At 38.7% G+C, this 115,343-nt stretch carries 107 protein-coding genes, 3 pseudogenes and 2 riboswitches (2 of these 112 cut by a window edge); of the genes and pseudogenes, 74 read left to right on the forward strand and 36 right to left on the reverse strand.

Annotation, left to right across the window (positions count from 1 at the left end; all coding sequences use genetic code 11):
• The 4 genes from M3182_RS06975 to M3182_RS06990 all read left to right on the forward strand — a co-directional run.
• Positions 1 to 270, forward strand: partial view of a flavodoxin domain-containing protein gene (locus tag M3182_RS06975; protein WP_251557514.1) — the 3' portion only. 228 nt of this gene lie to the left of the window's left edge; 270 of the gene's 498 nt are visible here — the last part of the coding sequence; its start codon lies off the left edge, out of view; its stop codon occupies positions 268 to 270.
• 423 nt (positions 271 to 693) lie between these two features.
• Complete coding sequence (locus tag M3182_RS06980; protein WP_251557515.1) at positions 694 to 1,650, forward strand: calcium/sodium antiporter; 957 nt, start codon at positions 694 to 696, stop codon at positions 1,648 to 1,650.
• Positions 1,651 to 1,846: 196 nt separating this feature from the next.
• Entirely contained in the window at positions 1,847 to 3,376 is a 1,530-nt protein-coding gene (locus tag M3182_RS06985) for an AbgT family transporter (RefSeq protein WP_251557516.1), read from the forward strand.
• A gap of 393 nt (positions 3,377 to 3,769) precedes the next feature.
• Positions 3,770 to 4,387, forward strand: a complete 618-nt coding sequence (locus M3182_RS06990) for a GntR family transcriptional regulator (RefSeq protein ID WP_285867323.1) — start codon at positions 3,770 to 3,772, stop codon at positions 4,385 to 4,387.
• 42 nt (positions 4,388 to 4,429) lie between these two features.
• Here M3182_RS06990 and M3182_RS06995 read toward each other — a convergent pair whose 3' ends face one another.
• Positions 4,430 to 6,001, reverse strand: a complete 1,572-nt coding sequence (locus tag M3182_RS06995) for an ABC transporter permease/substrate-binding protein (RefSeq protein ID WP_251557517.1) — start codon at positions 5,999 to 6,001, stop codon at positions 4,430 to 4,432.
• Positions 6,001 to 7,125 carry an ABC transporter ATP-binding protein gene (locus M3182_RS07000; RefSeq protein WP_251557518.1) on the reverse strand — a complete coding sequence of 375 codons (1,125 nt, stop codon included), beginning with the start codon at positions 7,123 to 7,125 and terminating at the stop codon, positions 6,001 to 6,003. Before M3182_RS07000 ends, M3182_RS06995 begins: the two co-directional genes overlap by 1 nt.
• 310 nt (positions 7,126 to 7,435) lie before the next feature.
• Here M3182_RS07000 and M3182_RS07005 point away from each other — a divergent pair, with 310 nt between their 5' ends.
• From M3182_RS07005 to M3182_RS07140, 29 genes are all read left to right on the forward strand, one after another.
• The gene (locus tag M3182_RS07005) at positions 7,436 to 7,795 is read left to right on the forward strand and encodes a DUF454 family protein (protein ID WP_349775431.1); all 360 of its coding nucleotides are present in this window, start codon (positions 7,436 to 7,438) and stop codon (positions 7,793 to 7,795) included.
• A 997-nt stretch (positions 7,796 to 8,792) separates the two neighbouring features.
• A complete protein-coding gene (gene sipW / locus M3182_RS07010; RefSeq protein WP_251557520.1) occupies positions 8,793 to 9,365 on the forward strand; it encodes a signal peptidase I SipW in 573 nt (190 codons plus the stop codon).
• 89 nt (positions 9,366 to 9,454) lie between these two features.
• Positions 9,455 to 10,189: a TasA family protein gene (locus M3182_RS07015; protein ID WP_251557521.1), complete on the forward strand. Its 735-nt coding sequence runs from the start codon at positions 9,455 to 9,457 to the stop codon at positions 10,187 to 10,189.
• 398 nt (positions 10,190 to 10,587) lie between these two features.
• A complete protein-coding gene (gene tapA / locus M3182_RS07020) occupies positions 10,588 to 11,637 on the forward strand; it encodes an amyloid fiber anchoring/assembly protein TapA (protein ID WP_251557522.1) in 1,050 nt (349 codons plus the stop codon).
• A gap of 84 nt (positions 11,638 to 11,721) precedes the next feature.
• The gene (locus M3182_RS07025) at positions 11,722 to 12,345 is read left to right on the forward strand and encodes an LPXTG cell wall anchor domain-containing protein (protein ID WP_251557523.1); all 624 of its coding nucleotides are present in this window, start codon (positions 11,722 to 11,724) and stop codon (positions 12,343 to 12,345) included.
• Between the two features lie 199 nt (positions 12,346 to 12,544).
• Entirely contained in the window at positions 12,545 to 13,264 is a 720-nt protein-coding gene (locus tag M3182_RS07030; RefSeq protein ID WP_251557524.1) for a metallophosphoesterase family protein, read from the forward strand.
• A 269-nt stretch (positions 13,265 to 13,533) separates the two neighbouring features.
• Positions 13,534 to 15,234: a polysaccharide deacetylase family protein gene (locus M3182_RS07035; RefSeq protein WP_251430839.1), complete on the forward strand. Its 1,701-nt coding sequence runs from the start codon at positions 13,534 to 13,536 to the stop codon at positions 15,232 to 15,234.
• Positions 15,227 to 16,513: a glycosyltransferase family 2 protein gene (locus M3182_RS07040; protein ID WP_251557525.1), complete on the forward strand. Its 1,287-nt coding sequence runs from the start codon at positions 15,227 to 15,229 to the stop codon at positions 16,511 to 16,513. Before M3182_RS07035 ends, M3182_RS07040 begins: the two co-directional genes overlap by 8 nt.
• Before the next feature lie 11 nt (positions 16,514 to 16,524).
• Complete coding sequence (locus M3182_RS07045) at positions 16,525 to 17,628, forward strand: glycosyl hydrolase family 8 (protein ID WP_251430845.1); 1,104 nt, start codon at positions 16,525 to 16,527, stop codon at positions 17,626 to 17,628.
• Between the two features lie 108 nt (positions 17,629 to 17,736).
• Positions 17,737 to 18,090 carry a helix-turn-helix domain-containing protein gene (locus M3182_RS07050; protein ID WP_251430849.1) on the forward strand — a complete coding sequence of 118 codons (354 nt, stop codon included), beginning with the start codon at positions 17,737 to 17,739 and terminating at the stop codon, positions 18,088 to 18,090.
• A 96-nt stretch (positions 18,091 to 18,186) separates the two neighbouring features.
• Entirely contained in the window at positions 18,187 to 18,483 is a 297-nt protein-coding gene (locus M3182_RS26470) for a DUF5658 family protein (RefSeq protein ID WP_432806689.1), read from the forward strand.
• Positions 18,484 to 18,728: 245 nt separating this feature from the next.
• The gene (locus M3182_RS07055) at positions 18,729 to 19,955 is read left to right on the forward strand and encodes an ATP-binding protein (protein ID WP_251557526.1); all 1,227 of its coding nucleotides are present in this window, start codon (positions 18,729 to 18,731) and stop codon (positions 19,953 to 19,955) included.
• Between the two features lie 85 nt (positions 19,956 to 20,040).
• Positions 20,041 to 21,303 carry an HD-GYP domain-containing protein gene (locus M3182_RS07060; RefSeq protein WP_251557527.1) on the forward strand — a complete coding sequence of 421 codons (1,263 nt, stop codon included), beginning with the start codon at positions 20,041 to 20,043 and terminating at the stop codon, positions 21,301 to 21,303.
• A gap of 155 nt (positions 21,304 to 21,458) precedes the next feature.
• Positions 21,459 to 22,652 carry a zinc metalloprotease gene (locus tag M3182_RS07065; protein ID WP_251557528.1) on the forward strand — a complete coding sequence of 398 codons (1,194 nt, stop codon included), beginning with the start codon at positions 21,459 to 21,461 and terminating at the stop codon, positions 22,650 to 22,652.
• A 172-nt stretch (positions 22,653 to 22,824) separates the two neighbouring features.
• Positions 22,825 to 24,324 carry an amidase family protein gene (locus tag M3182_RS07070; RefSeq protein WP_251557529.1) on the forward strand — a complete coding sequence of 500 codons (1,500 nt, stop codon included), beginning with the start codon at positions 22,825 to 22,827 and terminating at the stop codon, positions 24,322 to 24,324.
• A gap of 612 nt (positions 24,325 to 24,936) precedes the next feature.
• Positions 24,937 to 26,079 (forward strand): DEAD/DEAH box helicase, encoded by a 1,143-nt coding sequence (locus M3182_RS07075; protein WP_251557530.1) that lies wholly within the window; start codon positions 24,937 to 24,939, stop codon positions 26,077 to 26,079.
• Between the two features lie 136 nt (positions 26,080 to 26,215).
• A complete protein-coding gene (locus tag M3182_RS07080; protein WP_251557531.1) occupies positions 26,216 to 27,700 on the forward strand; it encodes an amidase family protein in 1,485 nt (494 codons plus the stop codon).
• A gap of 56 nt (positions 27,701 to 27,756) precedes the next feature.
• The gene (locus M3182_RS07085; protein ID WP_251430872.1) at positions 27,757 to 27,894 is read left to right on the forward strand and encodes a hypothetical protein; all 138 of its coding nucleotides are present in this window, start codon (positions 27,757 to 27,759) and stop codon (positions 27,892 to 27,894) included.
• 155 nt (positions 27,895 to 28,049) lie between these two features.
• Entirely contained in the window at positions 28,050 to 28,775 is a 726-nt protein-coding gene (locus tag M3182_RS07090) for a CBS domain-containing protein (protein ID WP_251557532.1), read from the forward strand.
• Positions 28,776 to 28,931: 156 nt separating this feature from the next.
• Entirely contained in the window at positions 28,932 to 29,741 is an 810-nt protein-coding gene (gene mutM / locus M3182_RS07095) for a bifunctional DNA-formamidopyrimidine glycosylase/DNA-(apurinic or apyrimidinic site) lyase (RefSeq protein ID WP_251557533.1), read from the forward strand.
• A gap of 159 nt (positions 29,742 to 29,900) precedes the next feature.
• Positions 29,901 to 30,380: a ribonuclease E activity regulator RraA gene (gene rraA / locus M3182_RS07100; RefSeq protein ID WP_251557534.1), complete on the forward strand. Its 480-nt coding sequence runs from the start codon at positions 29,901 to 29,903 to the stop codon at positions 30,378 to 30,380.
• A 60-nt stretch (positions 30,381 to 30,440) separates the two neighbouring features.
• On the forward strand, positions 30,441 to 31,043 hold the full coding sequence (gene safA / locus M3182_RS07105) for a SafA/ExsA family spore coat assembly protein (protein WP_251430882.1): 603 nt from the start codon (positions 30,441 to 30,443) through the stop codon (positions 31,041 to 31,043).
• Between the two features lie 453 nt (positions 31,044 to 31,496).
• Complete coding sequence (locus M3182_RS07110; RefSeq protein WP_251557535.1) at positions 31,497 to 31,838, forward strand: lmo0954 family membrane protein; 342 nt, start codon at positions 31,497 to 31,499, stop codon at positions 31,836 to 31,838.
• A gap of 129 nt (positions 31,839 to 31,967) precedes the next feature.
• Complete coding sequence (locus M3182_RS07115) at positions 31,968 to 32,615, forward strand: PspA/IM30 family protein (RefSeq protein WP_251430886.1); 648 nt, start codon at positions 31,968 to 31,970, stop codon at positions 32,613 to 32,615.
• Positions 32,616 to 32,700: 85 nt separating this feature from the next.
• Positions 32,701 to 33,435: a cell wall-active antibiotics response protein LiaF gene (liaF, locus tag M3182_RS07120; RefSeq protein ID WP_251430888.1), complete on the forward strand. Its 735-nt coding sequence runs from the start codon at positions 32,701 to 32,703 to the stop codon at positions 33,433 to 33,435.
• On the forward strand, positions 33,432 to 34,511 hold the full coding sequence (locus tag M3182_RS07125; RefSeq protein WP_251430890.1) for a sensor histidine kinase: 1,080 nt from the start codon (positions 33,432 to 33,434) through the stop codon (positions 34,509 to 34,511). Before liaF ends, M3182_RS07125 begins: the two co-directional genes overlap by 4 nt.
• Positions 34,504 to 35,136 carry a response regulator transcription factor gene (locus tag M3182_RS07130; protein ID WP_251430893.1) on the forward strand — a complete coding sequence of 211 codons (633 nt, stop codon included), beginning with the start codon at positions 34,504 to 34,506 and terminating at the stop codon, positions 35,134 to 35,136. The genes M3182_RS07125 and M3182_RS07130 overlap by 8 nt, the downstream gene beginning before the upstream one ends.
• A 310-nt stretch (positions 35,137 to 35,446) precedes the next feature.
• Entirely contained in the window at positions 35,447 to 36,772 is a 1,326-nt protein-coding gene (locus M3182_RS07135; protein WP_251430895.1) for an oligosaccharide flippase family protein, read from the forward strand.
• 115 nt (positions 36,773 to 36,887) lie between these two features.
• Entirely contained in the window at positions 36,888 to 37,271 is a 384-nt protein-coding gene (locus M3182_RS07140) for a DUF1284 domain-containing protein (protein ID WP_285867436.1), read from the forward strand.
• Between the two features lie 131 nt (positions 37,272 to 37,402).
• Here M3182_RS07140 and M3182_RS07145 read toward each other — a convergent pair whose 3' ends face one another.
• The 7 genes from M3182_RS07145 to M3182_RS07175 form a co-directional block, all read right to left on the reverse strand.
• Positions 37,403 to 37,675 carry a YbyB family protein gene (locus M3182_RS07145; protein WP_251430899.1) on the reverse strand — a complete coding sequence of 91 codons (273 nt, stop codon included), beginning with the start codon at positions 37,673 to 37,675 and terminating at the stop codon, positions 37,403 to 37,405.
• 123 nt (positions 37,676 to 37,798) lie between these two features.
• A complete protein-coding gene (gene mscL / locus M3182_RS07150; RefSeq protein WP_251430900.1) occupies positions 37,799 to 38,191 on the reverse strand; it encodes a large conductance mechanosensitive channel protein MscL in 393 nt (130 codons plus the stop codon).
• A gap of 92 nt (positions 38,192 to 38,283) precedes the next feature.
• Entirely contained in the window at positions 38,284 to 38,556 is a 273-nt protein-coding gene (locus M3182_RS07155; protein ID WP_251430902.1) for an acylphosphatase, read from the reverse strand.
• A 145-nt stretch (positions 38,557 to 38,701) separates the two neighbouring features.
• Entirely contained in the window at positions 38,702 to 39,934 is a 1,233-nt protein-coding gene (locus tag M3182_RS07160) for an aminopeptidase (RefSeq protein WP_251430904.1), read from the reverse strand.
• 144 nt (positions 39,935 to 40,078) lie between these two features.
• Positions 40,079 to 41,353, reverse strand: a complete 1,275-nt coding sequence (locus M3182_RS07165) for an MDR family MFS transporter (protein WP_251557536.1) — start codon at positions 41,351 to 41,353, stop codon at positions 40,079 to 40,081.
• 435 nt (positions 41,354 to 41,788) lie between these two features.
• Positions 41,789 to 43,891: a DNA topoisomerase III gene (locus M3182_RS07170; protein WP_251557537.1), complete on the reverse strand. Its 2,103-nt coding sequence runs from the start codon at positions 43,889 to 43,891 to the stop codon at positions 41,789 to 41,791.
• Positions 43,892 to 44,271: 380 nt separating this feature from the next.
• The gene (locus tag M3182_RS07175; RefSeq protein ID WP_251557538.1) at positions 44,272 to 45,360 is read right to left on the reverse strand and encodes an ATP-binding protein; all 1,089 of its coding nucleotides are present in this window, start codon (positions 45,358 to 45,360) and stop codon (positions 44,272 to 44,274) included.
• 409 nt (positions 45,361 to 45,769) lie between these two features.
• Between M3182_RS07175 and M3182_RS07180 the strand changes: the two genes are divergently transcribed.
• Positions 45,770 to 46,441: a DUF421 domain-containing protein gene (locus M3182_RS07180; RefSeq protein ID WP_251430915.1), complete on the forward strand. Its 672-nt coding sequence runs from the start codon at positions 45,770 to 45,772 to the stop codon at positions 46,439 to 46,441.
• Positions 46,442 to 46,473: 32 nt separating this feature from the next.
• Positions 46,474 to 46,950 (forward strand): GNAT family N-acetyltransferase, encoded by a 477-nt coding sequence (locus M3182_RS07185; protein ID WP_251430918.1) that lies wholly within the window; start codon positions 46,474 to 46,476, stop codon positions 46,948 to 46,950.
• A gap of 74 nt (positions 46,951 to 47,024) precedes the next feature.
• Here M3182_RS07185 and M3182_RS07190 read toward each other — a convergent pair whose 3' ends face one another.
• Entirely contained in the window at positions 47,025 to 47,192 is a 168-nt protein-coding gene (locus M3182_RS07190) for a hypothetical protein (RefSeq protein ID WP_251557539.1), read from the reverse strand.
• A gap of 334 nt (positions 47,193 to 47,526) precedes the next feature.
• Here M3182_RS07190 and M3182_RS07195 point away from each other — a divergent pair, with 334 nt between their 5' ends.
• Both M3182_RS07195 and M3182_RS07200 read left to right on the forward strand, forming a co-directional pair.
• Positions 47,527 to 48,090: a peroxiredoxin gene (locus M3182_RS07195; protein ID WP_251557605.1), complete on the forward strand. Its 564-nt coding sequence runs from the start codon at positions 47,527 to 47,529 to the stop codon at positions 48,088 to 48,090.
• A gap of 218 nt (positions 48,091 to 48,308) precedes the next feature.
• Entirely contained in the window at positions 48,309 to 48,686 is a 378-nt protein-coding gene (locus M3182_RS07200; protein ID WP_251557540.1) for a DnaJ family domain-containing protein, read from the forward strand.
• A 377-nt stretch (positions 48,687 to 49,063) separates the two neighbouring features.
• Here M3182_RS07200 and M3182_RS07205 read toward each other — a convergent pair whose 3' ends face one another.
• Entirely contained in the window at positions 49,064 to 49,408 is a 345-nt protein-coding gene (locus M3182_RS07205) for a helix-turn-helix domain-containing protein (RefSeq protein WP_251430927.1), read from the reverse strand.
• Between the two features lie 387 nt (positions 49,409 to 49,795).
• Positions 49,796 to 49,891: riboswitch (cyclic di-GMP riboswitch) on the forward strand.
• Positions 49,892 to 49,926: 35 nt separating this feature from the next.
• Between M3182_RS07205 and M3182_RS07210 the strand changes: the two genes are divergently transcribed.
• On the forward strand, positions 49,927 to 50,067 hold the full coding sequence (locus M3182_RS07210) for an anti-repressor SinI family protein (protein WP_251557541.1): 141 nt from the start codon (positions 49,927 to 49,929) through the stop codon (positions 50,065 to 50,067).
• An 87-nt stretch (positions 50,068 to 50,154) separates the two neighbouring features.
• On the opposite strand, the gene M3182_RS07215 is transcribed toward M3182_RS07210, so the two are convergent.
• Positions 50,155 to 50,475 carry a helix-turn-helix domain-containing protein gene (locus M3182_RS07215; RefSeq protein WP_251431052.1) on the reverse strand — a complete coding sequence of 107 codons (321 nt, stop codon included), beginning with the start codon at positions 50,473 to 50,475 and terminating at the stop codon, positions 50,155 to 50,157.
• 279 nt (positions 50,476 to 50,754) lie between these two features.
• Between M3182_RS07215 and map the strand changes: the two genes are divergently transcribed.
• The gene (map, locus tag M3182_RS07220) at positions 50,755 to 51,504 is read left to right on the forward strand and encodes a type I methionyl aminopeptidase (RefSeq protein ID WP_251557542.1); all 750 of its coding nucleotides are present in this window, start codon (positions 50,755 to 50,757) and stop codon (positions 51,502 to 51,504) included.
• A gap of 106 nt (positions 51,505 to 51,610) precedes the next feature.
• Here the strand turns inward: map and M3182_RS07225 are convergent, their stop codons facing one another.
• Positions 51,611 to 51,835 carry a DUF1128 domain-containing protein gene (locus M3182_RS07225; RefSeq protein WP_251430935.1) on the reverse strand — a complete coding sequence of 75 codons (225 nt, stop codon included), beginning with the start codon at positions 51,833 to 51,835 and terminating at the stop codon, positions 51,611 to 51,613.
• A gap of 953 nt (positions 51,836 to 52,788) precedes the next feature.
• On the opposite strand from M3182_RS07225, the gene M3182_RS07230 reads away from it, so the two are divergent.
• The 3 genes from M3182_RS07230 to M3182_RS07240 all read left to right on the forward strand — a co-directional run bounded on the left by M3182_RS07230 (position 52,789) and on the right by M3182_RS07240 (position 54,631).
• On the forward strand, positions 52,789 to 53,265 hold the full coding sequence (locus M3182_RS07230; protein WP_251557543.1) for a low molecular weight protein-tyrosine-phosphatase: 477 nt from the start codon (positions 52,789 to 52,791) through the stop codon (positions 53,263 to 53,265).
• Between the two features lie 91 nt (positions 53,266 to 53,356).
• A complete protein-coding gene (locus M3182_RS07235; protein WP_251430941.1) occupies positions 53,357 to 53,707 on the forward strand; it encodes a YtxH domain-containing protein in 351 nt (116 codons plus the stop codon).
• Between the two features lie 111 nt (positions 53,708 to 53,818).
• Positions 53,819 to 54,631 (forward strand): YihY/virulence factor BrkB family protein, encoded by an 813-nt coding sequence (locus M3182_RS07240; protein WP_251557544.1) that lies wholly within the window; start codon positions 53,819 to 53,821, stop codon positions 54,629 to 54,631.
• Positions 54,632 to 55,526: 895 nt separating this feature from the next.
• Here M3182_RS07240 and M3182_RS07245 read toward each other — a convergent pair.
• Positions 55,527 to 56,708, reverse strand: a complete 1,182-nt coding sequence (locus M3182_RS07245) for an MFS transporter (protein WP_251430947.1) — start codon at positions 56,706 to 56,708, stop codon at positions 55,527 to 55,529.
• Positions 56,709 to 57,164: 456 nt separating this feature from the next.
• Here M3182_RS07245 and M3182_RS07250 point away from each other — a divergent pair, with 456 nt between their 5' ends.
• The 7 genes from M3182_RS07250 (at position 57,165) to rlmD (ending at position 64,663) form a co-directional block, all read left to right on the forward strand.
• Complete coding sequence (locus M3182_RS07250) at positions 57,165 to 57,782, forward strand: YczE/YyaS/YitT family protein (protein WP_251430950.1); 618 nt, start codon at positions 57,165 to 57,167, stop codon at positions 57,780 to 57,782.
• A gap of 87 nt (positions 57,783 to 57,869) precedes the next feature.
• Positions 57,870 to 58,709, forward strand: a complete 840-nt coding sequence (locus tag M3182_RS07255) for a YfkD famly protein (RefSeq protein WP_251430953.1) — start codon at positions 57,870 to 57,872, stop codon at positions 58,707 to 58,709.
• A gap of 229 nt (positions 58,710 to 58,938) precedes the next feature.
• On the forward strand, positions 58,939 to 59,124 hold the full coding sequence (locus M3182_RS07260; protein WP_251430956.1) for an SE1561 family protein: 186 nt from the start codon (positions 58,939 to 58,941) through the stop codon (positions 59,122 to 59,124).
• Between the two features lie 241 nt (positions 59,125 to 59,365).
• A complete protein-coding gene (locus M3182_RS07265; RefSeq protein ID WP_285867349.1) occupies positions 59,366 to 60,940 on the forward strand; it encodes a fumarate hydratase in 1,575 nt (524 codons plus the stop codon).
• Positions 60,941 to 61,306: 366 nt separating this feature from the next.
• On the forward strand, positions 61,307 to 62,113 hold the full coding sequence (gene pdaA, locus M3182_RS07270) for a delta-lactam-biosynthetic de-N-acetylase (RefSeq protein WP_251430959.1): 807 nt from the start codon (positions 61,307 to 61,309) through the stop codon (positions 62,111 to 62,113).
• A 196-nt stretch (positions 62,114 to 62,309) separates the two neighbouring features.
• Positions 62,310 to 63,170 (forward strand): DNA-3-methyladenine glycosylase family protein, encoded by an 861-nt coding sequence (locus tag M3182_RS07275; protein WP_251557545.1) that lies wholly within the window; start codon positions 62,310 to 62,312, stop codon positions 63,168 to 63,170.
• Positions 63,171 to 63,298: 128 nt separating this feature from the next.
• A complete protein-coding gene (gene rlmD, locus M3182_RS07280; RefSeq protein WP_251557607.1) occupies positions 63,299 to 64,663 on the forward strand; it encodes a 23S rRNA (uracil(1939)-C(5))-methyltransferase RlmD in 1,365 nt (454 codons plus the stop codon).
• Positions 64,664 to 64,685: 22 nt separating this feature from the next.
• Here rlmD and M3182_RS07285 read toward each other — a convergent pair whose 3' ends face one another.
• From M3182_RS07285 to M3182_RS07320, 8 genes are all read right to left on the reverse strand, one after another.
• Positions 64,686 to 66,170 (reverse strand): recombinase family protein, encoded by a 1,485-nt coding sequence (locus tag M3182_RS07285; RefSeq protein ID WP_251557546.1) that lies wholly within the window; start codon positions 66,168 to 66,170, stop codon positions 64,686 to 64,688.
• Positions 66,167 to 66,328 carry a hypothetical protein gene (locus M3182_RS07290; RefSeq protein WP_251428711.1) on the reverse strand — a complete coding sequence of 54 codons (162 nt, stop codon included), beginning with the start codon at positions 66,326 to 66,328 and terminating at the stop codon, positions 66,167 to 66,169. Before M3182_RS07290 ends, M3182_RS07285 begins: the two co-directional genes overlap by 4 nt.
• 246 nt (positions 66,329 to 66,574) lie before the next feature.
• A complete protein-coding gene (locus M3182_RS07295) occupies positions 66,575 to 68,038 on the reverse strand; it encodes a recombinase family protein (protein WP_251557547.1) in 1,464 nt (487 codons plus the stop codon).
• Entirely contained in the window at positions 68,035 to 69,429 is a 1,395-nt protein-coding gene (locus M3182_RS07300) for a recombinase family protein (RefSeq protein ID WP_251557548.1), read from the reverse strand. The genes M3182_RS07295 and M3182_RS07300 overlap by 4 nt, the downstream gene beginning before the upstream one ends.
• Entirely contained in the window at positions 69,426 to 69,599 is a 174-nt protein-coding gene (locus tag M3182_RS07305) for a hypothetical protein (protein WP_251428732.1), read from the reverse strand. The genes M3182_RS07300 and M3182_RS07305 overlap by 4 nt, the downstream gene beginning before the upstream one ends.
• Before the next feature lie 51 nt (positions 69,600 to 69,650).
• The gene (locus tag M3182_RS07310) at positions 69,651 to 69,791 is read right to left on the reverse strand and encodes a hypothetical protein (protein ID WP_251428735.1); all 141 of its coding nucleotides are present in this window, start codon (positions 69,789 to 69,791) and stop codon (positions 69,651 to 69,653) included.
• Entirely contained in the window at positions 69,772 to 69,909 is a 138-nt protein-coding gene (locus M3182_RS07315) for a hypothetical protein (RefSeq protein WP_251428737.1), read from the reverse strand. Before M3182_RS07315 ends, M3182_RS07310 begins: the two co-directional genes overlap by 20 nt.
• Positions 69,910 to 70,767: 858 nt before the next feature.
• Positions 70,768 to 70,869 carry an HNH endonuclease gene (locus M3182_RS07320; RefSeq protein WP_349774442.1) on the reverse strand — a complete coding sequence of 34 codons (102 nt, stop codon included), beginning with the start codon at positions 70,867 to 70,869 and terminating at the stop codon, positions 70,768 to 70,770.
• A gap of 96 nt (positions 70,870 to 70,965) precedes the next feature.
• Here M3182_RS07320 and M3182_RS07325 point away from each other — a divergent pair, with 96 nt between their 5' ends.
• Entirely contained in the window at positions 70,966 to 71,775 is an 810-nt protein-coding gene (locus tag M3182_RS07325; RefSeq protein WP_251557549.1) for an SMI1/KNR4 family protein, read from the forward strand.
• Between the two features lie 384 nt (positions 71,776 to 72,159).
• Here the strand turns inward: M3182_RS07325 and M3182_RS07330 are convergent, their stop codons facing one another.
• The 4 genes and pseudogenes from M3182_RS07330 to M3182_RS26475 form a co-directional block, all read right to left on the reverse strand.
• Positions 72,160 to 72,570, reverse strand: a complete 411-nt coding sequence (locus tag M3182_RS07330; RefSeq protein WP_251557550.1) for a hypothetical protein — start codon at positions 72,568 to 72,570, stop codon at positions 72,160 to 72,162.
• Between the two features lie 253 nt (positions 72,571 to 72,823).
• The gene (locus M3182_RS07335) at positions 72,824 to 73,255 is read right to left on the reverse strand and encodes a hypothetical protein (RefSeq protein WP_251428745.1); all 432 of its coding nucleotides are present in this window, start codon (positions 73,253 to 73,255) and stop codon (positions 72,824 to 72,826) included.
• 1,032 nt (positions 73,256 to 74,287) lie between these two features.
• Positions 74,288 to 75,367, reverse strand: a complete 1,080-nt coding sequence (locus tag M3182_RS07340; RefSeq protein WP_251557551.1) for a YheC/YheD family endospore coat-associated protein — start codon at positions 75,365 to 75,367, stop codon at positions 74,288 to 74,290.
• A gap of 35 nt (positions 75,368 to 75,402) precedes the next feature.
• Positions 75,403 to 75,707, reverse strand: a pseudogene (locus tag M3182_RS26475) (aspartate 1-decarboxylase).
• 185 nt (positions 75,708 to 75,892) lie between these two features.
• On the opposite strand from M3182_RS26475, the gene M3182_RS07345 reads away from it, so the two are divergent.
• The 3 genes and pseudogenes from M3182_RS07345 to M3182_RS07355 all read left to right on the forward strand — a co-directional run.
• Complete coding sequence (locus M3182_RS07345) at positions 75,893 to 76,984, forward strand: YheC/YheD family protein (RefSeq protein ID WP_251428748.1); 1,092 nt, start codon at positions 75,893 to 75,895, stop codon at positions 76,982 to 76,984.
• A 337-nt stretch (positions 76,985 to 77,321) separates the two neighbouring features.
• The gene (locus M3182_RS07350) at positions 77,322 to 78,185 is read left to right on the forward strand and encodes an AraC family transcriptional regulator (RefSeq protein ID WP_251557552.1); all 864 of its coding nucleotides are present in this window, start codon (positions 77,322 to 77,324) and stop codon (positions 78,183 to 78,185) included.
• A gap of 35 nt (positions 78,186 to 78,220) precedes the next feature.
• Positions 78,221 to 78,592: pseudogene (locus M3182_RS07355) on the forward strand (L-serine ammonia-lyase, iron-sulfur-dependent, subunit alpha); the annotation flags it as partial.
• A gap of 65 nt (positions 78,593 to 78,657) precedes the next feature.
• Here M3182_RS07355 and M3182_RS07360 read toward each other — a convergent pair.
• On the reverse strand, positions 78,658 to 79,575 hold the full coding sequence (locus M3182_RS07360; RefSeq protein ID WP_251428754.1) for an aldo/keto reductase: 918 nt from the start codon (positions 79,573 to 79,575) through the stop codon (positions 78,658 to 78,660).
• A 470-nt stretch (positions 79,576 to 80,045) separates the two neighbouring features.
• Positions 80,046 to 80,339, reverse strand: a complete 294-nt coding sequence (locus tag M3182_RS07365) for a hypothetical protein (protein WP_251557553.1) — start codon at positions 80,337 to 80,339, stop codon at positions 80,046 to 80,048.
• Between the two features lie 151 nt (positions 80,340 to 80,490).
• Here M3182_RS07365 and M3182_RS07370 point away from each other — a divergent pair, with 151 nt between their 5' ends.
• Both M3182_RS07370 and M3182_RS07375 read left to right on the forward strand, forming a co-directional pair.
• Positions 80,491 to 81,012, forward strand: a complete 522-nt coding sequence (locus tag M3182_RS07370; protein WP_251428760.1) for a phosphatase PAP2 family protein — start codon at positions 80,491 to 80,493, stop codon at positions 81,010 to 81,012.
• Between the two features lie 26 nt (positions 81,013 to 81,038).
• The gene (locus tag M3182_RS07375) at positions 81,039 to 82,181 is read left to right on the forward strand and encodes a glycosyltransferase family 4 protein (protein WP_251557554.1); all 1,143 of its coding nucleotides are present in this window, start codon (positions 81,039 to 81,041) and stop codon (positions 82,179 to 82,181) included.
• An 86-nt stretch (positions 82,182 to 82,267) separates the two neighbouring features.
• Here the strand turns inward: M3182_RS07375 and M3182_RS07380 are convergent, their stop codons facing one another.
• A complete protein-coding gene (locus M3182_RS07380) occupies positions 82,268 to 83,629 on the reverse strand; it encodes a PFL family protein (RefSeq protein ID WP_251428766.1) in 1,362 nt (453 codons plus the stop codon).
• Positions 83,630 to 83,645: 16 nt separating this feature from the next.
• Positions 83,646 to 83,921, reverse strand: coding sequence for an ACT domain-containing protein (locus tag M3182_RS07385; RefSeq protein ID WP_251428769.1), 276 nt, complete (start codon positions 83,919 to 83,921; stop codon positions 83,646 to 83,648).
• Positions 83,922 to 84,011: 90 nt separating this feature from the next.
• Positions 84,012 to 84,088: riboswitch (glycine riboswitch) on the reverse strand.
• 285 nt (positions 84,089 to 84,373) lie between these two features.
• Here M3182_RS07385 and M3182_RS07390 point away from each other — a divergent pair.
• The 3 genes from M3182_RS07390 (at position 84,374) to M3182_RS07400 (ending at position 87,038) form a co-directional block, all read left to right on the forward strand.
• Positions 84,374 to 85,132, forward strand: coding sequence for a MerR family transcriptional regulator (locus M3182_RS07390; protein ID WP_251557555.1), 759 nt, complete (start codon positions 84,374 to 84,376; stop codon positions 85,130 to 85,132).
• 234 nt (positions 85,133 to 85,366) lie between these two features.
• On the forward strand, positions 85,367 to 85,549 hold the full coding sequence (locus tag M3182_RS07395; RefSeq protein ID WP_251428775.1) for a hypothetical protein: 183 nt from the start codon (positions 85,367 to 85,369) through the stop codon (positions 85,547 to 85,549).
• A gap of 1 nt (position 85,550) precedes the next feature.
• The gene (locus M3182_RS07400; protein WP_251428778.1) at positions 85,551 to 87,038 is read left to right on the forward strand and encodes a sodium:solute symporter family protein; all 1,488 of its coding nucleotides are present in this window, start codon (positions 85,551 to 85,553) and stop codon (positions 87,036 to 87,038) included.
• Positions 87,039 to 87,083: 45 nt separating this feature from the next.
• On the opposite strand, the gene M3182_RS07405 is transcribed toward M3182_RS07400, so the two are convergent.
• Positions 87,084 to 88,253 (reverse strand): pyridoxal-phosphate-dependent aminotransferase family protein, encoded by a 1,170-nt coding sequence (locus tag M3182_RS07405; RefSeq protein WP_251557556.1) that lies wholly within the window; start codon positions 88,251 to 88,253, stop codon positions 87,084 to 87,086.
• Positions 88,254 to 88,953: 700 nt separating this feature from the next.
• On the opposite strand from M3182_RS07405, the gene glmS reads away from it, so the two are divergent.
• The 3 genes and pseudogenes from glmS to M3182_RS07420 form a co-directional block, all read left to right on the forward strand.
• The gene (gene glmS, locus M3182_RS07410; RefSeq protein WP_251428784.1) at positions 88,954 to 90,756 is read left to right on the forward strand and encodes a glutamine--fructose-6-phosphate transaminase (isomerizing); all 1,803 of its coding nucleotides are present in this window, start codon (positions 88,954 to 88,956) and stop codon (positions 90,754 to 90,756) included.
• 360 nt (positions 90,757 to 91,116) lie between these two features.
• Positions 91,117 to 91,686, forward strand: coding sequence for a DUF4256 domain-containing protein (locus tag M3182_RS07415; RefSeq protein WP_251428787.1), 570 nt, complete (start codon positions 91,117 to 91,119; stop codon positions 91,684 to 91,686).
• Positions 91,687 to 92,213: 527 nt separating this feature from the next.
• A pseudogene (locus M3182_RS07420) lies at positions 92,214 to 92,360 on the forward strand (hypothetical protein); the annotation flags it as partial.
• Between the two features lie 38 nt (positions 92,361 to 92,398).
• Here M3182_RS07420 and M3182_RS07425 read toward each other — a convergent pair.
• A complete protein-coding gene (locus M3182_RS07425) occupies positions 92,399 to 94,045 on the reverse strand; it encodes an ABC transporter substrate-binding protein (RefSeq protein WP_251428790.1) in 1,647 nt (548 codons plus the stop codon).
• 136 nt (positions 94,046 to 94,181) lie between these two features.
• Here M3182_RS07425 and M3182_RS07430 point away from each other — a divergent pair, with 136 nt between their 5' ends.
• Together M3182_RS07430 and brnQ are read left to right on the forward strand one after the other, a co-directional pair.
• Complete coding sequence (locus tag M3182_RS07430; protein ID WP_251557557.1) at positions 94,182 to 95,444, forward strand: MDR family MFS transporter; 1,263 nt, start codon at positions 94,182 to 94,184, stop codon at positions 95,442 to 95,444.
• Between the two features lie 371 nt (positions 95,445 to 95,815).
• On the forward strand, positions 95,816 to 97,174 hold the full coding sequence (brnQ, locus tag M3182_RS07435; protein WP_251428796.1) for a branched-chain amino acid transport system II carrier protein: 1,359 nt from the start codon (positions 95,816 to 95,818) through the stop codon (positions 97,172 to 97,174).
• Between the two features lie 209 nt (positions 97,175 to 97,383).
• Here brnQ and M3182_RS07440 read toward each other — a convergent pair whose 3' ends face one another.
• The gene (locus M3182_RS07440; RefSeq protein ID WP_251557558.1) at positions 97,384 to 98,499 is read right to left on the reverse strand and encodes a cysteine desulfurase family protein; all 1,116 of its coding nucleotides are present in this window, start codon (positions 98,497 to 98,499) and stop codon (positions 97,384 to 97,386) included.
• 202 nt (positions 98,500 to 98,701) lie between these two features.
• Between M3182_RS07440 and M3182_RS07445 the strand changes: the two genes are divergently transcribed.
• The 8 genes from M3182_RS07445 to M3182_RS07480 all read left to right on the forward strand — a co-directional run bounded on the left by M3182_RS07445 (position 98,702) and on the right by M3182_RS07480 (position 110,096).
• Positions 98,702 to 99,403: a response regulator transcription factor gene (locus tag M3182_RS07445; RefSeq protein WP_251428803.1), complete on the forward strand. Its 702-nt coding sequence runs from the start codon at positions 98,702 to 98,704 to the stop codon at positions 99,401 to 99,403.
• Positions 99,400 to 100,896, forward strand: a complete 1,497-nt coding sequence (locus tag M3182_RS07450) for a sensor histidine kinase (protein ID WP_251557559.1) — start codon at positions 99,400 to 99,402, stop codon at positions 100,894 to 100,896. Before M3182_RS07445 ends, M3182_RS07450 begins: the two co-directional genes overlap by 4 nt.
• Before the next feature lie 28 nt (positions 100,897 to 100,924).
• Positions 100,925 to 101,983 carry a LolA family protein gene (locus tag M3182_RS07455; protein ID WP_251428809.1) on the forward strand — a complete coding sequence of 353 codons (1,059 nt, stop codon included), beginning with the start codon at positions 100,925 to 100,927 and terminating at the stop codon, positions 101,981 to 101,983.
• A gap of 24 nt (positions 101,984 to 102,007) precedes the next feature.
• Positions 102,008 to 103,753, forward strand: coding sequence for a M56 family metallopeptidase (locus tag M3182_RS07460; RefSeq protein ID WP_251557560.1), 1,746 nt, complete (start codon positions 102,008 to 102,010; stop codon positions 103,751 to 103,753).
• 655 nt (positions 103,754 to 104,408) lie between these two features.
• A complete protein-coding gene (locus M3182_RS07465) occupies positions 104,409 to 104,687 on the forward strand; it encodes a nitrous oxide-stimulated promoter family protein (protein ID WP_251557561.1) in 279 nt (92 codons plus the stop codon).
• A 161-nt stretch (positions 104,688 to 104,848) separates the two neighbouring features.
• Entirely contained in the window at positions 104,849 to 106,441 is a 1,593-nt protein-coding gene (locus M3182_RS07470; RefSeq protein WP_251557562.1) for an aspartate:alanine exchanger family transporter, read from the forward strand.
• A 340-nt stretch (positions 106,442 to 106,781) separates the two neighbouring features.
• On the forward strand, positions 106,782 to 108,761 hold the full coding sequence (locus tag M3182_RS07475) for an NAD(P)/FAD-dependent oxidoreductase (RefSeq protein ID WP_251557563.1): 1,980 nt from the start codon (positions 106,782 to 106,784) through the stop codon (positions 108,759 to 108,761).
• 219 nt (positions 108,762 to 108,980) lie between these two features.
• Positions 108,981 to 110,096: a KamA family radical SAM protein gene (locus M3182_RS07480; protein ID WP_251557564.1), complete on the forward strand. Its 1,116-nt coding sequence runs from the start codon at positions 108,981 to 108,983 to the stop codon at positions 110,094 to 110,096.
• A 328-nt stretch (positions 110,097 to 110,424) separates the two neighbouring features.
• Here M3182_RS07480 and M3182_RS07485 read toward each other — a convergent pair whose 3' ends face one another.
• Together M3182_RS07485 and M3182_RS07490 are read right to left on the reverse strand one after the other, a co-directional pair.
• Complete coding sequence (locus M3182_RS07485; RefSeq protein ID WP_251428828.1) at positions 110,425 to 110,772, reverse strand: hypothetical protein; 348 nt, start codon at positions 110,770 to 110,772, stop codon at positions 110,425 to 110,427.
• Positions 110,773 to 110,884: 112 nt separating this feature from the next.
• The gene (locus M3182_RS07490) at positions 110,885 to 111,721 is read right to left on the reverse strand and encodes a C39 family peptidase (RefSeq protein WP_251557565.1); all 837 of its coding nucleotides are present in this window, start codon (positions 111,719 to 111,721) and stop codon (positions 110,885 to 110,887) included.
• A 297-nt stretch (positions 111,722 to 112,018) separates the two neighbouring features.
• Between M3182_RS07490 and sdaAB the strand changes: the two genes are divergently transcribed.
• Together sdaAB and sdaAA are read left to right on the forward strand one after the other, a co-directional pair.
• Entirely contained in the window at positions 112,019 to 112,678 is a 660-nt protein-coding gene (gene sdaAB, locus M3182_RS07495) for an L-serine ammonia-lyase, iron-sulfur-dependent subunit beta (protein WP_251428835.1), read from the forward strand.
• Positions 112,679 to 112,716: 38 nt separating this feature from the next.
• Positions 112,717 to 113,616, forward strand: a complete 900-nt coding sequence (gene sdaAA / locus M3182_RS07500) for an L-serine ammonia-lyase, iron-sulfur-dependent, subunit alpha (RefSeq protein WP_251428839.1) — start codon at positions 112,717 to 112,719, stop codon at positions 113,614 to 113,616.
• 535 nt (positions 113,617 to 114,151) lie between these two features.
• On the opposite strand, the gene M3182_RS07505 is transcribed toward sdaAA, so the two are convergent.
• A complete protein-coding gene (locus M3182_RS07505) occupies positions 114,152 to 114,301 on the reverse strand; it encodes a hypothetical protein (protein WP_251428842.1) in 150 nt (49 codons plus the stop codon).
• 143 nt (positions 114,302 to 114,444) lie between these two features.
• Here M3182_RS07505 and M3182_RS07510 point away from each other — a divergent pair, with 143 nt between their 5' ends.
• Positions 114,445 to 115,343, forward strand: the start of a protein-coding gene (locus M3182_RS07510; protein WP_251428846.1) for a calcium-translocating P-type ATPase, PMCA-type. 1,702 nt of this gene lie beyond the right edge of the window; only the first 899 of its 2,601 coding nucleotides appear in the window; it begins with the start codon at positions 114,445 to 114,447; the stop codon falls past the right edge of the window.

Genomic DNA, 115,343 nt, shown 5'->3' on the forward strand with positions numbered 1-115,343 from the left:
AGGAAGAAACTTGGTCTGTTCGTCTGTTGTATGCGGGAAGGCGAAGATGCTAAACAGCAGCTGGAACATGTCTTTCCAGTAGAGTTGAGGGAGCATGCGAGCAAAATTGGTGTTTTCGGTGGGGAATGTTCAATGTCAAACTTGAATTTTATTGAAAAACAATTGGTGAAAAGAGTCGGCAATGCAGCAAGTAAAATTAATCAGCAAGCCATTGAAGAGTTTGCTCGAGAGTTTAATCTGTACTTTGAAGCAAGTTCACTTGGGGTCTGATCGACTTTGGATCAGGTCCTTTTTTATGTTTGCCATAGTGTGAATAAAATTTGTTTAAAGGCGAATAAATTAGTGCTTACCGGCTTTACCGGCTAAGTAGTACGGGGATTAATATCTGAGCTGAACTTCTTTGAAACAAACTCAACAAGGCTCTTTTCTCACCTTTGTTGCTTTTGGATAGAAATACGACTGAATGAACGATGGTATATAGGAAAATAGCTTGCAAAATTTATTTGTAGCTTACGAAAGGACCATTACTGCGTTAAAATCGGCTTTAGGATTATAACAAGAATCTTTATGAAAACAGCTCTAAAAAAAAAGCGCTATTTTCTATTTGATTATTTTCACAATTTTCGGTACGCTGTTAGAATCTACCACGGTTATTTTCTGTTTCGCTTCATAAAGTAAATAAGAGGTGTATTTATGACGTATGTGTTATTGATAGTGGGTTTTGCGCTTTTAATAAAGGGTGCGGATTATTTCGTTGAAGGTTCATCTAATATTGCTGCACTATTAAAAATTCCATCGCTTCTTGTCGGGTTAACAATTGTTGCGTTTGGAACGAGTTCTCCAGAAGCAACGGTCAGTATTATTGCTGCTTTAGAGGGCAACAGTGAAGTTTCCTTAGGAAACGTCATTGGAAGTAATATTTTCAATATCACCTTGGTGGTCGGAATTACCGCAATGATCAATCCACTACAAGTGGAAAGAGATACAATTCGCAAAGAAATTCCGTTCACACTACTAGCAAGTGTGGCGCTTTGGGTCATGATTAGCGACATCGCTCTTCAGGGACTCAGTGCCAATCAAATTACGAGGAACGAAGGAATCATTCTCCTTCTGTTTTTTGCAATCTTTTTGTATTACATATTTGAATTAGCACGTAATAGTCGGGATAATGATGAGGTAAAGTGCGTTGATACAACTGGGATTACCTGGGGGAAAAACATAATTTTTACCCTTGCAGGGCTTGCGGCGATTATTTTTGGCGGAGACATGGTTGTGGATAATGCAACGACAATTGCCCTATCAATTGGCATGAGTGAAACGCTTGTAGGGTTAACCATTGTTGCAATCGGGACCTCGTTGCCAGAACTAATTACGTCGATTACTGCAGCGATAAAAAAAGAGAGCGAAATTGCGCTCGGGAATATTGTTGGTAGCAATATTTTTAATATCTTGTTCGTCCTTGGGGCTTCAGCTTCAATTGCTCCAATGGCCGTAAACAATAAAATCTTTTTTGACCTCATTTTTATGATTATTTTTACAGTGGTGCTAATGATTTTCTCAAGATCTAAATTCAAAATATCCAAAAGAGAAGGTGCCATTTTAGCGGCGATTTACGTTGGTTATTTAATTTACATTATTATCCGGAATTAACTAAAACTTACCTAAAGGAGTCTAAAGCCTATTCTCATGAGGCTCTAGGCTCCTTTTCGAATTTTAGAAATAGAGTCTGTATTGTGAATATCAGAAATGCCCTTCCATTCGACAAATTTCTACATTATAATCACAGATGTTGTATTTTTTATATTGTAAGAAAATTATAAAAAGGAAAGGGAGTAGAGATTTATCAATGTCTAATCCAAAAAAGCAAGGTATGATTATGCGTTCGTTAAACACAATCGAACGTGTTGGAAATAAATTGCCTGATCCGGTTACGTTGTTCGCGATCTTTGCGCTAGCTGTTATTGTTCTATCAGCAGTTTTCTCAAGCATGGGAATGAACGTGCCAGACCCTGCGAACGAAGGCGAAGTTATTGAGGTTAAAAACCTTTTAAGTTCAGAAGGAATTTTATATTTATTTGAAAGTATGGTTGCCAACTTCACTGGCTTTGCGCCATTAGGTACGGTACTTGTGACCATGCTTGGTATTGGGATTGCGGAACGTTCAGGATTGATTTCCGCAGCTTTACGTGGTCTGGTTACATCAGTGCCTAAACAATTGATTACTGCTGCCCTCGTATTTGGTGGGGTTATGTCGTCGATGGCATCAGATGCTGGTTATGTTGTCCTTACTCCACTTGGAGCGGTATTGTTTGCTGGCTTAGGACGCCATCCACTTGCTGGTTTAGCAGCTGCATTCGCCGGGGTTTCCGGAGGATTTAGTGCAAACCTATTGCTTACTTCACTGGATCCATTATTAGGTGGGATGACGCAAGATGCTGCATCCATGCTTGATCCAGAGTACGCTGGTCAAATGAACTATGCGATGAACTATTATTTCATGATTGTGTCTGTGTTCTTGATTACCATTGTAGGTACACTAGTAACAGAGAAAATAGTAGAACCTAGACTAGGGACTTATGAAGGAAATGTTAAGGAAGAAGTGGACTATCTTCGTCCTGAAGAAAAGAAAGGGCTATGGGGTGCACTAATCTCCATTCTTGTTACTGGAATTGCGATTGCACTTTTAGTAATTCCTGAGGGCGGTCCACTACGTGGTGGCGTAGAAAGCATCATTGATTCACCATTTATGCACGCGTTAGTTCCAGTTATCTTAATTATGTTCTTCATCCCTGGTTTTGTTTACGGGAAAATCACGAAGACGATTAAAAATGACCGCGATGTTGCCAACCAATTGTCAGATACAATGGCAACAATGGGTTCTTATATTGTTCTTGCCTTCGTTGCTGGTCAATTTGTTGCGTATTTCAATGAATCTAAGTTAGGAATTGTATTAGCAGTGAACGGTGCTGAATTCTTAGAATCAACTGGTTTCAAAGGCATTCCATTAATTTTAACATTCATCGTCATCTCTGGATTTATCAATTTATTTATCGGAAGTTCATCCGCGAAATGGGCGATTATGGCGCCAGTATTCGTGCCGATGATGATGGGAATTGGTTATTCTCCAGAGCTAACACAGTTGACATACCGAATTGCAGACTCAACAACAAACATCATTTCACCATTGATGCCATACTTTGCAATCGTGATTGCATTTGCGCAAAAGTATGATAAGAAAGTTGGAATCGGAACACTTATTTCAACGATGCTTCCATACTCCATTGCGTTTACAATCTTCTGGGTGTTGTTATTGATTGTTTGGATGCTAACAGGTCTGGATCTTGGACCAGGATCACCGATTTATTATCATAACTAATCTTTTTTAAAGGCTCTTTTCTCAAACACTGTTGCTTTTCGAAATGAAATAGAGAAAAATCACTTTATTTTCACCTGAAAGGACTTTTTAGATTAGGAGAAAAGGGCCAGCAAACTTAGGACGAATACACAAAATGGCTGAGTTTGCGTTTAAATTGGCTTTAAGATTTTAACAACAATTGTTACGAAAACAGCCTTTTAAAATGCTCTCCACACGCTGCGTGCTTGGGGGGCTTTTTTGGTTTTACTGTAACGGAGATGTCGATAAACCTTGATTTAGCCACCCGAATTTAATCAAACATTTGATTAATGACTGCTGCTCTTCTAAAATAAAGGCTAATTGCATGTAAAAGAATACATGAGTTGTTTTTATATACATAAGGATGTGAGTGATTTGCAACGGCAGAAAATGCCTGTATATGAACAGATAGCAATTGACCTTGCGAACCGTATCTATGATGGCAAGTTAATAGTTGGGGAAAAAATCCGCGGACGATCCACACTTGCAAGCGAATATAATGTCTCTCCTGAAACCGTTCGTAAAGCCATCAAGATTCTAGAGGATGTCGAGATTGTCCAATCAACAAAGGGGAGCGGAGTGGTTATTGCGTCTCGGGAGAACGCTTATCAATATATTAGACGCTTCTCTGGGCTGACGACGATGAAAGAGCTAGAGAGGCAAATGAGAGAGTTGATTAACGAACGCGAACGTCTTGATGAAGAACTCAGCCAAACGGTTGGGAAGGTGTTGGAATTCTCAAGAAAGCTTAGAAATACGAATCCCCTCACACCAGTTGAAGTGGAGGTACCAGAGGACTGCCAACATATTGGGAAAAGCATCTCTGAGTTGAAGTTTTGGCAAAATACTGGAGCGACGATCGTAGGAATTAAGCGGAAAGGAGAGCTTACACTATCACCAGGTCCTTATGCGAGCATTCAGGCTGAAGACATTTTGCTTATTATAGGTGATGAAAAAACGTATGAACGGGTGCTGCGTTTTATTGGGGAATAGCAATACATAAGAAAACAAGGCGGATTGCTCCGCCTTGTTTTTTTAATCAATTAATCCTTCTTCTTTCAAGAAATCATTCGCCACCTTCTCAGGTGATTCTTTTAAATTGTCTACTTTATAGTTTAATTGACGCATTTTTTCATCCGAAAGTTTCCCAGCAAGTAAGTTAATGACTTCTTCAAGCTCTGGGTATTCTTTCAACGTATCTTCACGCACTAATGGAATCGCATAGTAAGGAGGGAAGAAGTTTTTATCGTCTTCTAAAACAACTAATCCGAACGCTTCAAGCAAACCATCTGTTAAGAACGCGTCAATAACGTCGGTTTCTTTATTTTCTAAAGCTGTGTAGCGTAACCCACCATCAACAGCTTCTGTGCCTGCAAATTTCATATCGTATGCATCTAACAGACCTGACAGTCCATCTTCTCGGTTGTTAAATTCAATGGTTGCCCCAATTTTCAACTCATCACTTACCTTGGCAAGGTCAGAGAATGTTTTTAAATCATATTGTTCAGCTGTTTCTGGACGAACCGCTAGGGTATATGTGTTGTTGAATCCAAGTGGTTCTAATGTTTTGAGACCATATTGATCAGAGAATTCCTTTGCTACAATGTCGTACACTTTATCAGGATCTGTCATTGGCTCTTGCTTTAAGATATTGACAAGTCCAGTACCTGTGTACTCCACGTACAGATCAATATCACCGCCTGTCACAGCACTAAATGCTACCTGAGTTCCACCAAGATTTAGTCTTCGGTCAACCTCAATATCTGTCTTTTCTTCAATTAAATCCGCAAGCATATGACCTAACACCATTTGCTCACTAAAGTTTTTTGAACCAATAGTTATTTTATCTTTAGCGTTTACCATTGGATAAACAAAAGCCAATCCAACTGCTAAAACTAAGACAACCGCTGTTGCGGGAATCCACACTTTTTTGCTTACAAATCTTTTTTTCTTTACAGCTGCAGTTGTCGTTCCTTTTTTATTCGTATATGAAATGTTTGACTCGATACGACCAACAACAAAGTCAATTAGCAACGCTAAAATACAGGCTGGAATCGCACCTGCTAGAATCATATTATTATCAACAGTAGAAATTCCGGAGAATACAAGATAACCTAGTCCGCCTGCCCCAACGAATGCAGCAATGGTCATCAAACCAACGGCGGTAACGGCGGAAATTCGCACCCCAGCCATGATGATAGGGAAAGCGAGTGGCAATTGTATTTTCTTCATTGTTTGACTGCTGGTTAACCCAATTCCTTTCGCTGCCTCAAGAATATCGTGATCAATATTTGTTAAGCCAGTATACGTATTTTTTACGATTGGTAAAAGGGAATAAAGAATCACCATCACAATTGCAGGGGTACTACCAATTCCGATAAACGGAATTAAGAACCCAAGTAACGCCAAACTTGGCACAGCTTGAATGACATTTGTTAAACCGATAATCGGTTTTGATAGTTTTTCACTTTTTGAAATTAATATTCCGGCTGGTACACCGATGAGAATCGCCATAAATACGGAAAATACGGTTAAATAGAGATGTTGCCCTAGTAAAGAAAGAATTTGATCATAGTTGCCTGATACATAATCAAAAAAGTTACTCATTAAAATGCCACCTCCAAATCAATTAATTGACTGCTTAAGGCAGACAAGATGCTGCTTCTTGTAATCAAACCAGTCAATTGCTTCGTTTCATTTACAACTGGTAGATAGCCGATTTTATGTTCATTCATTATTTTAAGCACAAAAATTAAATCTTCTTGTTCGGAAACTGCATAGACTTCTTGTTCCATCACGTCATCGAGGAGGGAAGCACGTTCTTGAAGCTTGATTGATTTTAACGTCACCATGCCTAACAGTTTCCTGTCGCGGTCTGTGACCATTAAGCTATCAACCTTGTTTTCTTTCATAATTTCAATTGCCTGTAATACATTCCGCTTCGGTGTGACTTTCACAGGATTTTCAATCATAATGTCATAGGCTTTCAGAACTTCGGGGTTATTCCAAACACGACGTTTGCCAATAAAGTTCTCAACAAACTCGGATGCTGGGTTCTTTAAAATATTTTCTGGTGTGTCGTATTGCAGAATCTCTCCATCTTTTAATAAACAGATTTTATCAGCAATCTTATAGGCCTCGTCCATATCATGGGTAACGAAGATGATTGTTTTGTTCAGTTCTTTCTGCATATTGAAAAGTTCTTCTTGGAGGGAACTTCTTGTAACAGGATCTAATGCGCTGAAGGGTTCATCCATTAAGATGATATCGGAGTTTGTGGAGAAAGCACGTGCGACCCCAACTCTTTGCTGCTGTCCACCACTAAGTTCTTTCGGAAAACGATGCAGAAATTCTTTTGCGTTTAAACCAACTAATTCAAGCAATTCCTCTGTTTTCTTCTCAATTTCCGGAGGATCCTCACCCTTTAACGAAGGAATTAACTCGAGGTTTTCTTTGATTGTCATATGTGGGAATAGTCCAGTACTTTGAATCACATAACCAATATTCCTGCGTAAATCAATTGGATCCATTGTGGTAATGTCTTTTCCATCTACATAAATCTTTCCTGATGATGGCTGCACAAGTCGGTTCACCATTTTCAGCAGGGTCGTTTTCCCGCAACCACTTGGTCCAATAAACACAACCAACTGACCCGGTTCAATCTCTAAACTAAAATCGTCAATGACGGTTTTGCGGTTGTACTTCTTGACGATATTCTCGAATTTAATCATTGCAAACCTCCTATAGATATGTTTTTAACATGAATAAGCAGTAAGAGCCCGGCTTCCTCTATTAAAGAGGAATTTAGTCCGGCACTTACTGCCAGGGTGAATCTACTATTAATACTCCAAAGATAGGAGATAAGTATCAACGCTCTAAAAGCAACAACTTAATGTTAACATAAAAATTGTTACTTTACACTTTTTTAGTGTATTCCTACTATTTTGACTGTTTACTGGTGGAATTGATTTTGATGGTATAATTAATGGGTCAAAATAATCACTGGAGGGAACGGACATCAAACTCATCAACGTTTTATATATAGCTTTAGGCTTTTTATTTATGGGACTTGGGATGCTAGGAGTGGTTCTCCCGTTATTACCAACAACCCCGTTATTATTATTAGCACTGTTTTTCTTTGTCAAAGGATCCAAGCGGTTTGAAGTTTGGTTCAAGGGAACCAATGTTTATAAAAAACATCTCGAAGGATTTGTACGTGATAAGTCGATGACCTTGAAACAAAAGATCACGATTAACCTATTTGCTGATGTGATGATCTTGATTGCGTTTTTGATGGTGGACAAGATTTGGGTGCGGTTGATTTTGGTTGGGGTTGTGGGGTATAAGTATTATTATTTTGTTACTAAGATTAAGACTGTTTCTGGAGGGAAGGCCACCTAATGTTAGGTGGTTTTTTTATTGAAGAGGTATAGGGCATGTTTTATTGGCCAAGGGTAACGGTACCTATATTGAACCCGATTGAAGAGAGTGGGGATAGGCATTGTTGGGTAAAACAGTGTAAATTGCATAGGCACCCAATTACACACGGCTATAATCTTTAAAAAATACTTAATACCATTCAGCGATGCTTTTTTAAATCTTTTTTAATAGATTCTGCTAAACGGAATCTAATAGAGTATATGCCATAAAAAAAAGACATATTAAGCATAGTAAGTGGGAATTATATAATTTATTTAGGAAGCTTGGTTGTAATAAATTACCATATTTTGTAATAGGTTGGGCTTTTTTGATGTTGCCAATCTAGTCATTTCTAGAGTAGAAGAAACAAACCAATATAAAATACTAGCAAACTCAACAGTGCGTTAAACTGTCAATTTTACAAATGAGCATAGCATGTGCTAAAGAAGATTCAAAGCAGCCAGCTGTTGAAGGTAAAGGTTATTGATACTCCAAGTAATAAGAATCTAGTGATCAGGAGCAGGTGGTAAGACTCCAGTTGTTAAGAATAAAAAAGGAGAAAGCTACAATTTTTAACTATTTTCATTTATATATTTTTTTAGAGGACTGAAGAAAAAATTAGAAGGCCAGATTAATAGGGAAGGATCGCGGGTAAATATCCTATTAGATAAATTTACTTTGCTTCCTAGGAGCTGGTAAGGCACAGATTAAGGAGTTCGTTCTTAATAAAGTACAAAAAGGAGATAAACAAAGAAAGTTCATTAAAAAGAACGAAAAAAGGTGATTTTCTTCGGAAAACAAGTAAATTTGCCCTTTTACAAAAAATTGTACAACCGGCTATAATCGTTTCATAGATTGTTCGCTAAATAGAACAGGGAGGTTTGGTATTTATATATTAGGCTACAAACTCCCATTCAAGCAACTATACTACTAATTTTTTCTTCGATATCTATATTAACCTTTTTAAGGAGGATAACAAATGAAACGTATTTTGGGCTTTACTAGTAACGCTTTAACTGGAATCCTATTCTTGCTTCTAATTACTATGACTTTTATTGTAATTTCGACTAAAGCTTCAGGTGGAGAGCCTCAGGTATTTGGTTATCAGCTTAAATCTGTCCTATCTGGATCTATGGAGCCAACGTTTAAAACAGGTTCAATCATAGCAGTGGAGAAGGTCGAGGATGCGGCTACTACTGTCAAAAAAGATGATGTTATTACATTTATGCAAGAAGGTGGTAGCATCGTTACCCACAGGGTTGTGGAAGTGATAAAAAATGGTGAGTATACAACTTATAAAACAAAAGGTGATAACAACGAAGATATGGATACACAACCGGTATTAGCAGAGAACGTAGTAGGAGTTTATTCAGGTTTTACTATTCCTTATTTAGGATACTTCATAGATTTCGCTAAGTCCGGTAAGGGTGCAGCGGTATTATTAATCATCCCAGGCATTTTATTACTAGGTTACTCTGGATTAACAATCTATCAAGCCATTAGAGAAATTGAGCAAAACAGTAAGCCTCAGGAAAGTGGAAAAACGGTTTAACTTTGATTGAATTCCTTATGGGAACATAAGGGTCAATATAAAAATATTACATACCTCGTAAAACGAGGGGAAATGAGGAGGAAGAAAAGATGGGTATTAAGAAGAAATTAGGTTTAGGAGTAGCTTCAGCAGCACTAGGATTATCATTAGTTGGTGGAGGAACTTGGGCAGCGTTCAACGATGTGGAAACACTAGATAAGAATAATATTACAGCTGGTATTTTAGATTTAGGGATTAATCCAGATTCAGAACTTATTAGCCTTGATAAACTAGTACCTGGTGACCAAATTGCAAGGAGTTTTAAAATTGCAAATAATGGTAATGTGGATATTAAACAGGTTCTATTAGACTTAAATGTTTCAGGTTGGGAAGACGTGGATCATCATGGAACTGGTGTGAAAAATACAGAGAAAGACTTCCTTTCTCAATTCAAGGTAAATATGTTTGCAGCTGATGCTTTCAATTTCAGTGATTTTGGTGGAGGAACAAACTTACTTGGTGGAATTACTGGTACTGGTAAAGATGATCAAGGAAAATCTTACATTTCACTATATGATTTAGTACAACAAGCTGATGGAACTTATGATATTACAAACGGTACAGGTTTACCAAATGGAACTGCCGATGAAGATGGCAAAGACTTTGACAAAATTTGGTTAGCAATTGAATTTGTTAACAAAGACCTCAAAGATGCCAACGGAGAACAACATCAAAATAAATTCCAAGACGAAACAGCAAATATCGAGTTTGTATTTGAAGCTATTCAAAGAGATGGCGTGACAAGAGTTAACGGAGATACCGGAAACTCCGGAGCAACTGAGTAATATACCATATTCTAAGACCTATAAGATAAGGTGGGGTTATTTTTCCCACCTTTTTCTGTGCAAAACATAGGATAGTGTATCCTTACTTAACATTTACTATCAACATACCTCTATAAATTCATTATCCTTCCATAATACTCTCAGTTTCTATTAATAAAATTGTAAAAATAAAATAGTAACGAATAGAAAAAACATGAAAAAGGTGGTTTTTAAACAGTTCTTTATTAAGAATTTTAGGATTTACTACCTCTATTCAAAAAGGTTCAATTAGTTTATAATGAAATTAATCGTTCCTTAATAAGAACGAAAAATGAGGATGTTGTTGAATACGAAAAATAAGGTCACCAACTTTGATTCTAAATACTATTTATTATGAAACGAACGTGGGGTGGAAATTGATGCGAAGTACTCGTTCAAAAAAATTAAGGACTAGACGTAAAGGAATAATTATTGTAGCGAAGCTCGTATCGATTTGGTATATCCTTATCTTTACTAGTTCCTATATGACTTCTTATACGGGAGCTTACTTTAATGATGTTGAGACATTAACAGTCTCATTTCAAGCAGAAAACCCTAAACCAGAACAACCTGAAATTGATAGTTGGGATAGAAGTTCTTTAGATATAGATGCTAAAGGTACAAGTGCATGGGCGGATGGTTACAGAGTCTTCGCAACGGTGAGAAACTCTGGTGATAGAGATATCACTACTTCTACATGGGTGTTTTACCTTTATAAAATTATTGATGGAAAACCTACAGGAGAGCCTATTGCAGAGGGAGTTGTACCTAAAATTCCTAGTGGTGAATTAGGAGAAATGAAGGCAACTGTAACAGAACCAGGGGTTTATGCTTTTACAGTTAGAAGACCACTTGGTCATCCAGCAAAAAATAATCCCGATAAAGATGGTTATACGTATTTAGGTTGGAGTAATTATATCACTGTAGAAGGTGTTAAGAATAGCGAAAAACCAGAAAAAACTGAACCTACCCCTTCATCTAAAGAAGAGGACAAATCACAAAATCCAGTAGTAGAAAATAAAAATGAAGAGGTCAATCAATCAAAAGATATTAGTGAAGGTGAGGATATTTCATCAGGAAAAAGTGAAGAAAATGAACAAAACCCACCAATGGAGAATGTAGAAGAGGAGAAAACATCTGAAAACATTCCGGAAGAAATAAGGGATTTGGAAGCGACAAGGTTGGAAAAAGGAAACAGTGGTTGGATACAGCTTAAATGGAGGAATCCAACAAATCCAGATTTTAGTCATGTCAATATATATATTGATGGTCAAACAGCTCCGATATTTAAACACATTCAAAATCAAGCTGTTGAAATTCAAGGAAAAGATGATGAGGTCACCTATATTATTAAAACCGTAAATAAAGATGGGACTGAGTCTACAGGAACGAAAATAATTATTACTAAAGCTGGTATTGAACAGAATTAATAAGGCAAAGAACATTATAGATAGTATACGGAAATATGGGCATTTTAAGCCTATACTCCCAACCTTCATCCTGGGGGGAAGAATATGAAATATAAAAGACTCATTGGACTTAGTTTTATTGTTTACGTTATAACAACCATAATAATACTTTTTCCTATTAATATAATTGCTGCAACAAGTGACGTTAAAGAAATTGATATTACGACTACTCCGGAGAAGGTATTATTTGAGGTATCAAATATGGTGCCTGGTGATCAAGCTACTAGAGCTTTAACGATTTCAAACAGTGGAAAGCAAGACTTGAATTATCTTTTCTCATCTAGAAAAACTTCAGGCTCTGATGAACTTTATAGAGCTATGCAGCTTACTGTTTCAGATGAAGGTGGAGAAATATACAAAGGTAACATGGAGGACTTTAATCGACTTGATGCTAGAAACTTAGTTAGTAAGGAAAGTGAAGACCTCATCTTAACCATAGAATTTCCGGATCATCTAGGAAATGAATATCAAGGGCTTCAATGTGTATTTGAATTTAAGCTATATGTTGAAGGAACAATGGGAGGCGTACTCCCGGTGGATGGCCCGAGACTCCCTAATACAGGAACTAACACATTCAATTTAATAGTTGCTGGAATTGTAATAATAGCTGGAGGGTTTACCCTTTATGGCTTGTTAACTCGTAAAAAGCGGGATGTAAGGATTACTTAAGTACCTTGATTCTAATAATCAAGGGTTTTTCTTTGTCCAGAAAAAAATAATTTTTCTTTTGAACTTAATTGAAAATTAAAGAAAAACATTGGTATATATACATTAAAGCATTTACTTTTAGGAATTAAATAGTGTTTTATAAGGATAACTACAACTACATGATTCATGTAATTCTAAAAAAAGAAAGGAGAAACGTTTTATGAAAATTGCTTTCATCTCCGACATCCACGGCAATGCGAACGCTCTAGACGCAGTGCTAGGAGATATAAAGGAGAGAATTGTTGATAAAGTTTATGTATTAGGGGACATATGCTACCGTGGACCTGAACCACAGCGTGCGTTAGATCTAGTTCGTTCTTTAAATACCGAGGTTATAAAAGGGAATGCGGATGAATGGGTGGTACGAGGTATAAATCGAGGGGAAGTACCGGATCAGGCTTTAGAAATGATGAACAAAGAGCGGGACTGGATTTATTCCAAGTTAAATAAAGAGAGTATTGATTATCTGGATAAACTGCCAACGGAGTTAAACATCGAAATTGAAGGTGTAAAAGTCCATGCCTTCCATGCTACGCCAGATAGTCTATTTGAGGTCGTACTCCCGGACGCAGAGGCAGAGACTCTAACATCAAAGATGATGAAAAAAGAGGCTGATTTATACATATATGCACATATTCATAGGCCTTATATTCGATATATGGATGGAAAATGCATTATGAATATCGGAAGTGTAGGCCTGCCATTTGATGGACTTAAGAAGGCATCTTATGCGATTGTCGATATTCAAGAGGGCTTGCTTCAAACGTCAATCGTTCGCGTCGCTTATGACGTGGATCAAACGATTCAACAATTTAGTAACTCCGATTACCCAAACCGCAAACAACTGATGAAGATTCTAAACTCTGCTTCTTTACAATAGCGTCCATTTACCAGAAGATCACCGTAATAGGGTGGTCTTTTATAGTTGAATAAGTTGTTCTTTATTAAGAATAAAATGCAAAGGAAACGGGAGGGAATTAACGAAAAATTGAGATATACTGTAAAAACCCCCGCAAAATTCAAAACTATGGCCGTTGCGTTCTCTTTAGTGTAGGTTTATGTTCATTATAGTGAACTAACTTTTGAAATAGGGGGGTGCTTGCGATAAAGAATATCTCTTTTTATTCAAAGATTCTTTTAGGAGTGGCTTTGGTTATAAGTATAATATCTCAAAGTGTTGTTGCTGAAACGAAGCAAGAGGCAAATAAGAATCCTAGGGTGCTCGTAATCTATTCAACTGAGAGTGGAGAAAAAACGGAGAGTCAAAATCTACTAGATATGTTGATTGGCCATTTTTCAACAGAGATTATTTTTAGATCGAGCAAAGAGGTTCAGGAAAAAGACTTGGATGGTGTTGACACTTTATTTTATTACGGAGAAGACCATGAAGTATTGCCGGATTCGATTACATCTATGTTCAACCGTTTTGACGGAACAATTGTGGCGATTGGCCATAACGTGGAATTTTTAGGTGAACCTCTGGCCTTTATTGAGCACAAAGGAGAAGCTCTAGTCGATAAACTAACGGTAATGGAACAAGAAAAGCAACTGAATATTAACGGAAGATTGATTTTAAACGTAAAGTCTCAAACATCATCGGAAACGCTCATTTCTGGTGAAGGAAACGGGATTGATTACCCTTTGTTCATAAAAAAAGATAACGCCTACTATTTCGCTTCAGAGAACATTGATACCTCATTTTCTTTGGTCCTTGGTGAAGTGCTTCATGAAGTTTTTCAAGTCAACCACCCTGAGTCTCATCCTGCTTACCTTCGATTAGAGGATGTTCATCCATTAGCAGACCCTAAAATCCTAAAGGAAATTGCGGATCTTTTAAAAGAGAAGAATATCCCTTACATTGTCTCCGTGATTCCACTATACCGTAACCAAGATACTGGAGAGCTTTATAATTTTAGCGACTTTCCCAAGGTTTTAAGCGTTTTAAAGTATATGCAGGATAATGGCGGCACGATTATTGTTCATGGTTATACGCACCAATATAAAGATGATGAAACCGGAGAAGGTTTTGAATTTTGGGATGTAGAAGCAAATATGCCAATCACAGTACCACCTGATCAAACACCTGAAAAAAAGTACCGGAGTAACTTTAACAATGATGAAGAATACTTAGAGTTTTTAGCTAAGCAAAAGAATTTCGAGGTGGAGTATATAACAAATAAGGTTACCAAGGCGTTAGAAGAGTTAGTTGGTCATGGTTTGTATCCGGTTGCATTTGAGGCGCCGCATTATACGATGTCACAAAGTGGATACGAAATTCTTTCAAAGCATTTTTCAGGTTATGTTGGTCAGCTTCAACTTGGTGACAGAGACTGGAGAGTGATGGCTGCATCCCCGTATTTATCTGCACCTAGCTTTTTGCATGGTATGTACTTGTATCCTGAGACGATTGGATTTGTAGAGCCTGATGATCCTAATGCGATTGACAAGATGATGAAGGCTGCAGAGGATATGCAAATTGTCCGGGACGGCTATATTTCTGGATTCTATCATCCTTATTTAGGAGTTGAAAGGTTTGAAGAACTTATTAATAGGATGGAGAAGCTCCCTAATCTTTCCTGGATTGATTTAAAAAAGGAGAGTAACTATGTGGATGTTCAGCATATTTCAGTGACGGTAGACGACTCAGAGGAAATGAATGTCTCAATTGATTATTTCGGTCTACTGGAGGATTCTCCTGACTTTTACACACCTAAGGTAAAAGCAGCCACCAACACAATGATGTGGGTCATCGCAGGAGTCGCAGGTAGTATGGTGATTCTGTTCATTATTTTTATCATCAGGCAAAGAGTCCACCGCAGAAACGTAGAAGGAGGGACCTTTAATGGCTGACTTTTTATTTTACGCTTCGCTCTTTCTCATTTGGTTCATGTTGATTTACCACATGTTCTTAATGTTGGGAGGATATCTCCATAATCGAAAGTATAGAGAACTCAAAAAGTGTTGGGAAAAGAAGGACCTTCACTTTCCTACAGTAAGTGTCTTAATTCCTGCCCATAATGAAGAAGTGGTTATAAAAGAAACCTTACAGGCTATGGTCAAGCTGAATTACCCGAAAGATAAGCTTGAGGTGATTGTAATCAATGATAATTCGTCAGATAGAACAGGTGAGATTGCTAGTTCATTTGTGAAGGAATATCCTTTTGTGAAGGTTGTTCAAACGGTTCCACCTTTTGCTGGAAAAGGGAAATCAAGTGCTCTGAATCAAGGGTTAGCGGAGTCGAAAGGTGACGTCATTGTGGTTTACGATGCTGATAATACCCCTGAACCAGATGCAGTCCAATACCTTATCATGGGATTAGAAAATGATCAGCAAGCCGGAGCGGTGGTAGGAAAGTTCCGGGTGATGAACGCAACCAAAAACTTGCTGACAAGGTTCATCAATATCGAGACGATTACGTTTCAATGGTTAGCTCAAGGAGGGAGATGGCACTGGTTTCAACTTGCCACAATCCCAGGAACGAACTTTGCAATCCGCCGTTCCATTCTTGAGGAATTAGGTGGTTGGGATGTGAAAGCTCTGTCTGAAGACACGGAACTTAGTTTTCGAGTGTATAACCTCGGTTACCATATCCGGTTTTTTCCTGCAGCGATTACGTGGGAGCAGGAACCCGAAACGTGGAGGGTTTGGTGGAGACAGAGAACGAGATGGGCGAGAGGGAATCAATACGTTATCTTTAAGTACTTGTTTAATCTTTTTAATATGAAGAATAAAAGAGTAGTATTGGATCTGTTTTATTTCCTGTTCACTTATATGCTTTTTTTACTAGGAGTCCTTGTATCGGATGCGATCTTTGTTTTAAATCTGTTCACAGATGTGAATCTCAATGTTGGTCCAATTTCTACGATTCTTCTCATTTTGGCTATTCTCTTATATGTGACGGAGGTTATGCTGGCTTTGACAATAGAGGAGGATCAATTTCATATAAAAAATTTCTTAGCTGTAATCCTAATGTATTTTACTTATTCTCAACTGTGGCTGGCTTTAGTTGTTTATTCGATTTACCTAGAAATAAAGAGGGTATTGTTTAAGCAAGAAATAAAGTGGTATAAAACCCAACGTTATCAACAACTACCCCAAATTGAACAAAAAACAATCGATCATGGATGAGAGGAAAGTTTGTGAAGAAACATTATCGGTATGTAGGAATGTTCGTTGTCATTCTATTAATTTCCGTCTTAGGAGGTTATATGTACAGGGAAGCCTATTCAAAGTTTCCGACTGAAACGTTTATCAAGAGACATATGGTAAATCAGAACGGGACACTAGCAACCTATTTAAAAGAAAGCAATCAGGCGGATAGTGATTTTGTCCAGGGGAGAGAAGCATTATCTGAAACGGTAGGGATATGGATGCAATATGCGTTAGCGAAAGAGGACCGTCTACTGTTCGAGGAAAGCTATGAAATCCTGACGAATTACTTTTTGCAACCAGATGGATTGGTATATTGGAAATTAGATTCCTCAGGGGATGTGCATGTTTCTACGAATGCGGCGGTTGATGACCTAAGGGTCATTGTTGCCTTGTATAAGGCAAGTGATTTATGGGGGTCTGAATCCTATTTAAAAACAGCTAAGGTTATAGAGGACTATTTAGTCTCTCAAAATGATCTTGATGGGTATTTAACAGATTTTTATGATAGCAAATTGAAAGTGACGAGTGACCGAGTGACTATATCCTACATTGACTCGGTTGCCTTAACGACAATGGTTAAAAAAAATGCAATTAATGTGGAGCTTTATCGGTCCATGATTGGCCTATTGATAGAGGTTCCAGTTCAGAATGGATTCTATGCCAAGTCCTATCATGTCCCAACTAAACAATACCATTTTGATGAAGAAATCAACATGATAGACCAAGTACTTGTTGCGCTTCATTTAGCTAATATTGGAGTGGACACTGACGAGTTCTTGCACTTTCTCAAGGAAGAGTTTAAACAAGATGGCAGAATATATGGCAGATATCACTTAGAAACACGCACTCCAACAGTAAACTATGAATCACCTGCACTATATGGTTTTGCAATATTATATTGCTTGGAAGTTGGAGAAAATGAGTTTGCTCAGGCTCTCTATAAAAGAATGACCAAGTTTAGAGTAGGCAATTGGTTCAGTACCTATTACGGAGCCTATTCGATTAGTCAGAACCAGGATACTCATATCTTTGATAGTGTTGTTCCAATGTTAGCCGAGCAAATAATGTACCAGTCTGGCTACATCAAATAACTAGATAAATGGCATGCTTTATTATTAACCCCATAATATTGGATTGTAGTTGCATTTTAATGCTTTAAAAGTTGGGGAAGGTGTTAGGTATAGGAGGAAGATAATGGCATGGACGGTAAGAAGTTAAAAAGTCTTCGTAGGAGCAAAGGCTACACCCTGGATACACTAAGTGATCAAACCGGCATATCAAAATCCTACTTAAGTTTGATTGAACGGGATATTCAGAGTAATCCTAGTTTAGATATATTATACAAGTTAGCCAAAACTTTAGGGACAGAAGTAGAGGAACTTATAAAGTCTGAAAGGGAAGAACAGACGATTCAGTATGAGCAATCTTCTCCTTCAATAAACAGTACAATTAAGATAGAGATTGAACTTCCATTAGAGGCAATCACTTTCCAAAAGCTAGAACAGATTCAGCAATTGATCGAAATTATAAAAGAGTTAAAACTAGAAGAATAAGATTATAGTTCACTGTATAAAATATCTTACAAGAATGGATATTTATTTTTCTGTCATATTGTTCTTAATAAAGAAAATGCAGATAAAGGAGGTTCAATGGTCGCATTATTTCATTATCTTTCGCTTCTTAATCTTGTTGACGCCGTGGTTACTTATTACGGGCTTCAGAATGCATTCATTACCGAGCTAAACCCGATGATGGATAGGTTATACCAAATTCATCCCGTTTTATTCATGGCAATCAAAATTTCACTGTCTGTATTTTTGTATCTATTTATAGTTTTTAGAAGGGTCCCGACATCCCGAATGATAAAGGGGATGACAACCCTTGCATCGGGATTTTATACCATTGTATTTGCCCTTCACTGTTGGTGGCTGTTTCTAACTATATAATAGAAGAAACGGCTACTATTTTTTATGTAAACCTTCACCTTCTTCTACAAATCAGGACTTTTTCCTTATTTACATGGTATTAAGTAAATTATGGTGATTTCGGTATACATCTATCCAAACGGTTTTAGTTATAATAAACTATAAGGGTTAAGACCTACTATAAACTTTGAGAATTTACTATTATACTGATATATTTTAAGTCTTAAACGTTTATTATTACTACAGCCAAAGGAGATCCTGGAAGTATGAATGTAAGTACCAGGGAAGAAGTTTTAAAAATAGAGGAAGTTAAAGCACTAAAACTGTTTATATTTTTATTTTATTTTGTATTTATTGGCTTTGATAGTTTTTATTATTTTATCTACCCATATTTTAGTAGTGGTCAGGTAGGGTTGCCTGAAAAAGGCTTAGGAATATTAATGTACATCCTCCTAGTAATGCTTTTACCTATTGCTTTAGTAATGATAAAAAAAGGGAACCCATTTTTTATAAAATATCTCTTTTTCATTACTTTTATATTGATTGAATTCATAAATAATATACTTATCTATTGGGATAATGATGAGGTTTTTTCTAGTGGTAATTTGGTGGAAATTGTGTTTGTGTTATTTGCTCCCATATTTGTGAATAAGCGATTTTATTGGGTTGTTTGCATTACGATTTTTGTAAAATACGTTGCTTATGGTGTTCTGTTTAATAGCATGAGTGTAATAATACCGGTTGTATTAATCTCTTTCTTTGCTATTTTTGGCTACATCTTACTTTCTCGGTTTATTTCCTATATAAACGGGATGATTTGTGCGTACGAACATTCTAAGCAAAAAGAAAAACTTGCTGCTGTCGGACAAATTGCAACCTCGATTGCTCATGAAATTAAAAATCCTTTGTCATCTCTAAAAGGCTTTACTCAACTTCAGTTTGAAAAAGATAAGTCTGAGGAGAGTTTCTATCCAATCATGTTAAATGAGATTGACCGAATTAATCTTATTGTCTCGGATCTCCTCGTTCTAGGGAAACCGAATGGATCGGTAAAAACAAGTGTGAGTATTGCAGAAATGATCAATTACGTTGTTTCGATTATTGAACCACAAGCATCAAGGCAACTTATCAAGATACAGACTGAAATGAAGGAGCCCTTGCCAAATATTTATTGTGATGAGAACCAATTCAAACAGGTACTGCTAAATCTTCTGAAAAACTCGGTAGAATCGATGCCAGACGGTGGGACAATCTCTGTTAATGCTCAATTTGAAGATAATCATTTTGTCATCAGTGTTGAGGATGAAGGCGAAGGGATTCCTGAAGAACAGATTGTAAAACTTGGTGAACCTTTTTATACAACCAAGCCAAATGGAACAGGTCTTGGCTTAATGGTGACTAAGAAGATCATTGAGGAACATGATGGGAAATTAGAAATAGTTAGTAGCCCGAATAAGGGCACAAAGATTGATATTATCTTACCAAAGCAATAGAAATTCGATAAATCTTTAAAAATATATACCTATTGGTCTATTTTTGATATAGTACTTTTGGTTTATAATAGAGATATGTCGATTTATGGCGATTTTGATTCAGGATAATTTACTTATTTTCATAGTAAGTAATGATAAATTTATTGGTATTGGGGTATTAAAAATGCAAAAAGGTTTTCTAAACCCGAGCTTAATGCATGAAGAGCAACGCGCGTTAAAGTGGTTTCTTATAATGTTTTATCTCATCTCGGTTGTTTATGATTTGTTTTACTATGTTATTTTTAAAAAATACGTATATAATCTTGAACCCGGTTTACCAGGTTTTGGCTATGTATATTACGTTCTCCTTTTTGCATTACTGCCTTTATTGTATTTATTAAGTAAAAAGGGGAAAGTCACTTCCATAAAGTATATATTTATATTTTTATTTCTATTACTTTCAACGATTAACGATGCCGTTTACTATTTAGGAAAAAATCTTTCTGATACTCAAATTGGTACTGGTAATGTTGTTGAGGTATTTGTAATTCTATTTACTCCAATGTTTGTAAATAGAAGGTTCTTTCACTTCGTATTTTTAGGAATGGTACTAAAGTACTTAGTTATATGGGGATTATTGCAGTCAAATACTGTGTTACTTCCTCTTATCTTGTATTTATTTGTATCTGGGATTGCATATGTATTATTAAAAAGATTCCAGTCCTATTTACAAGCTTTTAAAACATCCTATGATGAGCAGTTAAGAGGTATTGTGAAAGGTGTTATTGCAACGATTGAACTGAAAGATCCATATACACGGGGACATAGCGAAAGAGTTGCTCAATATGCTCGTTCATTAGCGGTTGCCACAGGTAATTATAATGAAGATGAGCTAAACTCTTTCCATTACGCTTGTTTATTACATGACATTGGGAAAGTAAATATCCCTGACCAAATCTTAATGAAGCCAGGACGGCTTACGTCCGAAGAGTTTGAAGTTATAAAGACCCACCCTGTGGTAGGAGTGGAAGCAGTTAAGAAGGTACAAGGGCTCGACCAAAGCCTTGATGTTATTAAGTCCCATCATGAAAGGTGGGATGGAAAGGGCTATCCCGATCAGTTAAAAGAAGAAGAAATTTCGCAATTGGCTCGTATAGTCTCTATTGCGGATGCATTTGATGCAATGACTTCTTCACGTTCTTATCGATCCGCTCTTCCGGTGGATGAGGCATATAAAAGAATAATAGAAGGCAAGGGAACGCAGTTTGATCCTAGTTTGGTTGAACTTTTTCAAAAGGTTTATCCGCAGTGGGTGAAGTTTCACGAGGAGTATGATTGGTCTATGAATCTCTCGTATCAAAACGAATAAGGGGTATTTGAGAGGAGGTGAAGGCATGAAAATCCGCAAACTGAAAAAAATTAAAACAACTTGTTGGTGGTGTGCCCTTTTTCCTAAATATTAATATTGGGTAGGGATGTTGATTGGTTTTGATGTCCCAACACTAATTCAGTATGGGGGTTAATATGCTTGTAACCAAACAGTCAAAGCTTAGTCTCTATCCCTTGAAGGTAAGGAAAGATAAGAAAAACTTTATAGTTGAAGATATACTATCGGGTGAATTCTATGAGATGCCTGCAATTTGTATTGATGCGATTGATTTGATTAATGATGATAAACAATTAGATTTTATAGAGGAAGTCCTTCAGGATAAGTATCCAAATGAAAAGGTAGACATTTCCAGTTTTGTAGAGGATCTCCTTGAATTGGGACTTGTGAAGGAACTTGATGGAGAAACAATTCCTAGAAATAGAATTGAAAAAAATACAAATGGCCTCAATTGGGTTTCACCAAGTGTAGGCCGTTTCTTTTTTAATCGTTATTCCTTATCTTTTTATCGGCTCATAATGGTGGTCATTTTTATTCTTCTTATGCTCAATCCTGAACTTTTTCCTCTGTATCATGATGTATTCGTTTTTGATTTGATGATTTATAACATTCTTGCTTTCCTTGGCTTATCCTTTATTCTAGTGATTATTCATGAATTTGGCCACGTCCTTGCCGTAAGGGCGGAAGGGTTACCGACTAAGATTGAGATAGGCCACCGGTTGTTTTTTGTTGTTTTAGAAACCGATATGTCGCGTGTCTGGTCATTGCCGCCTCAAAGGAGATACCACCTTTATTTAGCTGGAATGTTTTTTGATATAGTCATATTATTTTTGTCTTTTGTTGTTCAACTTTTTTTGATTAATCAGCCTCTTATTATTGGATTAGCAAAAATGGTCGCTCTTAGCACATTTATAAGAATCGTTTACCAATTTTGTGTCTATATAAAAACAGATTTCTACTATGTTCTTGAAAATTGGTCTGGTAGCTATAATCTAATGGAAAATGCTCAATTTTATTTAAAGCGTTGGTTTCCTTTCTTACCGTTAGATGATAAGAACGAGACCTTCGACGGAGAAGAGAAATTGGTCCGTCCTTATGCCATCTTTTACTTAATCGGAGTGGCCCTAACGATCGGAATAACTGTCTTTTATAATGTCCCATTAATTATTCACGCTGCAATTCTAGTTTCTCCAGGTTTTCTAGAACCAGTGACTAGCATTCATTTTTGGGACGCTACTGTCTTTTTTCTTCAATTTCTCCTAATGATCGGATTACTAGCATATTCTTGGACAAAAAAATATCGCAAAAAGCACAAAAGACAGCCTGCATAAGCTGTCTTTTTTTATGGCTTCCGGTCCTCTTTATGTTGGGAATTTACTGGATGGTGCCAGGCACCATCCAGTAAATTCCCAAATATCCTCGAGTTAGAGGATATTACTGAGGTAGGAAGAATACATAAATAATAGATAGGTCTTATGTAAGATATAGAAATGGGGGAAGTGTATGGTTGGGGAGTTATTGAAGAGTTTGGATGGGCTGGCGTTGGCTGAGTTGGTGCGCAAGAAAGAAGTGCAACCGAAGGAGTTGGTTGAGGCGGCGATTGAGCTGGCGGAGGCAGTGAACCCAGAAATCAATGCTGTTATTCATAAAAGGTATGACAAAGCACTGAAGGATGCTGAAAACCCGGGTTTAAAAGGTACGTTTGCTGGGGTACCGATGCTGTTGAAAGACATTACTCAAGAAATTGAAGGGGAGCCGCTAACGTCTGGTTCTCGTGCTCTTCAAAACTACCGATCAGGTAAAGACTCAGAGTATGTAAGACGCTTAAGGAAGTTAGGGACCGTTTTTATCGGACAAACTAATGTCCCAGAGTTTGCTTTGATGGGCGTGACCGAACCTGAGCTTTATGGCCCGACCCGAAATCCGTGGAATACAGGACATACACCTGGAGGTTCAAGTGGTGGCTCTGCAGCGGCAGTAGCAGCGGGAATCGTACCGATCGCTGGGGCCAATGACGGGGGCGGCTCGATTCGTATTCCAGCTGCGTATTGCGGATTATTTGGTTTAAAGCCAACGCGAGGAAGAGTACCCGTTGGTCCGAACCTTGGTCGACATTGGCAAGGTGCGTCGGTTGACCATGTGCTGACACGAACGGTTCGTGATAGTGCCGCTGTATTGGACGAACTAGTTGGGGTTGAAAAAGGCGCCGCATTTTATACACCGGAGTTTAAGGGGTCTTATTTAGCTGAATCTAAGAACCCATTAAGTAAACCACAACGGATCGCTTATTCCGTTAAATCACCGCTTGGGACTGATGTTCATCCTGATTGTGTCGAAGCCGTCATGAACACCGTTTCTCTTTTAAAAGAAATGGGCTATCACGTTGAGGAAATGGATGCTCCGGTTGATGGCAAAAAAATTGCCAACAGCTATTTCACTTTATATTTTGGGGAAGTGGCTGCATCCATCGCCAGTCTTGAAGAAGTTCTAGGCAGAAAGGCTGGATTCAACGATGTTGAACCAACAACTTGGGTTTTAAATTTACTAGGGAAAGCAACTTCTGCTGGTGAATTTGTATTAGCAATGAGGGAGTGGGACAAAGCGGCATATGCCATGGAAATCTTCCATGAGAAGTATGATTTTTACCTGACGCCAACGACCGCATTTCCGCCAGCTAAAATAGGAGAGCTAGAACCAGGTTCCGCCGAAAAATGGTTAATGAAAATAGCTGGTAGAACAAATGCTGGCTCGTTGCTGAAAAAAGCCGGCATTGTCGATCAAATTGCAGAGAAAAGTCTAATGAGAACCCCATTCACACAACTCGCTAATTTAACCGGACAGCCTGCGATGTCTGCGCCATTACACCTCACAAAAGATGGATTACCAAGTGGAGTGCAATTTGTCGCAGCACGAGGGCGTGAGGATATGCTGTTCCGATTAGCAGGTCAACTAGAGCAAAGTAGTCTCTGGATTGATTTGAAACGAAGTCCGTATTTGGCCTAACTGAAAGGGTGGGCAGAATACTAACATAAAAATGGCAACTTGAATTTTGTAAATAAACTTTGAAAAGTGAAAATAGCCGACTCATTTTGGTTAATAGAACATGAAAAGTGAAAAAAGCCGACTCATTTTGGTTAATAGAACTTGAATAATGAAAATAGACCACTCATTTTGGTTAATAGAACATGAAAAGTGAAAAAAGCCGACTCATTTTGGTTAATAGAACTTGAATAATGAAAATAGACCACTCATTTTGGTTAATAGAACTTGAAAAGTGAAAAAAGCCGACTCATTTTGGTTAATAGAACTTAAAAAGTGAAAATAGCCGACCCACTACGGTTAATAGAACTTGAAAAATGAAAATAGCAAACCTACTTTCGTTCATAGAATTTTAAAAGTGAAAATAAACAGTACATTTCCGGTAATAGAAAACGGACTTCCGTTAATACAGCACCAAAAATGAAAATAGACCTGCACACCGAGCTGACAATATTCAGAGCAAACACCAGTTATTCTTTTTTTATGTCTCTAAAATTCAGGGAATACTGGACTTGAAAGCTATTTATACGCTAGTATTCAATACAGGATGTAGAAAGTGTTTTAAAGGAGACGCAAATGACCGAAAATCAAAATCTTATTTCAGAATTAAAACCATTTATACAAGAAGCTTGGAGCAAGGCGGAGTTTTCAACTTTAACTGATGTTCAAGCACAAACAATTCCACTCATTGTAGCTGGGCATGACGTGATCGCAGAATCCCCGACCGGGACAGGGAAGACGCTCGCGTATTTGCTGCCGGTTTTAAATAAAATCAATCCTGAGAAACGAAATACGCAAGCTGTGATTCTTGCTTCCTCTCAGGAACTTGTGATGCAGATTCTATCTGAAGTGCAAAAATGGGGAACAGGAAGTGGCATTACTTCTACCTCGATTATTGGTGGCGCGAATCCAAAGCGTCAGTTGGAAAAGTTAAAGAAAAGCCCGAACCTAATTGTCGGTACGCCGGGCCGAGTAATGGAGTTAATTAAACAAAAGAAAATTAAAATGCATGAAGTCAAAACGATTGTGCTCGATGAAGGAGATCAACTTTTAACAGCTGAACATCGAAATACGATTGAAGCGATTGTTAAATCAACACTGGCTGATACTCGTCAAGTGTTGTTATTCTCAGCGACTCTACCGAATCATTCGGAGAAGGAAGCAAGAAATTTAACGAAAGATCCTGAAGTCATTAAAATCAAACAAGATAGCACGATTGCGTCTGGGAAAGTAGAACATATTTATTTTATCAGTGAGCAACGTGACAAAATCAAAATTTTAGAGAAGCTTTCACGCTTGGATATGTTTAAGGGTCTTGTTTTTATGAAAGATATCGGGAATTTACAAGTGGCGACTGAAAAGCTGAATTTTAAAGACATCCCAGCAATGATGCTTCATAGTGAGCTCACGAAACAACAGCGTCAAGCAAACTTGAAGCAGTTCCGTGAAGGGAAAAACGAAATGCTAATTGTCACGGATATTGCGGCTCGTGGTCTTGATATTAAGGGCGTTACGCACGTGGTTCATTATGATTTTCCGCGTGACCCTGAACAGTATATTCACCGTTCAGGTCGTACAGGTCGGTTTGGTGCCGAGGGAACGGTTATCAGTATTGTGAATGAGCGCGAAGAGCGGGATTTAAAGAAATTCTGTAAAGAGCTAGGTGTCACTCCACAGTTGAAAGAGTTTTACAGTGGTAAAATTGTTGACCCGAGATGATAGGAGAGAGAAGCTATGGTATTGTGCCATAGCTTTTTTAGGCTTTCAAGTTGATCAAATGTCCCCACATTAAAGGGTTTTGCTTGGTATAAAAAGAATTAATACTAGAGTACTTCTTTAGAAAGGAATAACAATCATGGAAAACCCTAACTTACAATTTCTATTAGAAAATTGGCTCCCTGAAGCAACTATCGAGGATATGCAGGCAAAGATGGACAGTGGAGAATTGACCAGTAAAGAACTGGTCTTGCTCTATTTAAACAGAATTGCAGATTATGATAAAAATGGTCCTTGTATCAATTCCATACTTGAAGTCAATCCGGATGTTCTCCACCAAGCGGCTGCTTTGGATGCCGAACGAAAAGAAACAGGCGCTCGTGGACCCTTACATGGTATACCAGTGCTATTGAAAGATAATATTGATACTCACGATAAAATGCACACCAGTGCAGGTTCCCTCGCTCTAGAGCATTCGTATGCGCAGGAAGATTCACATGTTGCCAAACAGCTACGAAAAGCTGGCGCAGTGTTACTTGGGAAAACGAATATGACCGAATGGGCAAATTTTATGGCGGATAATATGCCTACAGGCTACAGTTCCAGAGGTGGGCAAGTTTTAAATCCATACGGTCCACAAAAGTTTATTGTCGGTGGATCTAGTTCCGGCTCTGGAGCTGCTATTGCTGCGAACTTTGCCGCAGTTGCCGTTGGAACCGAAACTTCGGGGTCAATTTTAAACCCGAGTGGTCAAAACTCCCTTGTCGGTATTAAACCAACTGTAGGTCTTATTAGCAGGCGCGGGATTATTCCAATTTCGCATACACAGGATACGGCAGGACCAATGGCCCGAACGGTGAAAGACGCTGTTTATCTTTTACAGGCATTGGCAGGTAGGGATGAACGTGATCCAATAACGCTCACCAACAACACCACAACAGATTTCACTTCGTTGTTTGATAAAAATGGTTTGCAACATGCCAAACTCGGCGTACCACGTGACGGTACGTTTTATGAAAGTTTGTCAGATGAGAAACGGGAAATCTTTGAGCAAACTCTCTCTAAGCTAAAGCAGTTAGGCGCAGAACTTATTGAAATTGATCTTCCATCCTCAAATGCCGATTGGGGTTATGATGTCCTGACCTATGAATTTAAAACAGGGGTGAATGCGTATTTAAGCCAACTTCACTCATCTGTCAAAGTTCGTAGCCTTGGGCAATTAATTGCGTTTAATAAGCATCACCTTGAAAGAACCTTGAAATACGGACAGGCGGTACTCCTTGAATCAGAGGAAACAAGTGGCACGCTAACAGAAGCGGAGTACATTCAAGCGCTTGAACATGATCAATACATGGCAACACAGCAGGGAATTGATTATGCCTTAAACAAGTTTGCTATCCAGGCACTGATTTTTCCGCATGACCATGGCAGCGATCTTGCGGCTAGAGCGGGGTATCCGTCGATAACGGTACCTGCGGGGTATACAACCGAAGGTGAACCGTTTGGAGTTACGTTTACTGGGACAGCTTATAGCGAGTCAACCTTGATTCCTTTTGCTTATGCTTATGAACAAGCCACCAAAGTTCGCAAGTCTCCAAGGCTGGAACGAGATTCCAAAGCATAATATGTCCGAAACTGCTCATACTACATTTGAAATCCCTAAAAAAGGAGTCGAGTGAGATGGGTAGACAAAGATATGGAAATCCAGGCGCACAGCGGAACAACAACCGCAAAAAGGGACAAAACGTAAGTGAAGAACTTGTCGAATGGACAACTAGCGATAAAAAGAAAAATTATCCAAGCAATCCATCAGATTGATCATGAGAATAGTCGGCGACGATGACTAGCACAATGCTGACCCTAAATAGATAAAATTAAGGTGCTTTCCGTGCTAGCGGAGGCACCTTATGTGGTCTTGGGGACTCAAAATAAGGTACAATAGACATGCTTATGAACCTTTGGAGGGAACACTCTTGGAAAAGAAAACCGAAAGAACACAGTCAGGTCAGTTTGAAGTGGCTTTTAACCGGATACATCGATGCTTGAAAGATATGGTCAAGGATGCTCACAATGAATCTTTTGTTGAACTTTTAAATGTCGGGCAAAAGAGTCATTCCATTATTCGCAAATATAAAGATGAACTTTATCAATTTGCTCGGCTTCGTAATGCGATTGTCCATGAGAAGTTTGATGTGGACCAATACATTGCCGAGCCTCATGTTGAAGTGGTTCGACGCATTGAAAAAATTGCAGCTAATTTTGAAAAACCGCCACTCGCAATTTCCATTTCGTCTACTCCTGTTTTTTATTATTATGAAGATGCCTATTTAAAGGATGTTCTAAAGGCAATCAATAAATTCGATTTCACTCGATTTCCTATTTATGATAAAAATGATGTGTACATGGGCTTACTAACATCCTCTGATATTATTCGCTGGATGGCAAAGGTAATGACGAGCAGTGTAATATCGCTTGGGGATGTTAAAGTTCGTGAACTGTTAAATAATCGGAAACAATATTATGTGGATTTTATTAAATCAACGACAAACCTTTATGAGGTAGAAGAGATGTTTGATCGCTACCATGCAGAAGACAAAAAACTGCAAGCAGTGATCATATCTGAGACCGGAACGGCGAATGGAAAACCCAAAGCGATTTTGACTCCTTGGGATTTGCTGGATCCGGATCCGAATAGTTAGAAGAGAAAAGCTTCCTGCTTATTAGGAAGTCTTTTTTTGTGCTCAAAAACTTGTTGCTTTAGGGAAAACGCTCTAAGGCTCTTTAGGTGTATGCATTGTCGTTTCAAAAACATACTAAGACAAACTACATTAGAAGCTGAAGGAGTTGGATGATCGATGCCAGAATTACCGGAGATGGAGACGTATAAAAGATTGTTAAATGAGAGGATTGCTGGGAAACTGATTTCTGATATAGAAATAAACCGCGACAAATCAATCAATGTTTCCTCCGACCAGTTTATTTCAGAAGTAAAAGGTCAGACCGTTACAAGAGTGGAGCGGCGGGCTAAGCATTTGATTTTCCGCCTTGGTTCAGGGAAGAATTTGTTGCTTCACTTGATGCTTGGGGGGTGGATGTACCTTGGAAACGATGAGGATAATCCTGACCGAACGAAACAAGTCATTCTGTCGTTTGGGGACCAGAAACTTTATTTTATCGGATTGAGATTAGGGTACTTGCATTTGCATGGTCCTGACGAACTTGAGAAAGAATTGAGTGATTTAGGTCCAGAGCCTTTGGAGCCTTCGTTTACTTATGAAAAATTTCATGAGATTTTTGCAGACCGACGCGGGATGATAAAAACAACGCTAGTTAATCAGGAAATCATCGCTGGCATTGGTAACTGTTATTCAGATGAAATTAGCTTTGAAGCTGCAATAAAGCCGACTCGGACTTTTGAAGAATTGGAAAACTCTGAGCTTCAATCATTGTTTAATGGGATGAAGACCACTTTTCACCGGGCGATTGAAGCAGGAGGTTATATGGACAATCCTTTGTTTAAAAGTGACCAGAAAACGGGTGGGTATAATAAAATCTGCCGTGTTTACGACCGGGAAGGAGAAAACTGTTTTCGGTGTCAAACGCCAATAGTTAAAGAAGAGGTTTCTTCTCGAAAAACCTTTTATTGTCCAAACTGTCAGAAATGAAAAGATTCCTGTGAAAAAAGAGGAATTCCCCAACATTCCAAGAACTAATTTAATAAGCTGGTTGTCGTGAATAACCAAAGCTAATTTTAGGAAATTGAACGCTCTTTTCTTATAAATTTTAAAAGAGCTTTTATAAAACGGAATGAGGGGGAATCGAAAATGGATTTTAAGACGGCAGATTTATGTGACGACCATTCAAGCAAGTTGGAGATTTGTGAAACAGAATTTAAATCATTTGGAAAGCGAGTTAAATTCTACGGTCCAGTGGCGACAGTAAAGGTATTTGAGGACAATGTTTTAGTGGTCGAATCATTAGAGTCAATTCCTGAAGGCAGTGTGTTGGTTGTCGATGGAGGTGCTTCACGTCGCTGTGCGTTAATGGGGGACCGCTTAGCCGGAATTGCAGAGACTCGAAAATTAGCAGGTGTGATCATCAATGGCTGTGTGCGCGACTCTGAAGATTTGGCCAAGCTAGATGTTGGCATTTTTGCTTTAGGAACGAATCCATTAAAAAGTAAGAAAGAAGGGAAAGGAGAAAAGCAAGTGACCGTTACATTCGGTGGGATTGAGTGGAAACCTGGAGTTTTCGTTTATGCCGACCAAGATGGAGTTATCCTTTCAGAAGAGAAATTATTCTAAAAAACAATAGCATAAATTCACGCCTTTTTCTCATCCTAAGCGAGGGGAGGAGGTGTGAAAATGCTCAAGAAAATTTTATTATCGCTAGTTCTGCTTGTCACGGTGCCAACCGTATCCTCTGCTCAACAGGTACATACTGTAAGTCCAGGAGATACAATGTGGAAAATCTCTGTGTGGTATAAAGTTGGCTTGTCAGAAATCATTGGGGCAAACACCCATATTAAAAATCCAGCGCTGATTTATCCAGGACAAAGAATTACGATTCCGTCCATTACCGAGAAGAGTATCGAAAATCAAGTGATTCAACTAACCAACCAAGAGCGCGCGAAACATGGATTGAAACCACTTACGGCAGATTGGCAAGTCTCACGTGTGGCAAGACATAAGTCTGCCGACATGCGAGACAAGAACTATTTCCAGCACAATAGCCCGACTTACGGGACACCATTTAATATGCTGAAGAGCTTCGGTGTTTCTTATCGCAGTGCAGGAGAAAATATTGCAGCCGGACAGCCGACAGCACAGGCAGTCGTCAAAGCTTGGATGGAAAGCCCCGGTCACCGCGCCAATATTTTGAACAGTTCCTATACCCATATCGGCGTTGGACATGCATCTGGCGGATCGTACGGAAACTATTGGACGCAAATGTTTATATCAAAATAATGCAAGGGAGACACCTGCACAAATGTGGTTGCTGGTGTTTTTATTTTTAACTTGTGGAGCCTAAGAATTACTTATAACTATAGGATCTCTTCGTTCCTTTTAGATATAGAGAAACGTACTAGCTGTGTATTCACTGACCAGCAATATTAGATCAAGAGAAAAGAACCAATAAACTTAGTGTGAACGTACAAAATGGGGTATCCTGCGTTAAGATCGGCTTTAGGAATTTAACAACGAAAATAGTCTAACCATAAGACCCTTACCTAAAACAGTGGGTAAAAACAACCTTACTCCTCATAGAAAATCCTCAACAAAAACTAGCTCAAATCCCCACTATATCAACAAAGTCCTACCCTGTATCAGCCTCAGGACCTAGTTGAAAATCAAGCTGAGGCTCGTTATGAGTTGCCTTGTTTCGAGGTAAGATGAAATCAAGAAAGGAGGCAACGAAACATGAAAAAATTTGGTTTATTGCTAGCAGGAGGGATTGCCGCGCTGATCCTGATTTCCAATATTGGACCGTTAATCGGTTTAGCTGTCAGCATGGTGGTTCTCTATTATATCTTCAAACAGTTTTTGAAAACAGATTCAACTTCTAAAAAGATCGCTTGGGGGATCTTCGGATTGTTCATCTTGATGGCGACGGCTTCTAACGTACCAGCCATCTTAGCTATTGCAGCAGCTTATGTTTTATACCTTGTTTATAAAAAATGGAACGATGAAAAAAACACTTATAAAAGTGACGACCCTTTCGTTAATTTTGAAAAACAATGGGATGAATTGAAAAAGAACTAGGGTTTTAATCAGTGGAATTTATTAAAAAATGGATGTGTTAAGGGAGTAGATTAACTGGAGCGAAGTGCCGCAAGCGGAAATCACCAACCGCGTTTAACACATCCCTAAAAATAAAGGAGAGATTTGATTATGGCAAACTTATTGACTCGTATTAAAAATACAGTAATGGCAGACATCTATGAAACGTTAGAAAAGAAAGAACAGAAGAATCCGATTGCTTTATTGAACCAGTACCTTCGTGAATGTGAGGCAGAAACGGAGAAAGTACGTAAACTGCTTGAACGTCAGCATCAGTTAAAAGATCAGTTCACAAGTGAATTTCAACAAGCGTCACAAATGGCTGATAAGCGAGCTCAACAAGCTGAGATTGCCCAAAAAGCAGGAGAAATTGAGTTAGCAACCTTTGCTACACAAGAGCAAACTCAATTTGCTGAAAGAGCTATTCGCTTAAAAGAGGCGCTTGAAAACGCGACAAAACAACAAGTTGAATTAGAACACAAATATGAAGAAATGAAACACAAGCTAAAAGATATGCATATCCGCCGGTTAGAGATGATGGGGAGAGAAAATGTCTCTCGCGCTCATCATCAAATGGATCAAGTGATGGAGAATAACCTCTATAATGACAAATCATACTCTCGTTTTTCAGAAATCGAATCATACTTGGACCGTCTGGAGCAGCAGGTGAACAGCTCCTATTATCGTAATACGATTGATGGCCGAATTGCGCAATTAGAAAAAGAAATGAAGAAACAAGAATCTCATTCTATTTCGTAAATGAATCATGGTATTCTAAAATGGGCGCAGTCTTGAACCGCGCCTCTTCATTAAATACATGCCCGCTAGAAAGGAGGAAAAGATTTTGTTAAATAAATGGAGTAAAGATTCCTATAGCTGGATCGTTCTTTTCGGAATTTTAATTGTGTTAATAGAAATTACCTTTTTTAATCCGGGTTTAATCTTTTCTCTCTTTGTATCGGGTGTCATGATTTATTTTGGGCGCAAGCAATTTCAGAATACAACAGGGAAAATTATCTTTTGGCTTGGGGTTCTTACGCTTGGCAGTGGTGTGATTGGCATGGTCACATTTCGGTTATTCCTACTAGCGATTCTCATTTATTTTATTATCCAATATGCTCAGTCAAAGAAGCAGCCTGAAGTGATTCGCCCGACAATCGAACAACCAAGTTCTAAGCCTAGTGGTGAATTGCTTATCGAGCAGTCCACTCTTTTTACCAATAAAGCAATAGGCCATCAAAAAACACCACATCATGTATATGAATGGGACGATGTGAACATCATTACAGGAGTTGGAGATACTGTCATCGATTTAAGTTATACCGTTCTTCCAAAGGGCGAGACGGTTATTTTTATCCGAAATATTGTTGGCAACATCAAAGTTTATATTCCATATGATACCGAAGTCAGTTTGCGCCATACGGTACTTGTTGGTTCTGCAAATGTTCTCGAGTATCAAAAAGAACGTTCCTTTAATCAGGCGTTTGCGGTGAAAACACCAGACTATGAAACAGCTGAACAGAAAGTTAAAATCCTCACCTCGATGATGATTGGTGATCTTGAGGTGAAGCGGGTATGAGTTCGGTGCAGAGACAAATGCTGTGGGGAATTGGTTTTAGTTTTGTGATGTTTCTATTTTTAACAGGTTCTTATTTTTATGTTCATCCATTCGGAAAATGGTCCGAGTTTTGGGAACGAGAGCTGATGGATATCCCCTTTATTTTGTTTGCAGCGACCGTTAGCTTAAGTTTGGGGCTAATCTTTGGATTGATTTTAGGGATGTATTGGCGGAAGCAGATTCAAACAGTCGACAATTGGTTATTTGAATTGGAAGAAGGCCGATTGACAGAATTTAAGCCAGGAATGCTCCCTGAATTTGACTCCATCTCTGAGCGGATGCAGCGAGTGCATAAGCAAATGGCTGAAAAAGCGAAATTGGCACAGAGGCTAGCCAATGAAAAGGCAGAAGAACAGGAAACGAAAATTCAAGAAATGATTTCACAAGAACGCAACCGTTTAGCTCGCGAACTTCACGATTCGGTTAGTCAACAGTTATTTGCTGCATCCATGATGATGTCTGCGATAAACGAGACAAGAGCAGCGGTGATGCAGGGGGAGGATATTGCGGTCCAGCTTTCTGTTGAGCGCGAGGCGAAGCAATTAAAAATGGTTGAAGAGATGATTCACCAGTCCCAGCTTGAAATGCGGGCGCTGCTTTTACACCTTCGACCGGTGGCATTAAAAGGGAAGTCGCTACAAGAAGGAATTGAAGAACTCTTGATCGAATTGCAACAGAAAGTGACGATGGACATTCAGTCGAAAATTGAACCTTTTCAAGTGGATAAAGGAGTCGAGGACCATTTGTTTCGAATCCTCCAAGAATCGGTGTCCAATACTCTTCGCCATTCAAAGGCTTCTAAGCTTGAGGTTTTGCTGATTAAGCGTGATGAAATGGTGATCATGAGGGTTTCGGATGACGGTGTGGGGTTTGATGTCGATGAATCCAAAGCAGGTTCATATGGCTTGCAAAATATGTATGAACGAGCCGGTGAAGTTGGAGGCACGTTGAAAATTGTTAGTGTGAAAAACAAAGGTACAAAGCTTGAAGTGAAGGTGCCAATTTTAGACAGTGGGAGGGAGAGTAAAGATGATTAAAGTCGTTTTTATCGACGATCACGAAATGGTTCGAATCGGTGTTGCATCTTATTTGTCGGCTCAGCCGGATATTGAGGTCATTGGGGAAGCAGACAATGGTCGAACGGGAGTGGATCTTGTTTTAGAGTTAAGACCCGACATCGTCTTAATGGATCTTGTGATGAAAGAAATGGATGGGATTGAGGCAACGGCGAAAATTATTGAACAATGGCCTGAGGCGAAAATTATTGTCGTGACAAGCTTTTTAGATGATGAGAAGGTGTATCCGGCGTTGGAAGCGGGCGCGACAAGCTATATGCTAAAAACTTCGAAGGCGAGTGACATTGCCAATGCCGTTCGTGCGACTTATCATGGTCAACCGGTGCTTGAACCGGAAGTGACCGGCAAAATGATGTTGAAAATGCGTCAGAAGCAATCCACTCTCCCTCATGAGGAATTAACTGAACGTGAAATGGAAGTCCTTTTACTGATGGCTGAGGGGAAAAGCAATCAAGAAATCGCCGATGCACTGTTTATTGCACTAAAGACGGTGAAAACGCATGTTAGCAATATTCTCAGTAAGCTTCAAGTTCAAGACCGGACACAGGCGGTTATTTATGCGTTTAAGCATTCGTTGGTGGAATAGCAATAGGCCGGTAAAGATGATTGTTTGAGGAACGATTGTGAAAGAATATATGTCGTATGTCGTGACCGAAGTGGTGGAAGCGTTCGTTAAAACGGTAACGATGGGTGTCTATCGTGCCTGAAGTGGAGAAGAGCACGCTCAAACGGTAACGGTAGGTTACCTTCGAATCCGAACCTGGAGATACAGAAATACTTGATTCTCAACAAGTCTGTCCCAAAGGTCGTTAAGATTAAAACCCCGTCCAATATTTTTAAAATAAATCCCAAACTTGTCTCATAGTATAGAAGGAGAATAAGTGAGGTGAGGCATCATGAAGTTGTTTATTAAAGGGACGATGGTTTTAATTTTGGCCGCTTTTTTGGGAGAGTTGGCAGAGTTTTTCACGAATATGATTTTAGCAAGAGAACTTGGCGAGGGCGGTATGGGACAGTACATGACCATCTTACCGCTAATCTTTTTAATTATGATGCTTGCGAGCTTCGAACTGCCGGTGTCGCTATCGAGGCTTGTTGCGGAAAAGGATGCAAGTTATCATCAAAAAATATTACGAGATGTCCTTCACCTAACAATCATTTTAACGTCTGTACTGTTAATACTAGTCGCCTTAATCATTCCCAATGTGTCAATTTTTCAAGATTACCACCCTTTGCTTAAGTGGATTGTGTTAGCCATGATCCCGTTGATGTCTTTTACTTCGGTAGCGCGAGGCTACTTTATGGGCAAGCATCATATGGGGAAAATTGCGGCAGCGAATCTTTTTCGAAGACTTGTGCAGTTATTGCTTTTAGCTGCTGTTTATCAATTCTTTGAGTTTGAGCGTAGCACGGCGGTACTCGTTGCGTTCATTACATTAGCCGCCAGCGAACTAGTTGTGTTTGTCTATTTGTTCCACTTGTTTCTGTTAAACTATCAGAATCTGAAGCGCCTACCGAATAAAACAGTGGACAAAATGGAAATAAGAAAAAACCTGTTGGCTATTTCTGGGCCGACAACGGCTCTCAGGATCTTCCATTCCCTAACGCATGCGGCGCAGCCATTTTTAATAAAAGCGGCGATTATCCATGCAGGTGTTCCGCCGGAAGCGGCAAATGAACAATTTGGAATGTTGGCTGGGGTTGCGATGACCATTGGATTTTTCCCCGCGTTTATCGCGCATTCTTTTACCATTGTGTTAATCCCAACAGTGGCAAAGCACCATGCTAGTGGGGAATTAGAGAAGCTTCAAAAACTGTTGCAACATGTTTTACTATTAACGCTTTTTTATGGTGTACCGGCTGTAGGCATTTTTTATTTCTTCGCGGAACCATTAACAAACTTATTTTTTCACTCAAATAACGCTTCCTATTTTTTGCAAATCCTCTGGCCGTATTTTTTGCTTCACTTCTTTGTAATCCCGATGCAAGCTTATTTGTTAGGGTTGGGATTAGTGAAGGATGCGTTGTACCATACATTCTGGGCAACAATTGTTTCGTTTATAACGATTTACTTATTAGGTTCTCGACCTGAATGGCAAATGTCGGGTGTCATTATTGGCATGAATACGGGAACGGTTTTGCTGACGTTGATGCATTTCCTTACCGTTTGTAAAAAAATTGGGGTAGAATGGCCTGTTCGAACAACAGAAAGGAAAGTATAGAGGTATTTGTAAGACTGACGGCGAATGAGTAAGAAAATAAAATGGTGATGGAAGTGATGAAGTGGATAAAATTTTGCGTGGACATCATCTTCTTTGTGTACATGGATTTAGGGGCATGGGCTATAGCCCTGGTTTTATCAAAAAGATGGAGCAGATTGTAAGGGATATTCGGGATCTCGAAAGTGACTTTGACGTCAGAGTGCGCGCGGCTTTTGATGATGCTTGTATGGCATGTCCACATCGAGGACAGACCAAATGTGAAGCAAATGAAGGATCAAATGAACATGTACTTTCCATGGATAACAAAGTGATTCAACATCTCGGACTTCAAGCGGAAAAGAGCTATCGGAAATCAGAGCTATTGAAATTAACTGCATCAAAAGTGAGGCCCGAAGACCTAGATTTCCTTTGTGAAGGTTGTTCCTGGCTTCACTATGGTGTTTGTAAAGAAGGAATTAGCCAATTGCGAAAGAGTTACCAAACAGTTTCAGAGTCTTAATGAAACCTGTTTTCGTACAGATTGTTGTTGAAATCCTAAAGCCGATTTTAACGCAATAGTAGTGAGAAAAGAGCCCAATGAAAAAGCTTGCGATGATTCGCAAGCTTTCTAAATGTTGATCTGTGCGATCACTACGATTGCAAGTTTTCGTTATAATAATGAATCCCGTAAATGGAACCTTCGCTAACCATTTCGTTGTTATCCTCATCGTATGGATCAGGATGGGCGGATTGTTGAACAGGTACAAGTTGATTAACTTGATGATCTGTGGAGAACCATCTTTCCTTCACTTCTGTGGTCATTTTTCTTAGTCTAGTTATATTTTCCTTTGGGTTTGAGGCAACCCAAACAGCTGCTGCTCCTGCCCCGATTAAAAGAATGGATTTAACTGGTTTGATTTGCATGAATCATTCCTCCTTTTGATCGCCTCATATATGTACCTTTCCCTAATTTCTCCACCTGAAACATTTGTCGAAAAAAAAACAAAAAGCTTGCGAAGCAATTCTGCCTTCACAAGCTCGTTCATCTTACTTTCCTTCGGTTTGTTTTTTCAATAAATCGCGAATTTCAACCAATAATTCTTCCTTCACATCTGCTTTGATTTCTTCTTTTTGTTCTTCAACTTTTTCTTCTTTCCGCTTGAATCGATTAATCAACCGAATAAAGAGGAAAATTGAAAAGGCAATAATGAAGAAATCCACAATACTTTGGATAAACGATCCATATTTGATTCCTTCTTCGCCAGCTGGATAGGAAAGCTCTGAAAAATCAACGCCACCCATAAACAGCCCGAAGATAGGCATGATAATATCGCTAACGAGTGAAGTAACAATTTTACCAAAAGCCCCACCGATGATAACCCCGACTGCGAGGTCTAATACATTGCCTTTTAAGGCGAACTTTTTAAACTCTTCCCACATAAATAGGTACTCCCTTACCTTATCTTTAGTCCGTAACATTCGTATTATACCCGATGTAACTAAAAAACAACAGGGCTAAAAGGCCGCTGTTGTCAGTATTTGATCATAAAAGATTGATATTTTTCGATATTATCCAGTTGATTGATTTCAATCTGGTCTACCGTCGAGAAGGGGTTGCCTTTGCGTATTTCTTCAATGAACAGGTCCAAGTTTTCTTTGGAACCAGTAGCGATGATTTCCACTTTCCCATCTGAACGATTTTTTGTCCACCCGGTAATCTGCAACTGAGTCGCCTTCATCTGCGTGAAATACCGATAACCAACACCCTGAACTCTTCCTGAAACAACAATTTGTAATTGTAACAAGATTTCGCCCCCAGAAATTTCTATAAACACCATATATCCACAACTCCCTCTCATTATAGCAACAAAGGGATAGGGAGTATAGTAAATACACAGAAAAAGGGACAACTCAGTTGTTGTCCCATTTGCTCTTCACGGAAAATTAAGCTTAAAACGCCCAGTCTCCGTTACGGAAGACTGGTTCAGAGCTTCCATCTGCTTTTATCCCGTCAATATTCATATCGGCAGAACCAATCATGAAATCAACATGTGTGATACTTTCATTTAAACCATGTTGTTCTAGTTCTTCTTTTGACATCTTCTTTCCACCTTCAAGACAGAAGGAATATGCACTTCCGATGGCTAAATGATTCGAGGCATTCTCATCAAATAATGTGTTAAAGAACAATATATTGGATTGAGAAATCGGTGAATTGTATGGTACAAGAGCTACTTCACCAAGAAAGTGAGAGCCTTCATCCGTTGCCACCAGCTGTTTTAAAATTTCTTCACCTTCTTCTGCTTGAACATCTACAATGCGGCCATTTTCGAAGGTGATTTTAAAACGGTCAATGATGTTTCCGCCATAGCTAAGTGGCTTAGTACTTGAAACATAGCCGTTTACACCTGTTTTCAAAGGTACAGTGAAGACCTCTTCGGTTGGCATGTTGGCCATAAATTCATGGCCTTTTTCATTAATGCTGCCAGCGCCAACCCATAAATGCTTTTCTGGAAGTTCAATGGTTAAGTCCGTTCCTGGTGCAGTGTAGTGAAGTTTTGTATAGCGCTTGCCATTTAAGTAGTCTACTTTCTTATGGAGGTTGGCATCATGCTGTTTCCATGCTTCAACAGGATCCTCAGTGTCCACTCGAATAGCTTTGAAAATCGCATCCCAAAGTTTTTCAACAGCTGTTTCTGCTGAATCATTAGGGAAGACCATTTTTGCCCAGCCTTCTGAAGGTGCAGAAATAACGGACCAGCTAACTTTGTCAGACATCATGTATTGACGATATGTAGAAAGTGCTTTTCCAGCGGCTTTTTGGTTATTTGCAATTCGCTCTGGGTTCACGCCTTTTAGTAGGTCAGGGCTAGAAGAAACAATTGACATAAAAGCTGCACCTTGTTCAGCTAGTTCAGTCAGTTCCTTAGCACGGTGTTCAGGAAACTCTAGGAACACTTCATCAGGAGCTAATTCATACTTGGTTCGATTAACGATATCATCGCCCCAGTTTACAATGACATTTTTTGCTCCAGCTTCATATGCTTTTTTTACTATAAGACGAACAAGTGCAGCGGAGTCAATCGTTGCATTGATTACGAGTGTCTGACCTGGTTGGACATTCACGCCAACTTTTACTGCCAGCGCTGCATACTTTTCGAGATTATTTTGGAAGTCGCTCATTTACATTCTCCTTTTGTCAAAATCTTCTTTTCCATTTTATCATGCTGAATGAAAAAAGATACTGAATCGATTTCGACAACTATCAATAAAAAACGAATCCATTCCTACTAAAAAAACTGCACCTCTGAGGATGCAGTCGAAAAACTAAGAGATTCTTTGTTCAACTAGTTTCTGTCTTTCATATAAGTTGAACATAAAGTGATATATCAGAGCACTCACTAACGCAAGGGCACTAAGAATGATAAACGTCCATTGGTAGCCAACATAAACGGTTAGGGGGATGGAAATTGGGGCGATCGTTCGCCCAACCGTATGGCGAAGGCCTGCGGCAGCGAAATATTGTCCTCGCATATGGTCAGGGGCAAGCTTTGAAATGAAGCTTTGCGCAAGACCAGCTGTCATCAATTCTGCCAGCGTAAATACAGCCATTGCGATCATTAATCCCCAAAGAAGCTCAGTACGACTAAATAAAACCATTGAAATAGCATAGACGATTGAGGCTAAAATAAACACATTTTTTTCACGATATTTCGTCATCCACCTTGTCACAATGACGGTAAATAAAGCAACTAACAAGCCATTCTCAGAAAGAATAACGCCGAAAGCTTGCTCCCCATGTAAAGTGAGCTTCCAGTTTCCAATATCGAATAAAGTTTGGTTGCCTACTTTTTCTTTAATATACACCGGTAGTAACAAATCCAATTGCATAAAGGTTTGTGCAACTAAAATCCCTGCTGTAACGTAAAGCAAGAAGATTTTGTCTTGAACAATGATTTTATAATCGGCCACTTGATTCTTTAAAAAAGAATACCATTTTGGATTTTGTTGTACCGACTTTGTGGTTGGAGTCAATGTTTCTCTAGCAAGCTTCGTTAAAAGCAGTGCGAGCAGAATACAGATTACCGCCACGGCTATTAAAAGCTGAAAACGGTAGTTCACATAGAATATCGCCCCTAAAATTGGGCCGATGACCACAGCAATATTAATCGAGGTATAGAAAACGGCAAATACGTTGCTCCGTTCTTTTTCATCAACTAAGTCAGCAATCATCGCTTGACTGGCGGGATAGTAGAAAGAACTAAAGATCCCAACAATGGTAAAAGCAATAAAACCAATGATAGGTGAGGTGAACCACGGAGATACCGCCGCAGCAAAGAATACGTAAGATATCCCTTGTCCCAGTGCGGCAATGACCATCATCCGTTTGCGCCCAAACCGGTCGGCAAAATAACCTCCCATTAAACTAGCTAACACCGAAAATACTTGAGAAAAAATGAGCAAAAAGCCCGCTGTTCCTTTACCAAAGCTCTCTGCAAAATAGATGGTTAAGAAAGGGAAAAACATCCAGAAGGTGACGTTCATTAAGAACTCACCAAATAGGCGAACCTTTAAATTGCGATCCCAATCCCGAATTTTCATGATGGTATCCTCTTTATCTATAAAGTAAACAATTTTGTTCCATGCTATATCATACTATCATTTAGTGAAATTTAACAAGATTTAGGGGACCTTTGGATATTATTGGTTGAAAGTGGTTTGCTCTTAGTAGACTGTAAGGAAATATATTCATAGTTTCAAAGTCGGTGAAAAGCGCGGGGGAAATTGGTTCATCCAGTAACCCATTTTGAAGATGGAAGAAGGAAGTCCTGGGGTAATTTTCACATTTATTGGCAAGTGTAGAGTAAATGGTCAAATTTGTGGAGGAAATTGAAAATATTGAAGAGTAAGTGGAAACAACGTAGAGAAAACGTAGAGAAAACAGAAAAAGGGTCTCATCGCACACCAAAAAGTGAACGCGAGACCCAATTCACATAAAAAAAGCGGCCAACTGACCGCTTTTCCTTCTACTCACATTTAATCTTCATCTTTCATCGCAGCTTTTAGTAGATCGCCAAGCGATGTACCAAAGTTCGAGTTGTCTGCACTGTATTTTTGTTTTAATTTGCGTTCCTCGTGCTTCGACACTTTCTTATTTTTCTTCGCGTCATCCGCTTTTTCGACGATGTTGCAGCGACGACATTGGAAGTACATGCCGGCTTTGCCGTTATGCATTTCCATCTTTTTATGACACTGTGGGCATCGACGATTCGATAGTTTCGGATCTTTGTGTTTCCGGTAACTACATTCGCGGCTTGAACAAACGAGAATTCGTCCGTCTTTTGTTTTTCGTTCTTTTAAGAACTCGCCGCACTCAGGGCATTTGGATCCAGTCAAATTATGAGCCCGATACGTTTTTTCACTCGCTTTGATCTCTGATACAAGTTGGGCCGTCTGCTTCCGGATTTTCTCTTTAAACGTTTTTGGATTTCCGTTTCCACGGGCAATTTGTTCGAGTTCTTTTTCCCATTTGGCTGTAAGCTCTGGTGAAGTGAGTTCATCATTCACGAGATCAATTAACTGCTTGCCTTTTTTAGTCGGGTAGAGTCGTCCATTTTGACGCTCGACCGCTTCGGAAGACAACAGTTTCTCAATAATATCAGCCCGTGTCGCCGGGGTGCCGAGTCCAAACTTCTCCATTTTGCCAAGAATATCAGCCTCAGAATAACGGAGCGGTGGTTCAGTTAATTTTTTATTCGCGGTTACGGAACCAACAGTAAAGGTTTTCCCTTTTGCAAGTTGACCTAAGCTTTGCTTCCGTTCACCTTCATCGTTGTCTTTCCCTGTTACCTTTTTAAAACCAGGCTCAAGAATATTAGTTTCCCTAGCAGTTAATGTTTCACCTTCAACCTCAAATAAGGCATGGATGGTTTCAAATTCATAAGCCGGGTAAAAAAGTGCAAGAAACCGGCGCACGATGAGGTCGTACAATTTTCGTTCATCCGACTCAAGATCACTTAAGTTCAAGCGTTCTTCTGTTGGGATAATCGCGTGATGGTCGGTTACTTTTTCATTATTAAACACGCGGCGCGCTAGTACTTTTCCTTTTTGAGCGAGCGCAGGACGAGCTTCGTCCTTATAACCAGACAGAATCCCTTGCAGACGGTCGACCATGGTTGCTTCCATATCTTTCGTTAAATAGCGCGAATCCGTTCTTGGATAAGTGACTAGCTTATGCTGTTCGTACAATCCTTGAAGGACGTTTAAGGTTTTCTTTGCAGAGAATCCGAAACGTTTATTGGCATCTCGCTGCAATTCCGTTAAATCATATGGAAGAGGTTGCGGTTCACTTTTCTTTTTACGATCTACCTTGATTAAAGTTGCTTTTTTACCAGCGAGTTTTTTCTTCAATTCCTCAGCTTGATCTGATGAGAAAATTCGACGCTCGCCATTTTGCTCCCATTCTGCAGTTAAAGATCCAACCCCAGCTTGAATTGTCCAGTATTCTCTTGGAACAAAGCGGTTAATTTCATTTTCTCGCTCAATCATCATTGCGAGGGTAGGGGTTTGTACACGCCCTGCGGATAATGGATCTTTGTATTTCGTTGTTAACGCTCTGGAAACGTTCAGCCCGATTAGCCAATCCGCTTCAGCGCGACACACCGCTGATTCATATAAAGCTTCAAATTGCTTTCCAGGCTTTAATTGTTTAAAGCCGTCTTTAATCGCCCGATCTGTTTGCGAAGAAATCCATAACCGCTTCGTAGTTTTTCTCCAGCCAGCACGTTCTAGAATCCAGCGAGCAACAAGCTCACCTTCACGTCCAGCGTCGGTCGCAATGATGACTTCTTTAATGTCTTTGCGTTTTAGCAGGTTTTCAATCGCTTTATATTGCGCACTCGTTTGTTTAATGACCTTTAACCCCATTTTGTCAGGAATGATTGGAAGGTCTTCTAAGCGCCAGGTTGTATATTTTGAATCATAATGCTCGGGCATTTTTAATTCAATTAAATGTCCAAGTGCCCATGACACGATATACTGATTGCCTTCAATGTAGCTTTTATGTTTTTGATTGCAGCCGAGGACTCGAGCAAGCTCACGAGCGACACTCGGTTTTTCTGCAAGAACGAATGATTTCATAGGAACTCCTTTCAAATCTTGGTACTTTTCCTAGTATAGCGGAAATACACGTATTTTTGTAATTTGCTACTTTAAACAAGTAAAAGCTACCCAATTTATTTTGTAAGAGGATGTTCCTCTGTAACACCCAGTCAACTCTTAATAAAACTCTGCTTATGTAAAGGTTGCTGTTATAATCCCAAAGCCGATTTTATCACGTAATAAGGTTTTCTCTGTGTTACTACTTAGTTTGTAAGTTTTTTCCCTTCTTTTAAACGAACTTTGGAATGTATCATAGCTAAATGATTCTATAGTTACTGTAAAAAGCAACAATGTAGAGAAAAGAGCCTAATAAAAAGAAAATCAGACAAATAAAAAAGGCCTCCAACTGTGGTAAGCCTTTAATGTAAAGCAAATTTATATTGTGGAAGAAAATCTGGTTGTTTTGGATGAATGACAGTAAGGTGATTGACTGGTAGTTTTACCTCAACAATCGTTCCTTGGCCACTGCTTTGATAGTGAATTTGGCCATGGTGGTTTTCAATGATTTTTTTACTAATCATCAGACCGAGACCAGTTCCTTTTTCTTTTGTTGTAAAAAAGGGTTCTTCAATTCGTTTTAATATAGGCTCAGGTATGCCGCAACCTGTATCTTTAAAGGATAAGTGGATAAAATCTGGATGCTCTTGCTTTAGCTCGATTGATACCGTTCCACCATTCGGCATGGCTTCGATACTATTTTTAATAAAGTTTATAAAAACTTGTTTTAACTGATTTTGGTCACAAAGGATAGAAGGGGCATCTGAATGCAACAGCGTCTTTATTTCAACTTTATTCATAACCGCTTCCGTATCTAATAGCGTGACAACTTCATCTAACAATTGATTAATATTATTCTTTTTAAACTCCATATCTTTCGGTTTCGCTAGTGTTAAAAGCTCCGAGAGAATGGCTTCAATACGATTGATCTCAGAAAAGATGATCTCAAAATAGGTTGGGTTCTCTTTAAAGTTTTCCTCCGCTAATTGAAGAAAGCCTTTTATCGCAGTCAAAGGATTTCTAACCTCATGTGCAATACCAGCTGCAAGTTGCCCCGCCACCAACAACTTTTCAGATTGCAACAGAAATTTCTCTGTTTTTCTTCTTTTTTCGATATCTCGTACAATAAGATGGAGAGCTGGCTGTTGTTCGAAAGTCGTTTGAATGCCTTTTATTTCCGCTTCGAAAACCGTCCCATCCATTCGAGTGAGCTTTTGGGTCCTAAACCCCTTTGTTATTCCGTTATTGAGGTCGGTTATATGCATTTGAAACGACTCACAGTTCCCTGGGCATAGCATGGAAAACATATCTTTTCCAACTAGTTCACTTTTGGATAAGGCACCAAGTAATTCTGCACCTGTATCGTTGATATACAAGATGATTCCAGAACGAATAATAATAACCGCGTCTGGAGAATGTTCTACTAAGTTTTTGTACATTTCCTCTTGCATGTCAATCACCTCTATTTCCTTTTCTGTTATTTAGATTCATTCTGCAAATTTAGGGGAATTTTGATGTTTCTCCTGAATTAACCTTATGATTCCTTATGTATTCTTATGTCTAAAAAGAAAAGATTATTGAAGTAGAAATTTTTTTGTTTAATCATCCATATGAGGTAATTATTGGTATGTACACACACCAATCTCTTTACCCAGGATTCGTGAGGCTAAACATTTTTTCTGTAAAAAAAGGTGCCAAATTTGTTAAGTAGTGAAAAAGGGATAAGAGTGAAAGAATGCATACTCTGTTATTTATTGAGGGATTTAAAACTATTTTGCAACGAATCCGAATAGTTTTAGATTTGCTGTAGAATGTCAATACCATTAAAGTGCAGATTAGCGAATCGTGGGGGTATTGAAAATGTACGGTACCATTTTAATTGAAATTATTGGCGGTTACCTTATTCTTTTTATCATTGTGCGTATACAGGGAAAAACACAAATCAGTCAAATTTCCCCGTTTGATTTCGTTTCCGCTTTGGTTTTAGGAGAACTGGTTGGAAATGCGATTTATGACAAAGAAACAGGATTTGGGGTTATTGTGTTTGCCATTGTAGTGTGGGGGATTCTTACGATTGTCACCGAATTGCTGACGCAAAAGTCAAGATTTCTACGTTATCTATTTGAAGGAAAACCCTCCATTATTATTGATAAGGGAAATCTTGATTGGAAGCAAATGAAACGAAATCGCCTAGATGTTGACCAATTGCAGCAATTATTGCGTGATAAGGGTGTTTTTTCGCTTCAAGAAGTTGAATACGCCATCCTTGAAAATAACGGGGGAATTAGTGTACTAAAGAAAGCAGCAGCTGACCAACCAACTTTAACTGATTTAAAAATTAAAACAGAGGAAAGAGTGATTCCATATACAATTGTAAGTGATGGAGAAGTTCTCAGCAAAAACTTGCAAGCTGCAGGGGTGAATGAAGAATGGCTCTATACTGCAATTAGACAAAAAGGAATTCAGACTCCAAGTGACATCAGTTATGCTGAATATGTACCTGGAAAAGAGATTTTCATTCAGAAATACTGATATGCCAGGATGACGGGGAAGAGGAGATTCGAGTGGAAAAGAGGAGTTTTCAATATCAAGTCGAGGAATTTAATGTATCGAATGTCTTGCTGGCAAAGAATCTGTTAGCGTTGCAAAGAGTTTCTTATCAACTAGAGGCGGAGTTGCTCGATTTTGACAAAATCCCGCCTTTAACTGAGACACTTGAGCAGTTAATGACCAGTGGAGAGACCTTCATCGGTTGTTTTGATGCTAGTAAAATCATCGGGGCATTATCGTATAAACGAAAAGATGCACAGATTGATTTGTATCGTGTAATGGTCCATCCAGATTGGGTGCGTCAAGGAATTGCGCAAGAATTGTTTCGGTTTCTTTGTGAGGAGCATCATGACGTGGTTGAAATAACGGTCACAACAGGTGCAGCGAACCATCCGGCAGTCGCTCTTTATCAAAAGCTAGGCTTCGAAAAAAACGGTGAATCGATTGTGGAGGATAGTCTAAGGCTCGCACATTTTAAAAAATCGAGATAGTTTTTTGAACCAGACAGGGAATCCATGTCTGGTTCTTTTTCAATATCTTTAGATGTTCTCCAACATGCGAAGAATTATATTTCCTCTTCAACCTCAATTCGATTATTAAAAGCCTCTTGGACAACTAATAATTCTTCATCTTCTTGTGCTTCTCGGGGGGCATTTTTCCCCACTAGTGTTCCCTTCGGAAAATCGCCGGGATGTCCTTTTTTCTTATGATCAAAGCCTTTGCCTCTGGCCATTCTAGTGACCCTCCTTTCTGTTTCGAAGGTAGTTTTTCCTTTAGAAGTACCCTTTATCCCGCATTCACCTGCAGTAAGATTCCCACTTCAAGACTCGAAAAAGACACAAAAAGGACAATAGGGGGTCAACTGAAAGTCAAAAACCCTATTGGTAAAAGGTTTTAAATCAATTAGGCTATGCGTGACGAACATTCAGTGTGATGAAGAAAACCGCCACTGGTGAAGTTTCACTTAATTCGATTCGACCAATTAGCAAGTTTTTAAACGACGGACATACGCTAGAAGATAGAGACTGAAAAGCTGGCTTCTAGTACAAGGAGGAATTAGTTTGAGAATGGACTTTAATGGCGAACAGAGGGCCGATTTGTTTGAGCAAACTCGGGAAAACCATAAGGATGCGGCACCACTATTTTCTTCTGAAGCAGTTGATGGAAGTGAGATTCGAAAGATAAAATTGAATGATTTCAGAGGGAAGTGGGTTCTTCTCTTTTTTTATCCTGGCAACTTTACACCTGTTTGAATGACTGAATTAGCGGCGGTCGCTGCTATTTATCCTCATATGCAAAGTTTGGAAGCTGAGGTTTTAGCAATTAGTACAGATAGTGTACATGCACATAAAGTTTTTAAACAAACAAATCCAGCTTTAAAGGACATTGGCTTTCCACTTGTTAGTGATCGAACACAGGAAATTAGCAAAGCGTACGGTTTACTCAATATAGAATCGGGAGCGGCCCAGCGTGCGAGTGTTTTCATCGGCCCTCATCAGCTGATACACGCGAAACTAATTTATCCTGTAGCAATAGGACGGAACATTCCTGAACATCTCCGATTACTGCAAGCTCTCCAATATCAGCAGAAAACAGGTAAGGGAACACCTGTGAATTGGGTTCCATCATAGAATGCTTTTTCGTTCAAGTTCCACTATAATGTAGTAAAAATGGCTGTTTTCTAGTAAATCCTAAAGCTATTTAGGATGTTTTAAAATTAGTTTATAAGCTCTTTTCTCATAAAATGTAGCTATACTTTATGAAAAAATATTCAAACGTATTATTTGTTTAAAGCAAAAAAGCGTTTGAGAAACGAGCCTTAAAAAATACAGTAATGGGGGAGTAGGAAATGGACTTTTCATTCATTGTCTCAGAAGACCGGATTAAAAAAGCTTATGAGGACGGAGAATTTGATCATTTGCCCGGATATGGAAAACCCCTGAAGCCTGATGAACTAGCAGGATTACCCGAAGAGATTCGAATGGCTTATCGCATGATGAAAAATGCAGGCTTTACACCTGAAGAAAGTGTTTTAAGACAAGAGGTCATGACAATTGAGGACTTAATAAGAAACTGTCACGATGAGAGTGAGCGAGAACGATTGAATAGACAACTTAACGAAAAGCTTCTTCACTACAATCGCATGATTTCAAAACGCGGCATGAAAACAAATTCGTCTATTTTCAAAAATTACGAGCAGAAGATTGAAAAAAAGCTGTTTAAATAATAACCACACTTAGGTGCGCGTTAGTAACTTGGAGTGCTGATTAAAGTAGGCTAAACGAAAGCTTTATGCTTAAATGAAAAACACCCTACCAATATTTACTGGCAGGATTACTCTTCTTCTCTGTTTTCCTCAATGGGTGAATCTGGTTTGCACATTCTATCTAAAAAAAGGCCAATTATGACAATACAGACAATGGGTATCACAAAATTTAGGATGTGAATGGTGGTCACTGCTTCATCCTCCCTTAGTGTAAATACCAAATAGAACGTAATTATATTATAAACGTTATGAACAGAGTAGTCATCCTATTTTTGAAATTTTCAGTTAATTTAATCCACCTCTTTATTAAGCAGTCAATCACTGCTATTAAAGGGGGATTATTCTTTGATTGCTTTCTTCCTATACTTGAGTAAATCGATATACAATGAAAATTCTTCTTTGCTGATCCCGCTGCGAACGGCCTCATCTATTAAATCTAACCATTCGTTATCAAGTGGAAAATCGACATGGTCCTGTTCGATAGGCGGAATGCCGGTTAATTCTTCTAAGGATACACAAAGTGTATTCGCTAAACGCATTAATACTTGTAATGAGGGATTTTCTTGTATGCCTCTTTCAATATAACTCAAGTAAGATTTTGAAACATTGGACTGATTAGCTAATTCCGTAATGGAATAGTTTTTTTGAAGACGCAATTTTTTTATTCTTTCACCTACTAACATCAGGGCATTCTCCTCAGTGTCATGATTGTTTCCTACAAATAGAGTTGGAAGATCAGTATTTTTTTCAGTCTAACTTCTATTTTAGTTCTTAATAAAGAACAAAGGAAGACATAGTCTAAAAATTTTTTTGTTTTTATTACTAACATTATTAACAACTCAATTAAATTTTTTGGGGGTAGTGAACTAAAATATTTTCGACACAAAAAGACAGTTTTCAGACGATTTCAGCGTGGTTTTTAACTAAAAATCGCTTATTTTTGTTTTTTTAAACAGAAAAAGGCTCTTTTTGGCAAAAAATAGGTAAAAAATCATAGAGGTATCTGACAAATTTCTACACAAACTCTTAAAAAGAACATATAAAATAGGTCTAGGGAGTAGAAAAATGTGGACAGAAAAAGGCTAACCTGTTGAAAGGCAGGGGCGCAAAGTCACGGGTCTAAGGGAGCTTGGTAACTTTGGTCCTAAGATAGCCGGATTGCCTGGAATACGAATTCGTATTTTAGGGGGAGTATGGAGCAATGGAAGTACAGAATTATGAGGGTTTAGACGTCGAGTGGATGCAATTAATTAAAGAAGCTTTAGACTTAGGCCTCACGAAAGAAGATATTCGTAGCTATTTAGCGAAAGATTATCCTCAAGAACTTGTCCTTGAAAAATAACAGCGTTTGATATACATAAATAGCCTACTGTAGGCTTTTTTTTTTGCACAAAAAAAGATAACCTTTTAGTTATCTTTTTGAATTTATTTATTTTTGGGATGATCTCCATTTATTGAATTCTAGAAACTCTTTGAACTGTTCTTTTGTTATACCAGAATCCATTGCTTCGCGAACGAGACCGACCCAATCAGAGTCAATTGTTTCTTTTTTCGGTTCATCAAGAATCAGTCGCTCAACAGGAATATTAAGAACAGAAGCAATCTTTTCTAAAAATTGAATGGAAGGGTTTGTTTGTAGATTTCTTTCAAGTGAGCTTAAGTAGGACTTGGCCACACCTGCTTTTTCCGCTAATTCTGATAATGACATCTTTTTTTCCTGTCGTAATGCCTTAACTCTTTCACCAATCACAATCTTCACACACCTTACTTCTCATCTTCTTTTATCATAACAAATTGATTGCATAAGTTCCATAACACGAACAGATATCGGAACAAAAATATTTCTTAATATTATTATACATTTGAAATTTAATGTGAATGTGAAAAATGTAACGGTTCAATTATTTATTCATAAAATGAATCAAATTACCTAATTAAGTATACGAGCATGTAGTGGAATAACTGCTTTTTACATGAAGCTTCGTATAAGCTAAAATATAGGGAGAATGTTTTTTATGGAGGAGAAGGGATGATTGTTTTAAAATCAGCACGGGAAATTGAGAAAATGCAGGAAGCAGGAAAACTGCTAGCTGCTATTCATAAAGAAATTGCCAAGATGATTAAACCAGGCATCACGACTTTTGAAATCGACGAGTTCGTTGAATCTTATTTAAAAAAACACGGAGCTACGGCAGAACAAAAAGGTTATCGTGGATACCAGTATGCGACATGTGCGAGCATCAATGACGAGGTTTGTCATGGTTTCCCGAGAAAAGAGCCATTAAAGGATGGGGATATTGTCACCATAGATATGGTTGTAAATTTGAATGGAGCTCTTGCGGATTCGGCGTGGTCTTATGCTGTAGGCAACGTATCTGAGGAAGCGCAAAAATTATTAGATGTGACGAAAGAAGCTTTATACCGTGGAATTGCCCAAGCGGTTCCTGGAAACAGGATTGGGGATATTGGTCACGCAATTCAGACGTATGTGGAGGGTGAAGGCATGTCAGTTGTCCGTGAATTTATCGGTCACGGAATTGGTGCAACCATTCATGAGAAGCCAGATATTCCGCATTTTGGTTTGCCTGGAAAAGGGGTGCGAATCAAGGAAGGAATGGTATTTACGATTGAGCCAATGGTCAACCTAGGTGAATGGAAAACAAAAATGGATTCAAATGGGTGGACAGCACGTACGGTAGACAACAAACTTTCTGCACAATATGAACATACTCTTGCGATTACAATAGATGGTCCAATAATTTTAACGGACCAAGATTAAAAAACTCATCTTCGGGTGAGTTCTTTTTATTAGCTTAATAGACCTTTTTCACATACAGAAAAAAAAACCAACCGCTATAGCAAGTTGGTTGGTTTCACTTAGCGGACTATTGTTTCCGTAGACTTCCAAGCTCTTCGACGATGGCTTGCATTTCATTGATAGAGAAAGAGCTTTTTTTCATAATCATTTCGTAAATATCTTTAATTTCTTCGTACATTTCTTCGTCAAAATGTGTTGGCTTAATTGCCCCAGCATTTACGATGTTAAGTTTTTCTTTTATTTGGTCAATCATATACTCAATGTTTTCAGCTGATTTCACGGACAAATCCATTTTTTCATCCCCCCACCGTTTGTACCAACATCTTTCCATTTTCTAGACAAAAAGTCAATGAATTTTGAGAAAAACAGTCCCTAATGTTATTTTCTTCAAAAAGAAGGAAATTATAGAAAATGGGCTAAATTCGCTATCTGTCGGCTCTGAGACGGATCTCTGTTACCGGGCGCACCTTTTCAGAGTCTGCTTGGACATCGAGAGCTCCCCTCGGTTACCGTTTGCAGCAAATCTGGTCTAGTTTGGGCACCGAGAGCTCCTCTCGGTTACCGTTTGCAGCAAATCTGGTTTTGTATGGGCACCGAGAGCTCCCCTCGGTTACCGTTTGCAGCAAATCTGGTCTAGTTTGGGCACCGAGAGCTCCCGTCGATTACCGTTTGCAGTAAATCTGGTCTAGTTTGGGCACCGAGAGCTCCTCTCGGTTACCGTTTGCAGCAAATCTGGTTTTGTTTGGGCATCGAGAGCTCCCCTCGGTTACCGTTTGCAGTAAATCTGGTTTTGTTTGGGCATCGAGAGCTCCTCTCGGTTACCGTTTGCAGCAAATCTTGTTTTGTATGGGCACTGAGAGCTCCCCTCGGTTACCGTTTGCAGCAAATCTGGCCTTGTATGGGCACTGAGAGCTCCCCTCGGTTACCGTTTGCAGTAAATCTGGTTTTGTATGGGCACCGAGAGCTCCTCTCGGTTACCGTTTGCAGCAAATCTGGTCTTGTATGGGCACCGAGAGCTCCCCTCGATTACCGTTTGCACCTTTTCCGGCCAGCTAAGAAATGTTTTACTTTTTTGTTACTTTAGCAGACTACACCAAACAGTCTAAAGAGCTTGTAAATTAATTGTAAAGCACTACATAGTTGTTTCTATAAGCGAAGGTCTATAAAATAGTATCTTTACGGGTGGTAAAACAGCCGATAATATGAGAAAAGCATGTTTATGAAATAAAGTTGGGGGATTTAGAAATGATTAAAGTTTTATTTGTTTGTCTCGGGAATATCTGTCGCTCACCGATGGCGGAGGCGATGTTTCGAGATTTGATTAAAAAAGAAGGTTTGGAAGGACGAATGGTTGTTGATTCGGCCGGGACTGGTGATTGGCACGTAGGGAAGCCACCTCACGAAGGAACAAGAGAGATTCTTGAAAAATACGGAATCGATGGGGAAGGGCTTAAGGCGAGACAAATAGCAGTTTCAGATTTTGATGAATTTGATTATATCATCGGCATGGATGCCGCTAATCTTGAGCATTTAACAAAACTTGTGGATGGTAAAAGCAATATTGTGATAAACCGATTAATGGATTTTGTGCCTACTAGCATGAAAAAGGATGTACCAGATCCATATTTTACGGGTGATTTTGAAGAGACGTACGAGCTTGTTAAAGCAGGATGTGAAGCATTACTTCAGCAGATTAAAGCGGAACATTCACTAGAAGGTTAATAACGAATCTTGTCTTGAACTAGAAGGAAATCTAGGGGATAAATCGAAATGTATTACTACATAGGAAGTGTTTTTAGAAAGGATGAGGTTTGTGGCAAGTTCTAAAAAGTTCTGGCTGGGAATGGTATTGGGTGCACTAGCAGGTGGTGCCATCAGTTTATTTGATAGAGAGACTCGACTAGCCGTAAAAGGTGATTTCAAAAAAGCTTCGAATGCGGTTTCTTATATTGCAAAGCATCCGGAGGAGTTCATTGAAGAAGTGCAAGGCACAGTAAGCAAGGTGAAAACAACTGTTGAACAAGTGACTGAAGATGTAGCGTTTATTAGTGAAAAGGTTGGGGAAATGAAGGAAATACCGCCACAAGTTTCGGAGATTGTGGAGGATTCGAAGGAAACGATCAAAGAACTAACAGAAGATCATACACAGGTAGTGAAAGTTTAGGAGAGGGTGCTATTTTTACAACCTCGAGAATAGGTTTAGGGATAAAAGGAAATAGGCAGAGGCATTGTAATAGGACGAGACACCAGGTAGTCTAAAAGGAAGGTGTAATGGATGGTAGATGTTTCTTTTTTTCGGAGAATATATACCAGAATTTATGAAGATGATGTTCCAGCCTTGGCAGCACAACTCGCTTATTTTCTATTACTAAGCCTTTTCCCATTGCTTATCTTTTTGGTTTCACTTTTACCTTATTTGCCTTTGACCAATCAGGATATTATTGCGTTTATACAGGATCATACACCAGTAGAGCAAGCGGGTATTATCAATACTAGTGTTGAGGAAGTATTGAACAAAAATACGAAGGTTTTATCTTTTAGTATTATCGCAACTTTATGGTCCGCTTCGAATGGAATCAATGCCATTGTTCGAGCCTTTAATAAGGCCTATCGCGTTGACGATACGCGTACGATCAAAGCACGGTTAAAATCCATGCTTTTAACGATCGCTATGATCTTTGTCTTTGTTCTTGCTTTATTGCTCCCTGTTTTTGGAAAGGAAATTGGCGAGTTTTTATTTTCCCAATTTGGTTTGCGAAGTGAGTTTCTGTCTTTTTGGGAAGCGTTACGCTGGTTATTATCTTTCTTTGTTTTATTTCTAGTGTTCACATTCTTATATTGGATTGCTCCTAACATAAAGATGAAATGTCGCAATGCGCTACCGGGAGCGTTTATCGCAACCGTCGGATGGGTGGTCGTCTCTTGGGGCTTTTCATTCTATGTTAGCAATTTTGCGCAGTACACCGTTATATATGGACAAATCGGTGGTGTTATCGTACTTTTGATTTGGCTTTATTTAGCAGCCTTTATCATCATTATTGGTGGCGAAATCAATGCCTATGTAAATGAACAAAAGAAAGTTTGTTAATGCCTTTTGTTTCCTTGTAACTTTATCATTTGTTTGTAGATGATAAAATCAGAGGCTAAAATCAGGCCTCTGAATCAAGGAGGAGGGTTAGCAAATGTCTAAGAATAAAGGCGGCGGAACAAAACAAAAAGGGAAATCAAGCCCAAAACATAAAACATCAAGTTCATCAAACAAATCAAACGGCTACCATTAAATGGAAAGTCGGAAGCGGCTTGCTCAGGGGCGACAGGCATAAGGCGAGCCGGCTAGAAGGTTGTTCTTTAACTTTCTTGCCGGATTGACTTATGTCCCGAGCCCCTAGCCGCTGTAGCTGGACAAATAGAAAAGCTAAAGCGCCCTGCTTAGCGGCGTATCTCCTGGAGCTCTCCAACTTAGATAAATCAATCGGGTTTTTACGGGCAGTTATGAAATTATTGCCCGTTGAACGGGATAAAGGAAACACGAAGAGCCGTAGGCGATTCGATGTTGACTTATCCTAGGGCGGAGAGTGAAGGATACTAGCCGTTAGGGCGCTGTAGCTTGACAATTATCTGGTTGAACAAAAGGATGCCTACGAGTGGAAGGCATCCTTTTCGTTTTATAAAATGGATCTTTTCTCAAACATTGTTGCTTTTTAAAAGAGATTTAGAATGATTTAGCTATGATTCCATTCTAAATTCGTTTACAAAAGGAGAAAAGAGCTTACAAACTAAGTAGTAGCACAGAGAAGGCTTATTTATCGTTAATATCGGCTTTAGGATCTTAACAACAAACTTTACAAAAACAGCCTATAAAAAACAAAAAGCTGTCTCCTATTGGAGACAGCATCTATAAAGGCATTTCAGTGAAGGTATTTTATTCTATGCTATTTTTATTCAAAGTGAGCTTAGTTTATTACAAAATTCATTTTTAGTTTTTACACGGAGTGTGGTTCTTCCTGATATGTTCCTTTTCCACGGAAAATTAATAAGGCTATAAAAATGAGTAAAAGCATCGTACTGATGACGTAGAAGAAGCTGGCTCCTTTTAAGTATTGAATGGCTAACCCACCTATAAATGGGCCGCTAATGCTTCCAAAGGAGAAGAAAATTGAAACCATTAAGTTTCCTGCTGGAAGTAAGGGTCTTGGCAATAAGTCTGCCATATAACTTATGCCGAGTGAATAGGTCGATCCAACAAGCATCCCCGCAATAAAGAAACAAATGAGCAGACCTGTTACGGAATCCTGGAGTAGGCCGGCAACGGTGAAACATATAAATCCTGCAAGCATAACGGTTACAAGAACGTTCCTTCTTCCATACCGGTCGCTAAGCATTCCTAGTGGAAGTTGGAAAACGATACTTCCCGCTGCAAAAGCAGGGAGAATAATCGAGACCGCTCCCACCTCAAGCCCATTTCTTAAAGCATATACAGGAAAGTTTCCATTTAGGGACGCCTCAAGGAAGCCGTAGCCAAATGGTGGCAAAAATGCAACCCAAGCATATTTAAATACTTTACCGAAGCGTTTAAAGGTCCCAAAAAATGATATGTTCTCCTTATCAGCTTCAGGAACTTCATTTTTCAAAAACCAAACAAAACCCCAGGCGATGAGACTGATGCTGCAAGATACAATAAAGGGGAAAGCTTCATTCACTTCTACTAATCTTGTCATGATCGGTCCCACTGTAAAACCAATCCCAAAAAATAATCCGTACAGAGCGATATTACGTCCAAGTTTTTCCTTGGGTGACGATGCTGTAATCCATGTTTGCGTTCCAAAGTGGAGCAATTGGTCCCCTATTCCGATTAATAAACGAAGGATAAACCAAAACCAAAATGATTTCCAAACCGGGAACAAACTCAGGGAAATAGCGACGACAATCCCCCCAACTAAGATAATTGGTTTATAACCAAACCTTCGCAGTGGGCCCTCCATGAGCGGTGCAGCGAGAAGTACCCCTATGTATAAGCCGGTTGCATGCAACCCGTTTAGTGACGATGAAACACCATCCTGTTCAAAGATAATCGCGATTAAAGGAAGAAGTAAACCTTGCGAAAATCCCGAAATAGCAACAATGCTGACTAAAATCCAAAAGCGAAATGTATCGTTTGTCTTCATATGTTAGATTCTCCCATTCTGTTCTGCTTTGATGGTAACTGAGAGAGATTCGTTCTGCAAGGAAAAAGAGTAAAGGGGTGGAATAGGGGCAACTCTGAGGATCTGTTTCGAGCTTCCTTTGGACGGACCCTCCATTAGACAATTTTAAGTCGGTTCAACCATAATTACTGGAAAGCTTTTTCGTTCCGCTAGGAGGTGTTTAAGAAAGCTATGATAAAAGACAGTATAGCGCTGTTTCGGATGGAAGTTAGCGCACAGTATTATAGAAGCACTACCCCGAGCCATACGTCTCCTATCCATAATTCGTTATAAAAAGGCAAAGTGGTAATTATCGATAATAAGACAAAAATGCAGTATCACAACATACCCTTAAAATAGTATACTCAAGTTCTTGAAGTGGAATTGTAAAGTTAACTCAAACTATGAACAACCATAAACCATTAAGGAGAAAACAGCATGAAATGGCTTTATCGAATTTTATTTTTTCTGGTCGGGCTTTTCTTATTATCAACCGGAATTAGCTTAAGCATCATCTCTGGCTTAGGGTCTGGAGCGTGGGATGCACTAAACGTAGGGCTTTCCGAAACAATTGGACTCACAACTGGAACGTGGCTTGTCATTATTGGCGTTCTTTTGATTATTTTAAATGCGTTTTTATTAAAGAATCGCCCCGACATTGGTGCCATCGTTACGTTATTTATCACAGGAGTGTTCGTTGATTTCTGGTTGCTGCAAGTATTTGATGGAGTGGTTCTAACACAGTTCATCACTCAATTAACGGTATTTTTAAGTGGCCTCCTGGTTATGTCACTCGGCATTTCGATGTATATTCAGGCGAAATTACCACTAAGCCCCATTGATAACCTTATGATGGCACTTCATAAACGGTTTGGATTTAGTCTAATGGTGGCAAAGACAATTGGAGAGATTACGGCGTTAACGCTCGCATTTTTCTTTAACGGTCCGATCGGGATTGGAACGGTGTTAGTCACATTTGCTGTGGGCCCATTAATTCAAGTATTCTCTCCACATTTTCAGAGTTTCTTCTACAGATTAACAGCAACAACTAGATAAATTTCAAAACAGGTGGATAATCTGGGCGACCTACGAAAAAACTACAAACAAATGAAGAAATTGTCGTTTGGAAAGGAGCCCAACACCATGAGAAAGTACTTACTAATCTTTTTGAGCATGGTTTTTTTATTATCCTTTTTTAATCCTGCGGCGGCTGAGAAGGCACAGGAAAAGGGTGAGGAAAAATCTAATTCATCGAAGCAGGAAAATACCACGAAATATAAAATTCCTGACTCAGTTATGAACATTACCAAAGAGAATACCTATCCAAATCCAACAGAAGATTTACCATTTTTACAGCCAAGCGATTTAACAAAGGAACTCATTTCTACTTCAAAGGTGAAGATTCAAAACCCAGACTTAATTCGATTAATGAACGAAACGACAATCAATAGTACCCCGTTTGCACTCGGATATCGAGCCATTGTCTACCTTGGCGAATGGCCCCTTAACTATGAGTCAACGGAAACGTCACCAAATTGGGAGTATCAAAAAATCAATACGAATTATTATGATAACCGGGGTGGTAAAAGCCCTTATCAAATTCATTATGTACAAGAACAACAGAAAACGGTAAAAGGTGGACTAACTTCTAAAATCAAAAATGCAGAAGATGTTCAAAAAATGATGATGCTGACAGCCGCGAAGAAAACAGGTCTGCCGCTATCGTTTGAAACGATTGTTGGTGCTGGAACAAAGAAGGATCAAATCTATAATATTCAACCGAAGATGTTGGGCTATCTCTATGCCCATGCGCCTGCGATTAATGAGAAGGGGAAAGTTACATTTGGTGAAGTGTATTTGATGCTAAAAGGGAGTAAAAAATTCATCGTTGTTAAAAATGTTACCTCCCAAGGAATCGGTGCTTGGATCCCGATACAAGATCATGTATCGTTCTCTTTCATGGCTAGTGAACGGCCAAGATAAGTAAATAATCAGTCATAAAAAGAACAGGGGTGGTGACCTTGTTCTTTTTTGTTTGTAGGGAGGTAAAAGTTCTTTGTTACGCACTAGTTGGCAAGTTTCTACATGCTTGATAACTGTAAGAACGGGCATACTTGTAAAAAAGCAATAATCTTAATCAAACGTTTGATTAAGATTGCATGTAGCTTGAATTTTCGGTAGGATGAGTACGGAAGTGAAAGGAGAGAGTCATTTGGGAAGCCCAATTAAAGAATCAAACACACAGGTTGTGTTTTTAAAGCATCGCTTAAATGCGTTTATGGATCTATTAGATGCAATTGACCCAGAAGAAGCAGATTTAGCAGATATTGACCGAATGATTGCCATTGTTGAGGAAATGGATGCGAAATGCCGCGAGTTTAAAAATCGTGATGAGTAAAAGAGGCCTTTTTCAGGTCTCTTTTTTCCTTTTTCATTAGCTATTTGCAATGAAAGTAAGACGATTTAACGATTAAAAACAACTGTATGATTAAGCTCTCTACTTCCATCTTGAAAGAGGATGGTTATGACTTTTAACTTTAAAATCAAACAATATAGGGGTATAATGAAAGCGGTATTGTTAAAGAAAATTCACAAAATTGGTAACGAACAGCGGGAACAAAGAGGAGAGGGGTAAGACGATGAATATTGAAAAATTTCATGAGAGTATGTACAAGCTGATTGTGGAAACTTCGACTAAATTGCCGAAGGATGTTCGTAGAGCCATTAAGCGGGCAAAGGAACAAGAAAATGCTGGTACGCGTTCTGCAATGAGTCTTGCGACGATTACAAATAATATTAAAATGGCGGATGACAATGTTTCACCAATTTGCCAAGATACAGGGCTTCCGACTTTTAAAATTAAAGTTCCTGTTGGTGCGAACCAAATTGAGATGAAAAAAGCGATTTACGAGGCAATCGCATTGGCAACAAAGGACGGAAAGCTGCGTCCGAACTCCGTTGACTCACTAACAGGGGAAAATAGTGGGGACAACTTAGGGGGCGGTACGCCAGTCATCAAATTTGAACAGTGGGAAAAAGATTATATTGATGCGCGCTTAATTTTAAAAGGTGGCGGCTGTGAAAATAAAAATATTCAATATAGCTTACCTTGTGAGTTAGAAGGTCTTGGTCGCGCTGGACGTGACCTAGATGGTATCCGCAAGTGTATTATGCACTCTGTTTACCAAGCTCAAGGTCAAGGCTGTAGCGCTGGATTTATCGGCGTTGGAATTGGAGGAGACCGTTCTTCTGGATATGATTTGGCTAAAGAACAATTATTCCGTTCGAATGATGATGTCAATCCAAATGAGGACCTTCGTAAACTAGAAGAGTATGTAATCGCAAATGCGAATAAGCTTGGCATTGGAACGATGGGCTTTGGTGGGGAAACCACTCTACTTGGCTGTAAGGTTGGTGTGATGAACCGTATTCCTGCAAGTTTCTTCGTTTCCATTGCTTATAACTGTTGGGCATTCCGTCGCTTAGGTGTAAATGTAAACCCAGCAACAGGTGAAATCCAAGATTGGTTCTATCAAGAAGGTGAAAATGTTGATTTCGCAGAACAAGAAAAGAAACAAGCAGAAGCAGAAATTGCTGCTTCCGTGGAAGCAACAGATGCACCATCCTCACAAGAAGCGATCACGTTAACTGCTCCAATCACCGAAGAGCAAATTCGTCACCTTAAAGTTGGCGACGTTGTTAAAATTTCTGGAAGAATGTACACCGGGCGTGACGCGATTCATAAATATTTAATGGACAACGACGCTCCAGTGGACCTTGATGGTCATGTGATTTATCACTGTGGTCCAGTTATGTTAAAAGATGAAGACGGTAATTGGCATGTAAAAGCTGCGGGACCGACAACAAGTATTCGTGAGGAGCCTTATCAAGGCGACATCATGAAGAAATTTGGCATTCGTGCAGTCATTGGGAAAGGTGGAATGGGTGCAAAAACTCTAGCAGCCCTTAAAGAGCATGGTGGCGTTTACTTGAATGCAATTGGTGGCGCGGCTCAATATTATGCTGAATGCGTGAAAAGTGTTGACGGTGTCGACCTAATGAACTTCGGGATTCCAGAAGCAATGTGGCACTTACAAGTAGAAGGTTTTACTGCAGTGGTAACAATGGATTCTCATGGAAACAGCTTGCATGACGATGTTGAGAAGTCTTCATTAGAAAAACTTGCCCAATTTAAGGAGCCTGTATTTAAATAAGGTTCCCGTTCCTATCTAACATTAAATTTGTAAATCAAAATGAGTGCCAATTTCTATTTGGAATTGACACTCATTTTTTATTGGTGTAAAGCCATTTTTGGGGGACAGCATATAAATTTCTATAAATAATGCACCCAAGATTGGGATGCTGTTTCCCCGAATTTTAACCTCAATTTGGCAGACAATTTAGCTTGGTGAACAATTATATATTAGCGGAGATTCTCCGGTTAGACTAGAAATAGAGCTTAGTTCGGGGATTATAAAAGCGAAAATGGAAAAAAGCAGTGTGAGCATTTCACACTGCTTTTTCGTTTAGATTTTGGCTTGACAACAAACAATAAGAAAAACATCTTTTGGAGGGGCAACATGAAAAATTTAGTAAAGGTTTTTCTTGCAGTCAGTATATTTTTACTGATTGGAAGTTCAGCTGTTCAAGCACAAGTAGCGAACAATCCGATTCATTGGGGCTTTAAAAAGGCTCGCGACGGTCAGCCGCCTGATGCTGGCAAAGAGCGTGAAGAGCTTATAGAGAAATATGGAGCTGTCTATAAAGGCAAACCAGATAAAAAAGATATTTATTTAACGTTTGATAATGGTTATGAAAATGGATATACAGATAAAATTTTAGATGTGTTAAAAAAAGAAAAAGTCCCAGCGGCATTTTTTGTAACGGGTCATTATCTTGAAACCGCCGAGGATCAAGTCATTCGTATGGTTGAAGAAGGGCATATTGTGGGGAACCACTCCTATTATCATCCTGATTTGACCCAAGTGGACGATGAACGGGTGAAACGAGAATTAGAAAAGGTAAGAAAGTTAACCTATGAGATAACCGGACAAAAGCATATGTCTTATTTACGTCCACCGCGAGGGGTTTACAGTGAGCGAACCCTGAAGCTCGCAAAAGATGCTGGTTATACTCATGTTTTTTGGTCCTTGGCTTTTGTGGATTGGCATACGAATCAGCAAAAAGGCTGGGAATATTCTTATAACAATATCATGAAACAGATTCATCCTGGAGCTGTTTTGCTCCTTCACACTGTTTCGAAAGATAATGCCGATGCGTTAGAAAAGGTGATTAAGGATTTAAAGAAAGATGGCTATACGTTTAAAAGTTTAGATGATTTGTTTGCTTCGAAGGAATTTGATAACCCAATGTTGCACAGCAATTAAATATTTGAAAGTCCGGACTTGGATAATGGGTCCGGACTTTTTAGTAGATCTAGGAAGATAGCCTGCATTTTTAGTCATAATAAGTTAAACATGCTATAATACGGGGAAAAATAATGAAAAGCTAGGAGAGAATGTCTCAATAATTGGTGATTCCCATCTAATCCTAGGTTCTCTTCGAAAGGATTGGAATATTTGTATGTGGCAAGAAACGGTAACACTGTCTGGCCCGTATCATTTTGAACTGGCTTTGGACAGGCTAAAATTGGATCCGTTGCATGTTGTTGACCTATCAAACAAGACCATTAAGGTCCCTCTTCAAGAGAATACAAATCGGACAGTAATAGAGGTAAAAGGAATTGGAAATCTTTATAAACCGGAGTTCCTCATAAAAGGAGAAGGCAATCAGCAACTATTAATGGAGCGTATCTCTGAAATTTTTGGCTGGCATACAGATTTAAAAAAGATCCACGATCACTTTCAAAATACAGACTTAAAGGATCTTTTTCGTACTCACTTTGGTACACCGCTAGTGCTCGACTTTGATCCTTTTAGCTGTTTGTTAAAATGTATTATCCATCAGCAATTGAATTTAAATTTTGCCTTTACATTAACACAGCGATTCGTACAAACATTTGGTCACGAGCAGGATGGAGTTTGGTTTTATCCAGAGCCCGAGGTTGTTGCAAATTTAACAGTTGAAGAGTTACGTGAACTACAATTTAGTAGGCGAAAGGCTGAGTATGTGATTGGCATTGGAAAGTTAATAGCATCTGGAAAGCTAGATTTTCACAAAATGAAACAACAATCAGACGAAGAAATCGCTTCGGAATTAATTGAAATTCGTGGGGTTGGTCCGTGGACGGTTCAAAACTTTTTAATGTCTGGTTTAGGAAGACCGAATCTTTTCCCGGTGGCGGATATTGGACTACAAAATGCATTGAAAAAATACTATCAGTTGGAACAGAAACCAACAACGGCGGAAATGGAGCAAATGAAGACACCATGGGAGCCGTATTTGACCTATGCTTCGTTGTATTTATGGCGGAGCATCGAATAATGGAGTGAAACACATTGAATAATGAACGAAAAGAAACTAAAAATAAATCTGGCAAAACAGAGCCCTTTCAAAAAGGTAAACCAAATTTTAGGAAGCATCAAGGGAAGCAGGAATCAGGCGGCGTCAAAATGGAATTAAAACAAACCTTCCCATTAACCATTAAACGGTTAGGAATCAATGGCGAAGGGGTGGGCTATTTTAAACGGCAGGTTGTGTTTGTACCTGGTGCGCTTCCTGGTGAAGAAGTAGTGGCTGAGGTGACGAAAGTTCATCCGAAGTTTACGGAAGCTAGGGTAAAAAAGATTCGCAAACGCTCTGAACATCGTGTCACGCCTGTGTGCCCAGTCTATGAAGAGTGCGGTGGTTGCCAGCTTCAACATTTACACTATTCGCAACAACTAAAAGAGAAGCGTGATATTATTATTCAAGCGCTTGAACGTCATACGAAGCTGCCTATTGCGGAACTTAAAATTAACGACACCATTGGCATGGAAAATCCGTGGGGATATCGCAATAAAAGTCAGTTTCAAGTAGCTGAAAGAAAGGGCAAAATTCTTGCTGGTTTGTATGGGTTAAACTCTCATAAGCTGATTAATATTGAACAATGCGCTGTTCAACATCCAGCTACAACGAAAGCAAATGAAGTGGTAAAGAAGATTCTTCAAGATTTAAACATTCCGATTTATAATGAGCGTTCCGGAAAAGGGTTGGTCCGTACGATTGTCGCTCGTACAGGAATTCAATCTGGGGAATTGCAAATTGTCCTTATTACGACGAAAAAAGAGTTGCCCAAAAAGGAACTAATTGTTGAAGAAATTAAGAAAGTTCTACCTGAAGTCACTTCCATTGTTCAAAATATAAACGGACAGAAAACATCAATCATCTTTGGGGATGAAACAGAAACATTGGAAGGCAATGATTTTATTCAAGAAACATTAGGAGACCTGCAATTTGAACTATCCGCCAGGACCTTCTTCCAGCTAAATCCTGAACAGACGGTTAAGCTTTATGATGAGGTAAAGCAAGCAGCTGGACTGACAGGGAAGGAAAAAATTGTTGATGCTTATTGTGGTGTTGGTACAATCGGTCTTTGGCTTGCAGGAAATGCAGGTGAGATTCGTGGGATGGATGTCATCCGTGAATCAATCGAAGATGCCCGGAAGAATGCGGACCGGCATGGAATTCAACATGCTAGATACGAAGTAGGTAAGGCTGAAAAATGGTTGCCAAAATGGGAAAAAGAAGGATGGCGCCCTGATGTCATCGTTGTTGACCCACCGCGAACAGGGTGTGACGAGGAATTTCTCAAAACCGTTTTAAAAATCAAACCAAAGACCTTTGTTTACGTATCTTGTAACCCATCTACACTCGCAAAAGACATTGCAAAGCTAAGCAAGGATTACGAGGTTGAATCGATTCAACCAGTGGATATGTTTCCGCATACCGCCCATGTGGAGTGTATCTCGCAACTCATTTTAAAAGAAGGCAACTAACCCGATTGTGGGTGTTGCCTTTTTACGTTTCTTGTAACGGATTAACAAAGCTGTATTGGATATGAACACTGCCATCGTGAGTACAAGTGACCTTCTCCACTAATGAATGAAGGATTTGCGGTGTTAATTCTTTCAGCTTCAGTACATCTTTTAATTTGTTGCCGATATTAATGGCATAATTCTCGTTTTCGCATTCAAGCATATTTTCATCAAGTTGTGTTTTCGTTATTTGTAAAGCTTTGATTTTGTTATCCGTTAATTCCCGGTATTCAACTAATTCTTCTTTAGAGATCACATTTTCAGTAAACAGATTAACATATTCGAGCTTCTTACTTTTTAGAGTTTCCATTTGAGTCTGTACAGCATGGAGTTCTTTTTGAATCTGTTGTTTCTTCCCGTTGAGCCTATTTATTAACGTATTCATAAAGTTCTCTTCTTTTAACGTATCAAATAGCGACTGTAAGTCTTCCATGATAACGTGCATTAGCTCTTTTTCACGAACAGCTACTTTATTCAGACAAAAGGAGTTACCGTGTTTGATATTGCCACCACAACGGTAGCCTTTTTGATTGGCTTTATACCACATTCCTTTTTGACATTCCTCACAATAAAGGACATTTGTAAAAAGGTGTTTCTTTGGAGCAGTAGCCGTTCTAGTTCGACTTTGCATCATCACCTGTACAGCATTATACGTTTCTTTAGGGATAATGGCTTCATGTGTACCTTCAATAATGACTTGATTTTCCTCGTTCAATTCACGTCTTTTTGAAGATGTAACAGATATCGTCTCTGAACGGTTTTGTACAAGGTCGCCACAGTAATGCTGATTATTGAGAATGACCTTGATACTAGAAGCATGCCATAATCTTGAAGCGTTTGCTTTATTAGCAATTTGTGCTGGTGTAGGTACACTCTCTGTGGTTAATGTCTTTGCGATTGTATCCATTCCTGTACCACTTAGATATTCCTGAAATATTCGTCGGATAATATTTGGAGAATTATCCGACTTGATTTTAAGAATACCGTTCTCTGAGCGGTAACCATATGGAGGGTTAGAACCAACAAAAAGACCCCGTTGGGCTTTTACCCGTTTTGCTTGTTTGTTTCGTCGGCTGCTATTAGCTGACTCATTTTCGTAAAGCCAAGCAAATAATCCGAAATTTTGAACGTTCCCTTCTACAGTGTTGATGGAGTTATCTAAACAAACAATATGAATGTTATTGAATTGACATATATCTCGAAGTTCATATGAGAGCCTTCCGTTTCGAGCCAAACGGGACAGCTCTTTAGCCAAAATTACATCATACATACCAGCTTTTCCATCTTCAATCAAACCCTTTAAACCAGGACGATTTTCCTTTGTACCGGATTGTTTATCTGTATAGATTTTTACAACTTCCCAGTTTTGTTGGGCAGCGTAATTTCTGAAAATGTCTATCTGATTATCAATTGATGTCCTTTGTGAATCTAATTCAGTTGAAACACGAGCATATACTGCACATCTCATGCACAATCACCACCTAGAGTAATTTTTCCATGAGATGCTGGTGAGTTTACGACCTTAGTATTAACGATTTTTTCCATTTCTATTTCAATGAGTTGTTGTAGAATCCGCTGCACATTCACTGCTTTATTCGGTGCAGCATAAGAGCGAATGACTTTCATGTTGTTTTCCTCTCCCTTGATGTTTTTCTATGATGTATAAATTTCGGTTGTTTGACCATACTGATAATGTTTTTCTGTTGTTTACCCATATTGGTATACCAATATGGATAGATTACCGAACAAATTCTTTTTAAAATCCCTTAAATAAAGGGATTTAGAGAAGTTAAGGTTCCGTAACTTGTAGCTATAGAAAATTGTTCGGTAGTTTATCAAATTATCTAGCTTTATAGTTCGGTACTTTGTCCATTAAGAATGTAGCTGAAAACTTTCAAAGGCATTTTCCCTATAAAGAGTTTGTAATGGTTGATTTGGAGATACAAGAACCTTATCGACAAAGTAAAGGATAGTAAGGCGTTTTTCTGTTTCTCCAAGTTGTGATTCAAGAATGGTTTTGAAGCGATCAAAAAACATGCCAGATTGTACGGATTCGTATAGTTCTGCTAGAATGTGTTGGCTATTAAGAAGTTCTTTTAATTCATTTAATAACCTGGACTGAACATTATGAAAGACCAACTCAAATTCTCTGTCATTCTGTTCTTTAGCAATAGAACCCTTTGCTAATAATTTGTCAATCCGTTTTTCTATATTGATAATATTTTCCTTTATCGTGTTATCAAGTTTATTTAGGAATTCGAATGTATCTGATTTTGTGCTTTCATTACACGTAAGTTCCTGAACATGTTTTAAAATCCTAGGTAAAATTGCTTCATGAACGTCATTCATATCCAGTTTGTAATTACAGCTTTTACATACGTAGTACTGGTAGAAATATTTTTGACCATTCCTAGTAGTGGAACCATTTTGTGTTTGAAGTTTGTTGTGACAGAGATGGCAGGAGAGTTTATTCAGAAAGAGAAAAGGAGTATCAAGCCGTCCGAATTCTTTTTGTAGTTTTATATTGTTCTCATTTAAGTGTAAAAAGAAATGATCGATTAATGGTTCATGACAGTCCTTGAATTCATAAGATTTACTTTTACTCGAATCTTTATAAACGGTCCACATAAGCTTTCCTGTGTACACAGGGTTCTTTAAAATATTTTCTACGCTACTTGATCTCCATGACTTTCCTTGGGGTGAGGGAATAGCCGCTTCGTTTAAAAGGGAAGCGATCTTTCCCATTGATGTACCCCAGCTGTGTAAATAATAAATAAAGGTCACAATTTCAGCCTTCTCATTTGGAATCAGCTTTTTGTTTACTTGATCGTAGCCGTAGGGAACCTTGGAACCTGGACGTATCTCATCTCCGTTCTCAAGGTCAGCAATCAAACTTCCAAGTGCACGTTCGGATTTAATTTCCGATTCTTGTCTGTACAAGAGTAAAGCAATTTTTGTTTGTGGATGATCTGGGTTAAAAGGTTCCTCTGAATTGGAAGTGTACACTTCTATATTTGGCAGTTTTTCGATGAGTGGCCGATAAAAGTCGAGAACAAAAGTATAACCCGTACGATCCATTCGGGATTCCTCATAAAAAATAACCCGCGGGATATTTGTTTCTATCATCATTTGTTGCAGCCGCATCAGTTCTTTCCGCTTGCTTGCACGTTTTGAAAATGCACTTGTAACATCTTCAATAAAAATAAAATCATCAGGAACTTCCATTCCTTTGCGACGAGCAAACTCCTGAATGTGTGCCTTCTGAATTTCCACACTGTTGTTTTCTTGTTGTTTGTATGATGAACGACGAATATAGCCAAAAGCTAAAGCATTCATGCAATCTCTTCTCCTTTATAGATAAAATCTGTTTTTAAGTCCTTTAAGTAGTCGAACATTGAAACCTCGATATCCACTTCATTCTGGTAAACAATTAGTTTGTGAACAAACATGGTGAAAAGAAGGGAAGGATTAACCTCCGACTTACTGTGAAGATAGTCTTCGACAGCTTCTACAACCATCTTGTTTTCTAGTAATAAGTGTTCCTTATCGGAAAGTTCCTCTAATAAAAATGCCTTTTCATGTTTTAATTGAGCCATTCTTTTATAATTTGGTTCCTTCTTCCAATCATTTGAGTAATCATCCATGTTTAAAATGATGTTCTCCATTATTTCGTTTAGCTGAGTTTCAATCGAATCGATTTCATCTTCCATTTTTTTTCGTATTTCACGAAACCGTAGGAGCGATTGATTGAGAAGTTTCTTTGAATCAAAATGATGAATGATTTCCTCTAGTACCAATTGAATCACTTTCGCTAAATCGGTAAATGTTATGAAGACTTTGCCATGTTTTCTTGAACAAGAGTAATAGCCAATATTCTTGATTTCATCAATTCGGTAATGTAGGGGTCTTCTACAATAACCACATTGTGGTGTGTAAGCATTTTGGGCATCTAATTTTCCTATCCGCTCTAGGTATGAATCGAATATAGTACCAAATTTTTCCTGTATACGATTAAAGGTTGTGAGGTCTATATACGGCTCTACATGATGAAGTCTGTTTTCTCCTTTGCTCAGGTCATAGGCAGCATAAAATGGATCACGAGCTATATCTATCAAGGATAGTTTCAGTTTTTTTTGGAAACCGCTAAGAAGTTCTGTAAGTTCTTCAATCGTTGAGATTTCCAACAAAGAAGAGAAGTACTGCTCCAACATCTTTTTCTTTTGGGGATCCTTGCAATAATGCTTTGTTTCCTTGATCTTCTCGTACCCAATCTTTTTGGGAGGATATCTCCGCAGTGCCTCTTTAGTTCTTCTAGCAATGTTTTTTCCTTCAATGTCACTAAATATGTTTAATATGCCTTCAAGGAAAATATCTTCAGTTGCTTGAATGTGCCCATTGCCGACAGAGGTAAACATTAAATTTACGTTATATTTCCTACGTAAATCGTGGAATTCTTGGGCTTCATATGAATCCCTAAATAGACGAGTGCGATCAAACGCATATAGAGTATGGACTCTCTCCTGTTTAATTAAAGAAATGACTTTTTGCATTTCTGGTCTTTCATGAACGGATAGTTTATTGGCCGAGATTGCATATTCATCTATTATCATTATTTCTTCTGGTAATAGTTTTTCACGAAATGGAGCATCTGCAGATGATTGCATGGCTATATCCTGACCAGCAGTACTGACACGGCGGAAAAAAACATGGTATTTAACTGTATTCACTTCATTTCACCTCGTTTATTTTTCGGTAGAGTTTCGTAAAGTAACTTTGCTTGCAATCGGTGTGGTAGATTCAACTGCTCAATGATAATTCGATTGACAAGATGTTGAATCCAGACATTTGTAGCATCGTTGCCTTCTGAAACTGTTCGTATTTGTACCTTTTTTCTCATTAATTACACCTCCACCCATCATCATTGACGGGAGAAGGCTAGTTTTATACTTTAATAATCATCCTTAGGCTCGTCGTCAAACAGATAAAAATGCAATTGGGATGATTCCTCCTGTTCACTTCGTTTAATAAAAACACGGATTAATCCATTCTTTTGACCGGGGAAGAGGTCTTTATCTGGCTTTTGCCCCATTACGGCCCCTCCTTTGTTGATGATATTCTAGGAAACTATTAAAAATAAAAGGCGATAAAGTTCCTGTTTGAACCGTTTGACGTAGTTTATTGATGTACTGGGGTTGTTTAGCATTCATGATGCAAGCCCCCTGTTCCTCAAACGATTGATTGCTTTCTCTGTGTTGTTGCGGATTTTTAAAGAAGGTGTTGCTTGGATAGAAGTTTTCATGGTGTATATTCCTCCTGATGTTTTAAATTGTTTCGGTAGTTCATCCACCGGCAGAAAGTAACATAACCATTAGACAAAATAAAACAATATATAAATATTGGAAGGAGTGGAAATTCATATAGTGGGAAAATTATTATTTGTAAATAAGTATGAGATAAAAGGGGTAAATTTGAAAGATTACTGGATATTTATGTTATATTGTGATGGATTACACTTAAACTAATAGATGGGAATTTCTTATCCCCATATTGGGATTTCAATGGTAATATAAATTTTTGAAAAGAAATGAGGTGAAAGAAAGTACTGGGAGCCACTTCCTAATTGGTTCTGGATTATTTATTACTTAATTTATTTGCAACTTTTGGAATCGCAATATTTAGTGTGACACAAAAGATAATTGTAGGGTTATCCATTCAAACCTTAGTTTTTACATTAACTTATGGATAGTTGGTTTGATAAACAGCATTGAAAGAATGAAGGGGGTTAAATTTGAACATCTAGTTAGTAGATTACAACAAGAGGCTTAAGGAAAGGTCTATTATTATAATTATCGTGCCTTATATATACTTCTTTGGTGGGTATTTTTCTATTGAAGAATATGAATACTGTTACTTCTTATTAATCTAAAAGGTGCTCTTTATATAAGTTGATATATAGAAAAATGTTCAGAGCTATTTTGCCCTGAACATTTTTTGCTTTAGTAGATTTTGAACGAGTTTAAAGGTGTATTCTCTTTATTTTCAGTGATTCTGAGCGGGTAATTTATTTACAATGTTCCCCAAATTGCGCGGCCACCTGTATGACCTGTCTTACTATGTATTTGTCTATTTACCACTTGTAAAACCCCAGTATTTTGGTGGTAAGATATTAATAAGACAGTATAAAAAGAGTTCTTGGAAAAATATCACTGTAAATAATTATAAATTAGCAGGGAAAACCCACTACTATGAAAGGTGATTGATATATGACAATTTGGGATCCATCAAAAAAAGATAGTGATATAGTGCTAGAGCCTCTTACAGATGATGATGTAAATTTAGCTGAAAACACTTATCAGTTCACATTTCCTATCGAATATATAAATTTATTGAAAGAACAAAATGGAGGATTCTTACGAACAGATGCCATTCCAGTTAACTTTCCATCCTACTATGCAGAAGGATATGTCCAGTTTGATCACCTTTTTGGAATTAAAAGAGATCAAGGGATAGTGGAGAGTTCCCATTTACTGAGTGAATGGGGAATTTCAGACAAAAGATTTATTGCAATAAGCGGTGTAGGTCATGAATGGCTAGTACTGGATTATAGGGATTCTCCTATAAATCCACAAATAACACATATTAGTGTTTATGAAGGAGAACCTATTCTTAATACTGTTGCTCAATCATTTTCAAAATTGCTCACAATTACGACATCCTTAGGTGTAGAAAAATCCGAACTAGAAACTGATCCTGCATATTATAAAGATGAAATATCAGTTGTAAATGCAAAAAGATTAATACAATCGGGAGATTTAAATAGTATAGTAAGGGGAGCGGGGTATTGGATATCAACTGCGGAAAAGATAGATGAGTTGATTGATATCTTATTAGAATTTATAAAAAAAACAAGTGATGATACAATGATTTATGAGGTATCAGAGCTCATAAGGTCCGCTCAAATTTATGCAGACAAGGATGAACAACGTAAAATCCTTGAAACTTATAAAGCATATAATAATAATGGATTGCTAGACTTTGAGATAGAGGACCTGGAAAAGATACTACATTCTTAATAATCCTCTAATGGCTGTCAAGTTCTGATTAAAAGGGGCTTAGCGAACTTCAAATAGGTCCCATCTAAATAATAGGTGGGGCCTATTTGACGCTTACTAACTATCAATAGCGATTGTCAAAAAGAATTAAGTATTATACAAACCACCAGCACCTCATGAGTTGCCACATACACTCTGGACATGTAGAGTGTGTCGCGCAACTTGTTCATAAGGATTAGTAAAATAAAATACAAAATGGCTCAGTCACTTGACTGGGCCATTTTAAATTTAAGACTGTATAACCTAGAGTCGACAAGAAATGACATATATCGGGTTGTGACAGGCACCGAGTATTTGACGCTTACCGCTTACGCACTAATAAATAATTTAATGTTTTCGAGATACTTAAGCATTATGGGAACTAACTTCGGTTATTTTGGGTTCTTCGTAGGAGATAATATCTACCTTATGTTCAATACAATTCAACGAATAGTGTTTCAATTTTCTCCTAGAAAAGTTTGGTAACGACTCTAACAAGTTTGATTTTTGATAAATGCGGAAGGATTGTCCATGGTATACTTCTTCATTATTCTCAACTGTGTAGTCGTCATAGATAACAGAATATGTTACATAATTTAGGAAAACTAATTGTAGTGTTGTCACTTTAGCGTCAGGGTGAGGATGGATAAGTAAGTCTGTCGTATTTTTACTTTTATTTAAGGTTATCCTAAGTCGTTCCTCATTTGTTATTGGCTCTAAGATTTGTTCAAATGAAATTACAGATTCCGTTTCATTTACTAAGTCATCATATTTCATAAAATCCCTCACAGAAAAAAACTGATATTCTATAAATTTTATTCTACCTGAATATAAAATAATATACACAACGTGAAAATTCTAAATAAGTGTTTAAAAAAAGTCTCAAGATTAATAGACTCTTGATTCGAAATAATTGGGATATCACATACACCATTTTACATTCCTAGTATGAAAAAAGGATAGGGTGTTATCGATGGTCATGTGATTATATAGTTTTTATAGTCTTCAATAATATTTAGAGTGGAATTTATTAATATCTTATTTTTTCTTTTCCCCACCATAAAGACGGTTCTGAGCCGCTACTACTCTTATAAAAGCGTACATCTCCCTCTGGAGGCGATTTAACCAACGTTACTGATCCATCATCCTTAACGTATTTTCTGTATGGTACAGTCGGAGCTACTTTTGTGTTGAAGTCAGAGCTAGCTTGAGCAGATCCACCGGATTTATAATAAATTTTTGTTCCTGCTGAAGTTGTATGGCTATATCTAGCACCAGAACGTACTGATGACCAGCCGACAGGTCCAAGTTTCCCACTTGAACAATATGGCTCCACAATATCTCCATTTGGTGTTACGGTAAAAGGGTTGTAACATGCTGCACTCGTAGATTTAGCGTCCACTATTAAAAATAATGGAAAAAGAAGTGCTAAGGAAATTAATACACTAAATAATTTTCTCAAATCTCACTTCTCCCTTCAATAATACAAAAATTTAAAATCACTGTTAATAGTATAATATAATTAAGATTATTTTGAATATTATTTTTACTTATATTTAATGAGATATTATAAAATATTACAATTTAGAGAAGATATAAATGGGTTGCCATATACACACTTTCCGGTGGCTAAATACAACCCACAGCGATTTCAAGGGTTCTCCCTTTGACCAGGTTCTGATCATTGCTTAATTATTGGTTAACAGAATTAGAGGATGCAACTGGTGAGAAATAGTCACAAACATGAAGAAAGTGCAATATTTTTAGATTTTAATGATCATTGTCATCTTAGAAAAAGACATGAAGGAATTATTATCTTTAAAAGCAGATTTATATGATGGGATGACTAAAGATGGTGGATAAAAGTTTGTACAGACATTTACAAAAAGCGATGGTTTTCAAGAAAAATTAACTTTAGAAGAAGTGCAAGAATTATTGAATGAAAGTGGTGGTTTCTACGGAATATGAAAATTGAGGAAGAATTCTTCTACGGTATACATTTAATTAAATACAATATTAGAACATATTTAAAACACTTAATCTCAATATTCTATGGGTAAAGCTCACCAGCACCCATGTGTTGCCACATACACTCTGGACATGTGGAGAGTGTGACGAAACTTGCTTTAAAGAAGTAATAAACCAATTTATTTTTACTAAATAGGAGACAAAAAGGAGTCCGAATCGCGACTCCTTTTTGTAGTGTTTTCCTAAGAAGTTGTTCTCTTCTTAGTTTACTACGTCATAGCTAACGCAAATAGATATTTTCAGGTCTTCATCATGCATAATTTTAGCTTCAATTTGAAATACCTTTCGCAAAACATCTTGGGTCATGATCGTTGCTGTGGTACAGTTTCAGGAATCATATAAGAAAATGATTACTTCCGGATTGGGTAAGCGATGTATTATACGATAAATTGTCAGGTGACCTTTATAACACAGTGCTTGCTTCCTTCGCTCAATTTTTGCAAAAGAGTGCATTTATAATGCTTGACTATTGCGATGAAGGATCATCGAGGGCTGCTTGTTGTAGTAAATATCGGGCGTATGCAAATGGTCTTAAATAAGTTAATTCCCACTCTTTTTTCATACCTAATGCTTGGAAGCCATATCGATGCGGCCTAAAATTAGATTCAATAAAATATGGAAAACCCTCTTTATTAATACCGATATCAAAACCCATTTCTGCTAGATGTGTAAATTCACTTGCTAAATGCGAAGCAACTTTTTTTGCTAAAGAAGCAATTGCTTCAACTGTTTCTTTATGAAGAATCTTCTTGGGATTCGTAACTTTGCTACCATGTCCCACATTTGTCAGATAATGATTAGCGGGCGCCACTTTCAGCAAGATTCCAGATATATCCCATTTTCCTTTATTGTCTCTTTGAATATGGACTCTGATGTCAAAAGGTCTGCCCTGATATTTGGCTAACGGAATAGATTGCTGAACCAAAAATACACGCTTTCTTATCCTTTTAAGGAGAACATCAGGTAAATCTGTACTGAAAATCGCCTTCTGAAACCTTTTTTTCATTGGGTAAGTTAAACACCATTGAGTTGTATTTATTTTTTCCAGAGTCATGATTCCTTTTCCTAAACTTCCGCCAGATGGCTTTATAAAAAGTTTGTCATGCTTTTCCATCATACTACGGATTGTTTCTTCTGTGGCTTTTAATGTTTCAGGTAAGTGAGGCAATATGCAGGGACATTTCATTAACAAGTTATGGATAAGATACTTGTCATCACGAATAAAAGAATTAAAGATATACTTTCCTTCTTTACTAAGGCGATTAATTTTATTTTGAACACTTTTCCTATTTGTCATCGTACGATTGATAATGACTCTTGGTATAGAAATTGTTTCTATACTGTATCCTGTTTCCGTTTTTATCAATGCTCGAACTTTGTCCTCATCAGGAGAAATATCTCTCCATTGAAAAAAACATAAAGGTAAGTCATACAGTTCTGAGGCATGTTCGTACATCAAGATGTTCTCTTCATCAGTAGGCTTACAAATTTCAAGCTGATTGTAAACATAGTTAGGAAGACAAATGCCAACATAATTCCTATTCACCTAAACTCCTCCCTTCAACGAGATAAATCAAGAAACTACTTGTACGACTTGGTTATTGTTATCAAGGTGAAAGGCGATTTAATCTTCTGCTCTAAAACAATGAGGAGGTTGTCTTTTTGAACAAGTTGAGCTACTGCACCCTTTAAAAAAATTTCTACTACTTTATTTCCTCCAAGAACACAGGGATCAAACCTGGCTCCATTATTAATATTGACTACTTTAACTTTCTCATTTTGTAGTATGCCAACGGTTTTATTAGATTTGAATCCAAGGAAATACTGCCCACATAGTTTAGATTCACATCAGTTACTTTTGCACGATGTAATATTGCGTTTACCATGTAGGAGATGCGTATTCCCCCCTTGTACTTAGACCTAGTCCTGTATATAACAACATATTAATATTTAGGTGAACTGGTGATAGCACGAACCTTGCTTAACATAAAAATGAGGAAAAAGTCTATTGCTCTTCAAGAAATAACGCATAGTCTGCTAATAAGTAGAATGGGGAGGAGTGAATTTCAAGGTGACGAATCAGTATTTTGGAATGCTCGTTAGCAAATCAAAATATATAGGCTTAAAGCGGGGGCGTAGGACGCTAAATGACGTAATAAGAGAAGAGGCTGCAAAGAAAAATAATCTTATCCCTTGTTATATCCGTTTCCGTCATATTAAATCTGGTTCAAATCAGGTGTCGGTAATCATTTTTGAAGATGGAAGACCGCTTGAAAAGAAAATCCCATATCCTCGTGTTATATATAATCTAGTTTGGGCTTCTCCTTATAGGAATCGTAAAATTCAATATTTAGATAATAAAGGTGTACTGGTTTTTAATAAGGTCAATTATTTGGAGAAATATAAATTTCAAACATTACTAGAAGCTAATAAAGAGTTTCTTGACTATCTACCAGAAACTCAGGTTTTAAATGCTGGAAATTTAAAGGGTATGATGAAAAAGTACGATAAGTTGATTCTTAAACCAGATCATGGTTATGTTGGAAGAGGAATTATGAAGCTCTACAAAGAAGAAAATGAACTGTGGTGTTTAACATACAAAGTTAAACAGGATAAGAAATTTGTATGGAAAGAAGAGAGGTTTATTGAAGGCAATGTCCCAAATCGTTTGAGAGATGTTTTAAATAAAGACTTTTACCTTATTCAAAATATCATCCCACTAGCCACCTATAAAGGATCTCCGTTTGATTTCAGGGTATCCACGCAAAGGAATCAATACGGGAATTGGGAAGTTACTGCCATCATTGGAAAAGTAGCTCCAGAGGGCAACTTCTTAACCAATATAGGTCAAGGTGGAACTCAATTTTCCATAGAAGAGTTACTTTTGGAGTACCCTCACTTAAATGCAAAAGAGTTGAAAGATAAAATGACCTCACTTGCTCTTAAGATTGCCAACTATTTTAGTCAGACTACTGAACAGATTGGAGACCTTGGTTTTGATCTAGCCATTTCCCCAAAGGGAGAGATATACTATATTGAATGCAATTTTTGTTCTGCTTATAAGGCACTTACAATACGTGATGGCAAACTAGTCCACGACGAGTGGAGAAAAGTTTTTACAACACCTGTTGATTATGCACGTTATCTATTAAACGATATGTAAATCTATAAAAATACCTAACCTTACTGCTCTCAAACCACTGCAGTAAGGTTTTTTTGAGTTAGCTAAACACGAGTTATAGAGAAAGTTTGTTGTATTATCTAGTTCAAGTTAGCAACGCCTAAATGGAATAAAATAAAAAAGGAGTTTCTCAAAGAATATCGAACTAACTTAGCACTAGTTGCTAGAATGTTAAAATTAGAATCTATGTGTTTTACAGGATAAGAAACGGTGAATATGAATTCGTTCATAAGTGATAAAACCTGTCATAACAAAGCACGGCTAAACAGGAATAAACGAAACGCTGTTGTTAGACTGTGTATAGAAAGGAGAGTTTGCGTTGGAAGGTCTTCATAGAATGATAGATAGCATTGAGTATATCGAAAATAATTTAGAAAATCATCTTGCGATTGAGGATGTTGCTGAGATTGCCTGTATGTCTAAATTTCATTTTCAACGGATGTTTAGCATGTTGACGGGATATACAGTGAGTGAATATATCCGAAATCGACGTATTACAGTAGCCGCACAAGAACTGGTCCATTCAAGGTCCAAGGTAATTGAAGTTGCTATAAAGTACGGGTATGAGAGTCCTGAAGCTTTTACAAAAGCATTCCGGAAAATACATGGAATCAGTCCTTCAACTGCTAAGAAAACCAGCCAACCGTTGAAAGCTTTTCCGAAACTCTCTTTTCAAATTCAGTTAAAGGGTGATGTGGAAATGGATTACAAGATTGTGGAGAAAGAGTCATTCTCTGTTGTGGGGAAAAGTATCCGTACAAGTACGATTGGAGGAGAAAACAACCGAAATATTGCGGCTTTTTGGAAGGAATCGAACCAGAATGGTTTTGTAAGTGAATTGGCAAAAAACTGTGGATCTCTTGGGTTAATAGGAATTTGCATGGACTTTGATAGAGAGCAAGAAAATTTGACCTACTTAATAGGTGCAGAAAAAAAGATTGAACAGATCCCAGATGGTTGTGAAGAAAGGGAAATTCCTGCTGCATCTTGGGCGGTCTTTCCGGTTACCGGCGCAATGCCTGATGCAATGCCAAGGGTATGGGATCGGATTTTCTCTGAATGGTTCCCGTCAACAGGCTATGAGCATGCAGATGGACCCGAGATGGAGGTTTACTTAAGTAGTGGTGACCCATCATCAGAGGATTACTATAGCGAGATTTGGATTCCTATAAAAAGTAAATAACAGGAAATTAGAAATGCTGTCTAGTTTTATAGATGGCAGTAGCGATTGTTGAACTGGCAGGAGGAACGCCAAAGCAGGCTGCTGAAGCAATGGCAATCATTTTAAAGAATATGCTTGGATCAGTCTGTGATCCAGTTGCTGGTCTAGTGGAAGTTCCTTGTGTAAAGCGAGATGCGATGGGAGCTTCAAATGCAATGACGGCACAAGATATGGCTTTAGCTGGGATTACAAGTCAAATTCCTTGTGATGAAGTCATTGGTGTCATGTATGCAATAGGACAGTCAATGCCTTCGGCATTAAGGGAAACAGCTGAAGGTGGTTTAGCTGCAACGCCAACTGGGATAAGACTTGAAGCGGAGATCTTTGGGAAACCAAAAGCTAAGCTTGTTGATTATTTAGTAAATTAAAAGTAAGCAGGCAACGATCCTTATTAAGGAGATTGCCTGCTTTTGATTATTTTACCGGATGGTTTTTATGGCAACTGATTGCCTGCAGCACGGTATATTTCATACCATTCTTCTCTTGTTAAAGTAATGTCAGATGCCCTGGCAATATTGGTTAACCGCTCGGGTGTCATGGTTCCTACAATGGTTTGAATCTTGGCAGGATGTCGCATAATCCATGCAACCGCAACGGCTGATTTGTTAATACCGTATTTGTCGCCGATTTCCTGGAGTTTGGCATTGAGCTCTGGAAACTCATCATTATCAATAAATAATCCTTCAAAGAGTCCATAACGGAACGGCGACCACGCTTGGATAGTCATATCATGTAAACGGCAATACTCTAGAATACTACCGTCCCGGTTAACAGCCTGGTCATTATGGTTATTGACGTTAATTCCTACATCAATCATCCCTGTGTGCATGACACTGAGTTGCAGTTGGTTGATGATGAGATCTTGACCAACATATTTTTTGAGTAGTTCAATTTGCGCAGGATTATGGTTGCTCACCCCAAAATGACGTACTTTTCCTTTTTCTTTTAACTCGCTAAAAACTTCTGCGACTACCTCAGGTTCCATCAAAGCATCTGGCCTGTGAAGGAGAAAAACATCAATATAATCAGTTTTGAGCCGTTTTAAACTTTGATCAACAGAAGACAGCAGATGCTCTTTCGAAAAGTCATAAAAGCCTTTCCGTATACCGGCTTTTGTTTGTAAATAAATGTTCTCACGGATGGAGGGGTTCATCTTGAGCGCCTCTGCAAAAATCTCTTCCGATTTCCCGCCAGAATAAATGTCCGCATGATCAAAAAAGTCAATTCCAAGTTCGAGTGCATTATGGAGAACCTTTTCTGCCTGTTCTACGGTGAGCTTCCCCAACCCCATACATCCTAAAGAAAGATTTGAAACCTCTAAATCGCTAGTTCCTAAACGTAACTTCTTCATCTATGTACCACCTTAAACAATATAATGAAGCTATTGTACCATGAGGGAATTTCCAAAACCATTCCAGGCGCCTTCTAAGTTTTTTTAAAGTGTCTTCCAGTTTTTTTTTAGGTGCCCTCTTCCAGGTGACAGGCACCATCCAGAAATTGGATGATATGTATGTTTACCTAAAAAGAACCTCATTTGTGCCATTGGTTTTCTCCTATTATTAGGTATAAGTAAGTGGATATTTCCTTTTTAAAATCCTTCTCTTATACCAGATTAGTATAGAAAGCTTCTCCTGTTGTGTAGGTAGGACTATTTAATAACTAAGTAACTATATCGAGCAATTTTTCCTTCCGCATGCAAACTCGCAATAAAAAAACAACTGGGAAAAAAGAAAGTCAAAAACAGGATAACGGCGGAATACGGAAGGAAAAGACAGGTGCCAGGCACCATCCAGAAAACTGGATGGTGCCTGGCGCCTGTTATTATATGGAAATACTGACGTCGCCGTCTTCGCTGATTTCAACTGTAGAGTAGCTTTTGAAAGTGTCTGCGTTGGTAATTTGGTGACCTTCTTCTGAGGCAAAACTCTGCATATATTGCTGATAGGTTTCCTTGTTTTTAACGATGTGATAATAATAGACTCGTTTTCCGTTTATGGTATCCTCGCTTCGCAATAAAAACTGATTTTGTAATTGTCCTTTAAACCAGTCTCTGGCTTCCTTGTGGCTTTGGAAATCGGGCATTTGTTCTGTGAGTGAATTTACGTCCAAGTTCATATCATCCGCTCCTTTCTCTTACTGGTAGTATGTCCGAGCTTAAGGGAAATATTTACAGGTGACAAGCACCAACCAATTATTTACATTTATTTAATGTGTCCTTTATATTTAGGGATTAAAATATAGGTAATTGGAGACTAGGAGGGGTAATGTGAAAAGAGGGAGAGCTCTCTATTTGTGGGAGTGTGAATTATTTCGGTTTATCAATGGTCAGTTTGAACGCAAGAAGTGGAACTCATTTTTTCACTTTTGTACGCATTTAGGCAGTGCTTCCTTTACAATTGCTGTGACGCTTGGCTTTTTATGCCTTTCGTTATTTAGTTCATCTAACATCGGATTTGAGATGGCTACAGCCTTGTTCTTAAGCCATTTACCTGTTGCCACGATTAAAAAAATTTATCCTCGAAAACGTCCTTATCTTGTCCTTCCGGAATCGAAGGTGATGGAAAATCCACTTCATGATCACTCCTTTCCATCTGGGCATACGACAGCTATCTTTTCGATAGTAACACCACTCATTCTTTATTTACCTATTCTGGCAATCATTCTAGTACCACTCGCCATCTTTGTCGGGACCTCAAGAGTGTTTTTAGGTTTACACTACCCATCTGATGTATTAGCAGGGGCCTGTCTTGGTTCGGCTACCGGTTTGCTTTCTGTGTTCATGATTTAAGAATCATCATCGGAGGTGGAGGTAAAGTGAAAATTGCTGTTTTTTCTGATACGTTCACGCCGCAAGTAAATGGGGTGGCGAAAACGTTACAAAGATTAAAAGAATATATGAATGATCACGAGATTGAGTGTCGCTTTTTCGTGCCTGAAGCCAGTAAGGAAGATTCAGCAGCGCCGTCGGTGAACCAGTTCACGAGTATTCCGTTTTTCCTTTATCCAGAATGTAGAATTGCGATCCCAAATTTCCTTCAAATCAAAAAACAAATCGAAGAATTTCAACCGGATCTGATTCATATTGCGACACCTTTTAATATTGGCCTGGCAGGGCGTTACTATGGGAAAAAGCTAAATATTCCAATGGTGGCATCCTACCATACACACTTTGATCGCTATCTTGAATATTATGACCTCCAGTTTCTATCAAACTCCATTTGGAAGTATATGCGCTGGTTCCACCAACCTTTTATTAAAACTTTTGTGCCCTCACAAGAAACAAAATATGAGCTGATGAGAAAGGGATTTTCTAACCTTCACCTATGGCGAAGAGGAGTAGATGCAACTATCTTTCATCCAAGATATCCACAGGACCGAATGCGAGCAAGATACGAAATTGAGTCTGATTATGTGCTCACCTATGTTGGTCGTTTGGCTCCAGAGAAAGATTTAGATGTCTTGATGGAAATTGCCTATCAATTGCCGGACCCGATAAAGAACAAAGTTCATTGGTTAATCGTTGGAGACGGACCATTAAAAGAAGAGCTACAACAAACTAAGACCACGAATATGACGTTTACAGGTTATTTAGAGTCAGACCGCTTGGCAGAAGTTTATTCAGGATCCGACTTGCTTGTGTTTCCTTCTAAGACAGAGACTTTTGGAAATGTTGTACTAGAGTCGTTTGCGTGCGACACTCCAGTAATTGGTGCTCATGCTGGCGGAGTGAAAGAAATTATTAGCCATGAACAAAATGGGATTCTTTGTCCACCTGGTCAAACAGATACTTTTATTGAAGCTATTGTCAATTTACTATGTGATAATGATTCTTTACGGATGTATGGTACTAGGGCTAGAACGTATGCACAAAGTCAGTCCTGGGAGAAAATCTTTGATCAACTTATGGACGATTATCAGGATGCGATATACGAGCAACAAGGTCAACGTTATGCCTAAATACCACCTTTAAAGGCAAAGTGTCTAAAAAAGAGTCCCAGCGCATATAAAAAGGCTGGGACTTTTTCTTCAATTTTTGATTATGGTTAATTGATGAGTGATTGAAGAGGTGCTGGAATTCGCCCACCGCGGTGAATCATTTTTGCTGAGCTGAACGGGTTCACGCCCATTACAGGTGCTCGTCCAAGCAGTCCACCGAATTCAACCATTTCACCTTCTTGTTTGCCAGGGACAGGAATAATTCGGACAGCAGTGGTTTTTTTATTAATCATACCAATTGCTGCTTCATCGGCAATAATCCCGGAAAGCGTTTCGGCTGTTACATTCCCAGTTAAAGCAATCATATCAAGTCCGACAGAACAAACACATGTCATTGCTTCAAGTTTTGATAAAGTCAACGCGTTATCCTGGATTCCACGGATCATTCCGTTGTCTTCACTTACTGGGATAAACGCCCCGCTGAGTCCACCTACATAAGAACTCGCCATAGCTCCGCCTTTTTTAACGGCATCGTTCATTAAAGCTAAAGCGGCAATTGTTCCATGTGTTCCCACACGTTCTAGACCAATTTCCTCAAGAATTTCAGCGACGCTATCATTCAGCGCATTTGTTGGTGCTAGAGATAAATCCATAATTCCGAATGGCACGTTTAAGCGTTTTGCTACTTCGCGGCCGACAAGTTCACCAGCCCGGGTAATTTTAAAAGCCGTCTTCTTAATAACATCCGCAACTTCCCCGAGGTCGGCATTCGGGTATTGCTTTAACGCATTTAAAACAACACCAGGTCCGCTAACTCCGACATTGATGACCACTTCGCCTTCGCCTGCACCATGGAAGGCACCAGCCATGAATGGGTTATCTTCAACAGGGTTACAAAAGACAACCAGTTTGGCACAAGCCATCCCATTATCGTCTTTTGTCCGCTCAGCGGCATCTTTCATAATGATGCCCATCTGGCGAACGGCATCCATATTAATTCCCGCTCTCGTCGAGCCAACTGAAATGGAAGAACAAACGCGTTCCGTTACACTCAATGCCTCTGGAAGTGCATCGAGTAAAGTTTGATCTCCTTTCGAGATGCCTTTATGTACTAGTGCAGAATAACCGCCGATGAAATCAACTCCAAGTTTTTTCGCAGCTTCGTCTAAAGTTTTTGCTAGCTGAACGGCTTCCTCGCGTGTAGCGTTTCCTAGGATTTCGGCAATAGGAGTGATGGAAATACGTTTGTTGATGATTGGAATACCATATTCCTTTGCGACTTGTTCTGCCGTTTCTTTTAAATCTTGGGCATAAGACGTGATTTTTTCATAGACTCTTTTGTTCATTTTTTCAAAGTTAGAATCCGCACAATCACGTAAACTAATGCCCATTGTTACCGTACGAATATCCAAGTTTTGCATTTGGACCATGCGGATGGTTTCCATCATTTCGTTTAATGCAATATTCATTTATGCTCCACCTTTCTTAAACACGATGCATCGCTTGGAAGATTTGTTCAAGTTGAACATTGATGGTTAATCCCAAAGGATTTCCAAGGTTTGTTAGTTTCTGTTGTAAAGCATCCAGGTTTTCTAGGTTTGACACATCAACAATCATCATCATCGTAAAGAAATCTTGTAAAATCGTTTGACTAATATCAAGAATATTTACGTTCTCTTCCGCTAGGACGGTTGTGACTTTTGAAATAATGCCTACTTGGTCTTTTCCAATCACACTTACTACTGCTGTTCTTTGACTCAATGTGGTCACCTCATAATGATTTTTTGGATATAAAAAAAGAGATTGGTTTCCCAATCTCATAAGGCTTTCAGAATAACAACCGTACATAGATGTTACTCTTCTGTCCTTTTGCCTGAGATTGTGAATCCTTCGGCGCCGCTAGAAACGGTCTCTCCAGAAGCTGCTCCAGCTATAGTGTTACCCATAACTTTCAACGCTTGCTTATTCAGTTACAGAGTTACTAGAGAGAGTGTGAATGAATAATCTCTACATCGCAACCCATTTAATTCAATATGAAAATAATTTAACAATAATACTGTAAATGGTCAATCAAAATTTAATACGATAGGCACCATCCAGTTTCTGGATGGTGCCTGGCACCTTCCAAGAAAATGGGAACAATAAAGTGTAGAAAACCGGTTGACCTTTACGGTGGGGCAAGGTGTATCGTTGTTTTTAGGAGGTGAGTGGATGTGGAATACACCGTACAGAAACTAGCTTCATTAGCGGGGGTGAGTGCGAGGACGCTACGTTATTATGATGAGATCGGAATCTTAAAGCCTGCAAGAATTAATTCTTCTGGTTACCGTATTTATGGACAAAAAGAAGTGGACATATTGCAACAAATCCTTTTTTATCGAGAACTTGGTGTGGATTTAGAGAATATTAAAAAGATCATTACATCACCAAACTTCGACGAAACACAAGCTTTGAAAGAACACCGAGAAAAGCTTGTTGAAAAACGAAAACAATTGGACCTCCTTATAGCCAATGTAGAAAAAACGATTGCTTCAACGGAAGGGAGTATTAAAATGTCAAATAAAGAAAAATTTAATGGTTTCAAAAAACAAATGGTTGCGGAGAATGAAAAGAAATATGGAAAAGAAATTCGCAACAAATATGGGGAAGAAACAGTAAACCAATCAAATGCCAAACTGTTAAAGATGAGTGAAGAGGATTTTGAAGCTGTAACGAAATTAGAAAGAGAAATCATAGAAACCCTCGCTGAAGCGATGAATACAGGTGACCCTTCGAGTGACCTTGCACAGAAAGTAGCTGATTTGCACCGCCAGTGGATTTCTTACTATTGGCCAACTTATACTAAGGAAGCACATGCAGGCGTTGCACAAATGTACGTAGATGATGAAAGGTTTAAAGCGTATTACGATAATATTCAACCAGGTGCTGCTGAATTTTTACGAGATACGATTCACATTTATACAGCAAAATAACAATATACCTAATGAAACTCCTACTCTTTAAGGTGGCAGCCAGCCATGTTTGTCACCTTAATAGTAGGGGTTTTTCAGCAGTACAGACTTCATGTACTCTATTCAATAAAGGAAGACCTTAACTCACTAAAGCACTCCAGCAATCGAGATTATTTTTTCAAGAATTTTGATTAAAATGTAAAAAATCATTAAAATAAGCCTATATGTGAAAAGGCCATTTGGAGGAGGACATACATGACGAATAGAGAAAAATTTTGGGGAGTAATTTGCCTACTTGTCATTTTAAGTGCATATGTGATTCCCTATACGGGTTTATCTAATGTAGAGAAATGGTATGGAAGCTTTCTCTTGTGGTTTGTTGTGGGCATAGTGGTGATTTTAATTAATTTAATCATCACAAGAGATTGGAGGTCTTAGTTTGAGTAATAGTTTTGTTTGGTGGGGAATTATCCTTTATATTATTGCTTCCGTCTTTATTGCCTATTTATCTAGAAGTGGCAAAGAAGCAAGTATGTCTGGATATTTTCTAGGGAACCGCAAAATGAACGGCTTTGTGTCCGCACTGAGCTATAGTGCCACCACGTATAGTGCTTTTATGATGGTGGGGTTGGCGGGGCTTACCTACCGCGGTGGTGTAGGTGCCTTGGGATTTGAAATTATCTATTTTGCTGGTGTGACCCTTGTCGCGTTTTTTGGTCCGAGGTTTTGGTTAGTTGGAAATAAATATGGCTATGTGACACCTGTTGAAATGCTAGGAGATCGCTATAGCGATAAGATGGTTTCTGTTGTTATTGCCATTTCAAGTTGTATTTTCCTTATTCCATATAGTGCCGTTCAGTTAGCAGGTGTGGGCTATTTGGTTGAAGGAATGACAAATGGAGGAATATCCTTTACAACCGGGGTTGTGATTGCAACTGTACTGGCGATTGCTTTTTCCTTTATTGCAGGTATTCGGTCTGTGATGTGGACCGACTCGTTACAGGCTTTAATGATGATCCTTGCTTCAACAGCAGTTGTGCTCATTGTAATCCAAGGGTTAGGTGGTTTTAGCAGTTTTTTCGGTACCTTGGAACAGAATTATCCAGAAAAACTAACGGTTCCTGGTAATGGCTTCTGGAGTTTTGCTACTTTTTTATCAATGACTGTTCCTTGGCTATTTTTTAGTCTCTCCAATCCTCAAGTTAGTCAACGTTTATTTATGCCTTCTTCGATGAAAAGTTTAAGAGGTATGTTGTTAGGGTTTTTAGGATTTGGCTTGATTTATACAATGGTTTCTGTGTTATGGGGGTTTTCTGCGGTTATCATTTTTCCTGACTTGGAGAATCCTGATGTGGCCACGCCTTATTTATTGTCGTCTGAACTAGTGCCTACAGTCCTTGGGGTCCTCGTCATGGTGGCCATTATTGCGGCAGCTATTTCAACAATTGATTCGATTATGTTAACACTTGCATCGCTATTTGCTCGAGATGTATATGGGAATTTAAGAAAAGGCGCGGATGAACGTCGGCAATTGGCCGTTGGTAAAATTATTATGCCGATTATTGCTGTAATGGCCTTTGCTTTTGCAGAATTACAACTTGATTTAATTGCTGTTCTATCCGTGGCTTCCTCAGCTGGTCTTACGGTGACTGTTCCGGCGATTATTGGAGCTTTCTTTTGGAAAAAAGGAACTGCACCTGGTGTAATTGCTAGTGTAACAGTCGCAGGTATTTTGGTGATGGTACTCGAACTAACCGGGATTAAGCCTTATCAGTTAGGATCTGGAGTCTGGGGGCTACTAGTATCGACGGTTATATTTGTTGTCGTAAGCATCTTTACCAAAGCTCCGGAGGAAAAGGCATCGGAATTTATTGATTACATAAACGAGGAATTAAAACAGGAGCTAAAGTTAAAGAAAGTGAAATAAGTAAAATAAAGGCAGTCACCATTACTATGGTGGCTGCCTTTATATTTAAAATGCTTGAGCAGTTGCAATTCCTTTAAAGACATCAACCGCTTTGGAAATATCAACAGAAAAACCTTGCTCATTCATGGTTTCACCAATAAGGACAATGGCTCTCTCTAACATTTCTTCCGTTGTATTTCCCATATGACCGATGCGGAATGCTTTTCCGGCAAGATGCGCAAGCGCTCCCGCAACGATTAAACCTTTTTGTGCAAGTGCTGCCCGGAAGCCTACATCATCTAGACCTTCAGGGTAAAGAATACAACTGAGAGTCGCAGCTGCAGCAGTTTCTTCAGCCAATGCCTTCATGCCGTATACAGCAAGTGCTGCTCGAACAGCTTTTCCATAAGCTGTGTGGCGTTTGTAACGCTTCTCCATGCCTTCTTCTAAAACGAGCCTCATGCCTTCGTTATAGGCGTAAACCAAGTTCACTGGTGGAGTGGCAAAGTATTTTTGCGGGTCATGCATGATTGGAATCCAGTTGTAAATGTCAGTATAATATCCTGGGACCTGTCCGAGCTTTTCGCGAGCGGCAAGGGCCGTTTGGTTAAAAGCGACAATCGCTAAACCTGGTGGGACACCAATTGCTTTTTGAGAGCCAGTTAAAATCACATCAATTTTCGCATTAGCTTCCCCATACTCTTTGCTCATGTCTTCTTCCATGGCTGCTGTTGCACAAACGCCATCTAGAATTACGAGTGCACCATGCTGTTTTATGATTGGGACAAGGACTTCTAAATCTGCAGCGACTCCTGTTGAGGTATCAGCATGGGTGATTGTAACCGCTTTATACTGAGTTCCGGCAAGCTGCTTTTCAACTTCAATTGGATCAACTTGCTTTCCCCATTCTGACTGGACAACATCAACTAAGACACCGAAAGCTTGGCCTAACTTGATAAAACGGTCTCCAAAGTACCCTTGGCTAATGACAAGAATTTTCTCTCCAGGCGCTACTGTATTAATGATTGCCATTTCCATTGCCAATGTACCAGAACCAGAAACTACAAAGACTTCTCCATCTGTCTTTAGCATTTCTTTTGTTCGTTCAAGAGCTTCTCGAAAGATCGCCGCAAATCTAGCATCCGTATGGCTACGAGTCTCTTGTGCCAATGCATCATAAATGGAGTCTACCACTGGCGTTGGTCCAGGGATTAGCAACATTTCCTCATTCCGCAATCGTTCCATCTCCTTTATCACTAAAAATAGAAAAATGTACCTATTCCTATTGTACAAAAAAATAAGAAAATTAGCTTTCCTTTTCATCACGAGTTTTGAACAATTAGTAAAATAGTGGAAACACAATTAATCCTACGCTCCAAAAAATTAACTTATTTAAACTTTGGAAACTTTACGCTCGCCCTTTGTATTAACTGACAATGGAAAAATCATTTTCCGTTTCTGCTCTAAGTATTTCCACTGCACATTTTATTGAGAACTCCATATCCTATAACGAGTAACACTATCCGCCGATGGAAAAGGTTATTGTTACGGAGTGCATTCCCAAAGATGGGAAAGTCTAGTAAAATCTTTACTTTCCTGTTGACGGATAATCAATCCTCATGTATGATTATCCTGCTTTACATTATCTAGGTGAAAGGTGGGTAGTTGAGAGAGTTTTTAAGTCAAATTAAAGCGCCAGGACTAATTCTGTTCGGAAAAGAATTAGTTGACGAGGTGGAGGTTTATCGAGTTTTTCGGCGGATGCCTCCCGGCTGAACAGCACAGCCGCACAATCTCTACTTTAAAACATTAAGGTAACTTAATGCACAAAGAGTAGGGAATGCTAAAACTAGAATGATGTGTTATTTAACAGAGATAAGGGGGCAAGGAGCCCCCAAGGCTTCTTGCCCTCTATCGTCCAGGGAGGAATAGAAGTATGTGTGGTATTGTTGGATATATTGGATATAACGATTCAAAAGAAATTTTATTAAAAGGTTTAGAAAAGCTAGAATATCGTGGATATGATTCTGCGGGTATTGCTGTAATCAATAATGAAGGTGTACATGTTTTTAAAGAAAAAGGTCGAATTGTTGATTTAAGAGCTGCAGTGGATACGAATGTTGAAGCGAGCACAGGAATTGGTCATACACGTTGGGCGACACATGGTGTACCAAGTAAAACCAATTCCCATCCGCACCAAAGTGCGTCAGGCCGTTTTACGCTTGTTCATAACGGAGTAATTGAAAATTATGATTTGTTAAAGCGCGAGTACTTGCAAAATGTCTCCATGAAAAGTGAAACTGATACGGAAATCATTGTTCAATTGGTTGAACTATTTGCGAACGATGGTTTATCAACAGAAGAAGCGTTCCGTAAGACGCTTACCCTTTTACATGGTTCTTATGCACTTGCCCTTATTGATAATCAAGATCAAGAAACAATTTATGTCGCTAAAAACAAAAGCCCACTTCTTGTTGGTTTAGGTTTTGGCTTTAATGTGGTGGCGAGCGATGCAATGGCGATGCTGCAAGTAACGGATAAATATGTTGAACTGATGGATAAAGAAATGGTCATCGTGAAAAAAGACGAAGTAACCATCCAAAATTTAGACGGTGAAGTCATCAACCGTGAGCCATATACAGCGGAATTAGATGCGAGTGATATTGAAAAGGGAACTTACCCACACTATATGCTAAAAGAAATTGATGAGCAGCCAGCTGTTATGCGTAAAATTATCCAGAATTATCAAGACCAGAACGGCGAACTTAAAATTGATGCTAACATTGTTTCAGCGATGAATGATGCGGATCGAATTTACATCGTGGCGGCTGGGACTTCTTACCATAGTGGTTTAGTTGGGAAACAGTTCATTGAAGAAATGGCACAAATCCCGGTAGAAGTTCATATTTCGAGTGAATTTGGCTACAACATGCCACTTCTATCGAAAAAGCCATTGTTTATATTCCTTTCTCAAAGTGGTGAAACGGCAGACAGCCGTCAAGTTCTCGTTCAAGTAAAAGAAATGGGACATAAATCGTTAACCATTACAAATGTACCTGGATCTACGCTTTCACGTGAAGCTGATTATACGCTTCTACTACATGCAGGTCCCGAGATTGCGGTTGCGTCAACAAAGGCGTATACAGCACAACTTGCGGTCTTAGCGATTTTAGCTGAAGTAACAGGGAAAAGCCGTGGTTTGGAACTTTCCTTCAGTCTTATTCAAGAACTAGGAATTGTGGCGAATGCAATGGATGTCCTTTGTGACTCTAAAGAAGAGTTTGAAGCTATTGCCCGTGAGTACTTGGCAACAACTCGTAACTGCTTCTTCATTGGTCGCGGAATCGACTATTACGTTGGTCTTGAAGGTGCCTTAAAGCTTAAGGAGATTTCTTATATTCAAGCAGAAGGATTTGCAGGTGGCGAATTGAAACACGGTACCATTGCGCTAATTGAAGATGGTACTCCTATTATTGCACTTGCAACACAGGGTTTTGTAAACCTAAGCATTCGTGGAAATGTAAAAGAAGTAGTAGCTCGTGGAGCAAATCCATGTATCATCAGCATGGAAGGTTTAAATATGGATGAAGACCGCTTTGTCATCCCAGAAGTACACCAAACGTTAACACCTCTTATCTCTGTTGTACCAATGCAGTTGATTTCTTATTATGCTGCATTACACCGTGACTGTGACGTTGATAAGCCAAGAAACTTAGCGAAGTCAGTTACAGTAGAATAATTTTTGCGAAAGCAGGGGGACTTATTGTCTCCCTGTTTTTTTACGTTTTTAACCTGTTTAAGGTCAGTACTATTCAAAGTGAGAAATTGGGAGTGAGAATCTCTAAGAAGCAACAAAGTTTGAAAATCTAGCCTTACAAATGTATGCAATATCTAGCTATCACCAACAAGATTTAGTCGAAAGTTTGTGAATTCAATGCATTGAAAAGAGTGATTTACCCTCAAACAGGACAAAATGTAGAGGATTGATTTACTTCATCATACAAAATCAGATAAACTGATTTATATAACTATATTTGGTATCAGCAAAAATGAATACATACTAAACCATGATGAGTATAAACAATAAGGGGGAATAAAAATGACAGAGGCGAATACTAAGGAATTGTCGTTAGAACAGCAGGAAGAATTACTCGGTACATTGAAAACCCGTTTTGAGAAAAATATGCACCGTCACAAAAGTCTAGAATGGGCCAAAGTAGAGGTGAAGCTTAATAATCAACCTGAAAAACTTTGGTCTCTTAGTGAAATGGAAGGAACCGGTGGTGAACCGGATGTTGTTGATTATGATCAAGAGAAAGATGAATACATTTTTTATGATTGTTCAGCGGAAAGTCCAAAAGGCCGTAGAAGTGTTTGTTACGACCGGGCAGCGTTGGAGGCTAGAAAGAAACATAAACCAGAAAATAGCGCTATGGATATGGCAACTGCGATGGGCATTGAACTCTTAACGGAAGAACAGTATCGAGCGTTACAGAAGCTTGAAAATGTCGATAAAAAAACATCCAGTTGGGTGCAAACACCTGCCGATATTAGAGAACGGGGCGGAGCCCTTTTTTGTGATTGGCGCTACGGGCACGTCTTTTTATATCACAATGGTGCAGACTCTTATTATGGTGCCAGAGGGTTCCGTGGCTCGCTTAGGGTCTGATAAGTAACCAACTATAGAGAAAGAATAGATTTTTTCAAGGTAGACATGGGGTTTTTAGTGAAACTTTTTACAGTGGCGTTTCTACTATGAGTGGAAACGCCTTTTTCCTAATAATTTAAGTACCTAACATCGTCCGGAATTCCAATTCAAATAAGAGATAATCGTCACGGAACAATCAGACAAAGTTAATAAGGTTGAGATGAGTTGGGTTGGGTTGTTGTGAAAACTGAGGCAAGAACTTGACGGGAATTATAAAGTTCATTTCGTACTATCTAAATCTGCAAAAACTTATCAGGAACAACATAACAGATTAGATACTTAACAGGTTAGCGTGTAGAACCAAAGTGTCCAGTAAGTGAGGAAGCTGAGTGCAACAATCAAATCAAACTATAAACAGATTGTTAACAGAGGTCCACCAGACAATAGGATATTATCGTAAAAATAAGGAGTTTTGTGAGTGTTTATGTTGTAAATCATTATAGGAATATATATAAGCAATTTGATTGTGACGCACATGTTATTTTTACTTTTATGATAGTTATGGTTGTGAGGCAATTGCTAGAGACCCTGAGACAATACGGCCTCTATATGAGAGGTCCATTGATTGGAAAGATGAATATTGTCGTGAAGAGATAGCTCGACGCAATAACAACTTAAGGAAAAAACATGCCTGAAGCGGAGTGCAACAGGCAGATGTTTACAATTTATTTTTTTATATATTCGGCTTTGTCCACAGTTTTGTTAAATCCACATAACCAAAGTGTTTAATTTCAACATTCATTAAATTGATCGAAAATGGTATTTGTCTTTTTACATAATAAAGTGGCACACATAAGGATTCTTTCTGTAAATATTGCTCAATTTTAAGATGGTGCGTGTTCCAGTTTTCAAACGGAATTGTATTGTAAGACTCGATTTGTTGCTGAAGGTACTGATTTTGTTGAGTTAATCGATATAGTGGCGAGTAGCTATTTTTTAGAAAGAAAAAGTAAGAAAATGTCTGATTCAATTCAAAAATCTCTCCGTGAATAAACAAGTCAGAATCAAAAAGGGTCTCTGGCTGATAAATAGCATCTTCAAATGATATTTCCTCCATCACGACCTCAAGACCCGCTTGTTCGAGTTTCTCCTTGAGCCAATGAGAAGTCGTGCTTGTATAGTTAACAAAGTTCATTTTAATAGGTTTCGTTAGCTTAGGTTTGTCGAGTATTGGCATTTCGTAGGTCTTGGAGAAACCAATTAAACATCCTTCATGATTCCCTGTTATCCTAGGGACGAGCTGTGAAAGTTCATGACAATGATGGTTAATCACCATATGGATGTAGTCGCGAACTTCCTTACGCTCCATATCCGAGTGGCGGTAGGGATTCATGATAACAATCCCAAATCCCGAATCACTCTCCACTTCGAAGGTATCAATTCCCTCAGGATCTTGTCCTCCCTGATAGATCGTCTGAAACTCTTTCGGCACTTGAATAAACTCCACAGTGTCGAGTAGCGGACGGTGTCCGAAGTGATTTTGAAAAGCGCGGAGTACTGTTTTTTCAGGTGAGTCTTCAGCTAAATAAAAACCCCCAGTACCCACCAATCTATTATCTTTCTCTTTAAAAATACTAGCTGACAATAAACCTAGAAGTTGGAGTACATATGGACACCCATCTGGAAACTCTAGCTTTATGACTAGTGGTGCGGGTGTGCTTATGAAGGTTACAGGCACCCAAAGATAGGAGAAATGCTCATCCTGTTTCATTCGTTGTAGAGAATGCACAACGTCCTCAGATCTTAAAATTGACCCATCGTGAAAGGTAACATCCTTACGTAAATATAAGAGGAGTGAGTTTTCTTGTAATTCCCATGAATGAGCGAGTTCAGGGGTAATAGTATTATCCGCATTTAAGGTGACAAGCCGATTAAATAAATTGGCCACAAGATTCGCGCTGTGAATCTCAGCTGCTTTAAGTGGATGAAAAGTTATAATTGGGTAAATTCTCGGAATAAGGAGGGAATCCTCTCCTTCTTGGTGGAATCCGAAATTTGCTTGAAAAGCAGTCATTAATTTCTGCTTAGTTTCAATTGACCAGTTCCAAAGCAATCGTTTACTAACTTCTTCAATCTGGCCTTTGTAAAGTTTCTCTAAAAAGTGCCTTTCATACTCTTGCTCTACATCCTTCAGCCAAGTGAGTGAAGAGGGGTTCCCTCGGCCACGACCAGATTGAAATTTCAACCAACCTTCTTGTTCCCATTTCGTCATTTTCCTTCGAGTTTGTTTTGTACTGAGCTGGATATGGTCTGCAAGTACTTCAACCTTTATTTTCCCTGAATCAAAACGATTCCAAGCCGATAATAGATACTGATCCATTTATTATCTCCTTTAAAAGTGGACAGATTTTATAAAAAAGGTTATTTTTAAAATTTTTAGTCACCTTTAATATATAGGGAAGAGATCGAGAATAGCAAGATTTAGTTTATTTCTATAGAAGAAAGGAGTCTATCAATTGAAGTGGAAAGAATATCCGCAAAATATTAAAGTTCGACTTATTACATCCTTTTTTAACCGAGCTATTTCTAGTGCTGTCATGCCTTTTATGGCTTTATTTTTCGCGCAACATAAAGGAGCAGTTTGGGCGGGAGTTTTCTTAGGCATGAATGTTTTTATCGGCTTTTTCTCAAATTTAATTGGGGGATATATGTCAGATCGGGTTAGAAGGAAGTCTATGCTCATTGTGACCTCTTCCATTAGTGCACTGCTATTTGGCTTAATGACAATTAGTTTAATACCAAATGAGAAATGGATCGGCTTATTTGCGGTCAGTTATATGGCTTTTATGGTTTCTAGCAGTCTTGGTCGTCCCGCGATGCAAGCCATTATCATTGATTCGACGACGGCTGACAACCGAAAGGCCATCTATGCCATCGATTATTGGCTGATTAACTTGTCAATAGCGATTGGTACAGCATTAGGTGGGTTGTTTTATGTTCACCATCAACTGTTATTATTTATTATTCTTACATGCGTATCCGCTAGTTTACCGATTGCATTTGCCTTATGGCTCCAAGATACCTCTACCAAACAAGCGGTGAAAAAACATCAAAATCCTATATTTGATTTAGCGGCGAGCTATAAAGTAGCATTACAAGATAAGCCCTTTGTTATGGCCGTTGTGGGATCGATGTGCATTTTTGCTGCGGAGTTTTCCCTTAACAGTTATATTGGGGTTCGCTTAGCAGAGGAATTTAGCCCTGTTTACATAGGGGAATTTGAGTTAGGCGGTGTACGAATGTTGAGTCTATTAAATATTGAAAATACAATGCTAGTCGTACTATTGACGTTCGTTGTTACGAAAATAACAGACCGTTATGATAAGAAAAAAATGCTACTCGTTGGACTCATTTTTTATGGAATTGGCTATACCGTGTTGACATCTGCAAATATATGGTACGTATTAATTTTGTTTAATTTCATTGGTACGATTGGAGAACTTATGTATTCTCCGATTGCTAACGCTGAAAAGGCGAATATGATGCCTGAAGATAAGCGAGGCTCTTATTCTGCTTTTTCTGGTACCAGTTTCAGTGGAGCAGATTTGCTTGCACGTACGACAATCATCCTTGGTGCTTTCCTAGCGCCGTCAATGATGAGTGTTTACATTGGGATTATCCTCCTTATTGGAACATTTCTACTTTATGGCGGCTTATTTGTTTTTCAAAGAGAGAACCAAAACGGGAAATGGAAGATGCGTAAATCCATAAATCCATAAATCCATAAATCCTTAAAGAATTAACCAACCAGGGGAGTTTCTCCTGGTTTTCAATATGTTTTTTTTAGTTATCTCAAAAACAAAAAATGAATAATATTAATGGTATGCAACAAAATGTAGAAGGGGTGTTTTCGTCCTCAAGTGTAATCAGCGCTTTACATCATAATGTTGTATGCGTTTTCTTTGTTTGTTGAGTTTTTTTCTACCAAAAGAGGAGGAAAAAAGTACAAAAAGAAAAAAGTCGTTTTTTGTTGCATTTTATTTAGTTAAGTATTATGATAATTCCATCGCTATATTGATAAAATATTCTAGCAATTTAAAAAATAGTAAATATATGGATAAATTGCTACCATAGATGGAGGATTATTTACATGAAAGATGCAAAATTGTCGTTCTCAGCTTATTCTACAATTGGAGTTATGTTGTTTGCTTTGTTTTTTGGGGCAGGTAATTTAATCTTTCCCGCACAATTAGGTCAACAAGCTGGTACCAGTTTATGGCCAGCGGTACTTGGCTTTTTAATTACTGGAGTAGGACTCCCTTTATTAGGGATCTTAGCAATGAGCTTTTCTGGAAGTCGTGATCTTCAAGAGTTATCAAGCAGGGTTCATCCTGTATACGGAATCTTTTTTACTTCATTATTGTATTTAACCATTGGACCATTTTTTGCGGCACCACGTACAGGTACAGTTGCTTTTGAAATTGGAATTTCTCCATTTGTCAGTGAAGAAAACCTTCAAGTTGGATTATTGATTTTTACGATCTTATTTTTTGCGCTTACGCTTTGGTTGTCTTTAAATCCGGCAAGTATTGTCAAAAATGTTGGGAAAATTCTTGCACCCGGATTGGTTGGTTTACTGGCAATCTTACTAATTACTGCCGTTGTTAATCCTATGGGGTCGTTTCAAGCTCCGCAGGAAGGGTATCAAAATGGAGCATTCGTTAAAGGTTTTCTAGAGGGATATAATACAATGGATGCATTAGCTTCACTCGTATTTGGAATCATCGTGATCAAAGCGATTCGTGAGATGGGGGTAACATCGAAAAAGGGTATCATGATCTCAACGGCAAAGGCCGGGAGTGTCGCAATTGCATTGCTAGGAATCATTTATGTTGGAATCGCCTTTTTAGGGGCGACAAGTGTAGGGGAACTTGGATATGCTGCAACTGGAGGACCAGTTTTAAGTGGAGCTGTATCATACTTCTTCGGAACAATCGGCTCGTTGTTGTTGGCAGTCATGATTATCTTAGCTTGCTTAACAACTGCCATTGGGTTAACCATTTCATGTGCAGAGTATTTCCATACGTTATTACCAAAGTTCAGTTATAAAACACTAGTTGTGTTCTTTGTAGTTATGACTTTTGGAATCGCCAACTTTGGACTTGCAAATATTATTACGTTTTCGATTCCAGTATTAATGTTCCTATATCCACTTGCAGTCGTGATTATGTTATTAGCCTTTTTATCACCATTGTTTGACCATGCGCGAGTTGTGTATGGTACAACGATTTTTGTTACATTTTTAATTAGTCTTTTTGATGGTTTAAAAACATTGTGTGACTCATTAGGAATTGAATACTTTAGCTGGATGGTACCAGTTGTTAAATTTTATGAACAGGCATTGCCATTTTATAACCAAGGTCTAGGGTGGCTGCTACCTGCGTTAATTGTCATCATCGTAATGGGTTTTATTTCTCGAATTAAAAACCTCTCGGCAGTGCGAGCTTAAATGAAAGTATAGCGCGAGTCCAGACGAATTTAAAAGTAACAAGATGTAGAGAGCACATTTCTTATTTATATGAAATGTGCTCTTTTTATGTTGGTTTAAAAGGAACCTCCCTAGAGTGGTCCATAAAGCGTAGAAATGTTCTTAATCGACAAAACCGAACAGTTTACCATTTAGTTCGATTATTTCCTGAGAAATTTGTCTTTTCCTGTTTAGATCGTATTAAGTAATTCAATGACCTGGTCAATCTCTTCTTTAGTGGTATATTTCCCTAAACTAAAACGGACAGCGCCCATTCCTATTAATTCCTCGACACCCATTGCCTTTAAAACAGGAGATAGATTCACGGAGCCAGCATGACAGGCTGAACCCGTTGAAGCAGCTATTTGCGGGAGTCTATCAAGAATCTCTTGGCCAACTCTCCCTTCAAAATTGACGTTTAGTGTGTTAGGAAGCCGGGAATCGGGATGCCCATTAAGGGAAACTTTCACATTAGGTAGGGATTGTAATTGATTCCAAAAGTAGTCTCGTAGGTTCCTTACTTGAACGACCTCAGCTTGATAGTATTCAGCGAGCTCACAAGCTTTTCCCAGTCCAACAATCAGCAAGACATTTTCAGTTCCTGCGCGTCTTCCGCTTTCGTGACCTGCTCCATGAATGAGTGGTTCAATTTTGATTCCTTCACGAATGTACAAGGCGCCAACTCCCTTCGGCGCATACATCTTATGACCGGCAATCGTCAGAAAATCCACCTGAAGGGAATTTACATCTAGAGGAACTTTGCCTACCGATTGGGAAGCATCTGTGTGAAATAATACCCCATGCTTACGAGCGATTTGGCCAATTTCATGAATTGGCTGAATGGTACCTACTTCATTATTTGCATGCATAATAGAAATTAATATTGTTTCATTTGTTATCGCCTCTTCAACAGCATGGAGATCAACACGACCGTACTGGTCCACCTCTAAATAAGTAACTTTTGCGCCATGTTTTTCAAGATAGTGACACGGATTGAGGATTGCAGGGTGCTCGATTCTTGTTGTGATGATATGAGTTCCCTTGTTTGCGTAGCTCTCAAAGATACCTTTTAAAACATGGTTATTCGCTTCGCTGCCGCCACTAGTAAAAGTAATCTCATTAGGAGTAGCATTGATGAGCCTTGAAACTTGCATTCGTGCATTTTCAATCGCCTGTTTGTTGTGAGTACCAGCAAAGTGGAGGGCTGAGGGATTTCCATAATACTCTTCTAAAAAGGGACGCATAGCATCTTTTACTTCAGACGCTATGGGTGTACTGGCGTTATAGTCTAAATAAATTTGTTCCATAAAGAAGCCTCCCAATCTACGAATATGTGTTTATTTATTCAATCAAAATACTTTACTATTAGTTTAACGTAAACTAGAGGTTAGTTCCTAGATTTCTAATCAGTTCGGTGTTTGTTCGATTAAGATGAAAAGATAAAGAAATTATAAAGTTTCCATAAATGAAAAGTACCTCATGATAGAGTGTTTACAGGAGGGTAAGAAAATGAAGGCAAAAATATTGATGGTAGAAGATGATCCAGAAATCGCCCGCGTTGTACGAGACACCCTTTTACGGGACAATTATGAAGTCACATGGGCAACTACTGGGTTAGAAGGTCTTGAGGATTTCAAAGCTAGTTCTTATGACGTGGTGTTAGTGGATTTAATGCTACCAGAAATGGATGGTTTTACTCTCTGTCAAAATATCCGCTGGAGAAGCGATGTCCCAATCATGATTATCAGTGCGAAAAAGGAAGATGAGGACAAAGTTGAAGGTCTCCAATTAGGAGCAGATGATTATTTAGCGAAGCCTTTTAGCATTATCGAATTAAAAGCACGTGTCGAGTCTTTACTGAGGAGATGGCGACGTTATCAAGGTGTGGAGGAGATTAGTCAAAAAGTAGAATACTTGCATGGTTTGGCAATCGATTGGCATCGCGAGAAAGTATTTCTTCATAACCAAGAACTTAGTTTAACGACCAAAGAATCTGAATTGCTAAAAGTATTAGCTTCGAACCCACATGAAACCTTCTCGAAAAGTGAGTTGTATCAACATGTTTGGCAGCAGGCTGACATTGAGGAGAGTCATACCGTTACCGTCCATATAAAATCATTAAGAGAAAAGCTATCAGACCCCGTGAAAAATCCTTTTTTTATTCAAACAGTATGGGGGAAAGGATATCGGTTTATCGGTGAGCGGTCATGAAGATTAAACAGTGGTTGCTACTCTCCTATTTTATTGTCATGGTGCTTCCACTGGCAGTCGCCTATCTCTTATTTGCATGGATCCAAACGTATAATAACGAGCAAAAAGTGGATGAGTATTTTACAGCAACGATTCAGCTTCAAAATATCATCGCTGTGTTAGATGATCCGAGTTTATACAAACCAGGAGTGGAACGTCCTCAAATTGATAAGCTAGTGAGTAGTGAATTATTTATTGCGCTCTATAATCCTGAGGGACTTGTCCTTTATTCTTCTGATCCGACAAGAGCGTCTTTGCAATTCGCACTAACAAAAGAAGAGCTCTATAAAGACCTTTATTCACTTGAACAGGGGTATCGATCTTTTACGTATAAACAGCCCGTTCTCAATGGAAATGATCTTATTGGTTTTTACGAAGTTCAATTAGCCCGAGATGAGTGGGTAGCAGGGGTATCGGATCGAACTTGGATTATGTTTGGGATCTTTAGTGGCATCTTTTTCGTGATTTTTCTAACCATCGCTTTCCTAGTGAACAAAAAAATAAACAAGAGATTACGTCAGCTTATGGAGCACATGACGGCATTTGCCAAACAAGAAAAAGTCAAAAGGTTTCCGACTGGAAAGGATGAAATAGGCGAGTTAACAGCCCATTTTTACGAAATGCAGGAACAAGTGGAGGGAACTCGAAACCTGCTTGCAAAAGAACAACGAGAAAAAGAATACATGATTGCTACCATCTCTCATGATTTGAAAACCCCACTCACTTCAATCAGTGCTTATGCCGAATCCCTTTTTTCAGAACCTGAATTAACGGCAGAAGAGCGAAAAGAATACCGGTATGTCATTGTTGACAAAGCCAATTATATGAAACAAATGATTGATGATTTACTCATGTATACTTTGCTTCAGTCTCCTAGCTATGAAATGGAGTTGATTAAGGTAGATGGAAGTGAATTTTTTGAAATGCTCGTTTCGGATTATGAACCATTGTGTAAAAAGAAAAACATTTCGCTGCATGTTCAAGCCGGTGTAGGTGGAGATTACCTTGTCAATCCTAAACAACTTATGCGTGTTTGTGACAACCTAATGAGTAATGCTATTCAACATACGAAAGAGAATGGGACCATTTGGCTGAGTGTGATTTCGCAAAGTTCGTTAAGGATGCGTCCTGAGTGGTTATTTCCTTTTGTACAGAAAGACATCAATTGGAACAAAGAACCTAGTGTCTACCTGATTGTTCAAAATGATGGTGCTAGTATACCGGCGGATAAAGTTCAGCATGTTTTTAATCCTTTATTTCAAGTTGATCAAGCGAGAAGCAAAACAGACGCCCGAGGAACAGGGCTAGGTTTAAGTATTTCAAAACAAATCATTGAGAAACACCGTGGAGAGGTTCAGTTATATTCACAAGAAGAGATAGGAACTTGTGTTATTTGTAGAATACCAAAAGTAGAAAAAGAGGGTGAGAGGCTTGATAGAGAAAAGAATTACTAAAATGATCCTTTTATTAGGAGTGACAATAATGGGGATATTCGGATGCTCATCAGAATCAGCGAATCAATTTTCGCCAGAACAAGTGATTAATAATGCATTAGATGAAGAAATAAGATCTTACTATGCTGAGGCCGATTTGATTACGCATGCTGCCGGGAAGGAACCGGAAAAGATTTTATTAAAAGAGTGGGTTAGTAAAGATGGAAAAAGAAGAACAGAAACACAGAAAGAGGATGGCAGTGAGCATAATATCGCTGTTAATGATGGGAGCAAACTAATCAGCTATGAACCAGAAAAGAATCAAGCTTTTATAGTAGAAGACGAAGAGTTGCTTGCACTCAACCAAACCTCTCCAAAACAACAAGCCGAACAGTTATTAAAAATTATAAAAGATTCGCATGAAATTACAAGTAAGGGCGAGATAGAAATTCTTGAACGTCCAGCCTATCATCTTCTGGCAACTGCAAAGGAAAAGAATAGTTTGATAGGCGATCAAGAGATGTGGATTGATAAAGAAAGTTGGATGGTGTTAAAAACAATCTCTCAATCGGGGGATATAAAGGTTGAAATGGCTTATACAAAACTCGATTTTAATACGGAGATTCCAGCGGATACTTTTGTCCTTAATCTACCAGATGATGTTCAAATTCAAGATCTACTTGATGGTGTAAGTGAGGCGAGTCAACTTTCCCTTAGAGAAGCACTTGAAAAAGTAGGAACACCGTTCTTTTATGTTGAGGAAAAAAGTGGATTAGAGATATCAAATATTGAGGTCTTGGAATTAAAGGGAGAATTGAATCGTAACGAGGTAAACATTGATTACCAGAAAAACAACCTTCCTTACTTTACATTAACGGTCTTTCAATCACCGGAGGACGTTGAAGAAGAATTAGGAAAGCTTCCAGGAGAAAAAACTGTGAACATTCTGGATAAAGAGGTTACCTATATGGAAATGAACGATTTTCGCTCTCTCAATTGGCAGGAGGAGGGAATAAATTATACGATCTTATTTATCGATCCGAACCTTACATTAGAGGACATAACACCGATTCTAGAAGAAATGGTTCTCGTTACAGAAGCGTCTTAAAATGAAGCTGGGAGGGGGTTATTGATGCCTGATAATGAAGCAATTGTATTGGTCGTTTTCACAGCATTATTGATTCAACTGTTCGCCGTCTGGTTACCGAAGAAAGTATCGGGCTACGTAGAGCTTTTATTGGTCCTCACTGTGTTAGCATTATTATTTATCCAATTTCCAGTTGGCGATGCTATGCTTCTAATGTCGTATGGAGCTACGACGTATACAGCTTTTGTTTTCCTCATTGATAGAGGGAAACGAGAGAAGCAGATAGAGCTCAAAGAATTATTGGAAGAAGTGGACGCTACTGAAATCTTCATTGAACGGGATCATCGGCGAATCTTAGCAGACCTACTATTAACTGTCATTGTATGTATGGGGGCATTGACTTTTTTTCTCTTTGCACCTGACACATATACGCTTCTCAAAATGGTCATCGTATTTATGTTTATCACCATCTTGGCTAAGTCCATTGAGCGGGTGGGGAACTTTTACTCGACCCGCTTGTATTGGGTGCCTGAAGATGAGCACTTAATTGTATTGTCAAAGTTCCAGTCACGTGAGTTCCCTTTACAAGATTTAAAGGGAATCTATATCGAGTCATCACCTGATTTATTGAAATTACATCCACTGTTTACGTTAATATCTGTCAATCAAGATTACACGAGTTCTTTTGGAAAAGTTTTGCGACTTGCTTTCCCGGGTGAATACATTTTTGTTACCCCAAAAGAATTCTCAAAATGGGAACAGCATTTCAAAGGATTTATCAGTGAAAAGGATAATCAAACAAACGAGCAAACTGAACAAAACATACTACCATTATGGCATCCAATTGTCTTAAAACGCTTGTTTTTTAAAGGTTATTTTGCTGTTACTGTAAAAGGAATTTCCGCTTATACAGGCTTATTACTTCTTCTTATATGGTTAGAGGCACCGTGGTGGTTAATGGTTACTTTTGTCCTTTTATGGTGGGGGTTTAACCTTTCAATTTCTGACCGTGTTTTAATTGCGGCGACGGATGCAACAAGAGTGCCAAGTGGGGATTTGTATGACCGGGCGCAAGCAATTTTTAGAAAAGCGGGTGTCCCGGGAACTAAACTATTTGTTATGGACTCGCCGGTATACAATGGCCTTGCAACAGGAATGAATATTGGTCGTAGTGCGGTTATTTTAACATCGGCTACCTTACAATTACCAGCGAAAGCGGTAGATGCCATAATTGCGCATGAAGCGATTCATGTGAAAAAAAGGGACATATTGACAACTCAAATTGCGCGCATCTTTTTCCTTGGCTGCTTAGCTGGGTTAGTCTATTTCTTTTTTGATGAGATACAGGCTTTGGCTGATTATTTTATTGTGTTAACATTAATTCTTTACCTGCTGATGATGATATTTCCAATTTATTTGTCTTTTGTTGCCCAATGGCTAGAGGTCCGTGCTGATTTCCTCGGTGGAGCTTTGCTTACTGATGGGCATCAGCAAATGGCAGAGGGACTAACAGCGCTGGTCACAGCTCAGGATCATGATATCGATAAGGGGTTGGATTATAGCATGTCTAAACAATCTTCAGCAAGACTCCAGACTAGTAATAAAAATAGGGATTCATGGTTTTGGAGGTTTATAGAGTTTCAATTTCAAAATCATCCCCCAATGTATTGGCGTATCTATGTTCTTTCAAATTGTTCAAGTTGGCCCATCGCTCGAAAACGTTGGATAACAGACCGATTTAAAGAGTCTTTACCTGATTTTTTGAGAAAATCAAAAATGAAAGAAGTTTAAATAGTTTTAAAAATAAAGGACACAGGAAGTTTTATCTCCCTGTGTCCTTCAAATTCGTAAAATCAGTTTTCTGTCATAAGAAAAGAGTTCTACAATGAAACAGTATTGGCCCCACCTACGCCGAATACCATGATGGTCACGCATACCACCCGCCTGTTTTTATTATAAGTGAAAACGCTTTCAAATTTCAATGACTTTTATCCGACAGATTTCGCGTCACATTATTCTGCTCAGTTTTCAATTCTTAATATAGTTTTACTAAATGGCTCTTGAATTCTTCTATACAAGAACTGAATCATTCGTAACAGTTTCAAGAGGTAAATTGTTAGCTTGTAAGAATGAGTAAGGTTGTCCCTGGTACAGCCTTGCTCTTTTGTTATGCCATGATAATGTAAAATCTACAAATAGTATGTTTAACGGATTTGTATAGAGGTGAGGGGAAAGAGGGGTGCAGAATGTAAATTACTTCTACGGAAGGAGCAATTAGCTCCGTGCTTCCAAGTCGACTTTAATCAAACGTTTGATTAATAAGATTTAATGCACTCACAGAAAGTTCTTTATATTGTTAAAGTTCCGGTGTCAAATTCTAAGGATGATTATGATACCGTTAGTATGGAGGAATAATAAAATAGATCTTTTTAGGGAGGCTTTGAAGGTGCCAAAACAAATGGACAAGCACAATAATGGGCCTAAAATACAAAAAGAAATGGAAACAGTAGCACAGATGATTAAGATTTATTGTCGTCGAAAGCATCATCACCATGAGCTGTGTGGTCAATGTCAAGATTTAAAGCAATATGCACATAAAAGGCTGGGTCTGTGCCCTTTTGGGGAAGATAAAGGAGCCTGTTCAAATTGTTCGATTCATTGCTACCAACCTCAATACAGAACAGCCATTAAAAAGGTTATGCGTTATTCGGGACCGTGGATGTAAGTGTACCACCCAATCTATTCGATAAAGCATTTGGTGAAAAGATAGATGGAGGATATCCGCCTTTTTATTGTCAAGGGTAGGTTATCATTTTTCCATACACACTGGTTAAAATAAATTAAATAGAAATGTTTAATTATGTTTAGGAAGAAGGAATTAAGAATTTGTTTAGTTCATTATTGGAAGATCAGTTATTGCTTTTATTTCTAATCCTATTTTTAGGATCCATTCTAGGAAAATTAAGTATCAAAGGGCTTAGTCTTGGTTCATCTGGAGTTCTGCTTGTGGCGATGGTTTTTGGGCATTTTGGCCATCAAGTTTCGGAAACAGTTCAGCAACTAGGCTTAAGTTTATTTATCGTTGCTGTTGGTTTGCAGGCGGGACCGCGTTTTTTCCGAATGATGCGCTCTAGAGGAATCGTGTTTGGAATTATTGGCTTGCTTATTGTTTTCATAGCAGCAGTGGTGACTGTAATCGTCTCTAAATTGTTTCATTTTTCACCGGCGTTAAGTATTGGATTGATGACAGGGGCGCTTACTAGTACGCCTGGTTTAGCAGCAGCTCTTCAAGCGACGCATGATCCCATTGCTTCGGTTGGATACGGAATTGCCTATCCTTTTGGGGTAATTGCGGTTGTGCTGTTTGTTCAACTGTTGCCAAGAATATTAAAGATTGACCTCGAAAAGGATTTAAAGGAGTCTAATGGTCCGATTCGGAATGAAGAGTCGCCTGAGGTTATGACCATTGAAGTCACAAATTATGCTTATAATAAAAAAACGATTCGGGAACTTCATTTTGAACGCTATCATTCAATTGTTATTAGTAGGGTAATTCGTCGAGACAGGAATATCATCGCTCTTAATGATACAGTCATTTTAAAAGGGGATTACCTTGTCGTGGTAGGTTTAAAAGCCGACTTAGAGAAACTTTGTCACGAGATTGGCAAACTAGTCAAAATTGATTTCCATAACTCCGATCATGTGAAACTTCGAAAGGTTACAGTTGCTTCAGAGGATGTAATTGGGAAGAGCCTAAAAGAACTTGGGTTGCGTAGTGTTTATGGTGTGACCGTTACAAGGATTGAACGCGGAGGTTTTGAGTTTAACCAAAATCCGCGCTGGCGCCTAGAACGGGGAGATGTTTTAACGGTTGTGAGCAGTGAAGACCGGTTAAATGAAGTCGAAACCTTGTTTAGTCGCAACCATTTGACTGTAACAAATGTTCATATTTTATCTTTAAGTTTGATATTGTTAATTGGGATTTTGGTCGGGATGGTTCCGATTTATTTACCTGGTTTAGGTACCATTAATTTAGGTGTTGCTGGTGGTCCATTATTTATTGCGCTCATCATTGGGCACTTTGGGAAGCTTGGGCCAATAAGAGCAAGATATTATCAACCGTCTACGAAGGTTGTCAGTGATCTTGGACTTGTCTTATTTTTAGCAGGAGCCGGTACAACAGCAGGGCAAGGGATTGTGGATGTGGTCCAATCAGAAGGGTTAGGTCTTGTGTTCGGTGGTTCAATCATTACGTTAACACCGATTCTTGCGGGTTATTATATTTCAAAAAAGTGGTTCAAGCTCAATACGATTCATTCGTTAGGAGCTTTATGCGGCGGAATGACCAGTACCCCTGGATTAGGTTCTGTGAATCAGTTGATTAATTCTGAGGAGCCGGCAATAGCATACGCAGCAGCCTATCCCTTTGCCTTAATCTTTGTTGCCATCACTTCACAGTTATTGATTTTCTTTTTATAGAGTTCGAAAGCTGCTCAGTCTGCTGACTGGGCAGTTTTCGTTTTATGACCCTGATAATACCCTTATGTGAAAATATGAACAAGCGGTGAAATAAAACTCAATTAGCCTATCAGAGTGACAAAAGTCATCCTAGATATTCTTCCAAAAAACGTAAACTTAACTCGTAGGTTAGGAGAAGGTTCTTTATAAGGGTGTGGTGATAAGGGGGAAAGTTAAGTGCACTCTTCCTGCAATGCCTAAATCCTCTTAAGAACAAGAAAAGGTCGAACTATTAACAACATCTTTACGGAAACAATCATGAAAAAAGCGTTAATGAAATCTTATCCACTAGGAGGTCACCATGATGATGAAGTATGAGCATCTATTTTCAAAAGGAAAAGTTGGCACGCTGGAGCTTAAAAATAGAGTAGTTATGACTGCAATGGGAATTGGCTTAGCTAATCTAGACGGAACAGCCTCGGATGAAATTATTAAATATTATGAAGAACGTGCAAAGGGTGGCGTTGGATTGATTGTTACTGAAGTAACGAGAGTCAACGATGATCATGGAGTTGGGGGAACGCGTCAACTTTCTGTAACAAAAGACATTCATATTAAACCTTTAAGAAAATTAGTCGATACGGTCCATCAATATGGAACAAAGTTATTCCTTCAATTACACCATCCAGGAAGACAAACCGCTTCGGCTTTGATTGGGGATCAGCCTGTTGTGGCTCCAAGCGCAATTCCTTGTGGCGTCATGCAGCAAGAAACAAGAGAATTAACCACTGGGGAAATTGAGAGTTTGGTTCAAGATTTTGTGATTGGCGCAAAGCGAGCAAAAGCTGCTGGGGTGGATGGAATCCAACTTCATGCTGCACACGGTTATTTAATCACTCAGTTTCTAAGCCCTTATACGAATAAAAGAACTGATAAATATGGTGGAAGCTTTGAAAATCGAATGAGGTTCCTTGCGGAAATTATCCTTGGGATTCGTGAAGAGTGTGGAGATTACCCGCTAACGGTTCGTTTAACGGTGGATGAATTTTTAAGTACAATCGGTGTTCAAGAAAAGGGTCTCGAGTTAGAAGAGGGAGTAAAAATTGTTCAAGCCATTGAGAAACTAGGAATTGATGCCATTGATGTAAGCTCTGGCAACTATGAAACGATGAATACAGTAGTTGAACCAACATCCTATCCTCAGGGGTGGAGAACACATTTATCTCAGGCAATAAAAGATGCAGTCAACATTCCTGTTATTGCAGCAAATGTCATCCGAAAGCCTGAGTTTGCAGAAGAACTGTTAGCAAACAATACAATTGATTTTGTGGGAATTGGTAGAGGATTACTTGCAGATCCAGAATGGGTCAATAAGGTAGCAAATGGCAGAGAAGCTGAAATACGCAATTGTATTTCTTGTTTACATTGCTTCGAATCGATCTTTGCAGGGCATGTGGAGTGTGCGGTTAATCCAAGAACAGCGCGAGAGCTTGAATATGATAACCTGAAACAAGATGGTGAAGGAAGAAGAGTTGCTGTCATTGGTGCAGGCCCTGCCGGAATGGAGAGTGCTAGAATCCTTGCGATGAGAGGATTCAAACCGGTTGTATTTGAAAAAGAATCAGAAGCTGGTGGACAATTGCTTTTAGCTAATAAGCCGCCACAAAAAGAAAAAATTACTTGGTTAATTGATAATATGAAAAACCAGCTCCAAGCGCTTGGTGTTGAAATTCGATACAACACCGAAGCTACTGTAGCAGAACTAAAGAAATTGGATCCATATGCGGTGTTTGTTGGAACGGGTGGAACTGCCCTTGTGCCTCCTATTAATGGGGTTGAGAATGAGCATGTCTACACAACTACGGAGATTTTAGAAGGATCAGTTGAGTTAAGAGACAAAGTGATTGCGGTAATTGGCTCTGGATTAACTGGTTTGGAAACGGCGGAGTTCCTTGCAGAAAAAGGCAATACAGTTACAGTAGTCGAAATGGCTGATAAAATTGCTCCAGGGGCTTATTTCCAGAATGTATTAGACCAACTTGCCAAGCTTAACAAATTAGAAGTAGGCTTACTCCCTGGTCATAAATTACTGAAAATAGAGGATGATCGAATCATTCTAGAGCAAGTAGACAATCAAGAAGAACTTATTTTAACAGTAGATGCGGTCATTCTATCTTTAGGGGTAAAACCGAATACTGAGATCGTTGAACAATTACAAAATCAGTTCCCAAATGTTAAAGTAATCGGGGACGCAAAAGCTCCTAGAAAAATCGCTCAAGCAATTAGAGAAGGATTTGTAGAAGCTTATAATCTTGAAGTGAAAGAACCTGCACTTGTTTAAGCGATCGACTCCAACAAAAAAGCCGGATACTCAGTATCCGGCTTTTTTGTGTTAGTTGTTGTTGGAAGTTTTTTGGATGGTGCCTGGGAAGTTTTGGATGGTGCCAGGCACCATCCAAAACTTCCCAGAAGAGTATAAAAGTTGTCATAGTTCTGCCAAACTTCTATGTTGGCAGGTGCTATAGTTAAATTAAGGCTGCAAATATAGGGAGGGAATGGCATGAAAGCAACATTCATTACTTCGGTAGACCAAGTAAAACAGCTGTCTTCAGAGGAAAAGGAAAAGCTTCAACCAATTACTGACCAATTTGTTTTTCGCTCGAATGATTATTATCTCAATTTAATAAATTGGGCGGACTCAATTGATACGATTCGTAAAATTATTATTCCTAACGAAGGCGAGCTAATGGAATACGGACATTGGGATGCAAGTGATGAGGAGACGAATTATGTTGTCCCTGGTTGCCAACATAAATATGGCCCGACTGCTTTATTAGTTGTATCGGAAATCTGCGGTGGCTATTGTCGTTTTTGTTTTAGGAAAAGATTGTTTATCCACAAAGAAAAAGAAGCGATGGTTAATCCTCAACCTGGTCTCGAATATATCCGACAGCATAAAGAAATCACAAATGTATTGTTAACAGGTGGAGATTCACTAATGCTTTCCACGAAAGTATTAAAATCGATTATTCAGCAATTAAGAGAAATTGACCATGTAAAGATTATTCGTCTAGGCTCCAAGCTTCCAGTATATTATCCGATGCGCATCTACGAAGATGAAGCTCTCCTTGAATTAATCCAGACTTATTCAACACCAGAAAAAAGAATTTATGTTATGGCCCATGTAAACCATCCAAATGAAATAACAAAAGAGGCGAAAAAAGGATTCGATACATTAATTAAGGCAGGGGCGATTGTCCTTAATCAAACCCCTGTATTAAAAGGAATTAATGATTCCCCCGAGGTATTGGCTGAATTACTGAACAAACTTACCTATACCGGCGTGAATCCTTATTATTTCTTTATTAATCGTCCTGTAGCTGGTAATTATGAATTTGTTTTGCCGCTGGAGCGAGTATATAACATTGTTGAACAAGCCAAATCCAAAACCTCTGGAATCGGAAAACGGGTCCGGTTAGTAATGAGTCACAGCTCCGGGAAAATTGAGATCTTAGCGATTAAGGATGGCAAAGCATATTTAAAGTATCATCAATCAAAAGAAGGAAATTACGGCCAGGTTATGATTCTAGATTGTCCTGAGGATGCTGCATGGTTCGATGACCTACCAGGAAACGAGAACTATTGGAATAAGCAAAAAGTGAAGAATATGAACTAAATGAAAAAGACATCCGTATCTTAACAGTGGCGGATGTCTTTTTTCGTTAGGGAAAGATTTATGTAGGGAAACTGGAAAATCTATTTGTAATAACTTTATTGGCTTAAGAACAACCACGGAATCGAGTAATTATAAGATAAAATGAAGTAGTACTTCTCTATGTGTGACATCACGTTCATGGAGCACAAAAAACAGAGGGAATCCATAAAACATCTGCATGAAGCGTTCTTGGGTGCAAAAAACAGAGGAAATCCCCAAAACATGCATCATGAAGTGTTCATAAACATCAGAACCCAAGACACCCAAAAAACATCCCTGCTATTTCGCATCAAACAATACTCTTATGAGAGGAGTCATACGAGATGACTGGTACCATGGTATCAAAATAACTTTTAATCATTAACCATCGAGCAGGATAAGTTAAAATAAAATCGTTTAAAACCTTTTCTGAGTAATAAATAAAACAGTCTAACGGTGCATTTACTTTTTTTAAGTCATATAAAAGAGCGTGTAAGAGGGTGTAATGGTCATTAAGTTGGTAGGGGTTTAGTTTGACAATTTGAATTTTATGTTCATGAATATAATCTAACAAGGATTCCTCCTGTAATTGAACACTTTCTTCCTTCGATAAATCATTTAATTGGATTTGATCATTGATAAAATAAATTCCACGCACAAATTCCACTCCAACCCTTTTTTTACTACTGTTATTGACGAGTTCTGCGTTTTTTATAAGGGATCTGTTCGCATTCCTACAAAAAAATCCAAGCACGAGTAACGCACTTGGATCAAATTTTTATAGTAATTGCTTGTTTTCCGATTTGCTCCCAACCGGAAATGAATTTTTTCCTAGGGAGTTTGCGGTTTTTAGACGTAAGTGGATCATTAATATAAACCGAATTTTGGTCATATCCTGTTACTAACACTGAATGCATTTTGTACGTAATTTTAAGTGGGCCACTGCTTGTTTGCCATGTCTCCCATTTTGCTTCAGGGACCACATCATAGGTACTCGTCACGATAACCCAGACTGGGCGGTTTTGATCTAAATGGGTGATCACTTCGTCAAAATCCTTCCCGGTAAAATCAATTACCTTTCCAGGAAGATATGATTCAGCAAGATCCTTGATAGGAGCATGGTATACACCTATCCCAGGCTTAGACATCGTTTGCATATTCCCCACAAAACCGTCATTTAAGTTTCCTCTTAGGCCGCTTTTCTCAAAGGGAACTTTTTTAACCTTGTTGGCCAAGGTCATTTTATCAACCTTTACTCCTGCATGATTCAAAAGCATCGCGAGGCTGGTTACTTCACAGCCCCTCGGCAATTCTGGATTTTGTCTAATAAACGGAGCATCAATCATCACTTTTTGTTTTTCTGCTTTATCAGAAATCTTTGGAATTCCAAAAGGTGCATTTTTATTATCTAAAGTCTTAACTTGTTGTTTGTTATTCAGAATTTCCGGCGCTTTGACTTCGACAGCCGGTTTATTTATTTCAGCATCATGTTGAGGGTCGGCTGAAGCAGTTCCGCACCCCGTCATCATCCACAAAGCAAGGGTCCATTTTAGTGGAGTCGTATTGGACCAACGAAAAGGTTTAGCAGGCAATCTCATTTTGTTCATACCTGTTCAACTCCTAATGAGAGGTGTAGTTATGGTTTTCCCTCATCGGATTTTAAATATCTTAGCGGTTCAGACCCATATTTGGTGAAAGAATGGTTGGAAAAACAAAAGCTTCCCAAATAACTCTTGCAGCTATGGGCTTTCCGGTGTATGTTTGATTATTGGGGAAATCGGGAAAGTTTGCTGTGGATAAGAAAAACTTTCAAAACAGTTTGTCAGCTAACAATTCCATCATTAACATATAATCCTGTAAAAAATAATCTATATAATAAAAGGAAAAATAAAGGAGCTTATAAAATGAAGTATCGTTCGGCATTTGACATTATTGGACCTGTGATGATTGGTCCATCTAGCTCTCATACTGCTGGTGCTGCACGGATTGGGAGAGTCGCACGTACGCTCTTTGAAAAGCAGCCTAAAAAAGTAATTATTTCTCTTTATGGGTCTTTTGCGAGTACGTATAAAGGCCATGGAACAGATCTTGCACTAGTCGCAGGTCTTTTAGACTTTGATACATTTGATGAACGGATCCCTAATTCACTGAAAATAGCTATGGAACAAGGTATGGAAGTTATTTTTCAAACAGAATCAGCGGTACCTGATCATCCAAATACAGTAAAACTGCTGTTGATTGATGGCGATTATGAAATGGAAATTACCGGCATCTCAATTGGTGGAGGAACGATTGAAATCACGGAGATTAACTCCTTCAAATTAAAGCTTTCAGGGGATCCAGCAATTCTAGTGATGCATCATGACCGCTTTGGGGTTATTTCTACGGTTACGTCCGTTTTAGCAAAGCATGAAATAAATATTGGTCATATGGAGGTTGCCAGGAAAGAAAAGGGCGATATGGCTATTATGGTTATTGAAGTGGACCAGAAAATTGATGAGAAAGTCATCAAGGAGCTAAAAGATCTTACGCATGTTAAACGAGTTATTCGGATGGTTGAATAATTGGGGAAAAGAAAAATAGGGAACCAGGAGGACAAGCAATGTTTCGAAATGTAGCGGAACTTGTTGGATTGGCAGAAAAGCATCAGGTGAAAATTGCAGAGATTATGATTCGCCAAGAGGTTGAAGTCTCAGGGCTTTCACGCGAAGAAATTCTGCAAAAGATGGATAACAATTTAACAGTAATGGAAAATGCAGTAGAGCGTGGTTTGAATGGGGTAAAATCGCAAACAGGCCTTACAGGAGGAGATGCGGTTTTATTACAAAATTACATCAGCAGTGGAAAGGCTTTGTCGGGACCGCTCTTATTAGACGCTGTTAGTAAAGCAATGGCTACTAATGAAGTGAATGCAGCCATGGGGATTATCTGTGCCACTCCTACAGCAGGTTCAGCTGGGGTTGTCCCAGGCACACTATTTGCAGTGAAAAATAAACTCAATCCTAGCAGAGAAGAAATGATTGAGTATTTGTTTACAGCCGCCGCATTTGGGTTTGTTGTTGCAAACAATGCTTCAATATCTGGTGCAGCTGGCGGATGTCAAGCAGAGGTTGGCTCTGCAGCCGGGATGGCAGCAGCAGCGATTGTAGAGATGGCAGGTGGGACACCTCAGCAAGCAGCTGAAGCAATGGCGATTACGTTAAAAAATATGCTTGGTTTAGTTTGCGACCCAGTCGCTGGTCTTGTTGAAGTTCCTTGTGTCAAACGAAATGCTATGGGTGCTTCTAATGCACTCACTGCAGCGGATATGGCGCTAGCGGGGATTAAAAGTAGAATTCCCTGCGATGAAGTGATTGGTGCTATGTACGCCATTGGTCAGACGATGCCGTCCGCATTACGAGAAACCGCTGGTGGTGGTCTGGCAGCAACACCTACCGGTAGAAGGCTGGAAGCTGAAATCTTTGGTGAACCAAAGCCAAGGTTAAAAGATTACTTAGCCTAAAACAAAGGAATCACACCAAACGTCTTTCGACACACTCTTAGATGGTGTGTTTTTTTGTTTGAAGTATGATGGCTAGGAAATAAAAAATTAACAGCTAACATAAAGAAAAGTGGAGGCCCTTACTCACATAAAGGAAGTTAGGGATCTCCACTGAAAATTAAGTTTCTAGCCGCTAGAACGAAATACCCTGCTCTTGTTAATAACTGTCTGTGAGTTTCTTATTACAGGTTCTTTTCTCAAACTGTGATGCTATTAATTAAAAATACGACTGAATGAGCTAGGTATTACCAAAAAAAGTCTCATCCAAGAGAAAAGAGCTTGCTAACATAATTTGCAGCCTACAAAATGACGGTTACTGCGTTAAAATTGGCATTAAGATTTTAACAACAAGCTTTACGAAAATAGACTTTTTTTAAAAATTGTCATGTTCCAATTAGATACCTAAATTTATGTTCGCTATAATGAAAGTAGGAATGCAATTAGTAAGAAGGTGACTATATTGATCATTTCTACAATAATCCTGAATATAAATAACTCAGTGTTTACGTCCATGTTCCATAAAGGCAATTCTTCTTAAAGTCGAACTTGAAAAGTAAGGTGAGTTTTTCACTCTTTTATGGATCTTATCGAATTCTGCACCTTTCAATATATTTTTTTCGTCCGCATTTAAATGCATTTCATCCATCCGAAAATAACCCCCTTTCATCTAGATTTCCCAAATAAGATGGTTTTACCTGAAAACATGATAAAAAAACTACTTAATTGTGATACTAAAATAGACGATAAATGTTCTTCAATTGGAGATTGGGCTTTGGAAGGAGAATGATAATGAGTGATTTTTTTAGGAAAACAGCCGATGTAGTTTTAAAGGAATTGAATGCTACTGAGAAGGGATTAACTATAGAAGAGGCCGGGAAACGTCTGAACCAATATGGATACAATGAGTTAGCAGAGGGGAAGCGGAAGACGACCTTAGAAGTCTTCTTTGGTCAATTTAAAGATTTTCTCGTTATTATCCTGATAGTTGCTGCCCTTATTTCCGCTTTTTTGGGTGAGCTTGAAAGCACCATTGTCATTGCGGTTGTGGTAATCCTAAACGCTATCCTAGGAACGGTCCAGCATCAAAAAGCAGAACAAAGCCTAAATAGTTTAAAAGCCCTTTCGTCGCCGACGGCTAAGGTCTTAAGAAATGGGGGAAGAGTGGAAATTCCTTCCCGAGAAGTTACCGTAGGGGACATTATGTATTTAGATGCAGGTGATTTCATTAGTGCAGATGGGCGAATTATTGAGAATCACAGTTTGCAAATTAATGAAAGCTCATTAACAGGTGAATCTTTAAGCGTTTTAAAGGAAGTTGGCCCGATTAATGAAGAAGAAGTCTCTCTTGGTGATAAAAAGAATATGGTTTTCTCAGGCAGTTTTGTCACATACGGAAGAGGGGTCATCGTTGTTACAAATACAGGGATGAACACGGAAATCGGGAAAATCGCCAATTTATTAGAAACAGCTGGAGAGAAAAAGACGCCTTTACAAGCTACCCTTGATCAATTTGGGAAAAAGCTAGCTATTGGCATTATTATCATCGCGCTCATTATTTTTGGCATCGATTTAATTAGAGGAAATGAGATTATTGATTCCTTTATGTTTGCCGTTGCTTTGGCTGTTGCTGCGATTCCGGAAGCGCTTAGTTCCATTGTCACAATTGTATTAGCCTTCGGTACGCAAAA

The organism is Mesobacillus maritimus, assembly GCF_023715205.1.
GTDB lineage: Bacteria > Bacillota > Bacilli > Bacillales > Cytobacillaceae > Mesobacillus_B > Mesobacillus_B maritimus_C.

Excerpts from the sequence above, each read along its gene's own strand:
- M3182_RS06980 (WP_251557515.1), top strand. The coding sequence starts at position 694 with ATGACGTATGTGTTATTGATAGTGGGTTTTGCGCTTTTAATAAAGGGT.
- M3182_RS06985 (WP_251557516.1), top strand. The coding sequence starts at position 1,847 with ATGTCTAATCCAAAAAAGCAAGGTATGATTATGCGTTCGTTAAACACA.
- M3182_RS06995 (WP_251557517.1), bottom strand. The coding sequence starts at position 6,001 with ATGAGTAACTTTTTTGATTATGTATCAGGCAACTATGATCAAATTCTT.
- M3182_RS07000 (WP_251557518.1), bottom strand. The coding sequence starts at position 7,125 with ATGATTAAATTCGAGAATATCGTCAAGAAGTACAACCGCAAAACCGTC.
- sipW (WP_251557520.1), top strand. The coding sequence starts at position 8,793 with ATGAAACGTATTTTGGGCTTTACTAGTAACGCTTTAACTGGAATCCTA.
- M3182_RS07015 (WP_251557521.1), top strand. The coding sequence starts at position 9,455 with ATGGGTATTAAGAAGAAATTAGGTTTAGGAGTAGCTTCAGCAGCACTA.
- tapA (WP_251557522.1), top strand. The coding sequence starts at position 10,588 with ATGCGAAGTACTCGTTCAAAAAAATTAAGGACTAGACGTAAAGGAATA.
- M3182_RS07025 (WP_251557523.1), top strand. The coding sequence starts at position 11,722 with ATGAAATATAAAAGACTCATTGGACTTAGTTTTATTGTTTACGTTATA.
- M3182_RS07030 (WP_251557524.1), top strand. The coding sequence starts at position 12,545 with ATGAAAATTGCTTTCATCTCCGACATCCACGGCAATGCGAACGCTCTA.
- M3182_RS07040 (WP_251557525.1), top strand. The coding sequence starts at position 15,227 with ATGGCTGACTTTTTATTTTACGCTTCGCTCTTTCTCATTTGGTTCATG.
- M3182_RS07050 (WP_251430849.1), top strand. The coding sequence starts at position 17,737 with ATGGACGGTAAGAAGTTAAAAAGTCTTCGTAGGAGCAAAGGCTACACC.
- M3182_RS26470 (WP_432806689.1), top strand. The coding sequence starts at position 18,187 with ATGGTCGCATTATTTCATTATCTTTCGCTTCTTAATCTTGTTGACGCC.
- M3182_RS07055 (WP_251557526.1), top strand. The coding sequence starts at position 18,729 with ATGAATGTAAGTACCAGGGAAGAAGTTTTAAAAATAGAGGAAGTTAAA.
- M3182_RS07060 (WP_251557527.1), top strand. The coding sequence starts at position 20,041 with ATGGCGATTTTGATTCAGGATAATTTACTTATTTTCATAGTAAGTAAT.
- M3182_RS07065 (WP_251557528.1), top strand. The coding sequence starts at position 21,459 with ATGCTTGTAACCAAACAGTCAAAGCTTAGTCTCTATCCCTTGAAGGTA.
- M3182_RS07070 (WP_251557529.1), top strand. The coding sequence starts at position 22,825 with ATGGTTGGGGAGTTATTGAAGAGTTTGGATGGGCTGGCGTTGGCTGAG.
- M3182_RS07075 (WP_251557530.1), top strand. The coding sequence starts at position 24,937 with ATGACCGAAAATCAAAATCTTATTTCAGAATTAAAACCATTTATACAA.
- M3182_RS07080 (WP_251557531.1), top strand. The coding sequence starts at position 26,216 with ATGGAAAACCCTAACTTACAATTTCTATTAGAAAATTGGCTCCCTGAA.
- M3182_RS07085 (WP_251430872.1), top strand. The coding sequence starts at position 27,757 with ATGGGTAGACAAAGATATGGAAATCCAGGCGCACAGCGGAACAACAAC.
- mutM (WP_251557533.1), top strand. The coding sequence starts at position 28,932 with ATGCCAGAATTACCGGAGATGGAGACGTATAAAAGATTGTTAAATGAG.
- rraA (WP_251557534.1), top strand. The coding sequence starts at position 29,901 with ATGGATTTTAAGACGGCAGATTTATGTGACGACCATTCAAGCAAGTTG.
- safA (WP_251430882.1), top strand. The coding sequence starts at position 30,441 with ATGCTCAAGAAAATTTTATTATCGCTAGTTCTGCTTGTCACGGTGCCA.
- M3182_RS07110 (WP_251557535.1), top strand. The coding sequence starts at position 31,497 with ATGAAAAAATTTGGTTTATTGCTAGCAGGAGGGATTGCCGCGCTGATC.
- M3182_RS07115 (WP_251430886.1), top strand. The coding sequence starts at position 31,968 with ATGGCAAACTTATTGACTCGTATTAAAAATACAGTAATGGCAGACATC.
- M3182_RS07125 (WP_251430890.1), top strand. The coding sequence starts at position 33,432 with ATGAGTTCGGTGCAGAGACAAATGCTGTGGGGAATTGGTTTTAGTTTT.
- M3182_RS07130 (WP_251430893.1), top strand. The coding sequence starts at position 34,504 with ATGATTAAAGTCGTTTTTATCGACGATCACGAAATGGTTCGAATCGGT.
- M3182_RS07135 (WP_251430895.1), top strand. The coding sequence starts at position 35,447 with ATGAAGTTGTTTATTAAAGGGACGATGGTTTTAATTTTGGCCGCTTTT.
- M3182_RS07140 (WP_285867436.1), top strand. The coding sequence starts at position 36,888 with ATGGGCTATAGCCCTGGTTTTATCAAAAAGATGGAGCAGATTGTAAGG.
- M3182_RS07145 (WP_251430899.1), bottom strand. The coding sequence starts at position 37,675 with ATGCAAATCAAACCAGTTAAATCCATTCTTTTAATCGGGGCAGGAGCA.
- mscL (WP_251430900.1), bottom strand. The coding sequence starts at position 38,191 with ATGTGGGAAGAGTTTAAAAAGTTCGCCTTAAAAGGCAATGTATTAGAC.
- M3182_RS07160 (WP_251430904.1), bottom strand. The coding sequence starts at position 39,934 with ATGAGCGACTTCCAAAATAATCTCGAAAAGTATGCAGCGCTGGCAGTA.
- M3182_RS07165 (WP_251557536.1), bottom strand. The coding sequence starts at position 41,353 with ATGAAAATTCGGGATTGGGATCGCAATTTAAAGGTTCGCCTATTTGGT.
- M3182_RS07170 (WP_251557537.1), bottom strand. The coding sequence starts at position 43,891 with ATGAAATCATTCGTTCTTGCAGAAAAACCGAGTGTCGCTCGTGAGCTT.
- M3182_RS07175 (WP_251557538.1), bottom strand. The coding sequence starts at position 45,360 with ATGCAAGAGGAAATGTACAAAAACTTAGTAGAACATTCTCCAGACGCG.
- M3182_RS07180 (WP_251430915.1), top strand. The coding sequence starts at position 45,770 with ATGTACGGTACCATTTTAATTGAAATTATTGGCGGTTACCTTATTCTT.
- M3182_RS07190 (WP_251557539.1), bottom strand. The coding sequence starts at position 47,192 with ATGGCCAGAGGCAAAGGCTTTGATCATAAGAAAAAAGGACATCCCGGC.
- M3182_RS07200 (WP_251557540.1), top strand. The coding sequence starts at position 48,309 with ATGGACTTTTCATTCATTGTCTCAGAAGACCGGATTAAAAAAGCTTAT.
- M3182_RS07205 (WP_251430927.1), bottom strand. The coding sequence starts at position 49,408 with ATGTTAGTAGGTGAAAGAATAAAAAAATTGCGTCTTCAAAAAAACTAT.
- M3182_RS07210 (WP_251557541.1), top strand. The coding sequence starts at position 49,927 with ATGGAAGTACAGAATTATGAGGGTTTAGACGTCGAGTGGATGCAATTA.
- map (WP_251557542.1), top strand. The coding sequence starts at position 50,755 with ATGATTGTTTTAAAATCAGCACGGGAAATTGAGAAAATGCAGGAAGCA.
- M3182_RS07225 (WP_251430935.1), bottom strand. The coding sequence starts at position 51,835 with ATGGATTTGTCCGTGAAATCAGCTGAAAACATTGAGTATATGATTGAC.
- M3182_RS07230 (WP_251557543.1), top strand. The coding sequence starts at position 52,789 with ATGATTAAAGTTTTATTTGTTTGTCTCGGGAATATCTGTCGCTCACCG.
- M3182_RS07240 (WP_251557544.1), top strand. The coding sequence starts at position 53,819 with ATGGTAGATGTTTCTTTTTTTCGGAGAATATATACCAGAATTTATGAA.
- M3182_RS07245 (WP_251430947.1), bottom strand. The coding sequence starts at position 56,708 with ATGAAGACAAACGATACATTTCGCTTTTGGATTTTAGTCAGCATTGTT.
- M3182_RS07250 (WP_251430950.1), top strand. The coding sequence starts at position 57,165 with ATGAAATGGCTTTATCGAATTTTATTTTTTCTGGTCGGGCTTTTCTTA.
- M3182_RS07255 (WP_251430953.1), top strand. The coding sequence starts at position 57,870 with ATGAGAAAGTACTTACTAATCTTTTTGAGCATGGTTTTTTTATTATCC.
- M3182_RS07265 (WP_285867349.1), top strand. The coding sequence starts at position 59,366 with ATGAATATTGAAAAATTTCATGAGAGTATGTACAAGCTGATTGTGGAA.
- pdaA (WP_251430959.1), top strand. The coding sequence starts at position 61,307 with ATGAAAAATTTAGTAAAGGTTTTTCTTGCAGTCAGTATATTTTTACTG.
- M3182_RS07275 (WP_251557545.1), top strand. The coding sequence starts at position 62,310 with ATGTGGCAAGAAACGGTAACACTGTCTGGCCCGTATCATTTTGAACTG.
- rlmD (WP_251557607.1), top strand. The coding sequence starts at position 63,299 with ATGGAATTAAAACAAACCTTCCCATTAACCATTAAACGGTTAGGAATC.
- M3182_RS07285 (WP_251557546.1), bottom strand. The coding sequence starts at position 66,170 with ATGAGATGTGCAGTATATGCTCGTGTTTCAACTGAATTAGATTCACAA.
- M3182_RS07290 (WP_251428711.1), bottom strand. The coding sequence starts at position 66,328 with ATGAAAGTCATTCGCTCTTATGCTGCACCGAATAAAGCAGTGAATGTG.
- M3182_RS07295 (WP_251557547.1), bottom strand. The coding sequence starts at position 68,038 with ATGAATGCTTTAGCTTTTGGCTATATTCGTCGTTCATCATACAAACAA.
- M3182_RS07305 (WP_251428732.1), bottom strand. The coding sequence starts at position 69,599 with ATGAGAAAAAAGGTACAAATACGAACAGTTTCAGAAGGCAACGATGCT.
- M3182_RS07310 (WP_251428735.1), bottom strand. The coding sequence starts at position 69,791 with ATGGGGCAAAAGCCAGATAAAGACCTCTTCCCCGGTCAAAAGAATGGA.
- M3182_RS07315 (WP_251428737.1), bottom strand. The coding sequence starts at position 69,909 with ATGAATGCTAAACAACCCCAGTACATCAATAAACTACGTCAAACGGTT.
- M3182_RS07325 (WP_251557549.1), top strand. The coding sequence starts at position 70,966 with ATGACAATTTGGGATCCATCAAAAAAAGATAGTGATATAGTGCTAGAG.
- M3182_RS07330 (WP_251557550.1), bottom strand. The coding sequence starts at position 72,570 with ATGAAATATGATGACTTAGTAAATGAAACGGAATCTGTAATTTCATTT.
- M3182_RS07360 (WP_251428754.1), bottom strand. The coding sequence starts at position 79,575 with ATGAAGAAGTTACGTTTAGGAACTAGCGATTTAGAGGTTTCAAATCTT.
- M3182_RS07365 (WP_251557553.1), bottom strand. The coding sequence starts at position 80,339 with ATGAACTTGGACGTAAATTCACTCACAGAACAAATGCCCGATTTCCAA.
- M3182_RS07380 (WP_251428766.1), bottom strand. The coding sequence starts at position 83,629 with ATGAATATTGCATTAAACGAAATGATGGAAACCATCCGCATGGTCCAA.
- M3182_RS07395 (WP_251428775.1), top strand. The coding sequence starts at position 85,367 with ATGACGAATAGAGAAAAATTTTGGGGAGTAATTTGCCTACTTGTCATT.
- glmS (WP_251428784.1), top strand. The coding sequence starts at position 88,954 with ATGTGTGGTATTGTTGGATATATTGGATATAACGATTCAAAAGAAATT.
- M3182_RS07415 (WP_251428787.1), top strand. The coding sequence starts at position 91,117 with ATGACAGAGGCGAATACTAAGGAATTGTCGTTAGAACAGCAGGAAGAA.
- M3182_RS07425 (WP_251428790.1), bottom strand. The coding sequence starts at position 94,045 with ATGGATCAGTATCTATTATCGGCTTGGAATCGTTTTGATTCAGGGAAA.
- brnQ (WP_251428796.1), top strand. The coding sequence starts at position 95,816 with ATGAAAGATGCAAAATTGTCGTTCTCAGCTTATTCTACAATTGGAGTT.
- M3182_RS07440 (WP_251557558.1), bottom strand. The coding sequence starts at position 98,499 with ATGGAACAAATTTATTTAGACTATAACGCCAGTACACCCATAGCGTCT.
- M3182_RS07445 (WP_251428803.1), top strand. The coding sequence starts at position 98,702 with ATGAAGGCAAAAATATTGATGGTAGAAGATGATCCAGAAATCGCCCGC.
- M3182_RS07450 (WP_251557559.1), top strand. The coding sequence starts at position 99,400 with ATGAAGATTAAACAGTGGTTGCTACTCTCCTATTTTATTGTCATGGTG.
- M3182_RS07455 (WP_251428809.1), top strand. The coding sequence starts at position 100,925 with ATGGGGATATTCGGATGCTCATCAGAATCAGCGAATCAATTTTCGCCA.
- M3182_RS07460 (WP_251557560.1), top strand. The coding sequence starts at position 102,008 with ATGCCTGATAATGAAGCAATTGTATTGGTCGTTTTCACAGCATTATTG.
- M3182_RS07475 (WP_251557563.1), top strand. The coding sequence starts at position 106,782 with ATGATGATGAAGTATGAGCATCTATTTTCAAAAGGAAAAGTTGGCACG.
- M3182_RS07480 (WP_251557564.1), top strand. The coding sequence starts at position 108,981 with ATGAAAGCAACATTCATTACTTCGGTAGACCAAGTAAAACAGCTGTCT.
- M3182_RS07490 (WP_251557565.1), bottom strand. The coding sequence starts at position 111,721 with ATGAACAAAATGAGATTGCCTGCTAAACCTTTTCGTTGGTCCAATACG.
- sdaAB (WP_251428835.1), top strand. The coding sequence starts at position 112,019 with ATGAAGTATCGTTCGGCATTTGACATTATTGGACCTGTGATGATTGGT.
- sdaAA (WP_251428839.1), top strand. The coding sequence starts at position 112,717 with ATGTTTCGAAATGTAGCGGAACTTGTTGGATTGGCAGAAAAGCATCAG.
- M3182_RS07505 (WP_251428842.1), bottom strand. The coding sequence starts at position 114,301 with ATGGATGAAATGCATTTAAATGCGGACGAAAAAAATATATTGAAAGGT.